111 protein-coding genes, 5 tRNA genes, 1 other RNA gene, 2 pseudogenes and 1 riboswitch (1 of these 120 only partly in view) are annotated in these 112,395 nt (G+C 70.0%); of the genes and pseudogenes, 46 read left to right on the top strand and 73 right to left on the bottom strand.

Going from position 1 to position 112,395, the window contains the following annotated elements; genetic code table 11:
• Window positions 1-536: 536 nt before the first annotated feature.
• The 7 genes from F0344_RS16315 to purS all read right to left on the bottom strand — a co-directional run bounded on the left by F0344_RS16315 (window position 537) and on the right by purS (window position 7,137).
• Complete coding sequence (locus F0344_RS16315; protein ID WP_185299488.1) at window positions 537-1,376, bottom strand: META domain-containing protein; 840 nt, start codon at window positions 1,374-1,376, stop codon at window positions 537-539.
• Window positions 1,377-1,415: 39 nt separating this feature from the next.
• Entirely contained in the window at window positions 1,416-2,216 is an 801-nt protein-coding gene (locus F0344_RS16320) for a maleylpyruvate isomerase family mycothiol-dependent enzyme (RefSeq protein WP_185299489.1), read from the bottom strand.
• A gap of 21 nt (window positions 2,217-2,237) precedes the next feature.
• On the bottom strand, window positions 2,238-3,227 hold the full coding sequence (locus F0344_RS16325) for a M23 family metallopeptidase (RefSeq protein WP_185299490.1): 990 nt from the start codon (window positions 3,225-3,227) through the stop codon (window positions 2,238-2,240).
• A 44-nt stretch (window positions 3,228-3,271) separates the two neighbouring features.
• On the bottom strand, window positions 3,272-3,859 hold the full coding sequence (locus F0344_RS16330; protein ID WP_185299491.1) for an ArsR/SmtB family transcription factor: 588 nt from the start codon (window positions 3,857-3,859) through the stop codon (window positions 3,272-3,274).
• Between the two features lie 103 nt (window positions 3,860-3,962).
• Window positions 3,963-6,212 carry a phosphoribosylformylglycinamidine synthase subunit PurL gene (gene purL / locus F0344_RS16335; protein WP_185299492.1) on the bottom strand — a complete coding sequence of 750 codons (2,250 nt, stop codon included), beginning with the start codon at window positions 6,210-6,212 and terminating at the stop codon, window positions 3,963-3,965.
• Window positions 6,209-6,889: a phosphoribosylformylglycinamidine synthase subunit PurQ gene (gene purQ / locus F0344_RS16340; protein WP_185299493.1), complete on the bottom strand. Its 681-nt coding sequence runs from the start codon at window positions 6,887-6,889 to the stop codon at window positions 6,209-6,211. Before purQ ends, purL begins: the two co-directional genes overlap by 4 nt.
• Complete coding sequence (purS, locus tag F0344_RS16345) at window positions 6,886-7,137, bottom strand: phosphoribosylformylglycinamidine synthase subunit PurS (protein ID WP_185299494.1); 252 nt, start codon at window positions 7,135-7,137, stop codon at window positions 6,886-6,888. Before purS ends, purQ begins: the two co-directional genes overlap by 4 nt.
• 374 nt (window positions 7,138-7,511) lie before the next feature.
• Between purS and F0344_RS16350 the strand changes: the two genes are divergently transcribed.
• The 5 genes and pseudogenes from F0344_RS16350 to F0344_RS16370 all read left to right on the top strand — a co-directional run bounded on the left by F0344_RS16350 (window position 7,512) and on the right by F0344_RS16370 (window position 9,067).
• Complete coding sequence (locus F0344_RS16350; protein WP_185299495.1) at window positions 7,512-7,847, top strand: histone-like nucleoid-structuring protein Lsr2; 336 nt, start codon at window positions 7,512-7,514, stop codon at window positions 7,845-7,847.
• A 153-nt stretch (window positions 7,848-8,000) separates the two neighbouring features.
• Window positions 8,001-8,072 (top strand) — tRNA-Gly (locus F0344_RS16355).
• A gap of 79 nt (window positions 8,073-8,151) precedes the next feature.
• A tRNA-Gly gene (locus F0344_RS16360) sits at window positions 8,152-8,224 on the top strand.
• Window positions 8,225-8,503: 279 nt separating this feature from the next.
• A pseudogene (locus F0344_RS16365) lies at window positions 8,504-8,968 on the top strand (LuxR C-terminal-related transcriptional regulator); the annotation flags it as partial.
• Window positions 8,969-8,991: 23 nt separating this feature from the next.
• Window positions 8,992-9,067 (top strand) — tRNA-Gly (locus tag F0344_RS16370).
• Window positions 9,068-9,121: 54 nt separating this feature from the next.
• On the opposite strand, the gene F0344_RS16375 is transcribed toward F0344_RS16370, so the two are convergent.
• From F0344_RS16375 to ffs, 6 genes are all read right to left on the bottom strand, one after another.
• Window positions 9,122-10,036, bottom strand: coding sequence for a phosphoribosylaminoimidazolesuccinocarboxamide synthase (locus tag F0344_RS16375; RefSeq protein ID WP_185299496.1), 915 nt, complete (start codon window positions 10,034-10,036; stop codon window positions 9,122-9,124).
• 104 nt (window positions 10,037-10,140) lie between these two features.
• Entirely contained in the window at window positions 10,141-11,604 is a 1,464-nt protein-coding gene (locus F0344_RS16380) for a N,N-dimethylformamidase beta subunit family domain-containing protein (RefSeq protein WP_185299497.1), read from the bottom strand.
• A 219-nt stretch (window positions 11,605-11,823) separates the two neighbouring features.
• Complete coding sequence (locus tag F0344_RS16385) at window positions 11,824-13,524, bottom strand: hypothetical protein (RefSeq protein ID WP_185299498.1); 1,701 nt, start codon at window positions 13,522-13,524, stop codon at window positions 11,824-11,826.
• Window positions 13,525-13,916: 392 nt separating this feature from the next.
• On the bottom strand, window positions 13,917-15,167 hold the full coding sequence (gene purD / locus F0344_RS16390; RefSeq protein WP_185299499.1) for a phosphoribosylamine--glycine ligase: 1,251 nt from the start codon (window positions 15,165-15,167) through the stop codon (window positions 13,917-13,919).
• 108 nt (window positions 15,168-15,275) lie between these two features.
• Window positions 15,276-17,540 carry a DNA polymerase III subunit gamma and tau gene (locus F0344_RS16395; RefSeq protein WP_185299500.1) on the bottom strand — a complete coding sequence of 755 codons (2,265 nt, stop codon included), beginning with the start codon at window positions 17,538-17,540 and terminating at the stop codon, window positions 15,276-15,278.
• A 108-nt stretch (window positions 17,541-17,648) separates the two neighbouring features.
• Window positions 17,649-17,743: signal recognition particle sRNA small type (gene ffs, locus F0344_RS16400), an RNA gene on the bottom strand.
• A 123-nt stretch (window positions 17,744-17,866) separates the two neighbouring features.
• Here ffs and F0344_RS16405 point away from each other — a divergent pair.
• Window positions 17,867-17,954, top strand: a tRNA-Ser gene (locus F0344_RS16405).
• A 108-nt stretch (window positions 17,955-18,062) separates the two neighbouring features.
• Here F0344_RS16405 and F0344_RS16410 read toward each other — a convergent pair.
• The 4 genes from F0344_RS16410 to F0344_RS35795 all read right to left on the bottom strand — a co-directional run bounded on the left by F0344_RS16410 (window position 18,063) and on the right by F0344_RS35795 (window position 21,785).
• Window positions 18,063-19,325: a hypothetical protein gene (locus tag F0344_RS16410; protein ID WP_258049964.1), complete on the bottom strand. Its 1,263-nt coding sequence runs from the start codon at window positions 19,323-19,325 to the stop codon at window positions 18,063-18,065.
• A 123-nt stretch (window positions 19,326-19,448) separates the two neighbouring features.
• Window positions 19,449-21,224, bottom strand: a complete 1,776-nt coding sequence (locus F0344_RS16415; RefSeq protein ID WP_185299501.1) for a tyrosine-type recombinase/integrase — start codon at window positions 21,222-21,224, stop codon at window positions 19,449-19,451.
• A 32-nt stretch (window positions 21,225-21,256) separates the two neighbouring features.
• Window positions 21,257-21,520, bottom strand: coding sequence for a helix-turn-helix domain-containing protein (locus tag F0344_RS16420; RefSeq protein WP_185299502.1), 264 nt, complete (start codon window positions 21,518-21,520; stop codon window positions 21,257-21,259).
• Window positions 21,521-21,653: 133 nt separating this feature from the next.
• On the bottom strand, window positions 21,654-21,785 hold the full coding sequence (locus F0344_RS35795) for a hypothetical protein (protein ID WP_258049965.1): 132 nt from the start codon (window positions 21,783-21,785) through the stop codon (window positions 21,654-21,656).
• A 98-nt stretch (window positions 21,786-21,883) separates the two neighbouring features.
• Here F0344_RS35795 and F0344_RS16425 point away from each other — a divergent pair, with 98 nt between their 5' ends.
• From F0344_RS16425 to F0344_RS16445, 5 genes are all read left to right on the top strand, one after another.
• Window positions 21,884-23,413, top strand: a complete 1,530-nt coding sequence (locus F0344_RS16425; RefSeq protein WP_374940154.1) for a DnaB-like helicase N-terminal domain-containing protein — start codon at window positions 21,884-21,886, stop codon at window positions 23,411-23,413.
• A gap of 247 nt (window positions 23,414-23,660) precedes the next feature.
• The gene (locus tag F0344_RS16430) at window positions 23,661-24,503 is read left to right on the top strand and encodes a DUF2637 domain-containing protein (RefSeq protein ID WP_374940095.1); all 843 of its coding nucleotides are present in this window, start codon (window positions 23,661-23,663) and stop codon (window positions 24,501-24,503) included.
• A gap of 322 nt (window positions 24,504-24,825) precedes the next feature.
• Window positions 24,826-25,377 (top strand): plasmid mobilization relaxosome protein MobC, encoded by a 552-nt coding sequence (gene mobC, locus F0344_RS16435; protein ID WP_185299505.1) that lies wholly within the window; start codon window positions 24,826-24,828, stop codon window positions 25,375-25,377.
• A gap of 3 nt (window positions 25,378-25,380) precedes the next feature.
• Window positions 25,381-27,108, top strand: coding sequence for a relaxase/mobilization nuclease domain-containing protein (locus F0344_RS16440; RefSeq protein ID WP_185299506.1), 1,728 nt, complete (start codon window positions 25,381-25,383; stop codon window positions 27,106-27,108).
• Between the two features lie 270 nt (window positions 27,109-27,378).
• Complete coding sequence (locus F0344_RS16445; RefSeq protein WP_185299507.1) at window positions 27,379-27,522, top strand: hypothetical protein; 144 nt, start codon at window positions 27,379-27,381, stop codon at window positions 27,520-27,522.
• A 203-nt stretch (window positions 27,523-27,725) separates the two neighbouring features.
• Here the strand turns inward: F0344_RS16445 and F0344_RS16450 are convergent, their stop codons facing one another.
• The 10 genes from F0344_RS16450 to F0344_RS16490 all read right to left on the bottom strand — a co-directional run bounded on the left by F0344_RS16450 (window position 27,726) and on the right by F0344_RS16490 (window position 36,362).
• Window positions 27,726-27,977, bottom strand: coding sequence for a hypothetical protein (locus F0344_RS16450; RefSeq protein ID WP_185299508.1), 252 nt, complete (start codon window positions 27,975-27,977; stop codon window positions 27,726-27,728).
• A 138-nt stretch (window positions 27,978-28,115) separates the two neighbouring features.
• A complete protein-coding gene (locus F0344_RS16455) occupies window positions 28,116-28,862 on the bottom strand; it encodes a restriction endonuclease (protein WP_445585674.1) in 747 nt (248 codons plus the stop codon).
• A 325-nt stretch (window positions 28,863-29,187) separates the two neighbouring features.
• On the bottom strand, window positions 29,188-30,204 hold the full coding sequence (locus tag F0344_RS16460) for a hypothetical protein (RefSeq protein WP_185299509.1): 1,017 nt from the start codon (window positions 30,202-30,204) through the stop codon (window positions 29,188-29,190).
• Window positions 30,198-30,815: a glycosyltransferase gene (locus tag F0344_RS35800; RefSeq protein ID WP_258049966.1), complete on the bottom strand. Its 618-nt coding sequence runs from the start codon at window positions 30,813-30,815 to the stop codon at window positions 30,198-30,200. Before F0344_RS35800 ends, F0344_RS16460 begins: the two co-directional genes overlap by 7 nt.
• A complete protein-coding gene (locus F0344_RS35805) occupies window positions 30,812-31,219 on the bottom strand; it encodes a glycosyltransferase (protein WP_258049967.1) in 408 nt (135 codons plus the stop codon). The genes F0344_RS35800 and F0344_RS35805 overlap by 4 nt, the downstream gene beginning before the upstream one ends.
• A gap of 1 nt (window position 31,220) precedes the next feature.
• The gene (gene serS, locus F0344_RS16470; protein WP_185299510.1) at window positions 31,221-32,513 is read right to left on the bottom strand and encodes a serine--tRNA ligase; all 1,293 of its coding nucleotides are present in this window, start codon (window positions 32,511-32,513) and stop codon (window positions 31,221-31,223) included.
• Window positions 32,506-33,219 (bottom strand): histidine phosphatase family protein, encoded by a 714-nt coding sequence (locus tag F0344_RS16475; RefSeq protein WP_185299511.1) that lies wholly within the window; start codon window positions 33,217-33,219, stop codon window positions 32,506-32,508. The genes serS and F0344_RS16475 overlap by 8 nt, the downstream gene beginning before the upstream one ends.
• On the bottom strand, window positions 33,216-34,142 hold the full coding sequence (locus tag F0344_RS16480; RefSeq protein WP_185299512.1) for an aminoglycoside phosphotransferase family protein: 927 nt from the start codon (window positions 34,140-34,142) through the stop codon (window positions 33,216-33,218). The genes F0344_RS16475 and F0344_RS16480 overlap by 4 nt, the downstream gene beginning before the upstream one ends.
• On the bottom strand, window positions 34,142-35,338 hold the full coding sequence (locus F0344_RS16485) for a methionine adenosyltransferase (protein WP_258049968.1): 1,197 nt from the start codon (window positions 35,336-35,338) through the stop codon (window positions 34,142-34,144). The genes F0344_RS16480 and F0344_RS16485 overlap by 1 nt, the downstream gene beginning before the upstream one ends.
• Window positions 35,339-35,468: 130 nt before the next feature.
• A complete protein-coding gene (locus F0344_RS16490) occupies window positions 35,469-36,362 on the bottom strand; it encodes an aminoglycoside phosphotransferase family protein (protein WP_185299514.1) in 894 nt (297 codons plus the stop codon).
• A 274-nt stretch (window positions 36,363-36,636) separates the two neighbouring features.
• Here F0344_RS16490 and F0344_RS16495 point away from each other — a divergent pair, with 274 nt between their 5' ends.
• Window positions 36,637-37,911 carry a transcriptional regulator gene (locus tag F0344_RS16495; RefSeq protein ID WP_185299515.1) on the top strand — a complete coding sequence of 425 codons (1,275 nt, stop codon included), beginning with the start codon at window positions 36,637-36,639 and terminating at the stop codon, window positions 37,909-37,911.
• Here the strand turns inward: F0344_RS16495 and F0344_RS16500 are convergent.
• Together F0344_RS16500 and F0344_RS35810 are read right to left on the bottom strand one after the other, a co-directional pair.
• Window positions 37,892-38,551: an HAD family hydrolase gene (locus F0344_RS16500; RefSeq protein WP_185299516.1), complete on the bottom strand. Its 660-nt coding sequence runs from the start codon at window positions 38,549-38,551 to the stop codon at window positions 37,892-37,894. The two genes, F0344_RS16495 and F0344_RS16500, sit on opposite strands and share 20 nt — an antisense overlap.
• Window positions 38,552-38,824: 273 nt before the next feature.
• Complete coding sequence (locus tag F0344_RS35810; protein ID WP_258049969.1) at window positions 38,825-39,517, bottom strand: hypothetical protein; 693 nt, start codon at window positions 39,515-39,517, stop codon at window positions 38,825-38,827.
• 800 nt (window positions 39,518-40,317) lie between these two features.
• Between F0344_RS35810 and F0344_RS16510 the strand changes: the two are divergent.
• Window positions 40,318-41,052: pseudogene (locus F0344_RS16510) on the top strand (mobilization protein); the annotation flags it as partial.
• A 27-nt stretch (window positions 41,053-41,079) separates the two neighbouring features.
• Here the strand turns inward: F0344_RS16510 and F0344_RS16515 are convergent.
• The 3 genes from F0344_RS16515 to F0344_RS16525 are packed head-to-tail and all read right to left on the bottom strand — an operon-like array spanning window position 41,080 to window position 43,599.
• Window positions 41,080-41,874, bottom strand: a complete 795-nt coding sequence (locus F0344_RS16515) for a WbqC family protein (protein ID WP_185299517.1) — start codon at window positions 41,872-41,874, stop codon at window positions 41,080-41,082.
• Window positions 41,816-42,484, bottom strand: coding sequence for a YdcF family protein (locus F0344_RS16520; protein WP_185299518.1), 669 nt, complete (start codon window positions 42,482-42,484; stop codon window positions 41,816-41,818). The genes F0344_RS16515 and F0344_RS16520 overlap by 59 nt, the downstream gene beginning before the upstream one ends.
• A 14-nt stretch (window positions 42,485-42,498) precedes the next feature.
• A complete protein-coding gene (locus F0344_RS16525; RefSeq protein ID WP_185299519.1) occupies window positions 42,499-43,599 on the bottom strand; it encodes a helix-turn-helix domain-containing protein in 1,101 nt (366 codons plus the stop codon).
• A gap of 152 nt (window positions 43,600-43,751) precedes the next feature.
• Between F0344_RS16525 and F0344_RS16530 the strand changes: the two genes are divergently transcribed.
• Genes F0344_RS16530 through F0344_RS16550 form a run of 5 tightly spaced genes read left to right on the top strand, consistent with a single transcriptional unit; the run spans window position 43,752 to window position 46,764 of the window.
• A complete protein-coding gene (locus F0344_RS16530) occupies window positions 43,752-44,180 on the top strand; it encodes a hypothetical protein (protein WP_258049970.1) in 429 nt (142 codons plus the stop codon).
• An 8-nt stretch (window positions 44,181-44,188) separates the two neighbouring features.
• On the top strand, window positions 44,189-44,590 hold the full coding sequence (locus F0344_RS16535) for an ATP-binding protein (RefSeq protein ID WP_185302720.1): 402 nt from the start codon (window positions 44,189-44,191) through the stop codon (window positions 44,588-44,590).
• Window positions 44,587-45,042 carry a hypothetical protein gene (locus F0344_RS16540; protein ID WP_258049971.1) on the top strand — a complete coding sequence of 152 codons (456 nt, stop codon included), beginning with the start codon at window positions 44,587-44,589 and terminating at the stop codon, window positions 45,040-45,042. Before F0344_RS16535 ends, F0344_RS16540 begins: the two co-directional genes overlap by 4 nt.
• Before the next feature lie 52 nt (window positions 45,043-45,094).
• Entirely contained in the window at window positions 45,095-46,216 is a 1,122-nt protein-coding gene (locus tag F0344_RS16545) for an adenosylhomocysteinase (protein ID WP_185299520.1), read from the top strand.
• Between the two features lie 5 nt (window positions 46,217-46,221).
• Window positions 46,222-46,764 (top strand): NUDIX hydrolase, encoded by a 543-nt coding sequence (locus F0344_RS16550; RefSeq protein ID WP_185299521.1) that lies wholly within the window; start codon window positions 46,222-46,224, stop codon window positions 46,762-46,764.
• Between the two features lie 205 nt (window positions 46,765-46,969).
• Here F0344_RS16550 and F0344_RS16555 read toward each other — a convergent pair whose 3' ends face one another.
• Window positions 46,970-47,110 (bottom strand): hypothetical protein, encoded by a 141-nt coding sequence (locus F0344_RS16555; RefSeq protein ID WP_185299522.1) that lies wholly within the window; start codon window positions 47,108-47,110, stop codon window positions 46,970-46,972.
• A gap of 255 nt (window positions 47,111-47,365) precedes the next feature.
• Between F0344_RS16555 and F0344_RS16560 the strand changes: the two genes are divergently transcribed.
• Window positions 47,366-50,086 (top strand): SpoIIE family protein phosphatase/ATP-binding protein, encoded by a 2,721-nt coding sequence (locus tag F0344_RS16560; RefSeq protein WP_185299523.1) that lies wholly within the window; start codon window positions 47,366-47,368, stop codon window positions 50,084-50,086.
• A 286-nt stretch (window positions 50,087-50,372) separates the two neighbouring features.
• Here F0344_RS16560 and F0344_RS36835 read toward each other — a convergent pair whose 3' ends face one another.
• The gene (locus F0344_RS36835; RefSeq protein WP_374940096.1) at window positions 50,373-50,588 is read right to left on the bottom strand and encodes an SHOCT domain-containing protein; all 216 of its coding nucleotides are present in this window, start codon (window positions 50,586-50,588) and stop codon (window positions 50,373-50,375) included.
• A 47-nt stretch (window positions 50,589-50,635) separates the two neighbouring features.
• On the bottom strand, window positions 50,636-51,079 hold the full coding sequence (locus F0344_RS16565) for a DUF6325 family protein (protein WP_185299524.1): 444 nt from the start codon (window positions 51,077-51,079) through the stop codon (window positions 50,636-50,638).
• A gap of 416 nt (window positions 51,080-51,495) precedes the next feature.
• Between F0344_RS16565 and F0344_RS16570 the strand changes: the two genes are divergently transcribed.
• Entirely contained in the window at window positions 51,496-52,569 is a 1,074-nt protein-coding gene (locus tag F0344_RS16570) for a hypothetical protein (RefSeq protein ID WP_258049972.1), read from the top strand.
• A gap of 251 nt (window positions 52,570-52,820) precedes the next feature.
• On the top strand, window positions 52,821-54,239 hold the full coding sequence (locus tag F0344_RS16575) for a DUF2252 domain-containing protein (RefSeq protein WP_185299525.1): 1,419 nt from the start codon (window positions 52,821-52,823) through the stop codon (window positions 54,237-54,239).
• A 528-nt stretch (window positions 54,240-54,767) separates the two neighbouring features.
• Here F0344_RS16575 and F0344_RS35825 read toward each other — a convergent pair.
• The 5 genes from F0344_RS35825 to F0344_RS16595 all read right to left on the bottom strand — a co-directional run bounded on the left by F0344_RS35825 (window position 54,768) and on the right by F0344_RS16595 (window position 60,157).
• Window positions 54,768-55,571 carry a hypothetical protein gene (locus tag F0344_RS35825; protein ID WP_258049973.1) on the bottom strand — a complete coding sequence of 268 codons (804 nt, stop codon included), beginning with the start codon at window positions 55,569-55,571 and terminating at the stop codon, window positions 54,768-54,770.
• Entirely contained in the window at window positions 55,556-56,134 is a 579-nt protein-coding gene (locus F0344_RS35830) for a sulfatase-like hydrolase/transferase (RefSeq protein ID WP_258049974.1), read from the bottom strand. The genes F0344_RS35825 and F0344_RS35830 overlap by 16 nt, the downstream gene beginning before the upstream one ends.
• 135 nt (window positions 56,135-56,269) lie before the next feature.
• The gene (locus tag F0344_RS35835; RefSeq protein WP_258050330.1) at window positions 56,270-56,614 is read right to left on the bottom strand and encodes a hypothetical protein; all 345 of its coding nucleotides are present in this window, start codon (window positions 56,612-56,614) and stop codon (window positions 56,270-56,272) included.
• Between the two features lie 1,137 nt (window positions 56,615-57,751).
• Window positions 57,752-58,831, bottom strand: a complete 1,080-nt coding sequence (locus F0344_RS16590; RefSeq protein ID WP_185299527.1) for a hypothetical protein — start codon at window positions 58,829-58,831, stop codon at window positions 57,752-57,754.
• Window positions 58,832-58,924: 93 nt separating this feature from the next.
• Window positions 58,925-60,157 (bottom strand): PP2C family protein-serine/threonine phosphatase, encoded by a 1,233-nt coding sequence (locus F0344_RS16595; protein ID WP_185299528.1) that lies wholly within the window; start codon window positions 60,155-60,157, stop codon window positions 58,925-58,927.
• Between the two features lie 363 nt (window positions 60,158-60,520).
• Here F0344_RS16595 and F0344_RS16600 point away from each other — a divergent pair, with 363 nt between their 5' ends.
• On the top strand, window positions 60,521-60,799 hold the full coding sequence (locus F0344_RS16600) for a CopG family transcriptional regulator (protein WP_185299529.1): 279 nt from the start codon (window positions 60,521-60,523) through the stop codon (window positions 60,797-60,799).
• Complete coding sequence (locus tag F0344_RS16605; RefSeq protein ID WP_185299530.1) at window positions 60,796-61,221, top strand: type II toxin-antitoxin system VapC family toxin; 426 nt, start codon at window positions 60,796-60,798, stop codon at window positions 61,219-61,221. The genes F0344_RS16600 and F0344_RS16605 overlap by 4 nt, the downstream gene beginning before the upstream one ends.
• Window positions 61,222-61,325: 104 nt before the next feature.
• On the opposite strand, the gene F0344_RS16610 is transcribed toward F0344_RS16605, so the two are convergent.
• Window positions 61,326-62,054, bottom strand: coding sequence for a hypothetical protein (locus tag F0344_RS16610; RefSeq protein WP_219732139.1), 729 nt, complete (start codon window positions 62,052-62,054; stop codon window positions 61,326-61,328).
• Window positions 62,055-62,818: 764 nt separating this feature from the next.
• Between F0344_RS16610 and F0344_RS35845 the strand changes: the two genes are divergently transcribed.
• Window positions 62,819-63,397, top strand: a complete 579-nt coding sequence (locus F0344_RS35845) for a plasmid pRiA4b ORF-3 family protein (RefSeq protein WP_258050270.1) — start codon at window positions 62,819-62,821, stop codon at window positions 63,395-63,397.
• A 131-nt stretch (window positions 63,398-63,528) separates the two neighbouring features.
• Here the strand turns inward: F0344_RS35845 and F0344_RS16620 are convergent, their stop codons facing one another.
• The 11 genes from F0344_RS16620 to uppS form a co-directional block, all read right to left on the bottom strand.
• Entirely contained in the window at window positions 63,529-63,942 is a 414-nt protein-coding gene (locus tag F0344_RS16620; RefSeq protein ID WP_185299531.1) for a DNA-binding protein, read from the bottom strand.
• A complete protein-coding gene (locus F0344_RS16625; protein ID WP_185299532.1) occupies window positions 63,924-64,208 on the bottom strand; it encodes a hypothetical protein in 285 nt (94 codons plus the stop codon). Before F0344_RS16625 ends, F0344_RS16620 begins: the two co-directional genes overlap by 19 nt.
• Window positions 64,209-64,821: 613 nt before the next feature.
• Window positions 64,822-65,190: an ArsR/SmtB family transcription factor gene (locus F0344_RS16630; protein WP_185299533.1), complete on the bottom strand. Its 369-nt coding sequence runs from the start codon at window positions 65,188-65,190 to the stop codon at window positions 64,822-64,824.
• A 240-nt stretch (window positions 65,191-65,430) separates the two neighbouring features.
• Window positions 65,431-65,787 (bottom strand): zinc ribbon domain-containing protein YjdM, encoded by a 357-nt coding sequence (locus tag F0344_RS16635; protein WP_308461009.1) that lies wholly within the window; start codon window positions 65,785-65,787, stop codon window positions 65,431-65,433.
• Window positions 65,788-65,855: 68 nt separating this feature from the next.
• Complete coding sequence (locus tag F0344_RS16640) at window positions 65,856-66,245, bottom strand: anti-sigma factor antagonist (protein WP_185299535.1); 390 nt, start codon at window positions 66,243-66,245, stop codon at window positions 65,856-65,858.
• The gene (locus F0344_RS16645) at window positions 66,242-66,706 is read right to left on the bottom strand and encodes an ATP-binding protein (protein ID WP_185299536.1); all 465 of its coding nucleotides are present in this window, start codon (window positions 66,704-66,706) and stop codon (window positions 66,242-66,244) included. Before F0344_RS16645 ends, F0344_RS16640 begins: the two co-directional genes overlap by 4 nt.
• Window positions 66,703-66,963 (bottom strand): hypothetical protein, encoded by a 261-nt coding sequence (locus tag F0344_RS16650; protein WP_185299537.1) that lies wholly within the window; start codon window positions 66,961-66,963, stop codon window positions 66,703-66,705. Before F0344_RS16650 ends, F0344_RS16645 begins: the two co-directional genes overlap by 4 nt.
• Window positions 66,960-68,741: a SulP family inorganic anion transporter gene (locus F0344_RS16655; protein ID WP_185299538.1), complete on the bottom strand. Its 1,782-nt coding sequence runs from the start codon at window positions 68,739-68,741 to the stop codon at window positions 66,960-66,962. Before F0344_RS16655 ends, F0344_RS16650 begins: the two co-directional genes overlap by 4 nt.
• Entirely contained in the window at window positions 68,738-69,079 is a 342-nt protein-coding gene (locus F0344_RS16660) for an ArsR/SmtB family transcription factor (RefSeq protein WP_185299539.1), read from the bottom strand. The genes F0344_RS16655 and F0344_RS16660 overlap by 4 nt, the downstream gene beginning before the upstream one ends.
• A 388-nt stretch (window positions 69,080-69,467) precedes the next feature.
• Window positions 69,468-70,886, bottom strand: coding sequence for an oxygenase MpaB family protein (locus tag F0344_RS16665; RefSeq protein ID WP_185302723.1), 1,419 nt, complete (start codon window positions 70,884-70,886; stop codon window positions 69,468-69,470).
• A 98-nt stretch (window positions 70,887-70,984) separates the two neighbouring features.
• A complete protein-coding gene (gene uppS, locus F0344_RS16670; RefSeq protein WP_258049975.1) occupies window positions 70,985-71,755 on the bottom strand; it encodes a polyprenyl diphosphate synthase in 771 nt (256 codons plus the stop codon).
• 392 nt (window positions 71,756-72,147) lie between these two features.
• Between uppS and F0344_RS16675 the strand changes: the two genes are divergently transcribed.
• Window positions 72,148-73,092: a phosphorothioated DNA-binding restriction endonuclease gene (locus F0344_RS16675; RefSeq protein WP_185299541.1), complete on the top strand. Its 945-nt coding sequence runs from the start codon at window positions 72,148-72,150 to the stop codon at window positions 73,090-73,092.
• Between the two features lie 538 nt (window positions 73,093-73,630).
• Here F0344_RS16675 and F0344_RS16680 read toward each other — a convergent pair.
• Window positions 73,631-74,287: a TetR/AcrR family transcriptional regulator gene (locus F0344_RS16680; RefSeq protein WP_185299542.1), complete on the bottom strand. Its 657-nt coding sequence runs from the start codon at window positions 74,285-74,287 to the stop codon at window positions 73,631-73,633.
• Between the two features lie 277 nt (window positions 74,288-74,564).
• Here F0344_RS16680 and F0344_RS16685 point away from each other — a divergent pair, with 277 nt between their 5' ends.
• Together F0344_RS16685 and F0344_RS16690 are read left to right on the top strand one after the other, a co-directional pair.
• Window positions 74,565-75,452, top strand: coding sequence for an alpha/beta fold hydrolase (locus F0344_RS16685; RefSeq protein WP_185299543.1), 888 nt, complete (start codon window positions 74,565-74,567; stop codon window positions 75,450-75,452).
• Window positions 75,453-75,742: 290 nt separating this feature from the next.
• Window positions 75,743-77,428: a lysyl oxidase family protein gene (locus F0344_RS16690; protein ID WP_185299544.1), complete on the top strand. Its 1,686-nt coding sequence runs from the start codon at window positions 75,743-75,745 to the stop codon at window positions 77,426-77,428.
• Between the two features lie 99 nt (window positions 77,429-77,527).
• Here the strand turns inward: F0344_RS16690 and cobN are convergent, their stop codons facing one another.
• Window positions 77,528-81,133 carry a cobaltochelatase subunit CobN gene (gene cobN, locus F0344_RS16695; RefSeq protein WP_185299545.1) on the bottom strand — a complete coding sequence of 1,202 codons (3,606 nt, stop codon included), beginning with the start codon at window positions 81,131-81,133 and terminating at the stop codon, window positions 77,528-77,530.
• 92 nt (window positions 81,134-81,225) lie between these two features.
• Window positions 81,226-81,303: riboswitch (cobalamin riboswitch) on the bottom strand.
• 260 nt (window positions 81,304-81,563) lie between these two features.
• Here cobN and cobG point away from each other — a divergent pair.
• From cobG to F0344_RS16710, 3 genes are read left to right on the top strand one after another with little or no spacing between them, the layout of a single operon-like run.
• Entirely contained in the window at window positions 81,564-82,892 is a 1,329-nt protein-coding gene (gene cobG, locus F0344_RS16700) for a precorrin-3B synthase (protein WP_185299546.1), read from the top strand.
• Between the two features lie 44 nt (window positions 82,893-82,936).
• Entirely contained in the window at window positions 82,937-83,563 is a 627-nt protein-coding gene (locus F0344_RS16705; protein WP_185299547.1) for a precorrin-8X methylmutase, read from the top strand.
• A gap of 2 nt (window positions 83,564-83,565) precedes the next feature.
• Window positions 83,566-85,098 (top strand): precorrin-2 C(20)-methyltransferase, encoded by a 1,533-nt coding sequence (locus tag F0344_RS16710; RefSeq protein ID WP_185299548.1) that lies wholly within the window; start codon window positions 83,566-83,568, stop codon window positions 85,096-85,098.
• A gap of 158 nt (window positions 85,099-85,256) precedes the next feature.
• Here F0344_RS16710 and F0344_RS16715 read toward each other — a convergent pair whose 3' ends face one another.
• On the bottom strand, window positions 85,257-86,021 hold the full coding sequence (locus tag F0344_RS16715; RefSeq protein ID WP_185299549.1) for a cobalt-precorrin-6A reductase: 765 nt from the start codon (window positions 86,019-86,021) through the stop codon (window positions 85,257-85,259).
• Between the two features lie 14 nt (window positions 86,022-86,035).
• On the opposite strand from F0344_RS16715, the gene F0344_RS16720 reads away from it, so the two are divergent.
• Window positions 86,036-87,154: a cobalt-precorrin-5B (C(1))-methyltransferase gene (locus tag F0344_RS16720; RefSeq protein WP_185299550.1), complete on the top strand. Its 1,119-nt coding sequence runs from the start codon at window positions 86,036-86,038 to the stop codon at window positions 87,152-87,154.
• A 226-nt stretch (window positions 87,155-87,380) separates the two neighbouring features.
• Here the strand turns inward: F0344_RS16720 and cobM are convergent, their stop codons facing one another.
• Complete coding sequence (gene cobM / locus F0344_RS16725; protein ID WP_185299551.1) at window positions 87,381-88,130, bottom strand: precorrin-4 C(11)-methyltransferase; 750 nt, start codon at window positions 88,128-88,130, stop codon at window positions 87,381-87,383.
• A complete protein-coding gene (gene cbiE, locus F0344_RS16730) occupies window positions 88,127-89,359 on the bottom strand; it encodes a precorrin-6y C5,15-methyltransferase (decarboxylating) subunit CbiE (RefSeq protein ID WP_374940097.1) in 1,233 nt (410 codons plus the stop codon). The genes cobM and cbiE overlap by 4 nt, the downstream gene beginning before the upstream one ends.
• A 285-nt stretch (window positions 89,360-89,644) precedes the next feature.
• Between cbiE and F0344_RS16735 the strand changes: the two genes are divergently transcribed.
• The 5 genes from F0344_RS16735 (at window position 89,645) to F0344_RS16755 (ending at window position 93,964) form a co-directional block, all read left to right on the top strand.
• Entirely contained in the window at window positions 89,645-90,061 is a 417-nt protein-coding gene (locus F0344_RS16735) for a YciI family protein (RefSeq protein WP_185299553.1), read from the top strand.
• Window positions 90,062-90,348: 287 nt separating this feature from the next.
• Window positions 90,349-90,984 carry an HhH-GPD-type base excision DNA repair protein gene (locus tag F0344_RS16740; RefSeq protein ID WP_185302724.1) on the top strand — a complete coding sequence of 212 codons (636 nt, stop codon included), beginning with the start codon at window positions 90,349-90,351 and terminating at the stop codon, window positions 90,982-90,984.
• Between the two features lie 128 nt (window positions 90,985-91,112).
• The gene (locus F0344_RS16745) at window positions 91,113-92,633 is read left to right on the top strand and encodes a M28 family metallopeptidase (RefSeq protein WP_185299554.1); all 1,521 of its coding nucleotides are present in this window, start codon (window positions 91,113-91,115) and stop codon (window positions 92,631-92,633) included.
• Window positions 92,634-92,913: 280 nt separating this feature from the next.
• Window positions 92,914-93,210, top strand: a complete 297-nt coding sequence (locus F0344_RS16750) for a type II toxin-antitoxin system VapB family antitoxin (protein WP_014155093.1) — start codon at window positions 92,914-92,916, stop codon at window positions 93,208-93,210.
• A 154-nt stretch (window positions 93,211-93,364) separates the two neighbouring features.
• A complete protein-coding gene (locus tag F0344_RS16755; RefSeq protein WP_185302725.1) occupies window positions 93,365-93,964 on the top strand; it encodes a LytR C-terminal domain-containing protein in 600 nt (199 codons plus the stop codon).
• A gap of 51 nt (window positions 93,965-94,015) precedes the next feature.
• Here the strand turns inward: F0344_RS16755 and upp are convergent, their stop codons facing one another.
• A complete protein-coding gene (upp, locus tag F0344_RS16760; RefSeq protein WP_185299555.1) occupies window positions 94,016-94,651 on the bottom strand; it encodes a uracil phosphoribosyltransferase in 636 nt (211 codons plus the stop codon).
• A 103-nt stretch (window positions 94,652-94,754) separates the two neighbouring features.
• Here upp and F0344_RS16765 point away from each other — a divergent pair, with 103 nt between their 5' ends.
• From F0344_RS16765 to F0344_RS16780, 4 genes are all read left to right on the top strand, one after another.
• On the top strand, window positions 94,755-95,000 hold the full coding sequence (locus F0344_RS16765) for a hypothetical protein (RefSeq protein ID WP_185299556.1): 246 nt from the start codon (window positions 94,755-94,757) through the stop codon (window positions 94,998-95,000).
• Between the two features lie 226 nt (window positions 95,001-95,226).
• The gene (locus tag F0344_RS16770) at window positions 95,227-95,799 is read left to right on the top strand and encodes a tRNA adenosine deaminase-associated protein (protein ID WP_185302726.1); all 573 of its coding nucleotides are present in this window, start codon (window positions 95,227-95,229) and stop codon (window positions 95,797-95,799) included.
• An 81-nt stretch (window positions 95,800-95,880) separates the two neighbouring features.
• Complete coding sequence (tadA, locus tag F0344_RS16775) at window positions 95,881-96,309, top strand: tRNA adenosine(34) deaminase TadA (protein WP_185302727.1); 429 nt, start codon at window positions 95,881-95,883, stop codon at window positions 96,307-96,309.
• Window positions 96,310-96,354: 45 nt separating this feature from the next.
• Window positions 96,355-96,439: transfer RNA gene (locus tag F0344_RS16780), tRNA-Ser, on the top strand.
• A gap of 66 nt (window positions 96,440-96,505) precedes the next feature.
• On the opposite strand, the gene F0344_RS16785 is transcribed toward F0344_RS16780, so the two are convergent.
• The 8 genes from F0344_RS16785 to F0344_RS16820 all read right to left on the bottom strand — a co-directional run bounded on the left by F0344_RS16785 (window position 96,506) and on the right by F0344_RS16820 (window position 103,921).
• Window positions 96,506-97,786 (bottom strand): tyrosine-type recombinase/integrase, encoded by a 1,281-nt coding sequence (locus tag F0344_RS16785; protein WP_185299557.1) that lies wholly within the window; start codon window positions 97,784-97,786, stop codon window positions 96,506-96,508.
• 11 nt (window positions 97,787-97,797) lie between these two features.
• A complete protein-coding gene (locus F0344_RS16790) occupies window positions 97,798-98,022 on the bottom strand; it encodes an excisionase family DNA-binding protein (protein ID WP_185299558.1) in 225 nt (74 codons plus the stop codon).
• A 184-nt stretch (window positions 98,023-98,206) separates the two neighbouring features.
• Window positions 98,207-99,370, bottom strand: a complete 1,164-nt coding sequence (locus F0344_RS16795; RefSeq protein ID WP_185299559.1) for a DUF3631 domain-containing protein — start codon at window positions 99,368-99,370, stop codon at window positions 98,207-98,209.
• Window positions 99,367-99,720 (bottom strand): hypothetical protein, encoded by a 354-nt coding sequence (locus F0344_RS16800; protein ID WP_258049976.1) that lies wholly within the window; start codon window positions 99,718-99,720, stop codon window positions 99,367-99,369. Before F0344_RS16800 ends, F0344_RS16795 begins: the two co-directional genes overlap by 4 nt.
• A complete protein-coding gene (locus F0344_RS16805; RefSeq protein WP_185299560.1) occupies window positions 99,717-100,619 on the bottom strand; it encodes a bifunctional DNA primase/polymerase in 903 nt (300 codons plus the stop codon). Before F0344_RS16805 ends, F0344_RS16800 begins: the two co-directional genes overlap by 4 nt.
• A gap of 296 nt (window positions 100,620-100,915) precedes the next feature.
• The gene (locus F0344_RS16810) at window positions 100,916-103,054 is read right to left on the bottom strand and encodes an FtsK/SpoIIIE domain-containing protein (RefSeq protein ID WP_185299561.1); all 2,139 of its coding nucleotides are present in this window, start codon (window positions 103,052-103,054) and stop codon (window positions 100,916-100,918) included.
• A gap of 87 nt (window positions 103,055-103,141) precedes the next feature.
• Entirely contained in the window at window positions 103,142-103,468 is a 327-nt protein-coding gene (locus F0344_RS16815) for a hypothetical protein (protein ID WP_185299562.1), read from the bottom strand.
• 78 nt (window positions 103,469-103,546) lie between these two features.
• On the bottom strand, window positions 103,547-103,921 hold the full coding sequence (locus F0344_RS16820; protein WP_185299563.1) for a DUF6251 family protein: 375 nt from the start codon (window positions 103,919-103,921) through the stop codon (window positions 103,547-103,549).
• Between the two features lie 35 nt (window positions 103,922-103,956).
• Between F0344_RS16820 and F0344_RS16825 the strand changes: the two genes are divergently transcribed.
• Window positions 103,957-104,118, top strand: a complete 162-nt coding sequence (locus F0344_RS16825) for a hypothetical protein (RefSeq protein WP_185299564.1) — start codon at window positions 103,957-103,959, stop codon at window positions 104,116-104,118.
• Here F0344_RS16825 and F0344_RS16830 read toward each other — a convergent pair.
• The 6 genes from F0344_RS16830 to F0344_RS16855 form a co-directional block, all read right to left on the bottom strand.
• Window positions 104,115-104,450, bottom strand: coding sequence for an RRQRL motif-containing zinc-binding protein (locus F0344_RS16830; RefSeq protein ID WP_185299565.1), 336 nt, complete (start codon window positions 104,448-104,450; stop codon window positions 104,115-104,117). The two genes, F0344_RS16825 and F0344_RS16830, sit on opposite strands and share 4 nt — an antisense overlap.
• Entirely contained in the window at window positions 104,450-105,298 is an 849-nt protein-coding gene (locus F0344_RS16835) for a DUF2637 domain-containing protein (protein WP_185299566.1), read from the bottom strand. Before F0344_RS16835 ends, F0344_RS16830 begins: the two co-directional genes overlap by 1 nt.
• Window positions 105,295-105,621, bottom strand: coding sequence for a DUF6303 family protein (locus F0344_RS16840; RefSeq protein WP_185299567.1), 327 nt, complete (start codon window positions 105,619-105,621; stop codon window positions 105,295-105,297). The genes F0344_RS16835 and F0344_RS16840 overlap by 4 nt, the downstream gene beginning before the upstream one ends.
• Window positions 105,618-105,818, bottom strand: coding sequence for a hypothetical protein (locus tag F0344_RS16845; protein ID WP_185299568.1), 201 nt, complete (start codon window positions 105,816-105,818; stop codon window positions 105,618-105,620). The genes F0344_RS16840 and F0344_RS16845 overlap by 4 nt, the downstream gene beginning before the upstream one ends.
• On the bottom strand, window positions 105,815-106,081 hold the full coding sequence (locus F0344_RS16850; RefSeq protein ID WP_185299569.1) for a DUF6284 family protein: 267 nt from the start codon (window positions 106,079-106,081) through the stop codon (window positions 105,815-105,817). The genes F0344_RS16845 and F0344_RS16850 overlap by 4 nt, the downstream gene beginning before the upstream one ends.
• A 614-nt stretch (window positions 106,082-106,695) precedes the next feature.
• Window positions 106,696-107,412, bottom strand: coding sequence for a GntR family transcriptional regulator (locus F0344_RS16855; protein ID WP_185299570.1), 717 nt, complete (start codon window positions 107,410-107,412; stop codon window positions 106,696-106,698).
• A gap of 56 nt (window positions 107,413-107,468) precedes the next feature.
• Between F0344_RS16855 and F0344_RS16860 the strand changes: the two genes are divergently transcribed.
• Window positions 107,469-108,290: a class I SAM-dependent methyltransferase gene (locus tag F0344_RS16860; protein ID WP_185299571.1), complete on the top strand. Its 822-nt coding sequence runs from the start codon at window positions 107,469-107,471 to the stop codon at window positions 108,288-108,290.
• 268 nt (window positions 108,291-108,558) lie between these two features.
• Here F0344_RS16860 and F0344_RS16865 read toward each other — a convergent pair whose 3' ends face one another.
• Window positions 108,559-109,512, bottom strand: coding sequence for a YihY/virulence factor BrkB family protein (locus F0344_RS16865; RefSeq protein ID WP_185299572.1), 954 nt, complete (start codon window positions 109,510-109,512; stop codon window positions 108,559-108,561).
• A gap of 886 nt (window positions 109,513-110,398) precedes the next feature.
• Between F0344_RS16865 and F0344_RS16870 the strand changes: the two genes are divergently transcribed.
• From F0344_RS16870 to F0344_RS16885, 4 genes are all read left to right on the top strand, one after another.
• Window positions 110,399-110,569: a hypothetical protein gene (locus tag F0344_RS16870; protein ID WP_185303036.1), complete on the top strand. Its 171-nt coding sequence runs from the start codon at window positions 110,399-110,401 to the stop codon at window positions 110,567-110,569.
• 9 nt (window positions 110,570-110,578) lie between these two features.
• Window positions 110,579-110,872, top strand: a complete 294-nt coding sequence (locus F0344_RS16875) for a Dabb family protein (RefSeq protein ID WP_185299573.1) — start codon at window positions 110,579-110,581, stop codon at window positions 110,870-110,872.
• A 188-nt stretch (window positions 110,873-111,060) separates the two neighbouring features.
• Window positions 111,061-111,918 carry an RNA polymerase sigma factor SigF gene (locus F0344_RS16880; protein ID WP_185299574.1) on the top strand — a complete coding sequence of 286 codons (858 nt, stop codon included), beginning with the start codon at window positions 111,061-111,063 and terminating at the stop codon, window positions 111,916-111,918.
• Between the two features lie 234 nt (window positions 111,919-112,152).
• A protein-coding gene (locus tag F0344_RS16885) for an RNA polymerase sigma factor SigF (protein ID WP_185299575.1) crosses the window boundary here: on the top strand, window positions 112,153-112,395 show its start. 624 nt of this gene lie beyond the right edge of the window; the window shows 243 of its 867 coding nt (coding positions 1-243); the start codon lies at window positions 112,153-112,155; its stop codon lies beyond the right edge, outside the window.

Raw genomic sequence — 112,395 nt, forward strand, 5'->3', positions numbered from 1 at the left:
TCCGAATTCGGTGCCTGCCGCACCCGGGCCGCCAGGGCATCGCGGACGTGCGTGACGGAGGTCCCGGACGAACCCTCCCCGCACCCTCCGATGATCACTGCGCGTGACACCGGGAGGGTGGCAGGACTGGCCGTCGGCGCGCTGTGGGCGGCAGGCGCCCGGATTAGCGGCCCGTTACCGATCAGTTCAAGCCAGCGGCCGACCGGGACCGCGAGCCCACGTCGTGGCGCACGGTGATCCCGGAGCACCCCCGCCGAGGAGCTGGCCGAACGCTCGTTTCGTGGTGAGCCTCACACTGCGGGACCCTCTTGCAGGAGTCGGTGGCCTCTCGGGTGGAGAGGCCACCGGGGGCGCGGGCGGCGAGGGCCTCCTGCCGCCGCGAGGAAGTCCGGGGTCCGAGACCGGCATTGACAGGCGCGGACCGCCGGCAGGCTCCTGGGCCGTGCGGCCCCTCGGTGATCACTCGGTCACGCTCGTGCCGTCATCCGCCGCGTGCGCCGCCCCGGCAGGAGTCCTCATGCCCGCAGATCAGTCCGCTACTTCCCGTCCTCGGGGGCGGAGGCGCCGAGTCCCTTGCCGTTCTCCGCGGTCAGGGACAGGGCCCGGCCGTCGATCTCGTACGTCGTCTTCCCGCTGAGTGCGGCGAGCACGGACCGTTCGACGTCCATCTCGGCGTCCCCGCACATCTTGCGGGTGGAGGCGAGCGGTCCGAAGGTGATCGACGAGCCGGCCACCGTCGCCTTGCCGCGGAAGTTGTTGCAGCCGAGGTTTCCCTCCACGGTGCCGTCCTTGCCGAAGACGATGCGGGGTGCCTTGTCCCGGGTGCCCGCGGGCAGGGAGGTCGCGGTCTCGCCGTCGTTCAGGGTGGTGACGGTCCAGGTGGTGCCGGTGAGCGGGGCCGCGGGCCGGGCAGGCTCGGACGTGAGGGTGACGGTGTCCCCCTTGCCCGTCGTCAGAGTGAGGGTCTTGTTCACCACGGCCGCTTTGAGGGTGCCGCTGAACGCGCGGGCAAGGGCGTTCTCGAAGTCCTGCACGTCCTTCTCGCAGGCCATTTCGGTGGTGGTGCCCGGTCCGAGGGTGACGGTGTCGCCCTCGACACGGACGTTGGCGGTGTAGTGGTTGCAGCCGAGATTCCCGGTGGCCTTGCCCTGGGAATCCATGGTCACGTGGGCCTCGGCCGGCGCGGTGGACTTCTTCCCGTCGACGGTCATGGACTGGACGTTCCAGCGGACGCCGGTGACGGGCAGGTCGGTACGCACCGTGCCGCTGCCGTCGCCGGTTCCCGCGCCGGAGCCGGCTCCGGAACCCGACTCCGTGCCGCAGGCGGCGAGGGTGAGGACGGCGAGGACGCTGACAGCCATACGTTGTGTGCGCATGGCCCTGGGACGGATCGGGGTGGCGATCCGGTTCCCCCGTCAGCCCATCAGTGGGAGCAGAGGAGCGAGATCGGCCCGCTCTCCGCTCGCCCTGACCTCCGCCGCGTCCAGCGCCCGGGCCCAGTCGGTACGGCCGGTGGCGAGCCGGGCCCAGACGAGCGGAGCGGTCTCCACGACATTGGGCGGCGTGCCCCGGGTGTGTTTGGGGCCGCCGATGCACTGGACGACGGCGAACGGCGGGATGCGTACCTCCACCGAACCGCCCGGGGCCCTGTCCGCGAGAGCGTCGGCCAGCAGCCGGGTACAGGCGGCGAGCGCCTGCCGGTCGTACGGGATGTCCAGGCCGGTCGCCGCGTTCAGATCGTCGGTGTGCGTGACCAGCTCGACCGTGCGGGTGACCAGGAAGTCGCCCAGCCGCATCGTCCCGGCCCTGGTCGTGACCAGCCGGTCCCCCGGGACCTCGGGCACCCGCTCATCGAAGCGGGAGGTCACCTCCGCGTACAGCGTGTCCAGTCCGGGGTAAGCGGCGGCCAGGGTCCGGGTCTCGTCGGCGATGGCCTCCGCCCGCCCGGCCGTGGAGAACGGCCACTCCAGGAGGGCGAGACCGGGCTTCGGGCCGGCCGGCTCCGGCTCCTCCAGACTCTCGGTGACGCGGGAGAGGGCCATCGTGAGATGCGCGGCGAGCTCACGGACGGTCCAGTCCCCCAGGCGCGTGGGCAGCGCCAGTTGCCCGGGCGTCAAGGCGCGGACGGCTTCCCGGACATGGGCGAACTGGGCCAGGACCGCGGCGCGGGTCTTCGTGGCGTCGTACGTGCGCGAGCGCTTCTTGGCCGGAGGCATACGGGCGAGACTAACCGGCGGCTACGACATTTCCCGGAGGTCCCGTGCGAGGTCGGGGGAGCGGGTGGCGGCACTGGCCGTGGCAGTGCCAGTGCCGGTGCCAGTGCCGGTACCGGTGGCGTCCGGGTCGGCGTCGGAGGGGCCGGTCTCGGGCGCCGCCGCCGTGAAGTGCTCACCGTTGGCCGGTATGCCGATACCCCGCCAGCTGAACGGGATACCGCGCGCCACGTCCAGGTCCGGATCGTCCATCAGCTGGAAGTGGACATGCGGTTCGGTGGAGTTGCCGGAGTTTCCGCACTCGGCGAGCTCCTGACCGGCCCTGACGGTGTCCCCCGCCCGCACGCGGAGCGAGCCGCGCCGGAGGTGGGCGTACATCGCGTACGTACCGTCGCCGATGTCGAGGACGAGGTGGTTCCCGACGATCCTGCGGGCGCTCGTCATATCGCGGACCGACGCCTCGATCAGCATCAGATAGGCGAGTGCGGGACCCGAATTACGGCTGAGGTGGTCACGCTGGCCGTGGCTCGCGTGCACCACGGTGCCGTCCGCCACCGCGAGAAGCGGGGCGCCGAAGGCCGGGAAGTCCCGGTTACGGCGGACGACCGGCCAGAGCCATCGGAACGGCGGGCGGACGGCGGCCTTTTCGCCCCCCTCTTCGCCCCCCTCTTCGCTCAAGGGCTTGGGCTCGAACTCGGGCTCGGCCACGATGTCGATCGCGTACGTCTGTCCGTACCCGTGCGTACCGTGGCTCGGCACCTTGTCCGCCGGGCTGTTCAGCGCGGACCACCGACCGGCCACCGGCGGCTCGACCTCCACCGGAGGAACCGTCCTCGCCCGTTCCGTACGGCTGCGGCGGCCCATCAGAAGGCCGATGGCGATCGCGGCACCCGCCGGCACGAACGTCAGCCCGTAGGGAATCAGCGGTTCGGAAAGGAAGCTCGCGAGCACCAGCGCCACGAAGACGATCCAGCAGCAGCGGTACAGGATCATGGCGGCCTTGCGTACGGACATGGTGTTCCCCTCGTTCTGTCGGCTCGTCGTGGATGCGGGACCGCTCAGCGTCTCCCCGCCGTCAGCACCACCAGCAGCGGCACGACCCGGACGCCCGGCACTTCGTACCGTCCCCGCCCCGTCGTGTGCAGCCAGCCGGCACCGGTCAGCTGGCGCAGATGGTGGTAGATCTGGCCCGTCGTGCCGACCCCGTCGAGGGTGGCGAGCTCGGCGGCCGTCCGGCGGCCCGCGAGGATCTCGCGCAGCAGCCGCAGCCGTACCGGATGGCCGAGGGCGGCCAGCGACTCCGCGACGTCCGACCAGCCGGGCGAATCCTCGTCCGTGCCCAGCACTTGCGCGGTGAGCGTGCCGTACTGCCACTCGTACTGCTCGCCGGTCGGCAGGCGTACCGCACCGGTGTAGAGCACTCCGCCGTCCGCCGTGCCTTCGTCGTCCCCGCCGTCGTCTCCGGCACTGCCCTCGATGTCGCTGAGCTGCCGTTTCAGGCCTTCCAGCGCCCAGAAGTCCGTCTCGATCGGATACCGCTCCGGCCGATAGCGCTCCGGCTCGTGGGCGGTGAGCTCCGGCCCTGTCGGCCGCTCGAGCGCGGCGAGCCGCCGTTCCAGCTCGGTGACCCGCTCCTCAAGCTCCATGACTGCATCTTACGTAATTACGTAATCCCGCACAAGAGGAAACGCCGAAGCCCCCACCCGGACGACCGGGCAGGGGCTTCGGCGGAACGTGGAGCGGTCGGACTCAGCCGAACAGCGCCGGAATGATGGCCTCGTGGGCCGTGCGCAGCTCGCTCAGCGGAATGCTGAACTCGCCCTGTACCTCGATCTCCTCGCCGTCCACGACACCGATCCGGCTGACGGGCAGACCGCGCGCCCCGCACATGTCGTTGAAACGGAGCTCCTCGCTGCGCGGGATCGAGACGATCGCGCGCCCGGCGGACTCGGAGAAGAGGAAGGTGAACGCGTCGATGCCGTCCGGCACGACGAGCCGTGCCCCCTTCCCGCCGCGCAGGCAGGACTCGGTGACCGCCTGGATCAGGCCGCCGTCCGAGAGGTCGTGCGCCGCGTCGATCATGCCGTCGCGGGACGCCGAGATCAGGATCTCGCCGAGCAGCTTCTCGCGGCCCAGGTCGACCTTGGGCGGCATGCCGCCGAGGTGCTGGTGGATGACCTCGGACCAGGCCGAACCGCCGAACTCCTCGTGCGTGTCCCCCAGCAGGTAGAGGAGCTGGCCCTCTTCAGCGAAGGCGACCGGCGTACGCCGCGTGACGTCGTCGATCACACCGAGCACGGCCACGACCGGCGTCGGGTGGATCGCCGTGTCACCGGTCTGGTTGTACAGCGACACGTTGCCGCCGGTGACCGGCGTACCGAGCTCCAGGCAGCCGTCCGCGAGACCGCGGGTGGCCTCGGCGAACTGCCACATGACGTCCGGGTCCTCGGGCGAACCGAAGTTCAGGCAGTCCGAGATCGCCAGCGGCTTGGCACCGGAGGCGGCGACGTTGCGGTACGACTCCGCCAGCGCGAGCTGCGCACCCGTGTACGGGTCGAGCTTCGCGTACCGGCCGTTGCCGTCGGTCGCCATGGCCACGCCCAGGTTCGACTTCTCGTCGATCCGGACCATGCCCGCGTCCTCGGGCATCGCCAGCACGGTGTTGCCCTGCACGAAACGGTCGTACTGGTCGGTGATCCAGGACTTGGACGCCTGGTTCGGGGAAGCGACCAGCTTGAGGACCTGCTCGCGCAGTTCGGCGCCGTCGGCCGGACGGGCCAGCAGGCCGGCGTCGTCGGCCTGGAGGGCGTCCTGCCAGGACGGGCGGGCGAACGGGCGGTGGTACGTCGGACCCTCGTGGGCGACGGACCGCGGCGGTACGTCCACGATCTGCTCGCCGTGCCAGAAGATCTCCAGCTGCGAGCCCTCGGTCACCTCACCGATGACGGTGGCGATGACGTCCCACTTCTCGCAGATCTCCATGAAGCGCTCGACGTGCTGCGGCTCCACGATCGCGCACATGCGCTCCTGCGACTCGCTCATGAGGATTTCCTCGGGCGAGAGGGAGGAGTCACGCAGCGGCACGGTGTCCAGCTCGACGCGCATACCACCGGAGCCGGCGGAGGCCAGCTCGCTCGTGGCGCAGGAGAGCCCGGCGCCGCCGAGGTCCTGGATGCCCGCAACGAGCTTCTCCTTGAAGATCTCCAGGGTGCACTCGATGAGGAGCTTCTCCTGGAACGGGTCGCCGACCTGGACCGCGGGCCGCTTGGCCGGACCGGTCGCCTCGAAGGTCTCCGAGGCCAGCACGGAGACGCCGCCGATGCCGTCGCCGCCGGTGCGTGCGCCGTACAGGATGACCTTGTTGCCGGGGCCGGACGCCTGGGCCAGGTGGATGTCCTCGTGCTTCATCACGCCGATGCAGCCGGCGTTGACGAGCGGGTTGCCCTGGTAGCAGGCGTCGAAGACGACCTCGCCGCCGATGTTCGGCAGACCGAGGCAGTTGCCGTAGCCGCCGATGCCCGCGACGACACCCGGGAGGACGCGCTTGGTGTCGGGGTGGTCGGCCGCACCGAAGCGCAGCGGGTCGACGACCGCGACCGGGCGGGCACCCATGGCGAGGATGTCGCGGACGATGCCGCCGACGCCTGTGGCCGCGCCCTGGTAGGGCTCGATGTACGAGGGGTGGTTGTGCGACTCGACCTTGAAGGTGACCGCGTACCCCTGGCCGACGTCGACCACACCGGCGTTCTCGCCGATGCCGACGAGCATCGCGTCGTTCTCGGGGACCTTCTCGCCGAACTGCTTGAGGTGGACCTTGCTGCTCTTGTACGAGCAGTGCTCGGACCACATCACGGAGTACATGGCGAGCTCGGCGCCGGTGGGACGGCGGCCCAGGATCTCGCGGATCCGCGCGTACTCGTCCTCCTTGAGGCCGAGTTCCTTCCAGGGCTGCTCGGTGTCCGGGGTCTCGGCCGCGTGCTTGACCGTATCCAGGCTCATGCGTTGACCAGCTTCTTGATGATCGAGGTGAAGAACCCGAGGCCGTCGGTGCGTCCGGTTCCGATCAGCGGCTCGACGGCGTGCTCCGGGTGCGGCATCAGACCGACGACGTTGCCCGCGGCGTTCGTGATGCCGGCGATGTCGCGCAGCGAGCCGTTGGGGTTCACGTCGAGGTAGCGGAACGCGACGCGGCCCTCGGCCTCCAGCTCGTCGAGCGTGCGCTCGTCGGCGGTGTACCGGCCGTCCACGTTCTTCAGGGGTACGGAGATCTCCTGGCCCTCGGTGTAGTCCGAGGTCCACGCGGTGCCCGCGTTCTCCACCTTCAGCCTCTGGTCACGGCAGATGAAGTGGAGGTGGTTGTTGCGCAGCATGGCGCCGGGCAGCAGGTGCGCCTCGGTGAGGATCTGGAAGCCGTTGCAGATGCCGAGGACCGGCATGCCCGCCTTCGCCTGCTCGATGACGGTCTCCATCACCGGCGAGAAGCGGGAGATGGCGCCGGCCCGCAGGTAGTCGCCGTAGGAGAAGCCGCCCGCCAGGACCACGGCGTCGACCTGGTGCAGGTCCTTGTCGCGGTGCCAGAGCGACACGGGTTCGGCGCCCGCGATCCGGACGGCCCGCAGGCTGTCCTGGTCGTCGAGGGTGCCGGGAAAAGTGACGACGCCGATACGAGCGGTCACTTCTCCTCCTCCACCCTCACGACGAAGTCCTCGATGACGGTGTTGGCGAGGAAGGTCTCGGCAAGCTCGTTGATACGGGCGAGGGCCGCGTCGTCGACCGGCCCCTCGACCTCGAGCTCGAAACGCTTTCCCTGACGGACGTCCGCGATTCCTTCGAAGCCGAGACGGGGCAGTGCGCGCTGCACAGCCTGTCCCTGCGGGTCGAGGATCTCCGGCTTGAGCATGACGTCGACTACGACGCGTGCCACTGGCACTCCCGGTGGTGTGGTGCGGCTGTGTCTCCGGGGGGTTCCCCAGACCCCCGCGGGTCCACTCAGCGTACCTGCCCAGAAATTCTACGCGGGTAGATATCAGGCGGCGCAGATCACGCCGAGATATCGGCCGCGACAACACGCAGGGAAAGTCCTGGAAAAAAAATCCTCACCGGATTGCACACGGACACGCTGAAGCAATTGGCTGGGCTTCACAATGCGGCACCCATAGCTGTACAAATGATTACCCGGGGAAAGTGACATCACCCCGGGAACAGTCGACACCAGTCGATCCGCATCCGCCTAACAGCCGGAAGGCCGACGTCACCGCATGTCAGACGCGGCGACGCCGTAGGAAAGGACCGATATCCGTGGTTCAGCGCGTAGTGGTTACGCTCTCCGACGACATCGACGGGGGAACAGCGGCGGAAACGGTCACCTTCGCCCTGGACGGGAAGTCGTACGAGATCGACCTCAATCCCGCCAATGCAAAGAAACTGCGCAAGACGCTGGCGCCGTACATGGCGGCCGGGCGGAAGCAGACAAATGCCGGCAAGCACGGCAAGACCCCCGTCTCGTACCACCACACGTCGATCGCCCCCGACCCGGCGGCCGTCCGCGCCTGGGCCCGGTCGCACCGGATGGAGGTGCCGGCCCGGGGCCGGATCCCCAAGAAGGTCTACGAGGCGTTCCACGCCGCCAGTTGAGCGGCAGCGACGCAGGAGCCCTTCCTCGGCGCCCGCTCCGGACCCTCCTCGCGACACCTGCAGGGGAGCCGACTTGCGCGACACCCCTGCAGGTCGGCTAGAGTCTGGAGCACGCCGAAGGGCAAGGCCGAAAGGCCCGGCCCCGAGCCGCGTGCGGGTGTAGTTCAGTAGTAGAACATCCCCCTTCCAGGGGGAAGGCGCAGTGTGCAATTCCTGTCACCCGCTCTACATCGCACTGTCTGACCACTTGGTGGATCAGGTAGAGTGGTGAGCGCACCACCGGTGAAAGCCGAGTGGCTGCAATGCGGACGTAGCTCAGTTGGTAGAGCGCAACCTTGCCAAGGTTGAGGTCGCCAGTTCGAACCTGGTCGTCCGCTCTTGATCAAAGGCCCTGGTCGATTATCGACCGGGGCCTTTGTCGTATCCCGTGGCCGCACCCTCTGCCGTCACCGGGACTCATGACGTTTGTCATGAGTCCCGGTGACACCGCGCACTGCTCCCGGCCGTGGTCCGGCGGAAGTCTTGCCTCATGACCAGCGACGACTTTCTTTCCGTCGGCACCGCAATCGAGGCGAACGCGGTCCGGCGCAGGTACGCGGGCGGCTTCGAAGCCGTGAGCGGTATCACTTTCTCCGTGGCACGCGGCGAGCTCTTCGCCCTGTGTCGCGGTCCTGGAGCTGGAGATGCCGGGCGCCGACGGTGTGAAGGTCGCCACATCGCTGCGGGCCGCACTGCCCGCCTGCCGGACGATGATCGTGACGAGTCACGGCAGGCCCGGGCATCTGAAGCGGGCGCTCGCGGCGGGCGTCCGGGCGTTCGTACCGAAGACGGTCAGCGCCCGGCGACTGGCCGGGATCATCCGCACGGTGCACGCCGGGAACCGGTACGTGGAGCCGGAGTTGGCCGCCGACGCGATCTCCGCGGGGGACTCGCCACTGACCGCCCGGGAGGCGGAGGTGCTGGAACCGGCCGCGGACGGAGCGCCCGTCGCGGATATCGCCGAGCGGGCTTCGCTGTCGCAGGGGACGGTGCGCAACTACCTGTCGTCGGCCGTCACCAAACTCGGTGCGGAGAACCGTCATGCGGCCGTGCGTCTCGCACGGCGGCGGGGGTGGGTATAGTTGGCACCGCACTTCGGCGCACTGCGAACGTAGCTCAGCTGGTAGAGCGCAACCTTGCCAAGGTTGAGGTCGCGAGTTCGAACCTCGTCGTTCGCTCCACGGAAGAAGGCCCCGGTCCTCGTGACCGGGGCCTTCTTCGTGTCTGTGGGGGTGCTACGACCAGGTGGTGCCGGTGAGCAGCTCGTAGGCGTCGATGTACTTGACGCGGGTCGCGTCCACGATCTGCTGCGGCAGTGCCGGCGGCGGCTGCTCGCTCGTGCGGTCCCAGCCGGAGGCAGGCGAGGTCAGCCAGTCGCGCACGAACTGCTTGTCGTACGAGGGCTGGGCCCTGCCCGGCTGCCAGGTCTCGGCGGGCCAGAAGCGCGAGGAGTCGGGGGTCAGCACCTCGTCCCCGATGACCAGCTGGTCCTCGCCCGCACCGTCGGCGGCGAAGCCGAACTCGAACTTCGTGTCGGCGAGGATGATCCCGCGCTCGCGTGCGATGTCGCGGGCCCGGCCGTACACGTCGAGCGTCGTACGGCGCAGCAGGGCGGCCGTCTCGGCGCCGACCTCCCGGACCACTTCCTCGTAACTCACGTTCTCGTCGTGGTCCCCGACGGCCGCCTTCGTGGCGGGGGTGAAGATCGGGGCCGGGAGTTCCGAGCCGTCGACGAGGCCCTCGGGGAGACCGAGGCCGCAGACGGTGCGGGATGCCTTGTACTCGACGAGTCCGGAGCCGGTCAGATAGCCGCGCGCGACGCACTCGACGGGCACCATGCGCAGCGACGTGCAGATCAGCGTCCGGCCGGCCCAGTCGGCGGGGGCTCCGGCGGGGACCTCAGCGGACAGGACGTGGTTCGGCACGAGATCGGTGAGCTGGTCGAACCACCACAGCGACAACTGGGTGAGGACGCGGCCCTTGTCCGGGATCTCGGTAGGCAGGACCCAGTCGTACGCGGACATACGGTCGCTGGCGACCATGACGAGGTCGCCCGCCTCGTTCCGGTACAGGTCGCGCACCTTGCCGGTGTGCAGGTGGGTGAGACCCGGGACCTGCACGGGCTCGGGCTTTTCTACGAAACCGGACACGCTGCCTCCGCGTAGGTTGATCCAGGAGTTGTCCGATTGTCCCGTATGGGGGCGGGGGCGCGAGGGGCGGGGCCTCCAGATGGGTGGCGAAGCCCTCGGGCCGGTCAGTCGCGCTTGCAGATGCGGTCGAGGAGGTTGGCCGTGGCGCGCTGGATCCGCGGGTCCACATGGCCGGGTCGGTCCAGGGCCGGGGACCAGGCGAAGGTGCCGGAGGCGAAGACGAGGGCGCCGGAGGGCGCCCGGTACAGGGAGGTCTCCTGGTGGCGGGTGGTTCCGTCGCCGTCCCGGTACGGGGAATGGGCGAGCAGGATGCGGTTCTCGTGTTCGGGGAGCGTGGTGCGCGGGAAGTAGCGGTCGGCCTCGCCGGCAACCAGCCCGTCGATCTCGTCGCCCTCGGTGGCGCCGGTCGCGTCCCAGAGCCAGTGCTCGGCGTTCCGCACGACCAGGGGGTGGGGTTCGGGGACCCGGCCCGCGTACTGGATGCCGAGGAGCTGCTGTTCGGCGCGGTCGACCTCGCGCCACAGGGCGGGCTTGCCGGGCCCCCGTCGCTTGCGGCAGGTGAGCAGGCCGTCCGGGACGCCGGAGGCGGACGGGGAGAGACCGACCTGCCAGTACATGGTGTTGGCGGAGAGGAAGACGAGCGAGGTGCCGGTGTCACGGGCCAGCTCGGCGGTACGGCGCATCGGCACGGACCAGTACTCGTCATGGCCGGGGAAGACCAGGCCCCGGTAGCGACTGGGGTCGACGCGGCCCGCGTGGAGATCGCGGGCGTCGGCGTAGGCCAGGTCGTAGCCGTACCGCTCGGCCCAGCGGATGAAGTCGTAGGCGTGGCCGACGTGCAGGGGCAGTCCCGCACCCGCGTACGGCCGGTCGAAGGAGATGGTGACGGCGGCGTCCTCCTCGCCGAGCAGCCGTCCCTGTTCGTCCCAGGCGTGGTAGAGGCTGGCGCCCGTACGGCCGTCCTCCGGGTAGAGGTTGTACGCCTGCCACGTGATGTCCGGGAGCAGGAGGAGCAGGTCGGCGGGGTGGTCGTCGCGGACCGTGAAGGGGATGTGGGAGCGGTAGCCGTCGGCGGTGGTGAGGACGGCGACGTACGCGCCGACGGACCAGTAGCCGGGGATCTGGAGCCGCCAGGAGAGCCACCAGTGGTGGCAGGAGACCGTGCGGTCCGCGGCCAGCGGGGCCGGCTGGACGATGCCGGAGAGCCGGGGACTGGTGGTGATCTTCGCGGCGCCGTCGCCGCCGTAATGTCCGATCCGGTAGACGTCGACGGAGAACTGCTGGGGCGGGTCGACCGTGATGTGGAAGTCGATCGCCTTCCCCGGGGCCGCGGCGCCCGGCGAGACGAAGCCCTTGATCTGCCGGTGCACGTCGTCGGCGGTACGCGTGCCGCCGCCGGTGCCGCCCCGGCCGAGCTCGGGGTCCGCGTACCAGGGGACGACCTGGCCCGTGTCGTCGAAGTAGTTCTCGCTGCCGCGCAGCCAGGGCAGGGGGCCCTGCCCGAAGGGATCGCTCACGGCATGCGCGAGGGCACCCGACTCCCACCGTCGAATCTGCTCCGCCCCCATACCGCTCCCCGCCCTCGAGTCCCCCGGACAACTCTGGTGCGCCGGATGTCAGCGCCGATCCCCAGCACATCACATAACGCATCCACTCCGTCACCGTTCGTCGCGGATTGACGTGAACGGAACCTGCGCTTCCGGGTATTGGCGATGCGGGGTCACGCACGACAGGCCTGTCGTGGACGGCTGGCAGGAGGCTGCCGGCCCCTGCCCCGACCGCCCCGGTCACACGAGGCGGACGGGCTTGTCCGTGCGGACTCCGACCCCGGCGAGCCACACGCGCAGCGGTTCCGCGTCGCCGTCCTCGACCAGGCTGAGGACGGGGCCGCCCAGGTCGGCCGGGCGCCGCCCCTCGACGAGCAGTGCGGGGCCGTCGAGCCAGTCGAGCCCGGGGGCGGCGCCCGCCGTGTCGACGGCGGCACAGCAGACCATCGCCACCACGTGGTCGGCGAGCAGCTCCGAACCCGTACGCGGTGGCTGGAGGGGAAAGAGCGGGAGCGGGTCGGAGCCCCAGAAGTCGAGGGGGTCGCCTCCCGTGCCGCCCTTCGTGGTGTCGCCGGCCGTCGGCACAGGGGCCTGGGCCGCCTCCTCACGTGCCACCGCGGCACCGATCCCGGCGGCGAGCTCCTCGCCTCCGGAGGGGGAGCCGGTGAGATGGCCGATGACGCGGGCGAGCGTGGGGACCGCCGGGCCGCCGGAGTCGATCGTGGACGTGGGCGGCACCCCCATGGCGTCGAGGGTCCGGTGGAGACGGGCGGCCTCGGCGCGCCACTTCCGGTCGACGACCTCCTCCGGATACTGCTGCCAGTCGACGGGGGACCAGCCGGGACCGTTCTCCGCGGGGCCGCCGTGGAAGAGTCTGGCGGCGAGCAGTGAGGCCGCTTCGTCGGCCGCACCCGGTTCTTCGAGCAGGTCGCAGGCGGGGCGCTCGCCGAGCCGGGACGTGAAGCCTTCCGCCAGCCGGTCCCGGCGGGACAGCTCGGTCAGGGCGGAGACGACGCCCGCATCGAGGCGCGAAGGCCAGCGGCCCATCCGCCAGGCGGGCAGCGCGACCCGGGTCAGCAGCCGGTCCCAGCCCGCGTACGCGAGGCCGACCTGCTCCTGGGCGGCGATGCGCAGCGCGTAGTCCACGCCCTGGGCGCGCATCGACGCGGCGGCGGCGACGCACCGCTCCATCTCGGCCGTGTGCTCGCGGCAGCCGCGCAGCAGAATCCGGGCGACCCGGCCGACGAACGCGAGCGGCAGTCCGCGTATCGCGCCCTGTCCGGGCGCGACGCCGTCGGCGACCGCCGCGTCGAGCCCGCGGACGAAACGGCGGGCAGCGGCTATGTCGGGGTGCGTGGACGGGCCCGTACCGGCGACGACCGGGGCGAGGACGGCCCGCAGCTCCGCGACCCGCATCCACCACAGGAACGGGGAGCCGATCACGAGCACGGGAGCGGCCTGTACGCGCCGACGCGGGCGGCGGGCCAGAAGCCCTTTCGCGACGGCTGATGCGCGCGGCTGGGCGGACGGGTGCGTACGGTCCTCCAGCCAGCTGTCGCAGTCGGGGGTCAGCGCTATGGCGGACGGGGCCGGAACGTCGAGCCGGTCGGCCAGCTCCCGGACCAGCCGGTAGAGGTCCGGCGCGGACTCCTCCGTGACGGCGACGGTCGGACTGACCGCCGGTCTCGCCCTGGAGACCGCGAAGGCGACCGCGGCGGCGACCAGCAGCACGACGAGCGCGACGGCGGTCACCGTCCAGCGCACGGCATCCCAGACGCCGCCGCTGATGCGGCCCTGCAGCGATGCGGCCAGCAGTACGACGGCCACGGCCGCCGGCAGGATCGCCACGGCAACCGCTCTGCTGCGGATGCGCAGCAGAGCGAGAGCTCGGGCGCGCGCATCCAGCGCGCCCAGCTCCTCACCCAACCCGGTACCGGACATGGCCGGATGTCACCCCCTCTGCCCCCGCGACGGTGTTGCTCACTCCCCCACTGTGGCACCCGTCACTGACATCGCAATGCCGGTGGGCCAAGTGCCGGAACGCTTGTGCCGCACCCTAGTTGGGAGGCCGACGGGCGTCATCCGGATGGCCGAGCCGTCACCCGATGGAATGGCTTTGGCTAAAGCTGCTGACGCGCCGGCTCATATGGGTTCGCTGATTCGTGCGGCGTACGGCGCAGCGCACGGGGGCCGTGCACCCCGGCGCACGAGAGGTGTACGCGAGCCGTACGGGGCTGTGAGGGAGTCGTGCGGCCGGGGCTGGACACGCCTGTGCCCGGCACCTCCGGAAAGGTGCCGGGCACAGGCGATGCCAGGGGGAGGCTGGGCCGGTGTCAGGCTCCGGCGGCCTTCAGCGCGATGTCCGTACGGTGCTGCGAGCCGTCGAGCCGGATACGGCCGAGCGCCGTGTAGGCCCGCTCCCTGGCCTGGGAGAGGTCCTTGCCCGTCGCGGTCACCGAGAGCACCCGGCCCCCGGCACTGACGACCGCGTCGCCGTCCTGACGGGTCCCGGCGTGCAGGACGAACGCGTGCGGGGCGTCCTCGGCCGCGACGTCCGCCAGCCCCTCGATCGGGTCGCCCGTACGCGGCGTACCGGGGTAGTTGTGCGAGGCGATGACCACGGTGACGGCGGCGTCGTCGCGCCACTTGAGCGGCGGTACGAGGTCCAGGGTGCCGTTGGCGGACGCGAGGAGGACACCGGCCAGCGGGGTCCTCAGGCGGGCCAGGACCACCTGGGTCTCGGGGTCGCCGAAGCGGGCGTTGAACTCGATGACCCGTACGCCGCGCGAGGTGATCGCGAGACCCGCGTACAGCAGCCCGGAGAAGGGGGTGCCACGGCGCCGGAGCTCGTCCACGGTCGGCTGGAGAACGCTCTCCATGACCTCGTCGACCAGCTTCGGGTCGGCCCAGGGGAGGGGCGAGTACGCGCCCATGCCGCCGGTGTTCGGGCCTTCGTCGTCGTCGAGGGCCCGCTTGAAGTCCTGGGCGGGCTGGAGCGGCACCACGGTGGTGCCGTCGGTGATCGCGAAGAGGCTGACCTCGGGACCGTCGAGGAACTCCTCGATGACCACGCGGTCGCAGGCCAGCGCGTGGGCGCGGGCCTCGTCGACGTCATCGGTGACGACAACCCCCTTGCCTGCCGCCAGACCGTCGTCCTTGACGACGTAGGGGGCGCCGAAGGCGTCGAGGGCCGCGTCGATCTCGGCGGGGGTGGTGCAGACGTAGCTGCGGGCGGTCGGGACGTCGGCACCAGCCATGACGTCCTTGGCGAACGCCTTGGACCCCTCGAGCTCCGCCGCCTCACGCGAGGGGCCGAAGCAGGGGATGCCGACGGCGCGCACGGAGTCGGCGACCCCGGCGACAAGCGGTGCCTCCGGGCCGACGACCACCAACTCGGCGCCCAGTTCGGTGGCGAGGCGCGCGACGGCGTCGCCGTCGAGCGCGTCGACCGGGTGCAGTTCGGCCACCTCTGCGATGCCGGCGTTGCCGGGGGCGCAGTAAAGAGCGGTGACGTCGGGGTCGAGGGAGAGAGAGCGGCACAGGGCGTGTTCGCGGGCGCCGCCGCCGATGACGAGGACCTTCACGGGGTGCAGCCTAGCCGCCGGGGGCCGGGACGCTCGACGGGCTCCGGCCCGCGGACAGGACGGGACGCGGCCCGCGCCGTCACCCGGAGGGCACGCCCCTGCTCGGACTCACTGCTCGTTGACGAACTCCTCCACGACCGTGGCACCCAGTTCGCGGACGATCAGGTCGTGGCCCGAGAGCGCCGAGTCGACGAGGTCCGGATCGTCGGCCTCCGGGGTGTCGTCCTCCGGCGCCACGGAACGCGACGGCTCGGGGGCGTAGTGGTTCTGCGACGCGGAGTTGGCACCGGACCCGCCGGAGCCGCCGGAGCCGCCGGAGCCCTGCGACTGCGACGCGTATCCCGAGGACGGGGACTGCTGGGACTGCTGGGACTGCTGGGACTGCTGTCCCTGTTGCCCCTGGTGCTGCCCCTGCTGCCCCTGGTGCTGGGCCGGGGGCTCGTACGCCTGCGGAGCGGGCGCGGGCGGCTGGTAGGGGGCAGCCGGCGGGCGACCGCCACCGGACGGCGGCGGCTGGCCCGAGCCGCCCGAGAGGTCGATGACCGCCTCCACCTTCCACTGGGCGTTGAACCGCTCGGCCAGCGCCTCCTTCAGCACGCCCTCGCTTCCGCTGGCCGCGAAGTTGTCGCGGGCTCCGGCGCTGTGGAAGCCGATCTGCAGGGTGGTCCCGTCGAACCCGGTGACGTGGGCGTTCTGGCTGAGCAGGATCCAGGTGAACCGGCGGCGGTTCTTGACCGCCTCCAGGATGTCGGGCCACATGTGCTGCACCTGGGCCATGCCGACACCCTGCGCCACGCCCTGGCTCGGCGCGGGCGCGGGGGGCGGGGAGGCGACGGGCGCGGCCGGCGCCGGGGCCTCGGGTGCGGCCGGCCCGGGCGGGGTCCGGCCGGGGACGGACGCGGTCGGCCAGCCGCCGGGACGGCGACCGGCATCGGCTCCGGCCGCCGCGGGCCAAGCGCCGGGCCGCTGACCGGCGGGCGGCTCGGCCGGGGGCTGATGGGCGGGGGCCACCGGTGCGGCGGGTGCGGTCTGGGCCAGGGGCGCGACCGGCGGTGCCTGGGACGCGGCGGGGGCCTCGCCCCGTACCGCCGCACGGGCAACCGAGGGACCGGCTTCGGGCTGCACGGCGGCGGGCGGTGCGACCGGCGCCATGGTGTGGGCCTCCGGCCCCGGCACGTACCCCATGGCAGGGCCTGCGCCGGTGGCGGCGAAGGAGGCACCGCGCTCCAGCCGGTCCAGCCGGGCCTGGAGCGAACGTTCGTCGTCGAAAGCGGCCGGCAGCAGCACCCGGGCGCAGATCAGCTCGACCTGGAGCCGGGGGGACGTCGCCCCCCGCATCTCGGTGAGCCCTTCGTTGACCAGATCGGCGGCACGGCTCAGCTCGGCGGCACCGAAGACCTCCGCCTGGGCCTGCATCCGCTCGACCACATCGGGGGGCGCGTCGATGAGGCCCTTGTCCCCCGCGTCCGGAACAGCGGCGAGGATCACCAGGTCACGCAGACGCTCCAGGAGGTCCGCGACGAAGCGCCGAGGGTCGTTCCCGCCCTCGATCACCCGGTCCACGACCTCGAAGGCCGCGGCCCCGTCTCCGGCCGCGAAAGCTTCCACGACCGAGTCCAACAGCGACCCGTCCGTGTATCCGAGGAGGGAGGTCGCCATGGCGTATGTCACACCGTCGTCGCCCGCTCCCGCGAGCAACTGGTCCATGACCGACATCGAGTCACGCACGGAACCGGCACCGGCGCGCACGACCAGGGGCAGCACGCCGTCCTCGACGTAGCTGTTCTCCTTGCCGCACACCTCGGCGAGATAGCCGCGCAGGGTGCCCGGGGGAACCAGCCGGAACGGATAGTGGTGCGTACGCGACCGGATCGTGCCGATGACCTTCTCGGGCTCGGTGGTCGCGAAGATGAACTTCAGATGCTCCGGCGGCTCCTCGACCACCTTCAGCAGGGCGTTGAACCCTGCCGGGGTGACCATGTGCGCCTCATCGATGATGTAGATCTTGTAGCGGCTCGACGCGGGCCCGAAGAACGCCTTTTCCCGCAGGTCACGGGCGTCGTCCACGCCTCCGTGCGAAGCGGCGTCGATCTCGATCACATCGATGGAACCCGGCCCGTTGCGCGCCAGGTCCTGGCAGGACTGGCACTCCCCGCACGGCGTCGGCGTCGGCCCCTGTTCGCAGTTCAGACAGCGGGCCAGGATGCGCGCGCTGGTCGTCTTTCCACAACCGCGCGGCCCACTGAACAGGTACGCGTGATTGACCCGGTTGTTCCGCAGGGCCTGCTGGAGGGGGTCAGTGACATGCTCCTGACCGATGACCTCGGCGAACGACTCGGGGCGATAGCGGCGGTACAGCGCAAGGGACGACACACGTACGAGGTTATCGGGGCGGACCGACAACCGGCCCCGCACCGAGCACACCACCGGCGTGACAAGCCACACCGGGCGCAACCACCGGCACGGCGAGCCCCAGAAAACACAAGGGCCCCCCACGCACCCGCCAGAGCCAACCTACCCTTGCTGCCTTCCGGCCCTGGGGGAGTTCAGTCAGATAGCGCCACGTGAGGGGCTGACGCCCACCTTAGCCGATCCCCACCCCCCGAAGTCCACCCGATCCGCCCTCGGGGGAGACGTTCGGACCCTCTCGGGGGGAACGGGTTCGCGAGCACTCCTCAACGTCTTGTATTGTTTGCCGCGGAGGATTCGCCTAGTGGCCTAGGGCGCACGCTTGGAAAGCGTGTTGGGGGCAACCCCTCACGAGTTCGAATCTCGTATCCTCCGCCATTGCTCTCACCGGGCAATACGTCGAAGGCCCCCGCAGCTTGCTGCGGGGGCCTTCGGCGTTGGTGGTTGCAGTTTTGGTTGCAGTTGTCACCAACGGGCTGCTGGCGCCTACCGACTGTTCAGAGCCTCACGGCACACGCCGCAGAACATGGCCGTGTCGCGCCCGTACCGGCGCATCAGCTGGCCGCATTCAGCGCACGGCCCCAGCTCCCACGGCGGGCAGCCCAGAGCCGCAGAGGCGGCAGCCCGCTCGACGGGCAAGATCAGCGTGGGGTTGCCTGACCGTTGCGCCGGCATGCGCGGCAGGGTGAATCCGCCGGTCGGCTGGCCCAGGTCTCGGATAGGCCGTGCGTCGCTGACGAACCAGCCCTCCTCACCCGCCCGGCAGTTTCTGTCGATCTCCTGCTCGGCGAAGGTGATCTCATCGTCCTCCTCCTGCCCCGGTGCCACGGGGAGAGGAGTCTTCTCACCGACCATCTCCCGCCAGCGCTCGCAGTCGGCCGCGGTGACCCACATGTGCCGTCCCGCCCGGCCGCTCCCTCGATTGGGCACGTACACCGGCACGCTCTCCCCCGTCGCGCTCGACAGCACGAGGTCTTCGAGATGCACCGCCTTTTTCTCCGGCAGGCACAGGGCGGGCAAAAACCAGTCCGAGTGAACCTCGCCACAGTGACCGGCGCCATCGGTCACCAGGCAGTGGCGGTCACTGCTGGCCACACATTTCCAGACCTGGAGGTGACGGTAGCCACCGCGGATAACCATCTCCTTCCCGCCAGCGATATCCCTCCAGGGCATGTCGTCCACGCGGGCCCAGGGCGCCCGGTCGATCAAGGAAGCTGTGCGGTCCTTCGCGACCCACAACGGTGTGATGTCCTGCTGCACGGCGTTGACCGAGCGACGGTGGACGCTGCTCGGACTGAGATGGTGATACTGGACCTCCCACCCGATGCGTATACCTCCAGGGCCGGTGACGAGGGCGTCTGAGATGCTCCGGCGGTTTGCCGTAGGCACCTCGGCATCGGCGTCCAGGCCGTAGCGCGAAGCGGTCACGACGATCCGCTCCTTCGTGGCCTTGTGCTGCTCACTCTCCGCCGGTGTGGCTTTGTGCGTGACCGGAAGGTGCGATGCGACGAGCGGCCGTCGGCCCCCGACGCGGCCTCGGCGGATGAACATCCACGGGGACTTGCCCCCGGACTCCGACAGACAGTCCCGCCCGTCATGGTGCGCAAGGCATTCGAGCAACTGCGGATCGCGTTCGGCAACCCTCGCGGTGATCTGCCGCAACAGATCAGGACGCCCCGGGTGACCGAGGTCAGGCAGTGACAGATTGATCTCTATGCCATATCCGGTGTGCCACACCCCATTTGCCATTTCTCCACCATAGAAACGACCACTGACATTCAACAGGGCGCCTCCCAGGGGGAGATGAGCGCACACAGCACGAAGCCGGACGACGGATCCCCGTCGCCCGGCTTCGTGAGGTGGACTCACCGGCTACCACTCGTCGGTGTCTCCGTACTTTCCCGGATTCTGCGCACGATCCACAGCCTGTGCACACGCCTCGACGAAGGCGGCCTCGACGGCCTCCTTGCCGGTGCCACGTACGTGGGTCTCGACCTCCTGTACCGATCCTGGGCGGCGGACCGTTCGCCAAGCCGCCGGTCGGTCGGTGTAGGAGTCCGTCTCGAATTCCCAGGCCGGCACTGACCACTCTTCTGGATGGGCAGCCGCCTGCCGTTGCCCACCAGGAAGGAATACGGCCCGGAGATGGAAGACCACGGCACGCTCGGGCATCTTCTCGCGGATGGCGCGCATGCCACTACGACTGTCGTGCTCCCAGCGCCCCCGATCCCACTCCTCGACCTCTGCGCTGTGGTCCGGCCAGTCCTCGCCCCATTGCGCGACGACCTCGTCGGCGTGTTCGCGGTGGAGGAAGGGGACCCTTCGCTCGCCGAGGCAGGCGACGTAGACCATCAGTTCGGCCGGGACGGGGCTCCGGCTGGCACCGGATGCAACCGCACCTGCGAAGGTCTGGGCCGTGCCCGTCCCCCAAAGAAGGCCGCCGATCTTGTCGGCGGTGTCCTTGAGAACTCGGCTGGTCAGGTGCTGGTAGCGGCGACGCATCCGAGCCGATTTCCCGGGTTCCCAGCCCATGATTCCGTCCACCACCGCGTCAGAGACACCGAGGATCAACAGGACGGTCGCTGCGGTGTGACGGGCGTCGTGGAGGCGACCGTCACGAACTCCCGCCGCCTTCAGCAAGTCCTTCCATTTGTGGAAGTCCGTGTTCGGGTTCAGAGGCTCACCGGTCGGCGAGGTGAAGACGTACCCCTTCTCCGTCCACAGATCGCGTGCACGCTTCCGCTCGCGGTCCTGCTCCTCCTTGTGCTGGCGGAGTAGCTCCATCAGCTCACTCGGGACGCCGATGGGCCGCTGCCCGGCGCGTGACTTCACGCTCTTGGCCTCACGCCGGGTGTTGATCTTCTGGGGGCAGAAGCCCGGCTTGCGCCCGCAGCGGTCACCACATCCGTGCTGGTAGCGGGGACGCAGCCGGCCTCGGCGTACGCGGATCACGTCGAGTTCGAAGTCGACGTCGCTCCACTGCATGCCGAGGACCTCGCCCTGCCGCAGGCCGAGCGCCAGGGCGATGACCCAGCGTGCGGTGTTGCGATGCTTGTGCGCTTCGGCGAGCAGGCGCTGGACCTCCTCGACCGAGTACGGCTCAACCTCCTCCTCTTCGACACGAGGGCCCTTGGCGACCGTGGCTGGGTTGACCGTGAGGTGAGCCCGGCGCACCGCTTCGTTGAGGGCGGTGCGGACGGTCCGGTGACTCTGGTGGGCAGTGCCGGCGGCGCTTCCGTTTTCCTGCATCTTCTTGTAGAAGCGCTCCAGGTGTTCGGGCTCCAGCTTCTCCAGGCGGTGGGCGCCGAGGCCGGGTATGAGGTGGTGGTAGACCGCGACGCGGTAGCCGTCGATGGTGTTCTCGGAGACGTTCGGCGCGGCAATGTTCTCGACCCAGTGGGTGAGCCAGGTCTCCAGGGTCCAGCTTTGACCAGCCTTGCGGACTGCACCCTTGTCGCGTTGCCGCTCCAGCTCCCGTACGACTTTGGTGACTTCGGCACGCGTCTTGCGGCTGACGTGGCGGCGGTCGGGCTTTCCGTCGTCCTTGACGCCGACGGTGACGCGTCCGTGCCAGCGCCCGTCCTTGCCGAGATAGATGCTGGAAGCGCCGTTGGGCTGACGGCTTTTCGCCGTCGCGCCCCGCGTCATGCTGCGGTCCCAAAGTCGCCGGCCGTGAGCCGTCAGGCCAGAAACTCGTTCACCGCCTCCGCTGGGATGCGGCGCAGGCTGCCGATCTTGACCGAGGCGATCTCGCCGGAGGTGACGTACTCGTAAAGCTTCGTGCGGCCGATACCGATCCGTCGCGCGGCCTCGGCAACGGTGAGGGCTACGAGCGTCGTGTCCCCTCCGGCTGGACGACGTTCGGATATCAGGCTCCGCAGGGCGTCTGCAGGAACGTCCAGCAGGTCGGCTATCTGGGCAAGCGGCAGTTCGGTTCGGGGCAAGGGAGGGTCCTCTCCTGGCGGGCCATGGGACGGCGAATCCCGATAGGGCCCGGCAAGTCGTTCAGGGATGGGCGTGAAGAGAAGGAGCCGGAGACGGCAAGACCCGCGCTGTTCGTAGCAGCGAGGGGCCGAGTCAGCTCTGTTCGGTCGGCGCGTCCATGCGCTCACCGAGGAAGCTGCGGAGCTGTGTCGGGGCGCCGCGGTGGTGATGGAACTCGCCGTTGGAGGCGACGGTCAGCTCGTGGGTCAGCAGAGCCTTGACCATGTCTTCCTTCGTAACCGCCCATCCCTGAACGATTGACCCGCGTGGCCTGGGATTCGCCGTCCCGTACGGCCCGCAAGTTGAGGAGCTCAATGTCCAGTATGGACGAACCCCGGCCGAACGCGCCACACCTCGCAGAAGCTGGCCGCCAGCCCACGGCGGGTGACCTCACCGCGGTTCCGCCGCACGACGCCGATGCCGAGGCTGCCGTGCTGGGGGCTTGCATGCACGATTCGGCGGTGATCGACGAAGTGCGCCAACTGCTTGACGCGGCCGACTTCTACCGCCCTGCGCACGAGACGGTCTGGCGGGCCATCCTCGCTCTGTACGGCGAGGACAAGCCGACCGACCCCATCGCCTTGTCGCACCAGCTACGCGCGCAGGATGACCTGGAGCGGGTCGGGGGAGTGGTGCACGTCCACCAGCTCGCCGACGTCGTGCCCTCGGTCAGCAGCGCCGTCTACTATGCGGGCATCGTGCGCCGGATGGCCGATCTGCGCCGGTTGCGTACCTCCGGCATGCGGACCGCCCAGCGCACGATGGAACCGGGTGCCGACCCGGACGCCATCCGCAGCGAGGTCGAAGCGGATGTCCGGATCGAGCGCGAGCGTGCACTCGCCTCCGGCCAGGGCCGGCTCTCCCGCTTCATCACCGACGGATGGCGCTTCGTCACCGAGACAGGCGCCGACGCCGAGCCGCTATGGGGCACGCCGGAGCAGACGGCCTGGTCCTCGGGCGAGAGCCTGATGATCGTCGGAGCGCCTGGCGTCGGGAAGACCACCCTGGCCCATCAGGTGATCCTTGCCCGCTTGGGCCTGGCGGACAGCGTCTTGGACATGCCGGTCACACCCAGTCGGCGGGTGCTGTATCTGGCACTGGACCGGTACAAGCAGATCGCCCGGGCTATGGCCCGCAGCGTCGGTTCCGAGCACGAACACCGCTTGCGCGACGGTCTCGCTGTCTGGCAGGGCCCTCTGCCCGCCACGCTGGACAAGGAGCCCGATCTCTTGGCGGACCTCGCCGCCGCTCACCAGGCCGACACGATCGTGATCGACAGCCTCAAGGACGCGGTGAGCACGCTGGTCGACGACGCCCTCGGCGTCGCCTACAACAACGCCCGCCAGCGAGCTATCCGCAACGGCGTCGAAATCATGGAACTCCACCACCAGCGCAAGGCCACCGAGGGCGCTCCACGCGCCCAGAAGCCCACCCTGGACCGCGTCTACGGCTCCACGTGGATCACCTCCGGCGCGGGCAGCGTTCTCTTCGTCTCCGGGGAGGCCGGCGACCTCGCCGTCACCCTGCACCACCTAAAAACCCCCACCGGCGAGATCGGCCCCCTCCAGGTCATCCACGACCACGAACGCGGCATCTCGACGCTCGACCCCGCCCTCGACCCGGTCGCCATCCTGCGACAGCGCCCCGACGGCCTGACCGTGCGCGAACTCGCCATGATCCAAAGCGGCCAGAACAACCCTGAGCGCTCGGCCACCGAGAAGGCCAGGCGCACCCTGGACCGACTCGTCAGGGCCGGACTCGCAGGCAAGGCCGAAGGCACCGCAGGCGGCACCGGAGGCGGCCAGCAAGCCCGCTACCGCGCCTCAGTCCGCCATATCGGCGCTGTCTCCTGACCTGATCGCCGAACGCCGGGACCGTACACGAGGGCGTACACGCACCCCTCCCCCGCGCACCGGCCCACGCCTCGCCGCAGGCGTACACGCCAAGAACAAAACCCCAGGTCAGACGATCACGCGATCGTTCACGCCGTACACGCACACCAGCGTTCACGCGTGAGCCCCCCTTTAGAAGGGGGCTCGCGTGTACGCCCCCTGCGTGAACGCCGTGATCGCCTCCGCAGAACCATCCCGGAGAACCCGCATGACCACACCCGCCACGCCTCTTGACACCACCCAGCAGGGCAACGCGATGCCCCACGCCGAGCACGTCCAGGACGTGAAGCCACAAGCAACGGCTCAGCATGCCGCCGAGCGGTACGCCCTCGCCGCAGCCGGAACCGTCATCATCGCCCTCACCGCCGGCGGCTTCTGGCTCTCCTACGCACACCTCGCCCAAGTCGCCGGACAGCATGGCCTGGGAAGCTCCCCGGTCCGGCGATGGGCCTGGCCCGCGACCCTGGACGCATTCATCGTCGCGGGCGAACTGCTCATGCTCCGCGCCGGCCTCCGCCGGGTGACCGACTGGTGGGCGGTCACCCTGACCGCTACCGGGTCAGTCGGATCCATTGCGCTCAACGTGGCCGGTGTCAGCGGCACGGGCAACGCGAGCGTCGTGCCCTTGCTCGACTACGTGGTCGCGGCGGTTCCCCCGACCGCAGCCCTGCTGGCCTTCGGCGTGCTGATGCGGCAGATCCACCAACTGGTCGACCGGCCCCTCGACCGCCCGGCACTCACTTCCGCCGAGGCACCGGAACCGCGGGCCACACCATCCGAACGCATCGCCAATCCGCAGGCAACCGACTCCAGCCGAACGCCGCCGCCCCGGATTTCGGAGGGCCAGCCGCGCGGCGGGCGTCCGGTCAGCGCGACGGTCGAGGAACTGGTCGAGATCGGGCGGATCGCTGCGGCCGAGCAGCGCAAGCTCACACGGGGCATCGTGCAACAGGCCATACGTGCCAAGGGACATACGGTCGGCGGCCAGAGGCTGACCGAAGTCATGGAAGTCCTCCGGTCGGAACCCGGCATCGGTCGGAACGTCGGCTGATCGCCCGCCATCCCGGTGGCCGGAACTCCTACGGCCACCGGTCAAGCGGTCCCCGCCTCTCTGCCGCCGTCACTCATCCACACTCCCGCAGTCGTAGCCGTGGCCTCCGCACGCCACCACCCGGCCCACACCTTCCGGAGAGCTATCCGTGACCCACGACCCGAACCACACTGACGGCTCCATCGATGAGCCGCCGACACTGACGAAGTCGCCTACGCTGACAGAACGTCTGCGGCGGGCGTTCGGACGGACCGCTCCTGGCGGAGCCAGTAGTACCCCGAGTCCGACTCATGGCCGGTCTTCGGGGGTCTCCGCCCCGGGGGTGGCGGAGACGGCCCTGCGCCAGGGGGCGCCGGACCGGGAGGCCGGGGCCGAGGGCGGCCCCGACCAGGACGAGCTCCGTACCGTCCAGCAGCAGATCCTCCACCCCACGCCCACCGCCGAGCCGACGGCCGACGAGCGCGATGTGCAGAGCGTCCAGCCGGCGATCCGCCGCTTCACCGGCACCAAGCGAACCGTCCGCGTCGGCCCGCTGCGCTTCACCGCCGACGAGCACGCCGCCCTCCAGGAGGCGGCCGCCGAGCACGGCTACAAGGGCGAATCCAGCTTCGCCGCCGACATCGTCCTCGCGTTCATCACCGGCCGGTTCACCGCCAACCTGCCACTGTCCGAGGACCGCCGCCGCACCCACATGTTCCGCGCCCAGGTGCTGCGCGCCCTCAACCGCACCGGCGTCAACGTCAACCAGATCGCCCGCGCGCTCAATAGCGACTACACCCCGCCCGACATCCGCCAGCGCCTCGACGAACTCCACCACCTGCTCACCCTGATCGCCGAAGCCCTGCGCCGGCCCACTGACCCGACGGAGGTCTGACCCATGATCGCCGCCATCAAACCGACCGGATCCAACACCCGCGGCCTGCTCGCCTACCTCTACGGCCCCGGCCGACACGACGAACACCTCGACCCGCACCTGGTCACCGGATTCGCCATGCTCGCCATGCCCGACCCCGGACGCGACGAGAACGCCACCCTCACCGAACTCGGCCGCCACCTCGACGAGCCCGTACGCCTACGGAACAGCGAGTTCGGCAAGCCCGTCACCGCCCATGTCTGGCACTGCCCCGTCCGCGCCGCACCCGAAGACCGTCATCTCTCCGACACCGAGTGGGGCGAGATCGCCCAACGCATCGTCCACGCAGCGGGCATTGCCCCTGACGGCGACGACCTGGCCTGCCGCTGGATCGCCGTACGCCACGCCGACGACCACATCCACATCCTCGCCACCACCGTCCGCGAAGACGGCCGCCGCCCCAAACTCCACGACAGCGGCATACGCGTCGGCGACGCCTGCCGCCAGATCGAGAAGGACTACGGGCTGCGCCGCCTACGGAAGGGCGACCGCACCGCCGAGCGCCGGCCCACCCAGGCCGAGATGCACAAGGCCGAGCGCCTCGGCTGGGAGCAGACCAGCCGCCAGTGGCTCCAGGACCGCATCCGCGCGGCCATCCCGCACGCCACCAGCGCAGAGGAGCTCCTCGCCTACCTCGAAGCCGACGACATCCTGGTCAAGCCCCGCCGAGGCCCCTCCGGAGACCTCCTCGGCTACGCCGCCGGCCGCCCCGGCGACCTCAACAAGGACGGCGAGCAGATCTACCACCCCGGCGGGAAGATCGCCCCCGACCTCACCCTGCCCAAACTCAAGGCCCGCCTGGAAACCAGCGCACCTGAGGAACACCCCACCGCCCGTCGCGACCGACCCACCACCCCCTGGCATCAGGCCACCGAAGCCCTCGACGCCCTCCACACCGAGACCACCAACGCGAGCGCCGACGAGGACGCACGAACACAGGCGAACATCAGCGCTCTGGGCGAACTGATCGAAGCCACCGCGCAAGCAGCACCCGCCGACCACCGTGCTCAACTGCGCGCAGCCAGTGCGGTATTCGCCCGTGCACAGCGGTCACAGGTCCGGGCCGAGGACCATGCCGCCCACGCCCTGCGGACCGCGGCCCGCGACATCGCACACACCGCCACCGGCCCCGACGGCAGCGCCCTCGCAGCCCTGACCGCCGCACTCCTCTGGGCCGCCATCCTCGCCGCACGCTGGCACGAGGCCAAGGGCCACGCCCACCAGGCCGACGCTGCCCGCCAAGCCGTCCAGCACCTCCAGTCAGCAGCCGACCACGCACTCGCTCCGACACTCACCGCACTCGAAGCCCGGCGCCCTGGTGAAGGGACCCGCCGCACTCTCGCCAACGACGTACGCGCAGCCGTCCCCGAACACGCCGAGCGGATCCTCACCGACCCCGGCTGGCCCGCCCTCGCCACCGTCCTCGCCGACGCCGAAGCCAGCGGCCACAAACCCCACCACCTCCTCCAGGAAGCCGCAGCCCGCCGAGAGCTCAGCACAGCCCGCCAACCGGCCCGCGTCCTGATCACCCGCATCCAGCACACCAGCCGCAACCCCGCACCCAACCGCCGCGCCGAAGCAGCCCGACTCCGCTCGACCCTGGGCCTCGCGCCCAGCGGACAGCAGGTCCGAAACCCCCAGCCCACCACGGCACCCGCGACCGCCGCCGAGCAACGCCACCGAAGGCGCTGACAGCCACAAAGCCCACGGCAGCCACCCCGCCCCACTAAGGAGATCCCTTATGTCTGCATCCGCCCCTCGCCCCCACGTCATGGCCCTGCTGTTCGACACGGACTTCAACCGACCGTCGGGTACTCGCGCCTTCCGCCACCTCGACGGACGCCCCTTCACCGAGGAGGAGCAGGCCCTCGCCGATGACGCCACCTCGAAGAACTCCAGGCCGCCGGCGTCCACGTCCACAACCCCGAGGCCGGAGCTGAGGCCAAGGCCGCCGCGCACCACATGGCCGAGCTTCTGTTCAAGTACGTCCTCCCGCACGGTGAAGCCCTCCTCCCCTTCATGACCCACGAGGACATGCTCGAGTACGGCCGGTTGGACAGCATCATCGCTGCGGGTGCCGGGCCTCTCCGCCCGCACAAGGACTGAGCACACAGGCACGGCACCAGCTGCAAGCACCGGCGGCCGGTGGTCGGGAGAGCCTCCCGACCACCGGCCGCACCCCGTCGTCTGGTCTGCCGGCCACAGCGCGACCTCGATCCTCGACCGCCCTCGGTCAGCTCCACACTCATCCGGCTCACGCACAAGCAGGAGAACCGGATCCTTCGAACCGAGCAGTCGACTTGAGACGTTCACGGACTTCCGGACTGCGTGACGCTCCGAGCGAGTTGACCCACGACGTTCAAAACGCCCTGCCCGAAGCTGGTCGGAGCGATCAGCACGCCGAACACCAGCACCACGATCACGGTCAGCTTCTCGTCTGACCGGCTTCGGGCCTGGGTGCGTCGACGTAGTCGCAGGACGATGATGACAGCCAGTAGGACCGCCACGTTGATGGTCAGAATCACCTTGCCAGCCCTCCTGTCAGGCAACACATCGGGCATCCCAGCCTTCCTGCATGGTCGGAGCTGGTCGAGGAAATGGTTCGGTTACGAGTAGTTGGCAACAAAACGCCCACCCTGGGCTTGATTTGCCCGGCACCTGTCAGGCCATCGGGCAGGTGCATCCCCGCATCCCACGAGTCAGAACAGGGCAGTCGGCCGGCGTGGCGGTGGGATGCGGTCGAGCAGGTCCCACAAGGGGCGGGATCCTGCGGCCCAGTCGCCGAGCACCCGTCGGTCGACGAGGTGAATTCGGTGCTGCTTACCCCAGGGGATCGCTTTGGAGGAGAAGCGGCCGTTGGTGAGGACGACCGCGATGTCCGCTCCGTGGATCTGCCGTGCGGTGCCGTTGACCTGTTGCAGCACCCCAACGCCGACAGCAGAACCGCGGTCCCCATCCCGGCGGTGCTTGCACTGGATCGCCCAGACGCGACCGGCGGGGTCGATGGCGCGTACATCGCAAGCGTTGTCACCAGCACCGCCGAGCTGCTCGGCCTTGCAGCCATCGCGGCGCATCAGGTCCCGTACGGCGAACTCGAACGCGCGGTGATCCAGTGCGTCGAGCTCGGCAATCCGCAGCCGCAAGGCTTGGGCGCGTACGCGTGCCCACGCTGCCCGCTGCTGCACCTTCTGGTACCAGAGGCCACCCGCAGCCGAAGCGGCCACGGCGACGATGACGAGGACCCACCAGTGCATGAGCAGCCACTGCACGACGGCGGCGACCAGGCCGACCGCCACGACCACACCCACGACCAGGGCGACCTGCTCGTCCTGCTTCTTGGATCGGCGGACCGGTCGGCGTCGGGCAGAGCGCCGTATCGGGCGGCGGCTCATCGAGTCCCGCCCTGCTGCGCCGAGGTGGAGGAAGCGGACAGGTGCGCCGTGCACGCGGCACCGTCTGCCGCAGCTGATCCCGCATACCACCGTGGCTGCGCCCACGCCGGAACGTCACCCCGAACGTCGTCCGCAAGCTGAACCGCCATGAAGGACTTCCCCCTCTGTCCAAGACCGTTGGTGCATCCCCGCGCCGGTCGTATGACAGCACGCACCACCGACAGCATGTAAGAATGCGATCACCAAGAGTGATGGATTTCGGTCAGAAGAACCTCGCGCCCCATCCCTCACTCATCGTTCGACCTGCGCGTTTACGGCCCGACCTACCAGCTTCAGCCGTTTCGAGGCTTGGGTCGAGAACGAGCGATGCACACAACTGCTATGCCGCCAGCGCCGAGCGAGCCGCCTCTCCCTCTCCCTCGATGACGCGAGCGATCTCCGGCCACGGAGCGCGCAAGGCACCGAAGAGCGCCCAGTAGTCGTAGACGGCTCGAACCATGGCGCTGACGCCGAGGCGGGCTGCTTCGGGATCGATGGCGCCTATGACGCGCCGTGTGATTCCGCCGGCCCCCCGGGCTGCGGGGGCGATCCCATGGCCGAGCAGGAGCGTGGCGGTACGGATGGCGTCCAGCGTCGGTGGTGTCGCCATCTGTGCGAAGCGCCCAAAGATCAGGGAGTGCCAGCTCACCCTGGTGCGCGCCCAGGCCAGGCGTTCCAGTCCGGTGCCGAGGTCGACGGCCATGCGGTCCGGGTGATCCGTGTTCCACAGGAGGACGATGTCGCCGAGGGTCAGATCCAGATGACGGAACCGCAGTGTGATGCCTTCGACCTGCCGTCGGCGCCACGGGGTGAGCGTGCCGTGGATGCTCAGGTGCCTTGCGTGGAAGCCGAGTCGGGAAAGTACGGTCAGCCAGCCGTCGAGGATGACGCCGTACTCGTCCAGGCTGCCTATGGGTTGGACTCGGGAGACATTGACGAAGGAGGTCAAGAAGCCGTCCATCAACTGGGCGCCTGCGTCCCGTTGGCCGGTGAAGCGGACGACCGGCTGCGGGATGAATCCGCTCCGATACGTATGGGGTTGGCCGTCCTTGAGGACCGGGTCCAGGGCCTGGACAGCAGAGATCGTCAGCTCGGTCTCTCTGCCCCACCGGAGCGGAAGGCAGGCGTCACGTGGGGCGCCGTCCCGCGCGAAGCCGGCTTCCAAGGAGTCGAGGAGCTCCCTCCACGTGGGTGATCTGCGTGGCGGCTGGTAGGGGCTTCCCCGGTGCGGGTGAAGTATCTCGATGTGGGGGCCGTCGGCCGTGAACTCCCAGTGGGGACCTAACGCGGCGCTCAGTACGCCGGGTATCCGCTGGGCCAGGTCGTCTCCGAGGGTGCCGGCGGCACGGGTCAGCACGATCGGGCCGCCATCGCCTCGAAGTGGCGCGCCGGGTCGAAGCGCTGCATTCCGATCGCCTGGACGTGCCGGTGGTCGAGGCATTCCGCCTTTTCGATCGCGTCGGCGAGACTGCGTGCCGCGGTCTCGTCCTCCTCTCTGGCGTCGACGACCGCGACCGCGCCCGTCTCGTCGCACAGGGCGGCGTGGGCGCAGGTTCCTTCGCGCCAGGTCAGGGCGGCCATGGGAGTGCCGGCGCGGAGGGATTCACCGAAGACCGCAGCACCGGCTTCCACGTACGGCCGGGCGTACGTGTAGACAAAGACCGAGGCGTCGGCGATGGCTGCGGTCTTGGCGGGGCCGCCGAGTTCGCCGATCCACTTCACGTGGTCGGCGCTGAAGAGCCGTTCGTGGCGTCGCACGTACGCCTCGTCGAAGACGGGGCCGACGATCCGAATGCGGCGCCCAAGGATCTGGGCCGCCCGCACGGCGATGTGCGGTGCCTTCTCCTCGTCGATCCGGCCGAGCCAGACGAGATCGGTGCCCGCGGTGGCTGGCGACTCCTCCTCCTCGAGGCCGAGATGGACGGCGAGCTCAGGGATCGGCCGGTGATCCACGTACCGTTCGATCATCTCGGCGAGTAGCAGTAGAGCCGCGAGCGCCGGCCGTCGAAGGCGGTGGCGGTGTGCTGGAAGACGGGCGAGTGCTGGAAGGTGGCGACGTCGCAGTCCAGCTCGTTCCAGGTCCGTGTCCACGCGGGAAGCGACGGGTACTCGTGGCCGACGACCAGGAGGTCGTATCCCGTGTCGCGCAGCTCGCGCTCGGCGAGCGATCCGGTGGAGATGTCCTCCAGGCGGACCGGCTTGCGGACCCAATCGTGCTCCAGGTCCGTGAGCCAGCCCGGCCCGAGGAGGTGTACGTCGGCGCCTGCGGCCCGAGCGCCCACGGCGACCGCCCACAGCCATCGTTCGATCCCGCCGTACCCGGCGGGCGGAAAGGCGTAGCTACCAGGGAAGTCGCAGACGCCGACGAGCACGTTATGCCTCCGGTGTTCCGTCCGCCGAGATACGGCGGAAGCCGAGGTACGGGAAGAGCGGTTCGGGCAGGACAAGGGAGCCGTCCTCCTGCTGGGCCTGTTCGAGAAGCGCGGCGACGGTTCGGCCGACGGGGAGGCCGGAGCCGTTGAGTGTGGCGACGAGCTTGGGCTTGCCGTCCTCACCGCGGGTGCGGATGTTCGCGCGGCGGGCCTGGAACGTGCCGAAGTTGGAGATCGAGGAGATCTCGCGGTATGTGTTCTGGCTCGGGATCCAGACTTCGATGTCGTACGTGAGTTGGGCGGAGAAGCCCGTGTCGCCCGCAGCGAGGGTGACGACCCGATAGGCGAGGCCGAGTTCCTTCAGGCATGCCTCGGCATGGCTGACCATTTTTTCGAGCTCGGCGTCAGCGTCCTTCGGGTCGACGATCCGGACCATCTCCACCTTGGAGAACTGGTGCTGGCGGATCAGGCCCCTGGTGTCGCGTCCGTACGATCCGGCCTCCGAACGGAAGCACGGCGTGTGGGCGGTGAGAGCCAACGGCAGCTCGGCGGGAGGGATGATCTCGTCGGCGTAGAGATTGGTCAGCGGCACTTCGGCGGTCGGGATCAGGAACAGCTCTCGGTCGGCGACACCGGTCTTGAACAGGTCTTCCTCGAACTTAGGCAGCTGCCCGGTGCCGGTCATGGTCTTGCGGGTGACCAGGTAGGGGACGGCGTGCTCGATGTACCCGTGCCGACGGGTGTGTAGATCCAGGAAGAGCGTGGCCAGCGCTCGCTCCAGCGCTGCTCCGGCGCCGCGGGAGACTGCGAAGCGCGGGCCGGACAGCTTCGTCGCCCGTGCGAAGTCGAGGATGCCGGTGGCCTCGCCGAGGTCTACGTGGTCCTTCGGCTCGAACGAGAACGCGGGGGGTGTGCCGACGCGCCTGACCTCGACCGCGAACTCGTCGGAATCGCCGTCGGGGGCGGCATCGTCCGGCAGGTTCGGAATGCTCAGAAGAAGGTCGCGGAGCTGTTCCTGGACCTGCTCCTGACCAGCCTCGATTTCCCGGGTCTCGTCCTTGAGCTCGCGAGCGCGCTCCTTCAGCTTGGTGATGTCACCGCCCTGCTTGGCCGTCTGCTGGACCTCGCTTGCCACCCGCTTGGACTCCGCCCGCAGCTCGTCGGCCGAGCGGATGTTCTGGTTGCGCCGGGACTGGAGGTCCTCCAGCGCGGACAGGTCCAGTGTGTAACCGCGACGAGCGAGCCGACGAACTGCTTCGGCACCCATTTCAATCAGGGCGCGGGCATCATGCATGAGGAAGATCCTTCTGATCCGGCGAGTGGGATGCGGATTCGACGGTAGCAACCACCGAGCCTCCACCGATCCGCCATACGGAGCCGGCACCGTCGTCCTCGGCCTCTTGGCGGCAGTTACCCCGATCAAGATCGCGCAGCAGTGACGTGATCCAGACGGGCAGCTCATCGTCTGGGATGGCGATCGGGTCGAGATAGGGCGCCTCCGGAAAGAAGAGCGGCATGGCCTCATCCGAACAGCGGCTCTGGTGCCAGAGGAGCACCGAGATCAGCAGGCCATGCCCTACGAGGACACGGGGCCCTGGGCGCTCCAGGGCGGCGAGCAATCCCTTGAGCATTCTCCGGATGCCCTCTCGCTGGGATTCGGTTCCGCCCGCTGGGCGCTTCGTTGAGCCGTGGCCGTCGAGCCAGACCGCGTACTCCAGAAACGGGGTGCCTTCGAAGATTCCGTAGTCGAGTTCATTCAGGCGAGGGTCGATGACCAGCTCCGCTGCTGGAACCCCCATCAGCAGAGATGCCGTTTGCTGAGCTCGGGGGAATTCGCTGGTCAGCCACGTCCGTACCGTGTGGAGAGGCAGAGTCGACCAGCCTCGGCTCAGCGACTGCCGGCCCTCCTCGGTCAGCCGGATGGGCTTGGACGGGTCACCGTTGACCAGATATCGCCTGCTGTAGTTCGTCTGCCCGTGACGGAGAACGTAGGTGGTCACGAATCCCTCCTCGGGATCGACGCCGAGAGGCTGGAGAGCACTTCCGACATGCGTTGCGCTCTCGGGTCTGCGGTCTCCACGTAGAAGAGGAGTCCGTCAACGGCCAGCGCTCTGCACCAGGGGGCAAGTACGGGGACGGGAATCCGGGAGATCCGGGCGGCGGCGGCAAGCCTCCTGTCGGTTCCGTGTCCGAGGTCGTAGTAGACAGTCCAGAAGGCCCAGTCGAATACCGCGTCGCCCACCATGGGCAGCGGATCCAACAGGCGCGGGTGCCCCAGCCGGTCGAAGGGCACGTTCTCGCGGTACAGGTCTGCATGAAGGACGGTCGTGCGACCGGCGTCTTCCTGTAAGCCGGAGAGTGCCGGGTACGTAGCGTCGACGAGCTGGCGCCACGCGCCGAGGCAGAGTGTCTGTGTACGTCGCTGGATCCGCGGCAGCATTTCGGTGCGGATGTGGTCTGCGAGATGAGGTAGGGCACCTTGCAGGTGTTTGCGGCGGCCGATGGTGTGCAGCCCTTGGAGGGCTGCAGCGACCATCTGCATCTCGCGCGGAGGCCGCTGGGCACCGCCGGGGCGGCCACCCACCAGTTCGAGGGCGGCCACCCCCAGATCGTCTGCAGTCTCGACGACATCCACCGTTGGGCCGCCGGCCCAAAGCTGCAGTGCGCTGATCTCGTGCCGGTACCGGGCAGGGTCAGTCCATGCCTTGAGCAGCAACGGGCGGCCGTCGAGGGAGGTGGCCAATGCGATCACTGAGGCGTGTCCGGCGTCGTGGTAGCCGCCGAAAGACAGCTTCCAGCGCTCCGCAGCCTGTTCCAGCAGGCCAGGTACCGCGACCAGCCACATCTGGGCACCCGGCCCGTAGTGGTCGAGCAATCGCTGTCGGGATCCCGCGGGAATCTCACCGACCGTCCGCACATTCATCAGCTCAGCACAATCCCATCGGAAACGAGCTCATCCGTCAGCGCCGGGAACTCACCGAGGGCTTCCATGACCAACGCCTGCACCTTGTCGACCTCGGCGTCGGGCGAGGACAGCCGAACGAGGATGCGCCACGGTTGATCCAGCCGCTGCCCCGTGGTGCTCACCAAGTGCACCTCGGCATGCCCCCCAGTCGCTTCGTAGAGCCGGTTGGCGAGCCGCTGCGCAGCCACGTTGTAGAGCTTGCCAACGTGATAGACCGGGTTCTTGCCGTTGGCCCCCTCCAAGTTCATCGGCCTCAACGGCGTGATGAGGCCGTTCACGCGGTTGCCTCGCCCCGCCACCCCTTCGTCACCGGATTCGATCGAGCTGCCGGTGTAGGTCAGGTAGAGCTCGTCCCTTTCCGGCACGTCGCGTGCGTTCAGCCGGAAGCGGGCCTTGGAACCGGGCAGCCGTAGTCCTGCAAGCCGATAGCACTCAGCGAGGACGCTCTCGGTGTTCCGCACGTACTCCGCGCGGCTGCCCACGTGACGTGACTTCTGCGGCACGCACAGCACGACGTCTGCTTGGTCCCCGTCCCAGTACCCCATGAGCTTGACGTCCGAGCCGCACCAGGCGCGGGAAAGAGTGAATTCGCTCTCGCCGGAGAAGTGGTCCACCAGCTCGCGTACGAACGACTCGAAGGGGTTCTCCGGCGCCCAACCGGTGCCGAGGGAGGTGTCGTTCGAGAGCCGCACGCGCCGCTCCCGGAGATCGTCTATGGAGCGCGGGTTGAACCACCGGGTTCGGTCCGGCACCGCATCCCCGGTGAGTACGGCACCAGGGCTGGAGTTGCTGGTGATATTGAAGGTGATGTCGAGGTGACCCGAGACCTCGGCGAGCCGCTCGGCGAAGAAGGACCGCACCTCCGCCTCCACGATCTCCGTGACCGGGATGGGTTCACCACCACACATTGGCGCCGCCCTGCCGTTGACCAGAACCCGCACCGGCGATGTCATCCCGCCAGCCCCGTAGCGCACCTCGCTGGCTCCTCCGAGGAGCGCGAGTTTGTCGAAGTTGTGGTGCAGCACGGCGCCGAAGTGCTCCACCGTGTAGCGGCTGTAGGCACGGGACAGTCGCTCGGCAAGATGGTCGGCCAGGGTGTCAGGGTGGCCGAGTCCCTTGCGTTCCACGATGGTCGTCGCGTTCGGCTGCACCATGCCGGTGTCGATGACGAGATGGCTGTTGTCGATGGTCGTGCTCGTACGAGGCATCACGAACTCCCGTTCAAGGGCCAGAGGCGGATGAGCGCAGGCGTCAGCACGCCTGGACGAGCGATGGGGCGCAGATTCAGCGAGGAACGCCGGCAGCGCGGAGGCGGACGATGGTGTGGGCCAGCGACTGGTACGCGGAGATGTCCTGCTCGTCGGCCGTGAGTCGGCAGACGTCGTGGACGGTGACGAGCCGAATGTCTTGGGGCCGACGGCGATCGAGCCAGAGGAGAAGCCGCCAGGCCAGAACCGGGCCGCTGAAGGGCAGTCGGGTCACAAGATCGACCGGAATACGTCCGAGTGGAGCGTCCTCGTACAACAGGTCGCGCACGAGGTGGAAGACCACGTCGGTGTAGTCCAGGACGGCCGGTCCGCGGGCACTCGCCTCCCAATCGACCACGTGCAGGCGATCGCCGTCGACGAGGAGGTGAGCGGCCTTGAGATCGCCGTGCAGGTGAACGACCGGGTGCGTATCGATGGTTTGAAGGGCCGTGCCCAGCACTGGCCACCAGGGCAGTCGGTGACAACGGCTGGAGAGCTGGTCCAGGAGGAACTGGTGAGAGAGACGTAGATCAACACGCCTTGCTACCCAACCTGAGCCTGGTGTGACGCCGGCAGTGGGCTGATGCATTCGCCCACTCACAGCCACGACGTGACCGATGTATCGCTCAACCGCCTCACGCGTGCCTATCGAGCACGGTGTACCGGTCATCGTCCGGAAAACGGTCCAAGAGCCGGCTTCGCCTCCCCCGGAGGCAAGGACGGGCGGAACCGAGATTCCCCGTAAGGCGGCGCGCTCGATCGTTGCGACTTCGCGCCGACATCTGCCGTCGGGGTCGATGCCCACGTAGACCTTCAGGAAGGCACTGCCGTCCGTGGCGTACTGCGTTCTCGAATACGGCTTGTGGACTGCCGGTCCGAACGGGCCGAGACCGTGCCCGGTCCACGGCTCGGCCACCCCTGTGCCGCCCATTCCTCACACCTCCATCCCGCCGAATCCGCTTCGCCTGAAGCGGTTGCCAGTCCTGCCGACGTGCGTACGCCGAGTTGCCCGGAGCCAAGCCGTCTCGTGCTCCTCGGCCCGTCGAGATGCCATCTTCTACGCACGAGAGGCCCTATTCGAGGACTCTGAGAGGCCATCAACAGGACTTCTAGAGGGCTTTCTTGCTCAACCGGGGGTGATTTTGCGCCGTTGGGGGGACATCGCATGCCACCCTCTGACGAGAGTTCGTTTCCCGAGGAGATCCATGTCCCGTATCGCAGGCAACACCCGCCTCAAGGCCGCCCGCATGGCTGCCGGATACAACTCCCAACAGGCCCTGGCTGACGCGATCACAGAGGCCGCGCCCAAGCTCGGCATCCGAGGTCTCGCTGTCGGCGTCCGCCAGATCAGGCGCTGGGAGTCCGCCACACCGCCCTGGCCGCAGCCGGACGTACACCGAGTCCTGATCCACTTGCTGGGTCAAAGCATGGAGGACCTCGGCTTCACCCCGCCCTGGGGAACTGAGGGGCGCCAGCCCGAAGTGACAGGCAGCGACATCTCGCGCCGACGCCGACCCGGAGCGCTGCTGACCTCAGTTCCCGCACAATCCACCACCGCGACGCAGCCGGCCACCGTCGGGAAGGACTTCGAAGCAGTCACACGTTCCCACCGGCATCTGTACTGGTCCGTGGCACCAGCCACCCTGCATCCCGCAGTCATGGAGCACGCTCGGCTTGGCTGTGCCCTGTTGCCCGAGACAGCGAACCCCACCCGCAGGATCCTCGCCGCCGCCCTGGCCGAGTCCTACCTGCTCGCCGGGCGCATCGAGTTCTTCGACCTACGTCAACCCGACCAGGCATCCGAAACGCTCCTGCGCGCGCTCCAAGCCGCAGGCGAGGCCGACGACCCAATCCTCGGATCGGCAGTCCTCGCCCATATGGCCTTCGTACCTGGGTGGGCAGGAGACCGCGACGCAGCGGTCGAGCGCATGGTCGCCGCCCGAACTTACGCACGCCGCGGAAGTGGCTCCGCGGAGCTCTGGGCCTGGCTCGATGCGGTCGAGGCCGAATGCGAGACCCGCTGCGGCAACCCGCGCACCGCACTGCAACTGATCAGCCACGCGGAGGACACCCTCGTTGCAGACTCCGAGCACCCGACACCGCTCTGGATGGACTGGTTCAGCTCCGTGCGTCTGGCTGCCTTCAAGGGCAACACACAGCTCAAGGCCGGCCACCTCCCCCAGGCGCGGGAAACCCTTGGCCAGGTCTTGGAAGACCTGCCGCCTACGGCCGACAAACAGCGCACCGTCATCCTCGGTGACCTCGCAGCCGTCGAAGCTGCGGACAGCCGACCGGAAGAGGCATGCCGCTACGCAACCCAAGCCCTCGACCAGCTCGCCATCACCTGGTACGCCACCGGCATGGACCGGGTCCGCGAGGTCCGACGCACGCTCGCCCCCTGGCAGAACGAGCAATGCGTCCGTGACCTCGACGACCGCCTCTACGACTGGGGTACGACAGTCAGCGCTCTCCAGCGTTGAACTTAGCGATCTTCTCCGGCAGCTCCGCCAACGAGTCAATGCGCATCGTGGTGATCGCATCGGCCTCTGGGTCACGCTGCTGGATCGTGCCCCAAGGTCCTCGGCGGATCAGAGCTGTCAGCAGGCCAGCCTGCACAGCCGGGCGGATGTCGTTGTCGAGTCGGTCACCGACGTACAAGATCTCGGCCGGCTCGGCAGGCGTTGCCTCGATCACGTGCTGGAAGAAAGCCACGTCCGGCTTCGACGCCCCCCAGTCGTCGCTGGTAGCGATCAGGTCGGACGGCAGATCCAGCCCCCGCAGCAGTCCACCCGCTCGCACCGTCTGATTGCCAGCTATACCCACCCACAGCCCGGCCTCACGCAGCGCAGTCAGCGAGGGCCGCACATCTGCGTACAGGTCGTCCTCGCCGAACCACTCCGGCTTCCCGGCTGCCGCGCGCCTCTCGCGCTCCTCGGACAGGTCGAATCCTGGCTGGAACTCCTGGAAGGTCTCCCGGTAGTCCCGGCCCTGGGCGATGACTGCTCCGAACATGGCAGCGAAGGTATGCCGCGGCACCCCCAGCCAGTCCGCCCAGGTCCCGTACTCCCGCGTCTCATTAACGAGGCACTCACCGACGTCGAACACCACCGCACGAATCATGCTCCGCAGGTTAGACGGTGCAGCGCCGGAGTAGGCAGCCCCGTCAGACTGCGGCTGAATACTCACCTCGTCCGTGACCTCAAGCACAGCGAGCACCGTCGGTTCGTTCGTGAATGTCGCGCAACCCCGAACACGGGCATTCGTTCAGCATCGATCCGTGCGTCGCTGACATCGTGGATTTCGCTCAGGCGAGTGGCAGCGAGAACGGCGTCGGCGGGCGATGCCCCGCCCGAGCCCAAGCCGAAACCGATGCGCGCCGGGAAGCGGAGTGGATCACTGGGGCGCCGCGAGCGTGGCGGCGGGGCGGCACGGCCGACCGAAACGGGCACACTTCTGCTCAAACCCCGGGGGGAGCCATCCGCCGCTCAGCAGGCGAGGATGCGCGGGAAACGCGGTGATGGCGGCGACAGCGAAGGCGAGGGACGCCCATGGCGTGTGCACCATCGTCTTCACCCGCTGACCGTGAGTATTGACGAAGCTCGTCTGGAACGTAGCCACGCTCACGAGGTCGATCGTGCTCAGGGCCTTCCAATCAAGGTCAAGTCCGCCCGCACTGCTCGCAAAGTGCAGCTTCTGACAGGTGATCGTCACCTCTCCCGGGCCGTCGACCATCCACCGCGCTTGGGCGTCACGCGCCGCTTGGCGCCGCCTGGAGGAATTGCCGATCGCGGAACCCAGCAAACTGCCGATGACGAATGTGGGATTGCCGACGGCGACCACACTGTTGTGCTGGTACCGCCCGTTGCCTGGAGCTCGCCAGGTCGAACGCTTACCGGGGCCGACAGCCAGGGCACGGTCGCCACGCTCCAGTCTCGCTGTCGTGGCGATCAACGGCCGGCGAGCCAGACCGCCTGCGAGGAGATCCGCGACGATCTCGCACGAGTGCCACAGATGGTCGTCCAGGGATGACCACGCCGGGGTGCTCGCTTGCTGTGGTGGCGGCGCGAAGGGGTTGGCCTTTGTCACTCTGGCGGGTCCGTTTCCCGAGGCACTTGATCACTTCAGTGCGATCGAGAATATCCAGGGGACTCCTCGGCCAGCAGGAGATTCGAGGATCTTGCCACCGTGGCTGAACCTCGTGCTCGCCCATACGAGAGCGCCCTCAAGCGCTCGCACCTCTTGGCCGGTACTGGCAACGACTGCGCTGTCAGGCTGCCCGTCCTGGTCTCATTCCTGGTCTCATTCACCCTCGTTCGACCCTGTCCGGACGAGGCCGGCCTGAGCACTCCGCCGCAGGTCAGGACGCCCCTGACCGCTGCCGGACCCCCAGACGACATTTGGAAAGCGTGTTGGGGGCAACCCCTCACGAGTTCGAATCTCGTATCCTCCGCCATTGCTCTCACCGGGCAATACGTCGAAGGCCCCCGCAGCTTGCTGCGGGGGCCTTCGACGTTGGTGGTTGCAGTTTTGGTCTCAGTTGGCCTGCACGGGCCCCTGCCACCAGGACAGCAGGGTGGCGAGATCAGTTCGCCGCCACTCGGTTAGGAGCCAGCCCCGTGCCCTTCGCCGGTGGACCTGGACAGCAATGCTCACCCATCGGTTCCGCGGCTACACCGTCGAGCCGGGCCAGTACGCCTGCCGCCATCCCGCCGGCCCCTCGGACTCAACCTCGCGAGGGGCGCAGCAGAGCCCTCAACCAACAACCGAATTGACCTCCGCCCAGGCACAGCAGCGTCATAGCACCAGTAAGGCTCACGCCCCGTGCGTAATGGATCCACGCCCACTCCGGAGGTTCGGCTTTCATGGTCCCCAGCGACGCATGCAAAGCCTTGGGCGAGCTGATCGAAGTCACCGCCCAGAAAGCCCACGTCGGCCTCCGTGCCGAACTGCGAGCGGCCAGCCAGGCATTCGCCCGTGCCCAGCGCTCGCAGATCCGGGCAGAAGACCGCGCTGCCCACGCACTGCGGTCCGCGGCTCGCGACTTCGCCCACGCCGCCACCGGCCCGGACGGCAGCGCCCTCGCCGCCCTGACCGCCGCACTCGTCTGGGCCGCCATCCTCGCCGGACGCTGGCACGAGGCCAAGGGCCACGCCCACCAGGCCGACGCCGCACGCCAAGCCATCCAGCATCTCCAGTCGGCAGCCGACATCGCGCTCACTCCGACGCTCACCGAACTCGAAGCTCGCCGACCCAAGGAGGAAGCCGGTCGCACCCTGGCCAACGACGTACGCGCTGCCGTCCCGGAACACGCCGCGCGGATACTCGCCGACCCTAGCTGGCCTGCCCTCGCCACCGTCCTCGCGGATGCCGAAGCCGGTGGCCACACACCCCACCAGCTCCTCAAGTAAGCCGTGGCCCGACGAGAGCTCGGCACCGCCCACAGGCCGGCCCGCGTCCTGATCACTCGCATCCAACACACGAGCCGCGAGCCCGCGCCCAATCTTCGCGCCGAGGCAGCCCGCCTACGAAGCACTACCGCGTCAGCCTTCGGCGACCTCACCGACCAGCCGTCGATAGCGGCCGCTACTCCCCCGAGCCGGCCGAGCCGCCCACACCGCTGATCCGGATGAAGCGCGAGCAGGCAGCGATCAAGCGGCGGCCTCCACCAGACCGTGGCCGAACGCGAGCCACTGCATGCGGGCGGCCACCTCTTGCGGGCCGAGTGCCGCCAACGCCCACAGCGAGCTGAGACTCCGTCCGGACAACCAGATGTCGGTCATCGGCGGCTGGAACGGCAGGACGCTGATGCCCTCGGCGGCGAACGGTGCCGAGGCGAGGTACGTCATGCCGCCGGTTCCGCATAAGTACGCGCGGGCACCGGTGATGGCGCAAAGATCGGTGAGCCGCTGGGAACGACCCGGTCGGGAGGGCAGATCGCTGCTGACGAGGATCTTGCCCTGCCAGCCGAGCAGGCTGAGCAGAGCACGGGTAGAGATTTCGGCAACAGTGGCGGTCCTGCCGCTGCCGAAGGCATCCAGTACCGGGTCCAGGGCCTGCGCGAGGGCTGGCCAGTGTGGGCTCGCCCCGTAGTGCTGCCGTAGCATCCCCGCCGTCTTTCGGCGGGCCAGGCCGGGGTCGCTGATCAACGTGTCCCGGATGAGAGTTTGCCGTCCGTGCGGAAGGTGGGTGGGAATGGTGAGCCACTGCCGACGGTCCGGTTCGTCAAGGGCGCCGAGGCGGGCTCGGTGCTGGTAGTCGCGGCGGCTGAACTGCACGTCGTCCAGGACGATCCAGTACTCCGCCGCGAACAGCTTGGCCAGTGTGGTCAGTCTGGGGAACAGGTTCGGCTGATGAATGGCGCACAGCCCGCCCGGTTCTGGCAGGTCAGGAAGCGATGAGGCGGCTGGTGAAGCCGTCGTGGATGAGGGATTCGTACGCTCCATGCACGTCCTCCGCGACCTTCTGCTCGATGGCGAATCCGAGCTTCGGATACTCGATGACCCGCTGGAGGTCGCCGACGAGCATGTCCAGGACGAGCTTCTCGTCGCCGATGGACTTCACGTAGTCGTCGAGCTCCAGCGGCTCCGAAGTGCAGAGGATCTCGACGTCGGGCCACAGCTTGCGAGCGGTCGCGAACGACCGCCGTTCCATGTAGGGCTTGGAGACCAGCAGCACGGTCGTCGGAGTGATGCCGGCGGCGGCGAGGACCTCGCGGGAGAGGGTGATGTTCTGCCCCGTGTTGCCTGCGTCCGGTTCCAGCAGAATCGCCTCGGCGGGGACGCCGAGGGCGGTGGCGTGCTCGCGAAAGTGGACGGCCTCGCCGCGCGGAAAGACCTTGGCGGTGGTGGGGCTGTTGCCGCCGGTGAAGACCAGGGTCGGGAACAGCCCGGCGCGGTACAGCTCGGCGGAGTGGGTGGCGACGCCGAGGTCGTGGCTGCCCAGCCCGATCGCCACGTCGACGGGCCGCAGCTGGTGGTGCATCTGGTGGTAGTCCCAGATGAGCGCGGCCCGGCGCCACTGGTCCTCGGTGATGGCCTGCTGGTTGTCGCTCACGCGTCTCTCCCTGGTCACCGTCGTCGGGGGCCGGTCGGCCCCTCGCTCATGGCCTTGATGCCCTCGATACTGCGCAGTTGGTGCACGAGTCCGTACTGCGAGGCCGTACGGGTCGCGTGATCGAGGACGAGGAGTCCATCATCTCGGGTCGCTGCGTCGGAGAGCAGGATGTGGCCATGGGCGGTGTCCAGCCGTACGCGTTGCATCGGTGAGTCGGTGGCGCCGCTGCTGCGGGCGATGTCGATGAAGTGCAGGGCTTGGGTGAGGTCGCCGGCGCCACGGTGGGCGAGGGCGAGTTTCTGGTGGGCCACCGACCAGTCGTCGGGTTCGGTGAGGTCCTCGAAGTCGCGGGTCGCGGCCTGCATGACGCGGGTCGCGTAGTCGTGCCGACCGTTCTTGCTCAGCGCGGTACCCACCCACAGGCGGGCCCTGGCACGGTCACGGCGGGAGAGCCGGTCGTCGACGGCGAGGGTTTCGTATTGGTGGGCGGCGATCTCCAGCTTGCCGGACATTTCGGAGACCACCGCGAGAGAGAGGTCGAGCTGGGCGACTCGACGCGGGATGTCGAGCTGGGTGAAGACCGTGCGAGCTCGGATGTAGGAGTGGTGGGCGGAGAGTGGGCCGAGCACTGAGCCCTGGTCGCGTTTGAGGTCACCGAGCATCCCGGTCGAGCGGGCGAAGAGGTACAGGCCCTTTTCGTCCAGTTCCCGGGCGTCGAACCGCACCAACCAGCGGTTGAGCAGGCTGTCGGCGAAGGCGAAGTTCTGGCGGGCGAGCGCGACCACGACGCGGTCCAGGTCATCGGCCCACGATTCGTACTCCCAGGCTCGGGGGCCGGAAGTGGTGACCCGACGGCCGGCGCCTTGCACGATGCTGGCCATCTCGGACAGGAGTGTCTCGAAGCGCAGGTGGGCGTGGGCGTCGGCGCGTCCGAGGGCGGTGTCGAGGATCGCCTGGGTGTCGGGTCTGGGCTCGGTTTCGGCGCGCTTGCTCTCCCACTTCGAGACCGTCGCGACGGCCACGCCGAGGTGCTCGGCAAAGGCCCGCACGCTCAAACGCAGGGCGAGACGCAGAGCCCTGGCCTCCAGGCCGGTCCACTGGTGCACGGTTGCCACGCCTCACTCCCTTCCACCGTCATCGAAGCAGATGGCTGGGGGTGGCGGGACGGAAGTGGAACGGAAGTAGAACGGCGGGTGATTGGCCGGGAGTTCGGGGTCCTCCATGCTCAGGATCGTCACCCCGTGTCGACTCTTTGGACGGTCCCCGCATGGAACCCCTCACGGAACATCGCCTGGTCAGCGGGCCTGTCGTCTACGGCTTCCTGCGGCTGGTGCGGGTCTCCGAAGCCCGGCAGGAGGCGTTGGTCGCCTCGCTCGCCGAGTACTGCCGTAACCACGAACTGGAGCTTTCCGGCGTCTTCACCGAACGCGAGGCGAGTGCCGGCCCCGGCTCGGCGGCCTTCACCGGCCTGCTGGACGTGTTGGCCCTGCCGGACGCCTACGGCGTACTCGCCCCGGCCGCATCACACCTTGGCCCAAGAGCGATAGCGGCTGAACGCGGTCGGTGGATCAAGGCGGCTGGCTCCCGGCTGCTGCTGGTCCGCCGACCCCACCCTGCATGCAAGCCGACCGCCCCCCAGCCCTATGGCCTGCCGCCACAGTCCGGGAACCGCAAGCCTCTGGAGACCGAGACATGAGGACAGCCATGATCGAGACGGTGCAGCGCTTCTTCACAGCCCGCCCCGAATCCGTCGGACAGGCAAGGAAATACGCTTACGAGACCCTGACCGAATGGGGCCTGTCGGAACGGATCGACGACATTCGCCTCTGCGTCTCCGAACTGGCGACCAACGCGCTGGTCCACGGCACTGTCTCGGACCACGGATTCCTGGTCCGCCTCGACATCGAGGACGACGTCGTGCGCCTGGAGGTGCACGACAGCCGCCGCCGACGCCCCGAACCCCGCCAGGCCGCCAGTACCGACCTGTCCGGACGTGGTCTGGCCCTCGTGGCTGAGCTCTCCGACGAGTGGGGAGTGTGCGAGCGCGCACCGCTCGGAAAGATCGTTTGGTCCTGCTTCAAGGCCGCAGGAGAGACGACCACGTGAGCACCATCCATACATCGGCCGGCCCTGACCTTCGACTACTGGTTTCGCTGTCCGCCTGGAGCCGGCCGGGCACCAAACCGGACGGCCGCGAGATCGCCCACAGTCCTGTTTCCGCTCTTCCCGGCTCTACTGAAGCGTCAGAAGCCCGCATGCGGCGTCTCGCAGACAGCTTCGGCGGACTGGGCCGGGCGAAGGACGTGGTCCGTGACGTCGGCCGCTGCCTGCACATCGTCGGCCATCACGTGTTTCTGCATATCCCAGGCGCCTCCCGCAGGATGCGGCTGCCGAGCCGCCCCGACTGGACGGCGCTGGTCGCTCGCACCGGCACAGCCTTTCTCCTACTCGGTCTGAAACCGCTGTCGCAGTCCGCCGACGCCTCTCAACTCGACACCTACCTGGATCTCGCAAGCGCGACCGACCGACTGCTGTTCGGGCTTGCCCGCAGCCGCTGACCCCCTGGAACTTCCTGCACGGCCCCGGCTATACGGATAAGAGGCAACTGCCGTGGAAACCTTCGAACGCGCCAAGCTGGACGCATACTTCGCCCGGATCGCCGCCCAGTTCACCCCCGACGAGCAGACCTCCGCGTTCCTGATCACCCACCTGCTGGCCGAGCGTCCCGCATTCGTCCGCGCCGTTGCCGCGATGACCCAGCTCACGGCGGTGCTGCCCAAGCCGAAGTCCGTACACCCGGCTGCCCAGCGCGAGACCGAGCGGACCGTCGTCGTCGACACCCTGACCCGGGAACTGTTCACCGACCCGGACACCGCGCTGGACTACCTCGAATCCCGGGCCGCCGGAGAACCCGTCTCCCTCCTCGACGTCGGCGGCTACTTCGCGCCCACCCTCACCGACATCCACAGCCGCTTCACCGGCCGCCTGGTCGGTGTCGTCGAGGACACCGAGAACGGCCACCGCCGCTACGCAGCCCTCGACAAACTGCCCTGCCCCGTCGTCTCGGTGGCCCGCTCCCCGCTCAAGGACCCCGAGGACTACCTCGTCGGCCAGTCCGTCGTGTTCTCCACCGAGGCCGTCATGCGCGGCCGCGGCGACATCCTCCATGGCCGCCCCGCCCTCGTGATCGGCTTCGGTAAGCTCGGCTCCTCCATCGCCCGACTTCTGCACGCCAAGGGCGTCCAGGTCACCGTCTTCGACATCAACCCCGTACGCCGCACCCAGGCCCTGTCCCAGGGCTTCACCGTCGCCCGCGACCGCGAGACCGCGCTCACCGGTGCCGGCCTGGTGCTCTGCGCGACCGGCGCGGTCTCCCTGCGCGGCGAGGACTTCTCCCACCTGCGCAATGGCGCCTACGTCGCCACCGTCACCTCCAGCGAGGACGAGCTCGACCTCGCCGGCCTGCCGGACGTCTACACCCGCACAGTCGTCGGCGACCACGTCACCCGCTACCAGACCACCGGCCATTACTTCTATCTGGCGAACGGCGGCAATGCCGTCAACTTCATCCACGGCGCAAGCGTTGGACCGTTCATCTTCCTGATCCAGGCCGAGATCCTCGCCGCGATCAGGATGCTTACCCGCGGGGACCTCACCCCTGGCATCCACGAGGTCCCCACACCCGACCGCGAGGCCATCGCGGCGACCTGGCTCTCCTACTTCAACAGGTGATCGCCATGCCCATCACGCCGAACCACATCCGCGCCACCATCACCGCGTACCTCGACCAGCGCCCCGAGGACAAGCGCGAGATCGCCGTCGTCCAGGGCCTCCTCAACGACGGTGACGACCTCACCAGTCGCAAGTCCCTGCCGGGACACGTCACCGCAGGCGCGATCCTCCTCGGCCGCGACGGCCGCGTCCTGCACATCCTCCACAACGCCACCGGCAAATGGCTATTGCCCGGCGGCCACATCGAGCCCTCCGACGACACGCTCCTGCAGGCCGCCGGCCGTGAACTCGCCGAGGAGACCGGCATCCCGCCCTACGTCGTCACCCCACACAGCGAGATCCCGCTGCACATCGATGTCCACCCCATCGACGCCAACCCCGCCAAGGACGAGCCCGCCCACCAGCACTTCGACTTCCGCTTCCTTTTCCGCACCACCGCTGACATCGGCGAACTGCAGACCGAAGAGGTCACTGACGCCGCATGGCACACAGTGGAAAGCCTCGCCGAAGAGCAGCTGAAGCAACGGGTCGCCCAGGCGCTTCTCTGACCATCGAGGAACTGGCGCTCCCGAGCACGACCGCGATGCCGTCGTACTCGGGGCACCCTCGCCTGCGGTCAGTTGCGGCCCAGCCTCTGTCGCCTCGGGTCTTACCCGGCATCGCCGGGCAGGGCGCGCCGGATCCAGACGGTTCTTCGGAGCTCGTACTGGCACTCTCACCCTTCATCCCCGCTTCCAGAGAGGCGTGGCACCGTCATTGGAGCTGAACCCGTTCGTCGTCCGGGATGTTCATCGACTCGGCCGGCACGGCGGCGAGCGCGGCCACATCGGTGTTGTCGATGTCGGAGTCGAAAACCCACCGAATGTTGTCCTCGGGCGTAGCCCGCCAGGGCAAACGTAGGTCCCGGCCGCTCAGCGGCCGGGACCTACGTCGTTCGTGCTCTCCGTTGTGGTCTCGGCAGCCCTGACCTCACGCTTCTCCGGCCGAACGGCTGCCCCTGTCCACGTCGACGGATCGTAAACAGGGAACACCGACTACTCGATCGCCGGCTCCTACCAGTACCGGGGCCGGAATCACGTATGTGGCTCACCCGGGGGACAGGGGTGTAGAAAAGACTATGTGATCAGGTGCTTCGACCGACTGCGGGGCGTGTCGGTTCGGTCACTGCTCCCCAAGAGCCCCAGAAGTGTCGCCGGGCAGGTCTTCATCCTCCAGGCGGCAGTCGTCGTCCTGCTCGTCATCAGCGCGATTCTGGTGCTCGCGCTGCAGACCCGGCGCGATCTCGACAACGAGGCCAAGAACCGCTCGGTCGCGGTCGCGGAGACGTTCGCCCATTCACCGGGGCTCATCGCGGCCATGAATTCACCCGATCCCTCCCGGGTGCTCCAGCCGATCACCGAGAAGACCCGCAGCGCGGCGGGCGTGGACTTCATCGTGGTGATGGACACCAAGGGCATCCGCTACACGCATCCGCTGCCGGAGCGGATCGGGAAGCGTTTCGTGGGCACCATCGAACCGTCCCTGGCGGGCAAGGTCCTCGTCGAGAACGTGCAGGGGCCCCTGGGCCACGAGGTGCAGGCGGTGGTGCCGGTGACCGCACCGGGCGGCAAGGTGGTGGGCCTGGTCTCGGCCGGTCTCACGGTCCGCAATGTGAGCAGCGAGATCAACCACCAGCTGATCGCCATCCTGGGCACGGGCGCGGTGGGCCTCGCGTTGGCCACCGGCGGCACCGCGCTGGCCACCAGACGCCTCAGGCGCCAGACCCACGGGCTCGGCCCGGCGGAGATGACCCGCATGTACGAGCACCACGACGCGGTCCTGCATGCCGTGCGGGAAGGCGTCGTCATCGTCGCGGGCGACGGGACGGTGCTGCTCGCCAACGACGAGGCCCGGCGGCTGCTGGGACTGGCCCCCGACTCCGAGGGCCGCCCGGTCGCGGAGCTGGAAGGACTCGATCCCGGCACAGCCGAGCTGCTGGCGTCCGGCCGGGAGGCCACCGACGAGGTCCATGCGACGGGGGACCGGCTGCTGGTGGTGAACCAGCGGCCCACCGACGGCCCCGGGGGCCCGATGGGGACTGTCGCGACCATCCGCGACTCCACGGAGCTGCGGGCGCTCACGGGCCGGGCCGAGGTGGCACGCGAACGGCTGCGGCTGCTGTACGACGCGGGGGTCGGCATCGGTACCACGCTCGACGTCAGACGCACGGCCGAGGAACTGGCCGAGGTCGCGGTGCCCGCCTTCGCCGACTTCGTGACCGTCGACCTGCCCGACCCGGTGCTCAACGGGGAGGAGCCCAACCCCACGAGCTCGGAGATGCGCCGGACCGCCGTCAGCGGCATCCGCGACGACCACCCGCTGTACGAGCGCGGCCGGCTGATCGATTTCCTTCCGTCGACCCCGCAGGCCCGCGGGTTCGGCAGCGGGCACGCCGAGCTGGTGCCGGACCTGTCGCGGGCGCCGGGCTGGCAGGCGCAGGACCCGGAGCGTACGGAAGAGATCATCGGCTACGGCATCCACTCGCTCATCACCGTCCCCCTCCAGGCCCGCGGGGCCGTGCTGGGGGTGGCCAACTTCTGGCGCTCGGAGACGCCCGGGCCCTTCGACGACGACGACCTCTCCCTGGCCGAGGAACTGGTCGCCCGCGCCGCGCTGTCCGTGGACAACGCCCGCCGCTACACCCGTGAGCACGCCCTGGCCGTGACGCTCCAGCGCAGCCTGCTGCCGCGGGCACTACCCCGGCACAGCGCCGTCGAGGTGGCACACCGCTACCTGCCCGCGCAGTCCGGGGTGGGCGGCGACTGGTTCGACGTGATCCCGCTGCCGGGCAGCCGCGTGGCCCTGGTCGTCGGCGACGTCGTCGGCCACGGCCTGCACGCGGCGGCGACGATGGGGCGCCTGCGCACCGCGGTGCACAACTTCTCCACGCTGGACCAGCCGCCCGACGAACTCCTCAGCCACCTCGACGACCTGGTGGGGCGTATCGACCAGGACGAGGCGGGTGCCACAGGCGGGCTGGAGGGCTCGGCGATGACCGGGGCCACCTGCTTGTACGCGGTCTACGACCCGGTCACCCGCCGCTGCTGCTTCGCCCGCGCCGGGCATCCGCCGCCCGCCGTGGTCCGCCCCGACGGGAGCGTCGAGTTCCCCGACCTCCCGGCCGGACCGCCGCTCGGGCTCGGCATCATGCCGTTCGAGACCATGGAACTGGACATCGAGGAGGGCAGCCGGCTCGTCTTCTACACCGACGGGCTGATCGAGGACCGCACCCGGGACATCGACGTCGGCATGGAACTGCTGCGCCAGGCGCTCTCCCGTACCGACCGCACACCGGAGCAGACCTGCCAGGACGTGCTCGGCGCGCTGCTGCCCGGCCGCGCGAAGGACGACGTGGCGCTGCTGGTCGCCCGTACCCGGGCCCTGCGGCCCGACCGGGTCGCGGAATGGGACGTGCCGCCCGCCCCCAGCGCCGTCGCCGGGATGCGGGCCGCGGCTGCCGCGAAGCTCAGGGAATGGGGGCTGGCGGATCTGGAGTTCGGTACGGAACTGATCCTGAGCGAGCTGCTCACCAACGCGATCCGCTACGGCTCCCCGCCGATCAGGGTACGGCTGCTGTACGACCAGGGCCTGACCTGCGAAGTGACCGACGGCAGCAGCACATCGCCCCATCTGCGGTACGCGGCCACGACGGACGAAGGAGGCCGCGGGCTGTTCCTGGTCGCCCGGACCTCCGAGCGCTGGGGCACCCGCTACACCGCCGAAGGAAAGATCATCTGGGCGGAGCAGCTCCTCCCCGGCGAAGGGGCCCCGCCACCGGACCTGGACGGCGAAGCACTGCTCGACCTCTTCCCTGACGACGAACTCCTCTGACGTCCCCGCCTGACGCCACCGCCGGGGCCTTGCGCCCGATGCCGCCGGGGCGCCCCGCCCGGGGCCGGGCGTCAACCGGGGAGTTCGCGTTCGACCACCTGGAACCCCGAGGCCAGGCCCGCGCCGGTCATCGGGCCGTCCGTGTCGAACGCCGCGACATCCCCGGCCCATCGCCTTCTGGGAATTCGGCGAGGCGGTACGGAATCCGCAGAGCGTCCGGGCGTGAAATCCTGAGCCTGTCCCGCTGGGCATGCGGCGTGAAGCGGGTGACGTAGCCCATGGCCGATCAGCTCGGGTCGGCGCGGAGCGCGGCAGCCATCTCTTCGAGGGAGACCGACCCCTCAGTGCCTTCGGACTCGGACTCCGGCCGGGGCGGGGGTGCCTGGGGTGCCTGCTGGGCGGCCCATCGTCCCTGCTGGCGGCGTGAGACACGGTTCGATACGGCGGTCGCCGTTCCAGCGACAACGGCAGTACGCGCGACCCCCCGGATGAGACCTGGCATGACTGTTTCCCTTCAACTCAGCTGGATCGGCGGACGCCGCCGGTTGCTCAGTGCGCAGCCTCAGCCGCGTCGAGCGCGCCGATGACGGCAGCCACCGGGATCCGATCGGAGGCGACCAACCTGGCACCGGCACGGCGCAGGGCGGTGGCGAAGGGAGCGGCCCACAGGTTCTCGTAGATCAGGATGCCGGCGGAGCTCCCGGGCTTCAGCGCGGTGGCCGCCTCCTCGAGGTCGTCCTGCCCCAGGAGGCCGGAGGACGCGCCCTCGAAAACGGCCAGGTCGCGATTGCCGTCACCAGTCAGGTCGGCGATCTCCATGCCGGTCACGGAACCGTCATCCTCCTTCCTGACGAACATCAGGTCGAGGATCCGGATCAGGCCGCGGTCCACGAGATCGACCAGGAGAGGGAACCCCTCACCAGTCATTCGGTTCCCGGGGAACTCAACGACCAGATAGTCGATCGGGCCCACTTCTTCGAGTTCGTCGCTCACGGCGTCACCTCTGGTGCTGGTTGTTTCCCCCTACAACCCCCATCACGAACGCCAATTGCATCATCGGACCACAGCCGTCGCATCTCGGCAGGCCGTTCACCCGCCTGGTTCGCTCAGGTCGCGTGCTGCGGGCCGCACGGATCTGCTGGTGGCCATGAGCGACAGCGGTGACGAGCAGCTCTCGGCCCGGGAGCACAGCGAGCTGGACGGACTGCGGCAGCGGGTGAACGCCCTGGAGGGTGCCGGACCGCCCAGGGCGGCGCGGCGTCACCCGTTTCGATCGCTGGGCTCGGTCCTGCTGATCCTTTTCGCCGCGCTGCTGTCGCTGCTGTCCGTCGTGGCGGTGTGGGCGAACAGCATCGTGCAGGACACGGCCCTACGTCGCCACCGTCGGCCCCCTGGCAAGCGATCCCGATGTGCAGCAGGCGGTCACCAACCGGGTCACCGATGCCGTGCTGGCGCAGGTCGATGTGGACGCACTGGTCAAGCAGCTGACGGACGCGGCCGCGGAGAAGGGCGTCCCGCCACGGGTGGCCACGCTGCTGGGCGATCTGGACGAACCGATCGCCAGCGGTCTCAAGCGACTGGTCAGCAGCACGGTGGAACAGGTGGTCACCAGCAGTGCCTTCGAGACCGTCTGGGTGAACGCCAACCGCAGGGCGCACACGGCGCTGGACAAGGCCCTGACAGGCCAGTCCGACAGCACGGTCAGGCTGGAGAACAACCAGGTCGTCATCGACCTCGGTCCGATCGTCGCCCAGGTGAAGGACCAGCTGGTCGATGCCGGCTTCTCGCCCGCCGCGAAGATCCCGGCCGTCCACACGAACTTCGTCGTGTTCGCGTCGGAGGATGTCGGCAAGGTCAAGACCTACGTGCGCGTGCTGGAGATCCTCGGCGGCTGGCTGCCCGTCATCGCGTTGCTGATCGCGGCCGCCGGAGTGTACGTGGCGTTCAACCGCCGGCACGCGCTCATCGGGGCCGCGCTGGCCGTGTTCGTCGCCATGCTGGTTCTCGGAATCGGCCTCACCGTCGCCCGTGACGTCTATCTCGACCATCTGCCGCCCGGGGCGTCCCAGGCCGCGGCAGGAACCGTGTACGACGCCCTGGTGAAGTTCCTGCGTGCCGGCGTCAGGGCGCTCGCCGCGGTCGCCCTCTTCACCGCCATCGGCGCCTTCCTCGCCGGACCTTCCCGGATCGCCGTCCTCACACGCACCGGCTGCCGGAGAAGCATCGGCGCCCTGCGCGACGTCGCGACATCGGCAGGGCTTCGTCTCGGTGCGGTCGGGCGGTTCGTCCATCGGTTCAAGCGCTGGATCGGGGTGGCCATCCTGGTCGTCGCCGCGGTCGTTCTGTTCACCTGGAACTACCCGACGACGGCGGTCGTGGTGTGGACCGCGGTGATCATCCTGGCGGGCTTCGCGATCCGCGAATTCCTGGACGATGACTCCGCACCGCCCGCCGCCTCCCGGGCCGGTTCCGCCGCTCACTGACCCGGCTCGCCGCTAGCCCCCTCCGGGGATACGTTGCCGAGGAAGCCTATGGGCTCCCCACCCGTCGGCACGAGCCGTCTGGCGGACCTCCGATACAGCGGGGCGAAGCTCGCCCCGAGACAGTTCCCGTCAGGGCGCGGTCGCGATGACGGCTGCGACACGGCTTGCGGCCTGCCGCGCATCGGAGCGGTCAATCCACTATTGACGGCCCTTCGCCCTGGTGGGGCCGACCATCCCCAGGAGCTGCTGCCATGACCGAGAACCACCGGAACGGGCGCGGGTTGCGGCGCCACACTCCGCAGGAGCGGGCCGCGCTGGGCAAGGCGGCGCGGGCCTCCGTGCCCCGCTCCAGCCACGCCGAGTTCTCTCCGGGGCCCCAGCGGACGGACCCGTTGGAGATCATCGAGAAGCAATCGGCGACACGGCTGTCCGAGCTCGTGCCGATCCGCTACGGAAGGATGTCCGAGTCGCCGTTCCGGTTCTACCGCGGGGCCGCCGCCATCATGGCGTCGGACCTCGCGGACACACCGCGGACGGGCCTGCGGGCCCAACTGTGCGGCGACGCTCACATGTTGAACTTCCGGCTGCTGGCCTCACCCGAGCGCCGGCTCATGTTCGACATCAACGACTTCGACGAGACGCTGCCGGGCCCATGGGAGTGGGACGTCAAGCGCCTGGCCGCCAGCCTCGTCATCGCCAGCCGTTCGAACGGCTTCAGCACCAAGGAGCGCGCCGAGATCGTACGGGCCACCGTGCGGTCCTATCGCGAGAGCGTGCGCGCCTTCGCCGGCATCGGCAACCTGGCTGTCTGGTACGCCCAGTTCGACGTGGCATGGGTACGGGGCCGGTTCGGGGCGGACCTGTCCGCGCGGGGCCGTGAACGCTGGGCGCAGGCCGTGGCGAAGGCGCGCTCGCACGACACCGTTCAGGTCTTCGACAAGCTCACCCACGTCGTCGCCGGCGAGCGCCGGATCATCCCCGATCCGCCGCTCATCACGCCCCTTGAGGACCTGCTGCCGGACGAACGGCGCGGTCGGCTGGAGCAGCAGATCAGCCGGCTGATCGAGCGCTACGGCAGGACCCTCCAGTCGGACCGGCGGTTCCTGCTGGAGCAGTACCGGGTGGCCGACATGGCGCGCAAGGTCGTGGGGGTCGGCAGTGTGGGCACCCGCTGCTGGATCGTGCTCCTGCTGGGACGGGACGACGAGGACCCGCTGTTCCTCCAGGCCAAGGAGGCAGACGAGTCGGTACTGGCGCCCCATGTCGGGGGCGGCACGTATTCGACACAGGGCGAGAGGGTCGTCTCCGGGCAGCGGCTGATGCAGGCCACCAGCGACATCTTCCTGGGCTGGGAACAGGTCGAGGGGATCGACGGCCAACGGCGGGACTTCTACGTGCGGCAGTTGCGGGACTGGAAGGGCGTCGCCGTGGCCGAGGACATGGTGCCGCGGGGCATGCGGACGTTCGGTGCTCTGTGCGGTGCGACGCTGGCCCGCGCCCACGCCAGGTCCGGCGACCGCATCGCCATCGCCGCCTATATGGGCGGCGGCGACTCCTTCGACCGGGCGCTGGTGACGTTCGCCGAGCGCTACGCCGATCAGAACGAGCGGGACCACCAGGCACTCGTCGACGCCATCAGCGCCGGAAGACTGTCGGCCGCGAACGCCTGAGGAAGCATCACGACGCCGCGCCGACTGCTGCGAGCAGTCGGCGCGGCTCCATTTCCCCGGGTCAGTGGAGAAGCCGGGTCAGTGAAGGATCTTCTCCTTGGCACGCTGGAATTCAGCGTCGGCAATGTCGCCCATGGCACGGATCTCGGAGGGCTTGGCGAGTTGATCCGCCTCGTTCCCGGGCCCCGCCCCACTGCCGGCTGTCTCGCGGACGTAACACGGGGGGCAATGGCCACGAGCGTGCCCCGGATCCCTTCCAGGGGTACGCCGATGTCGGCGGCGGCGCCGACGTTGAGCAGGTACGAAGCGGGGGAGGCGCCCATGGCCGCCGGCGCCGCGATCCGGGTCAGCAGGTACGTCTCGGGGTCCGGACCGGATCGTTCGAACGCGTCGGGCGTCATCTGGACCGGAGTGTCGGGCACGGGCGCGCTCGACTCGCCGGGGGGTTGACGCCCTCCGCCCCTTCCGATGTCCCGGCCATCGTCCACTCCGTTCCTCCAGGGCTCCTTGTCCGTGGGCGTCCCACGTTCAGTCGATCATGAACCAGCCGCGCACCTGCGCCTCGTGATCGACGTAGCGTTCGCCGGAGACGTCGACGACGACCTTGTTGATCGTGCCTCCGGTGAAGGGGAACGGCCCCTGGTAATCGGGGGTGACGGGCGAGGCGTCGTCACGGCCCACGCAGATCCCGTCCCCTACGACGCAGAAGGAGCCCGGCTGGGTGACGATGTCGTCGCGGCCCACCTCCTGGTCGTCCATGTAGAGGGTGAGGGTGCCCGCGGCGCCGGGCATCGCGGGGTCGCTGCTCCGTCCGCTCGCTGCGAACTCTGCCGTGAGCACGTGCTTGCCCGGCGGAATCTCCCGATCCGCGTCCACCACCTGGAGGTTGCTGCCGACCCAGTTGTACGCGTAGTGCAGGCGATGGTCCTTGACGTAGAGGCTGTGGCCGCCGGCCACACCGCCGTGGGCGTAGAGAACACCCTCGGCTTCGGTCGACCCGATGTCCACCCCGGCGGCGATGGTGTACGACCGCCCGCTGGTCACCACGCCGGACTGTTCGGGCACCGCCGCGGAGTCGGGGTAGTAGACGTAGCGGTCGCGCTCGGGGCTTCCGTGCGGGCGCTCGGCCAGCACCTGTTCCAGGGCGCTGCGGTCGTCCAGCGGCAGCCCGTTGCAGATGCCCGCGTAGTAGTACCAGAGGCTCTTGAGGGTTTCGAGCCGGGCCGGTTCCCGTGCGGCCAGGTCCGTCGACTGTGCGCGGTCGGTGGTGAGGTCGTAGAGCTCCCATACGTCGCTTGCGAAGTTGCCCCAGCCACTCAGCGGCGGGTGCACGGTGCAGGCCAGCCATCCTTCGTGGTAGATCGACCGTTGGCCCAGCATCGCGTAGAACTGGGTCTGCCGTCCCGGGGCCACAGGATCGGTGAGCGAAGCCCCGAACCCTTGTACGCGGCCATGTTGATTTCCTCGCCGGCGGTGAGATGCCACTTGCCGACGCAGTACGTGTTGTAGCCGCGCTCGCCCAGCACCTCCGATATGAATCCGTTCTCGAACGGGATGCGGGTCGAGATGCCGGGGAAGCCGGAGCTGAACTCGGCGATCGTCGCCATCCCGTTCGACGTCGCGTTCCTGCCGGTCAGCAGCGAGGCCCTGGTCGGGGAGCACAGCGCCGTGGTGTGGAAATTCGAGTAGCGCACCCCCATGTCCGCGATCCGCGACATCGTCGGCGTTCGCACCGGACCGCCGAAGCAGTCCATCGTCCCGTAGCCGACGTCGTCCCACGCGATCAGGAGCACGTTCGGGGCGTTCTCGGGTGCCTTCGGCGCGAGGTACGGCGCCCAGTCCGGCTGCGCGTCACGGATGTCGAGGGCGATCTTCCCTTTGAAGGGCTTGGCCATGACGGTTCTCCTCGCTGCCCCGAGTCCTGACCGGTTGCCCCTCCACCATCGCCAGGGACGGCCCGTCTCGCCTCACCCATGACGGGTGACAGAGCCCTGGAGCGGCACACCGCCCCGCGGAGCAGGCGTACGGCGTCATCGAGCGGTGATACGCCGCTGGGCGGCCTCGGGGACGGGCGTCCCCTCACGCAGCGCCCGGCCCGTGGCCGTGGTCCTCTCGATCCAGCGGCCGTACCGGGCGGCGAGGGCGACGGCCGAGACGCCGTGGAGAAGGACGCTCAGGCCGACGGTGACCGCGACCACCCTGCCCAGCAGCCCCACACCGCGGACGTGCTCCTCCAGGACGAGCAGCCCCAGCACGACGGACGCCAGACCGCGTGGCCCGAACCACCCGATGTACGCCACCGTGGGCAGCCGGAGCCCGCTGCCGACGAGCGCGACGGCCACCGGCAGCATCCGGACGACGGTCAGGCTGAGCACCGCGTACCCGACGATCCGCCAGCTCAGGTCCTCCAGCGTCGGACCGAGGAGTACCGCGCCGAAGACGAGCAGGCTGACCGATGCCAGAAGCCCGCCGAGGTGCTCGGTGAAGTCGGCGGAGTGTTCGGCCGCCTCCAGCGGCCCGGTCGCCGGAGGCGGCCCGGAAGCGGCGCAGGGCGAGACCGAGGGAGAAGCCGGCGACCCAGGCGGCGATGAAGCCGCTGCCGTCCACTACGACGGCCAGCGTGTACCCCCGGCTCATGTGCGCGGCGGCCGCGGCCAGCGCCACCTGGGCGTCCACCCACGGTGAGGGCATCGCGATGGCCGGCATCTCCTGTATGTCGTCGAGGACATGGAGGGCCTTGACGGGGTCACCCCCGGCAAGCAGCAGCCGCGAGCGCGTGACGGTCAGCCCGGACATGATGACCGGGTCGAGGAAGCGGATAGATGGCAGGGCCGCCCGGCGGAGGTGCGTCCGGGCGGAGGCGAGATCGTCGCGCTCGATCTCGACGGCAGCCAGCACCAGTTGCCCGAGAGAGGTGCGCGCCGAGGGCGGCAGGCCGAACCGCTCCGCCTCGGCAATCGCCTGCCGCGCCCGCGCCTCGGCCCGGCCCGGCCATCCCCCCAGAAAGTCGATCAGGGCGAGCCTGCACAGGGAATCGTGCCGGAAAAGGGCCGTCGAGGGCCCGTCGGACGCCTCTACCGCAGCGGCCAGTGCCGCTCGGGCCGAGTCGAAGCGGCCCGCCCACAGCTGAGCCGATCCCAGAACAGCGAGCCTCAGCACACGAATCTCCGGATGCGCCTCCAGACGCTCCGAGAGGACCTCCCGTCCGCCGAGTTCCTCCGCACGCCGGGCAGCGGCCTCGGCCATGTCCGCCGAGCCGAGCAGCCGGCCGGCCAACACCCTCAGCAACGCGCAGCTCAGATGGGCGGCCGACGCGTCCTGTGCCTCGACCGGGGGCAGGTGCGCCTCGGCACGGTCCAGGTCCGCGAGACCCCGGTCGACGTCGTACCGAGCCAGTTCACAGGCAGCGCGAACCGGCGGCGGGGCCCGGCGTGTCCGGCGCCATCCCGGTGAACAACTCGCCGAGGCGGTCCGCGTCCAGCCCTGTGAAGAGCTGCCCGATCGCCAGGCCGTCAACGAGCCGGTCCGCCGCGAACGCCCAGTCCCCCGCGGCGGCGGCGTGCGGCAGGGCCTCCGTGAGCAGCCCGGCATCGCTCAGCCATAGGGAGGCCGTGCCGTGCAGTTCGCGCTCCAGCCCGGGGTACCTGGTGTTCAGGTGGGCACGCAGAATCTCGGCGAAACAGGGGATGCAGCCGGTACCACGAATGACCGAGGGGCTCGACGAGCGCGTTCGCGCGCCGCAGTTCCGAGAGAACGAGAGCGGCATCGTCCCGCCCGGTGAGGGAGTTCGCCAGGCCGGGATGGATCCGCTCGCAGATGCTGGTCCGCAACAGCAGGTCCTGGCTCACGGCGGACTGGGCTTGAAGCACCTCGGCCAGAAGGAAGTCCGCGACCGCGCTCTGCCCCGTCTCGAACTCCTTCAGGAAACTCTCCGGGTCATCCGCCCCCTGCGCAGCGAGGATGCACAGGCGTAGCCCTGCAGCCCACCCACCGGTCCGCTCGGTAAGCGCGCGAGCACCCTCGTCCGACAGGGCCATGCCGTGTCGGCTCGCCAGCTCGGCCGTCTCCTCGGGCAGGAACGCCAGGTCGGCATCGCGGATCTCGGCCACTTCGCCGGCGGTGCGGTACCGGTGCAGTGGCAACAGCGGCTCGGTACGGCTGATGATGACCAGGCGCAGCCCGAGCTGGGACAGGAGCGAGTCGTCGACCTCGCCGGGGCGAGCGGGACCAGCGATGCCGTCGGGGAGGGTGAGCCCGTGGTGGCGCAGGGCCTCCAGTACGTAGGCCCAGAAGATTCCGGGGGCGTTGTCACCGGACTCCGCCGTCAGCCACACCACCCGGCCCGGCAGAGGCGGCGTGCCGGCCCAGTCGGCGACCAGCAGCGTCTTGCCCGCCCCCGCCGGCCCGTTCACCAACACCAAACGGCCCGGACCGGCCAGGGCGCGGGTGAGGCGATCTGCCAGGCGGGTCTTGCGGATGAACGTCTCGGGCACACTGGGGACAGCGAACCGAGCAGTGAGAACGGGGTCGCCGTTCGGCGTCAGGGCCCCGGCGGTGCCTTCGCGGGCAGAGCCGCGGGATGTGTGGCGCATGGCACTCACCACGTTGACAGAACTGCCCGAAGAGCCAAATCGGACATGCCTCCGATTCTTCTTCCGTCGTGGCGTGGCCGTGGAGGAGACGGATCAGAGGCGGATGATGACCAGCGCCGTGTCGTCGGTGTCACCGGTGGCTGGGAGCAGGTCGGCCAGGAGCGCGTCGGCCAGGGCCTCGGGGTGGGCTTTCCCATGGCGGATGAGGGAGTCCGCGAGGCGGGCCAGGCCGACGTCGATGTCCTCGTCGCGGCGCTCGATCAGACCATCGGTGTACATGACCAGGGTGGCTCCCCCGGCGAAGGCCATACTGGCCTGCGGCCGCGGGACGTGTTCGGGACGCGCACCGAGAGGCGGATCGGTCGCCTGGTCGAGGAAGATCACGGTGCCGTCCGGGTGGAGCAGAGCGGGCGGAGGATGGCCCGCGCTGCTGTACGTCAGAGTGTGAGTGTCCCAGTCGATGAAGGCCTTCACCACAGTGGTCGACTCGGCACCGTCGACGTGGCAGGCATACAGGCCGAGGGCTTCCAGGGCCTGGGCCGGGCCGACGGTGACACGGGCAGCCGCGCTCAACGCGCTGCGCAGCTGCCCCATCACGCAGGCAGCTCCCAGGCCATGGCCGACCACGTCGCCTACGGCGACCGCGATGCGGTCCCCAGGCAGGTCGACCAGGTCGTACCAGTCGCCGCACACGTTCAGGGCGCTGACGGCGGGCCGGTAGCGGACTGCTGCCCTGTGGTGCCCGACCGGCATCGGGGCGGGCAGCATCGCCTCCTGCAGAGCCAGGGCGACCTCGCGCTCGCGCGCATGAGCCCCCCGAAGACGTTCGTTGACCTCCTGGAGTTCACGGGCGCGGGTGTAGAGCTCCGCCTCCAGCACGCGGGCCCGGCTGCTGTCGCTGCCCGTACCGCCGCGGGCGCGGATGAGTTCGGTGATCTCCTCCACCCGGTGCACGATCAGCACCACCCGCCCGTCCGGGCCCACCACGGGCGCGTTGACGGGGCTCCAGAAGTGTTCCACCCAGTGGCCGGGCCGCCCGGGATCCTCGATGTCGTAGCGCAACAGCGCCATGGTGTCGCGCTCGCCGGTGGCCACCACGCGCAGCATCGACGCCCGGGTCTCCCGCATGCCGGTCGCAGCCGGGTCATTGGGGTTCTCGGGAAAGACGTCGAAGATGTAGCGGCCCAGAAGTTGCTCGCGGGTGCGCCCGGCCAGCCGGGTGAAGTCCTCGTTGGCGTCGACGTACACCAGGCCAGGAGTGAGCAGGGCCACCATTCCGGGCAGGGCGTGGAAGACCGCCGCGTAGTCGATCTGGGGTTTCCTCATGTGCTGCCCACCTCGGCGCCGACGGACACTGTGCTGCTGCTCCACGATAGGCGTGAACGCGCAACGGGGCCGAGCGGCTAACTCTCCGCAGGCCCCGGTTGCCACCTGAGCGGCCCCGCCTCGAGTGAGACGTCCGGGGAGCCGGTCACTGGGCGCGCCACGGCCATACGGACGAATTCCCCGGGCTCGATGAGGCCGACGTCGTTCGCGCCGGCGTCAACCTGGGGTGCCGCCCTTGCTCAGGCCACGGTCTCCACGGCAGCCCACGTCCCGCCGCGACCGCCTGACCGCCCACCAGGCGGTCGTGGGCCAGGCGGTCGATGCACCGGTAAGGGGTGCGATACCAAGAGTATGGTCGCTTGTATGGCGACGAAGAAGGTAACGGTGACGATTCCCGAGGACCTCCTGGACGAGATCCGTGCGGAGGCGGCAGAACGGGGGATGTCGGCGTACGTCGCCGAGGCGCTGCGCTTCAAGCGCGACCGGGACCGGCTGCGGGAGCTGTCGGACTGGCTGCAGGAGGAACACGGTCCCCTCACCGACGAAGAGCGCGCCACAGCGTTCGACGAGTTGGAGGACCTCGACGCCGAGCATGAACGCCGGCGCGCCACCGGAACGCACGGCGCCGGAGAAGCCGCGTGAAGAAGCGGTCCGTTGAGCCCGGGCAGCGGCCACTGCGCGTCTTCGTACTCGACTGCGAAGCCCTGTCCCTGGCCGTGCGCGGCAACCGGAAGATGATCGCGTGGCTCGACCTCGCAGCACGGGGTGAAGCCGAGGTCGTCACGTCTCCGGTGACGCTGGCAGAGGCGTACGACGGCCGAACCACCGAGCAGCGCTGGGACTGGGTGCTTTCCCGGCTCGAAGTCGCTGACATCGGGAAGGACCAAGCCCGCCAGGCCCGCCGCCTGCTGGCGGACGCCAAGCTGCACGGCCACAAGTACGCGATCGACGCGATACTCGCCGTCGTCGCGCGTCAGCAGAAGGGGCAGGTCACCGTCTTCACCTCGGACGTGGACGACCTGGAGAGGCTGGTCCCGGAGTCGATCGTCGTCAAGAAGGTATGACCTGGCGCTCCGGTCTCCGTTCTTCAAGGCCCGCGAAGGCGCGGGTGCGCGCTGGGCACGAGGGGGGCAGGCGACGCCCGCTTCGTGCCGCTCACATCCCGTTCCTACAGATGGGCAAGGTAGTCGTAGTTGTCCGGACCGCAGGTGCGCTCGAGGGTCTGGACCACCTTGCGCGGGTTGTCGTAGGGGCCGGAGAGGTAGAACGGCTTGCCGTCCCGGCCGAAGCCGATGACGGGCCGGTCGCCGGGCGGGGCACCCAGGTGCACCGCGGCGTCGGCGAAGCCGGCCGCGGGCTCGAAGCCAAGACCGCGGGCGTAGGCGACCGCACCGTGCACGATCGTCTGCGCCTGCTCTACGCCGATCGGCAGCGGCCGATGATCGAAGGCCGAGTAGTACATCGGTACGTAAGTTGTCAGGGATCCGGCCCCCATCACCTCGGGATCGGTGACGTTCTTGACTCCTAGGCAGTACACGTCCACCAGGAACCCGGTGACGGTCACCCTGCTGGCACGTTCCTGGCGGGCCAGGAGGATCTGGGCGAAGCCGCCCGTGCCCGGGTCGGGCTCCTGGCCGAGGGCGTCGGCCGCCGCCCACTCCGGGGCCTTGGCCAGGTCCAGTCCCGTGCTCCAGCCCGCGTTGACCCAACAGCCCACCACCGGCCGCTGATCCGGCTCGATGTTCGCCAGTGCCTCCTCGGCGACCCGTCTGACCAGCGCGGTGGCCTGGGACGGGCGCAGCCCCAGCACCTTCGCGATCTGCTTCGGCGCGCTGCCGCGCTCCCTCATCTCCCGGACCCGGGCCAGTAGTTCCTCGTCGCACGTTGCCACCGTCACAGTCTGCCCCTTCCGCGTCGCCCCGTGCAAAGCACCGGGTGCGCCGGCGGTGCTGCCATCCTTGGGTCGGGCGATACGCGACACGAACCGGAACGGGCAGGTCAGCATGGGTGAGAGCGTGGGCAGGACCATCGAGCAGGTGCGAGCGCTGGTCGGTTGGGTCGGCACGGGCCGCAAGCTGACCCAGACCGGCCGTGTGACGCTTGCCGACGCGCGAGCACTGGTGGAGGTTCTGGACACCGGCGACCGGATGGACCCGGTGATCGGGGACCGTACGTTCAGGACGAAGTCCAGCGAGGAGCTGTACCACCTCACCCTGCTGGTCGAGTGGGCGAAGGCGGCACGACTGCTGCGGACGGCGGGCGGGCGCCTGTTGCCGGTGAAGAAGAACGCCAAACTGCTGGACAACTCCGACGAACTGCGTGGCGCCCTGCTCTCCGCGCTGCCGCACATCGGCCGGGCCGTGACGGTCTCCGGCTGGCTGGAATCTCTGCTCTCGCACGAGTACGACCGGGGCCTGCGGGCTTTGCTGCACCGGCTGTACGCGGCCACGGCCCCGGTGCCGCTCAGTGACCTGTACGAAGTGGTGTGGCACGCGGTCAGCCCGCTGTACGTGCTCGACGACCTGTCCCCCGACCGTCTGAAGCATCTGCGCACCGCGGGCGACCACGACGTCCAACGGGTTCTGGAGGCCCTCACCTCCCGTCCATCTCACGCAGGAAACCGCCGAGTTGACGGCGAACGGTCGCATCGGGACGGCCTGGATGCGCGGCGAGCCCAAGCCCGGCGACGCGGTGTTGCGGATCCTCGTCGAGCTCGCCGACGTGGACGACCCCCGGGTTTGGCGGCAGCTGCTGGTGCCCGCCTCGATCCGCCTGGACCGGCTTCACTCCGTGATCCAGGAGGCAATGGGCTGGCAGAACTGCCACATGCACGCGTTCACCATCGACGGCGTCCGGTACGGCCGTCCCGACGGCGAACTCGGATTCCGTGACGAGCGCACCGCCACACTGGGCGCCCTGCTCAAGCCGGGTGCCCACTTCGTGTACACGTACGACTTCGGGGACTCCTGGGAGCACCTCGTCACCGTGGAGCAGTTCCAGACAGCCGCAGCCGGGCTTCACTATCCGCACTGCGTGGACGGTGCCGGGGCGTGCCCGCCCGAGGACTGCGGCGGCGCCCCCGGCTACAGCGATCTCAAAGTGGTCCTCGCCGACCCTGCGCATGAGGAACACCACGCCATGCTGGTGTGGCTCGGCCTTCGGTCCGCCAGGGAATTCACCCCTGACCGTTTCGCGCCGGACGAGGCCAACACGCGGCTGCTGCACCTCGCGGCACCATGACAGACGAGGCGTCCGGCCACGCAGCCGTTCACGGCCCTGGGCGCTGCCGACTGGCCCACTGGCCCCGCCGCGCTCGGGCAAGAACGTACAGGCCGACCTTCCGTCCCCGGCGTTCGGGTCTTGGGCGTCGACTACACGGCGACGAGGCGCACTCTGTCGCCGCAGAGCTTCGTCATGTCGTCGATGTCCGAAGTGAGCATGACGACCGGGCGGCGCTGACGCAGCGCTGTCTCGGCCACGGCAGCGTCGATGGCGTACTTGTGACCATGCAGCCCAGCGTTGATCAGCATGGCTGAGGCGGCCTTGGCCTCCTCGTCGCCGATGTGCACGATCCGCACGCCGGACAGGACCCAGGCGAGCCGCGCCTTGTCGGTCCGGCGATGCACCGCTTCGATGATGGTGAGTGCGCTGATGACCACCTCCATGCCCCGCTTGCGGGCTTCGGCGATGAGGGCGACGACGGGCTCCTGATCACTGACGAACTTCGACAGGCCCTCACAGTCGAGAACGAGGGTGCCTTCGTGGCTCAGCTTGCGGCGGGCCACTGCCCCTCCTCGGCGAACACCTCGTCGAAGACCCTGCGTGCCCGCTCCTGCTCGTGCTCGGAGATCGGTCCCTGCCGACGTTCGTAGTCGGCCAGGTACTCGTCCAAGATCTGACCGCGCAGCTCGCGCTCCACCGCTTCGGTGATGAACGCGGAGAACTCACGCCTGCCGACCCGTCGGCGGATCGCCTCCGCCGTCCCCTCGGGGAGGGAGAGGCTGACCCTGGTGGCCGGCCCTTCGCCGACGCTGTAAGGAATCTCGCCCATGGGCCCGACATTATCAAACAAGTAGGAATTTGACCTGGGGGCTGCAGCACTCGCCGAACGACGCGAGCCGCTCACCCGTCACCTCGTGGTCTCAGTTCTGGTCTCATTCACCTACGTTCAGCTGTGTCCGGACGCCGCTGACAGTCCGCTCCACGGCTGGTCAGGACACCCACGACCACGTCTGAACCACGAACCCCCAGACGAACATTTGGAAAGCGCGTTGGGGGCAACCCCTCACGAGTTCGAATCTCGTATCCTGCGCCATTGCTCTCACCGGGCGATACGTCGAAGGCCCCACCGCTACGGGACCCTTCGGCGTCGGTGGTTGCAGTTGCCGCCGACGCACCGCTGCCACCTGCCTACCGCTCAGGAGCGCACGGCACACGCCGCAGAACATGCCGCCTCGCGCCCGTACCGGCGCATCAGCCGGCCGCACTCGACGCACGGCCCCAGCTCCCAGGGCGGGCAGCCCAGCGCCGCAGGCAGCCTGTGGGCAGGTTCCCGACGGGTTCGTGGAGCACGGCTGGTCCGAGGCGGACTGGCAGCCGGAAGAGCGAGCCGCTGGGCTCTGAAGGGCCCCTTCAGTGAGCGCGGAAGAGGATCCGGACCGCCGTCACCGAGGCGCTGACCCGCGCCGCTCGGGCACGGTGTCAGGTTCGGCGGCCTGAAGATCGGCCAGCAGTTCGGCCTGGCCCGTCAGCACGCCGGACAGGATGGTTCGCGCCACCCGCAACAGCTCCGCCACCTGTGGGTTGGTCAGCGAGTAGAAGACGGCGGAGCCCTCGCGGCGGGGGACGACCAGGTTGGCCCGGCGCAGGACGGCCAGTTGCTGGGAGAGGTGGGCCGCTTCGATGCCGATCTCGGACAGCATCTCGGAGACCGCGTGCTCGCGCCGGCTGAGGAGTTCCAGCACGCGAATACGCACCGGGTGTCCGAGGGTCTTGAAGAACTCCGCTTTCAGCTGGTACAGCGGCGCGCTCACCGGCCGGACCCCGCCCCACGCCGGCCCACCGGCCGGCCGGGGGGGCCGGACGGTCACTGTCGTGCGAGTGCCATGCATCGCATCCACCTCAGAACTCTTCGCCATGGGGACATCCTCGCGCCCTCACGCCAAGGTCGTGACCTCGGGAATTGCCAAGATTAGCAAGGCCGAAAGGCGCGCATGGGAGGTCGCACGCGGCGGCGCATCGCTCGTCCCGCCGCCGCGTGCCGAGACTCCCGGTCAGGCTTTCCTGACCACGCTGGACTTGAGTTGCATGGCCCCGAAGCCATCGATCCTGCAGTCGATGTCGTGGCCGTCCACACCGTCCACCAGCCGGATGTTGCGTACCTTGGTGCCGGCCTTGATTCCGCTCGGGCTGCCCTTGACCTTCAAGGTCTTGGTCACCGTCACCGTGTCGCCGTCGGCGAGTACGTTACCGACCGCGTCCCTGATCAGTCCGTCGTCCTCGGCGCCGCCTGCGGGTCCGGCGTACGCGGGCGACCACTCATGGCCGCATTCGGGACAGACCAGGAGCGCGCCCATCTCGTAGGTGTACACGCCGGAGCACTCGGGGCACGGCGGCAGCATCTCGGTCACATCGCTCATGGTGATTCCTTGCTTGATCGTTCCTGTGCATCTCTTACGCCAGGCCCCGGGGGGCCGGCCTACGCGCTGGGCCACTCGTCGCTGCTCCACTGCCGCTGCTTCTTCCCGGCCACCGACTGGTGCGTGGCGAGGGCGGCAGGCAGATCTGCGTGTACGGGGATCGGTGGCCGCCCGGGATCGGGGACGAGGGAGCCGTCCGCGGGGATCGCGGCGAGTTCCAGACTCCGGCCGATGTCGGCGAGCCGTCCGGCAGCCTCGGCGACCGCCAGCTGTCCGCCCGTCGACCAGCCGCGCAGTTCGGTCAGGTCCAGGATGACAGGACCGGTGCCACGGGCCAGTACCCAGCCGACCGCGCCGGTGAACCGGGCGACGGCCTCGGGGCCGAGGTATCCGGCCAGGGAGAGAACGCCCAGGTCGGGGTGGGTGGTGTAGCGCCACTCAATGGTCATCGGCTGCTGCCTCGGCCTTTCGCGCGGGGATCTTTCATAAGTGGGAGGGTGATCCAGATGCTCTTGCCCTTGCCGTCCCCGTCGCTCCTGATGACGGCGGTGCCGCCGAGACCGAGGGTGAGTTCCATGACGGTGCCCAGCCCGCTGCCGCTCGTGTGCGTGATCGCCGAGAAGAGCTGGGGCTGGTAGGGGTGTCGGTCGTGCACGGCGAACGCGAACGTGTCCGGACCGGCTGCGTAGATCACGGTGACGGTCGGGGACACCGGGGCGGCGTGCCGGACACTGTTGGTGACCAGCTCGGACAGGATCAGCAGCGCCGGATCGACCGTGGGGTGAAGTCTGCTGACGCCCCACTCGGTCAGGACCTGCTCGGTGGTCTCTCGCGCGATCCGCACTGCGGAGCCCGTCGTGGGCAGGGTCAGTACGTGCCGCAACGGAAGAGTTTCGAGCCGGCCTCTCACCGGGCTGCCTCGGCGTGGGCCGGGCGGGACCCCGCGACGGTCTGCGGGCGGATGCGCACCAGGCTGTCGTGCGGCCCGTGCGGCCCGTGCGGCCCGTGCGGCCCGTGCGGCCCGTGCGCCCAGCCGTGCAGGGTGCGGCGGTAGTGGCCCGCCTCGTCCGGATCGGTGATCATCCCGGCCGGGCCGGTCACGGTCACCGTCCAGCCGGCACCGCCCGCCAGCAACTCGATCATGCGGCAGGAGACGGGCGTGGTCATCGGGGAGCCTCTTCGGTGACGGGTGAGGTGACGGGTGCGGATGCGGGTGCAGGTGCGGGTGCAGGTGCGGATACGGGTGCGGATACGGGTGCGGCGGGCAGGAGCCCGGCCTGGTGCAGGTGGGCGCGGGCCCCGGCGATCGCCTCCGGTGTCGTGGCGTACTCACGGCCCTCCTGGCGCAGCAGGTCCAGCGCGCCGACTGATTCGAGGGCGCGTCGCTGACCGGGACGTATGCCGGAGGTCAGTACGGCGATGCCGCGCCGGTTCAGCTTCTCCACGGCGTCCTTGAGGACCAGGGCCCCGGTGGCGTCCATCGTCGTGATCCGTGACATCCGCAGGATCACCACGCGGACGTCGGCGACGTCGGAGAGCTCCAGGAGGAAGCGGTGGGCACCGGCGAAGAACACCGGGCCGTCGATGCGGTAGGCGACGATGTGCTCGGCCAGCAGCGCGTGTTCTTCCTCGCTGTGCTCGCCCGGCAGATCAGCCCTGAAGTCGACCTGGTCCATCCGGGCCTGGTTGGCAACCGCCCTCAGCGCCAGGGCGCCCGCGACGACCAGGCCGATGATGACCGCGTAGACCAGGTCGAGGGCGAGCGTGGCCACGGCGGTCAGGACCAGCACGACCGCGTCCGAGCGGGTCGCCCGGACCATCGCCCGCAGTGCGCCGACCTCGACCATGCGGATCGCGGTGGCCAGCAGCACCCCGGCGAGCGCGGCCAGCGGAATCCTGGAGACGAGCGGGGCGGCGGCGAACACGATCACCGCGAGGACGGCGGCGTGGGTCAGGGCGGCGAGGCGGGAACCCGCCCCGCTGCGGACGTTGACGGCGGTACGGGCGATCGCCGCGGTGGCAGGCACTCCGCCGAACAGCGGGGCGGCCAGGTTCGCGATGCCCTGCCCGAAGAGTTCCTTGTCCGGGTCGTGCTTCTGGCCCACCGTCATGCCGTCCGCGACCGTGGCCGACAGCAGCGACTCCAGCGCTGCGAGCGCGGCGACCGCTACGGCCGGGGCGAGGAGCGAGCCCAGTGCGGACAGATCGAGGAAGGCGAGCGACGGCGCGGGCAGCCCGGACGGCAGGTCACCGATCGGCGCCGCCGCCTCCAGGTGGAAGAGCTGGGCAGCCGACGTCGCGGCGACGACCCCGACGATCGAGAACGGGATGGTGGGCCGCCACCTGGCACCGAACAGCATCACGGCCGCCACAGCGAGGGCAAGGGAGACCGCGGTCCAGTTCGGGGCGCGTACGAACTCCTCGACGGCCCTCCAGGTCACCACCAGGACCGTGTCGCCCTCGGGGGCGGCTACCCCGAGGGCGTTCGGGACCTGCTGCAGGCCGATCACGCACGCGATGCCGAGGGTGAAGCCCTCCACCACCGGCGCCGGGATGTACCGCATGTACCGGCCGGCCTTCAGCAGGGCCAGGGCGATCAGCAGCACGCCGGCCATCAGCCCGACCGTCAGCACCCCGCCCGGCCCGTGCTGGGCAACGATCGGCACCAGCACCACCGTCATCGCGCCGGTCGGCCCGGATACCTGGAGGTTGGAGCCGCCGAACAGCGCCGCGAGCGCACCCGCGACGACGGCGGTGGCCAGTCCTGCCTCGGCGCCCAGGCCGGAGGAGACCCCGAAGCCGAGCGCGAGCGGCAGCGCCACGATCGCCACGGTCAGGCCGGCCAGCAGGTCACGGCGCGGATTGCGGGCCATGACGGCGAAGTCCGCGCGTGCGGGCAGCAGAGACCGCACCGTGTCCCAGGACCGGGCAGGCGACACGCTCACCGCGCCGAACCCTCGGCTTCCCGCAGCTCCACGAGCAGTTCGTTCTGCCCCGCCAGCATCTCGGTCAGGATCCGCCGCGCCGCCCGCATCAGCTCCGCCACGTCCCCGCCCGCCAGCTCGTACACGACCGTCGAACCCTCACGCGCGGAGGAGACGATGCCCGAGCGGCGCAGCACCGCCAGCTGCTGCGACAGCGCCGACGGCTCCACCTCGATCGCCGCCAGCAGGTCACGGACCGGCATCGGGCCGTCCTGCAACAGCTCCAGAACCCGTATGCGAACGGGGTGCCCGAGCATCCGGAAGAACTCGGCCTTGGCCTGATACAGCGGAACCGGCACGGTCGTGGACCCCTTTCGTCACCCCGACGGACCGGGGCTTCGCTCGTCGCCGTGCCCGCGGAACCTGCCGACACAGCCATCACAGCATGTAATGAATTGCTGAATTTCGCAATTCACAGATTCACTGTGAGAGCTTGGCCACACGAGGAAGGGTCGCTGGTGTCTCAGCGCCACGCGGTGTCCCGTACCTGAAGGAACTGGGCTGCCGAAGCTCCAGCCCCGGGGGGCCCTGCCCACCGGGCTCGCCTGCCTGGACGCGCTCTCGATCCGGGCCGGGCGGTGTCGCCGGACCTGTGCACGTGTGGCCCTCGGCGGGGTTCAGCGTTCAGCGGCACAAGGCGGAAGCCCCCACCGCTCGGGCGGACTCGAGGGGCTTCCGCGTTCGGAACTACGCGTCGGAGAGCAGCGGATCGTACGAGGTCGAACGCTGACGTCCTGACATGAAGGACAGGAAGTCGCGCACGAACGCGCTTCGGGAGTAACGCCCTTCCGCGTCCACGACGGATCGCCCGAAGCCTCTCCTGAACAGGGCCCGGTACTCCTCGGCGTCGATGAACTGATCGCCGTCCGCGTCGGTGACACCGAAGAGGACCTCGGCGACCCTGATCAGCGCCGGTCCTGCCAGGGACGGGGCCGCCGCCGCGTACTCCTCCTCGCTCACCCGGCCGTCCCCGTCGCTGTCCATCGCCGCCTGGAGTTCCTTCCACCAGGCGGCGAACGCGTCGTACAGACGGGTCTCCTCCGGCTCGTCCAGGTCGAGACGGGAGCAGAGCTCCCGGGCCATGGCGGCCAGATCGGGCCAGCCCAGATAGCCGTCCCCTGTCTGGTCCAGTACCTCGGTGAAGAACTCGCGGGGACCGCGCCGGTTCTCGGCCCTGGCCGAATCGTCCGGGGCACCCTGTTGTGCCGGCACGGGTGTGATCAGCCGGAACAGGGCGCCGGCCCGTCTCGTCCGGGCGCGCAGGGTGGTGAGTGTCTCGGCCAGGGGGCCGTCGCCGTGCGGCGACAACTGGAGCAGATTGACGATGTTCCCGCTCTGGACCCAGTTGTCGGGCAGGGAGCGGGCCAGACGGGCGGCCACGTAGGCACTCTGCATCAGCGTCTGCGCACCGGGGACCTCCGGCAGTCCCGCCCGGCGGCGGAACACCTCGGGGAGGGAGGCCACGGTGATGGTGCCGATGACCGGCCCAGCCAGCGCACGACCGGTCGCCCAGAGGGTGGGCAGCCCTGCGAGCAGCGGCGGTGCCGGCAGATGTTCGAAGAGCTTGTAGAGGATGATCCGCAGCGCCTCCGTGTTCTGCAGTTCCTCCGCGACCATGCGGTCGTAGTACTGCCAGAACTCGGGCAATGTGGGCGGGAGATGCCCCGCCTGGTCCCCCAGGGCGGCCAGGAAGGCCTGGAATTCGGCGTAGAGCCGTTCCATGGTGACCTGCTCCAAGGGCTGTCCGCTCAGTCGGCACATGGTGACGGAGCTTTCGAAGAGCGTCGCGACCACCCACGCCCGCACCTCGGGGTCCATCGCGTCGTAGGGCTGGTTCCTGGCGTCCGTGCCGCTCAGCCGGGTGTGCAGGCGGTTGAGCCGCGCCGCCTCCCGCTGTCTGGTGTGTTCGTCGGCTCCGAACATGCGCTGCAGGCTCACGAGGGTGTTGCTCAGCCGTCGCCACGGGTGCACCACGAAGGAGGAGTTGTCGGCCAGTGCCGCGCCGATCTGCGGGTGGGCGGCTTCCAGCACCGTGGCTCTGACGACGGCCAGTGCCCAGCGGGGGTCGTTGAAGAAGCGGTGGAACTGCGACTCGGGGCCGAACAGGGATTCGGCCGGCGGTTCGGTGGCCTCCTCGCGGGTGTCTTCATACGGCCCCCCGGCATCCGGCCCGGTCGGCGTGGAGCGGCTGCTGTCCGTGTCCTTCACCTTCGAGGTCCTCCATTCGCTTGCGGCGCCACCCCGCCGAATCGGCGGTCGCGGCGCCGGTATTCGTGCAGGCACTCCAGAAGGTGCGGTGCACGGAAGTCGGGCCAGAGCACCGGCGGGAAGATCCACTCGGCGTAGGCCACCTGCCAGAGCATGAAGTTGGAGATGCGCTGTTCGCCGGAGGTACGGATGACGAGGTCCACGTCAGGCGTGTCGGGGACAGGCAGATGCGCGGCGAAGCACGCTTGGTCGACGGCATCGGCTCGCACCCCGGCGCGGATGAGGGACCGCGCGGCGGCGACGATGTCCTGGCGCCCGCCGTGGTCGAACGCCACGGTCAGCGTCATGCCGCGATTCGCCTCGGTGAGCGTCATCAGGTCGGCGAAGTCCTGGGCCAGAGGGGCCGGAATCCTGGGGTCCTCGGCTCCCAGGAACCGGCATCGGATGCCGCGTGCGTGCAGCAGCAGCGCGTGCTTGCGCACCACGCGGCGCACCAGGCGCATGAGGAAGTCGATCTCCTCGCCCGGGCGCCGCCAGTTCTCGGTGGAGAAGGCGTACAGGCTGAGCCATTCGACCCCCGCCGACCGCGCCGCCTCGATGACGTCGATCACCGTCGCCTCCGCCGCCCTGTGCCCGGACGTACGCGGCAGGGAGCGTTGCCGCGCCCACCGGCCGTTCCCGTCCATCACGCACGCGACGTGGCGGGGCACCGGGCGCTCCCGCTCCCCACCGGGCGGGCGGCCCGGCTGGGCCGGAACCGTCGGCACGGCGGCACCCTCCGGCCGCACGCCGACCGCATCGGCCGGCTCGCCCGTCGCATGCGCCTGACCGGCTGGCCCCGCTGCACCGAACATCACTGAAGTGCCCCCTTCGACTCGCGTCCGCCGGGCTTCGCCGGGGCCGTGACGCCGGTTGCCGAGGGCGGCGGCAGCGGGCCGATGGCCCGCGCGTCCCCCGGCTGCTCCTCGCTCTCAGGAGCGTGCCGGTACCCGGCCCCCGGCGTATCGCAATGCCCGCATGTTCACCCGTAGCACGTCAGTCGGAGCGCACCGGCGGACGAGGGTGCCGGGTCCTCGCTCCCGCTCGGCGTTGACGGATCCTCGCTCCCTCCGGCATCCGGCCCGGGCACTGCTGCCGGCCGCCGTTACGATCGCCGACCATGGACTGGGTCGCGCGCACCGCGCAGTTGAGGCAGTGGACGAGGAGCGGGACGCGGGCTCCGCACAAGCCGTTGCTGTTCCTGTACGCGCTCAGCCGGTTCCAGCAGGACGCCGATGACGAGCTGCGGTACAGCACGGTGGAGGAGGACCTGCGGGGGCTGCTCTCCGAATACGGTCCCGGTAACCGGACGACGCCCGCCTACCCCTTCCACCACCTGGTGAGTGACGGCGTGTGGGAGGTACGCACCGACCGCGGGCCGGGCAGCCCCGGGACCGGGGTCAGGGAACTCCGCGCAACCGGCGCCGCCGGGCGGCTGGCACCGGAGCTGCGGGTCGCGCTGCGGCGGGAGCCGTCCCTTCTCGGCCGGATGGCGCGGGTGCTGCTCGACCTGAACTTCCCGCCCTCCCTCCACGGCGAGCTGTGCGAAGCCGTCGGCCTGGAGCTGGAGGAGGCCGAGACCGGACGGCTTCCGGCCGCGCGCAGGCAGCGGGACCGGCGCATGCGGGAGACGGTCCTCACGGCGTACGAGTACCGGTGCGCCTTCTGTGGGTACGACGGCAGGATCGGTGCGGTGCCGGTCGGGCTGGAGGCCGCCCATGTGCGCTGGTGGGCGTTCGACGGACCGGACGACGTCGAGAACGGGCTGTGCCTGTGCTCCCTGCACCACAAGCTGTTCGACAAAGGCGTACTCGGTCTCGGCGAGGGCACCGGCAACGGCCCACCCTCCGAGGGCACCGGCGAGGACCCCGCCGAGGGCCACCGCATCCTCGTCTCGCAGAGCTTCGTCGGCCACAGCACCGCCGCCCGGCAGGGCGTCATCACGCTCGCGGGCCGCCCGCTCATCGGCCCCCAGCCGGGAGTCCGCCCCGTCGCCGCCGCCCACCGGGCCTGGCACACCAGCCAGGTCTTCCACGGCAGCCCACGTCCCGCGGCGACCACCTGACCGCCGGCCCGGAAGGGCTGTCCCAGCGCGCCGAGCACGCCGGATTCCCGGAACCCGAACCGCGCGTGAGTAGGCTCGACCCGGCTCATTGCACACCGGTGGAGTTCGCACATGGAACGGCTACGCCTCGACGACCCTCCTGGACCAACCCCTTCATCCATCTGGTCCGGCTCGACGCGGACGGCGAACAGGCCGTCCCCGCACGCCGGTTCATCGCCCGCAGCGCCGAACGGCGACCGCACGGTGTGCACGTTCCTTCCGCGCCCCGACACCGACCCGACGCGCTGAGCGGCCGAGGCGAGTGGCGCCCAGCGGCTCCCGGTGCCGGGGTTCCTGCCGGTCGCGGAGGCCGGCGGCATGGTGGATCTCCCGTGGTACACGTTCTGGTCGGTCGCCGTATAGCAGGACCGAGGCAGGGATCAACGTCATCGATCTCTCCGACGGCGGCGGGACGCCCTGGGTGTTCCGCGTCCCCAAGAACCCCGACCGCTACTGGATCGAGGGCGACGCGCACCGCGTCTTCCTCCTGGACGGCACCTCACTCAGCGCCCTGCCGGTGTTCTGAGTCCCTCTCATCCGCGGTCCGGCGTACGTCTCCGTCGGGGGCGAGGACGCCCAGGCCGAACAGGTCGATGACCTGGTTGATCAGGGCGTCGGCCCGTGACGCGTCGAGGTAGGCGTCCACGAACATCTGGGAGAGCCCGTAGACCAGCGCCTGGGCGGCGATTCTGATCACTTCCGGGTCGGCCCGGCGAAGCTCGCCGCGTTGCTGCCCGGCGACGATCATCTCGACGATGCCGTGGGTGAAGGCGCGATGCCCTTCGTCCAGGGCGGGCGTACGGTCCGCGCCGAAAACGGCACCGCGCAGGAGCGCGAACCGGTGCGGGTGAGCGAGGGCGTACCGCACGAACGCGGTGCCCAGGGCCCGGAACGGTACGGAGCCGGCCGAGTTGACCGCCGCCATCTGGATCTGACCGAAATCCACCGCGACGGCCTCGGCGACCGCGGTCAGCAGGGCGGCCCGGTCGGGGAAGTGCCTGAAGGGAGCCGACGGGGAGACGCCTGCCCGCCTGGCCACCTCGCGGACGGTCACCGCGTCGGCGCCCGCCTCGTCCAGCAGCTGGACCGCGTGCGCGACCAGCGTCTCCGGCAGGGAGCCGTGGTGGTAGGGCCGGCCGGCCTCCCGGGTGTTCATGCAGCCAGTCGTACCACACCTTGACAGGCGGACCGGGAGCCAATGTAATCAGCGCTCACATGAATGTGTTCAATGATCACATTGGAGTGCTCATGGATCTGCGTCGTGGCGGCCGGGCCCGGGAAGCCGACGCCGGGCTCCGGCCGAGTCAGGGGTCCGTCCCCGACGTACCGGCGGGGACGTGCGGAACACCGGCCCGACGCACTGAGCCACCCGCTCCTGAGGGGCGAGGTCCCGACAGCCTCGGCCACACCTTCCACGGCCGGGGGGTGCACGCATGACGCCCGGGCGCGGCACCGACGAACGGCTCACAGCCTTCGAGCGCGACGGTCTGGTCTTCGACGTCGCCGACCGGGGCCCCATCGACGGGGAACTCGTCGTGCTCCTGCACGGGTTCCCCCAGACGGCGCGCTCCTGGGACCTGCTCGCACCGCTGCTGCACGCCGCCGGCTACCGCACGCTGGCGCCCGACCAGCGCGGGTACTCACCGCGGGCCCGGCCGCGCGGCAGGTTCTCCTACCGGATGTCCCAGCTCGTCGAAGATGTCGTCGCCCTCGTCGAGGCGGCCGCACCGGACGGCCGCAAGGTGCACGTCGTCGGGCACGACTGGGGTGCCGCGGTCGCCTGGACGCTCGCCGCCGCCCGGCCGGACGTGGTGGCCACACTGACCGCCCTGTCCGTTCCCCACCCCGCCGCCTTCATGCGTGCGCTCTTCACCAGCCGCCAGTTCCTGATGTCCTGGTACATGTTCTTCTTCCAACTGCCGTGGATACCCGAACTGTCGATGCGCCGCCTGGACCCGGCCTCGGCACCCCGCGTCACCGAGCGGATGGCGGGCGGACAGAGCGCGTCCGGCATCGCCCGGGACCTGGAGTTCCTGCTGACCTCGGGAGCGCTCACCCCGGCTCTCCACTGGTATCGGGCGATGCCCTTCAGTACGCGGAGTCAGCTGACCCGGGTCACCGTTCCCACGCTGTTCGTCAACAGCGACCGCGACCCCGCACTGGGCCGGAGGGGCGGCGAACTCACGCGCGGTTGGGTGACCGGTCCGTACGCCTTCCACACCCTGACCGGCATCGGTCACTGGATTCCGGAACAGGCGGCCCCCGAAGTGGCCGGACTCCTGCTCCCCCACCTCGCGAGCCCGCCCGGGCGTCCGGAGTAGGGCAGCGGCATCCCGCAAAGGCCGCCGACCGGGCCCGCCGGACGGCTGCCGCTCACCGCCGGCACCGTGCCGGTCCGGGGGGCTTTTACTACATACACGCTCCCCGCGCCCCGGCAATCGCCCTTCTACGGCTCGATTCAGCACATCGACAGCACTTTTCAGCCAACGATGAGTGACTCCTGGGCTCACAGACAACCTCTGGTGCCGTTCACCGGCTCTTCACGGCTGGGGAAAGAGTTCCGCTCCCAGCAGGCATGCGGAACCCGTGTATGAAACGGAGTACGGGGAAAATGACCACATCCCGCCACACTCGTCTATGGCGCTCGACGATGGCCGCCGCCGCGGCGATCACCGTGACCGCAGGAGTCGTGGCCGCCGCGCCCGACAGCAAGGCGTCGTCGGCCACACCGAAGCTCAGCCTGATCGCCGCTTCCACGTCGGTGACCCTCGACTCGTGGAAGGAAGACCCCGGCGTCTACCTCGACCTCGGCACGTACGTCACCGCCGAGAACGGGCCCTTCGAACTCAAGGTGACCCGTAAGTCCTACAAGGACCCCGTCGTCGCCACCCAGATCATCCGCGAAGGGAAGAAGACCCGGACCAAGGCTCTTCCGCGCGGTGTCGTGAAGGACTTCGCGGGGCTGCCCGACTTCGCCCGGATCGTCATCACCGACGCCGCCGGCAAGACCGTGGCGAACCGGCAGGAAGCCTTCTGCCCGAACAACGCCTCCGGACGGGTACGTCCTGACGCGCCCTCCACGTCGAAGTACCCGGAGAGCTGCCCGACCAACCCGTTCACCCTCGGCTCGGTGTGGGGCGTCGAGAACGGCTGGGCGTCCAACACCTACGCGGGCTACTACGGCACCCCGGTAGACCTCAAGCCCGGCAAGTACACCGCCAAGGTGTCCGTCACCAAGAAGTACCGGGACCTGTTCGGCATCGCCGACAAGCCCCGGACCGTCAAGGTGACCGTCCGCGAGCGCAGCTGGGAGGACGATCCCGGCACGGCACAGGCGCGGGGCAAGGCTGCCGCCCACGCCGGTCACGGCGCCCCCCTGCGCGCCCCCGCCCCCGCGTCCGCGACGAGCGGCGCCGGTCCCTCGTACAACGTGGGTCACGGCCCTCTCACCCCCGCGCCGCCCGCCCTCCCCTGGGCGCTCAAGAAGAGCGCGCTCCGGGCATCGAACATGGGTGACGCCCCCGGCCAGACCGACGGCTCCCGCAAGGCTCCCGCCGTCGCTCCCAACGCCGCACGGCCCACGGGCAAGGCGGCGGTGCCGGACGTTCCCAAGCCCGACCTCCGCTCGCTGCCCGCCTACGGCATCACGGTCAGCGACGGCTACGAGGAGGTCAAGGGCAAGGACTACCTGGCCTTCAGCGCCAACGTCTGGAACGCGGGCCCGGCCCAGCTCGTCGTGGACGGCTTCCGCACCCCCGGCAAGAAGCTGATGGACGCCTATCAGTACTTCTACGACGCCAAGGGCAAGCAGGTCGGTTACACGCCGACCGGCACCATGGAGTGGGACCCCCGCCCGGGTCACGAGCACTGGCACTTCACCGACTTCGCCAGCTACCGGCTGCTGAAGGCCGACAAGAAGGAGACGGTGCGCAGCGGCAAGGAGGCGTTCTGCCTGGCCAACACCGACGCCGTCGACTACACGGTGAAGAACGCCAACTGGAGCCCGGACAACACCGACCTGTCCACCGCGTGCGGCCAGGAGAACTCGATCTCCGTGCGCGAGGTGCTCGACGTCGGCTCCGGCGACACGTACACGCAGGACCTCCCGGGCCAGTCCTTCGACATCACCGACCTGGCGAACGGCACCTACTACATCCAGGTGCTCGCCAACCCGGAGAAGCGGCTCAAGGAGACCAACCTCAAGAACAACAGCGCCCTGCGCAAGGTCGTCCTCGGCGGTACGCCGGGAGCGCGCACGGTGAAGGTGCCCGCGCATGACCTGGTGAACGCCAACTGACGTTCCCCGTTTCGCGTACGCCCCACGGCCCCTGGAACCCACGGTTCCAGGGGCCGTTCCCCCGACCGGGTCACTTCGGAGCACCGCCCGGGGTTCGGCTCAGCCCTCGCCCTCCAGCTCGCCTTCCGTCTCCAGGAAGACCTTGCGCAGGGCGTCGAGCACCGCCGGATCGGGCTTCGCCCACATCCCGCGCGACTCGGCTTCCAGGAGGCGTTCCGCGATGCCGTGCAGCGCCCAGGGGTTGGCCTGCTGGAGGAACTCCCGGTTCGTCGGGTCCAGGACGTACGTCTCGGTGAGCTTGTCGTACATCCAGTCAGCGACCACACCCGTCGTCGCGTCGTACCCGAAGAGGTAGTCGACCGTCGCGGCCAGCTCGAAGGCCCCCTTGTACCCGTGGCGGCGCATCGCCTCGATCCACTTGGGGTTGACCACCCGGGCCCGGAAGACGCGTGACGTCTCCTCGACCAGCGTCCGCGTGCGGACGGTCTCGGGGCGGGTCGAGTCCCCGATGTACGCCTCCGGGGCGGTGCCCTTCAGCGCGCGGACCGTGGCGACCATGCCGCCGTGGTACTGGAAGTAGTCGTCCGAGTCCGCGATGTCGTGCTCACGGGTGTCGGTGTTCTTCGCGGCGACCTCGATGCGCTTGTACGCGGTCTCCATCTCGTCCCGCGCCGGGCGGCCGTCCAGCTCGCGGCCGTACGCGTACCCGCCCCACACCGTGTAGACCTCGGCGAGGTCGGCGTCCGTGCGCCAGTCGCGCGAGTCGATGAGCTGGAGCAGACCGGCGCCGTAGGTACCGGGACGGGAGCCGAAGATACGGGTGGTGGCCCGGCGCTCGTCGCCGTGCTCGGCCAGGTCGGCCTGGGTGTGCGCGCGTACGTGGTTCCACTCGGCCGGCTCGTCGAGCGAGGCGGCCAGCCGCACCGCGTCGTCCAGCAGCCCGATGGTGTGCGGGAACGCGTCGCGGAAGAAGCCGGAGATGCGCAGCGTGACGTCGATGCGCGGGCGGCCCAGTTCCTCGTACGGGATGGCCTCCAGCCCCGTGACGCGGCGGGAGGCGTCGTCCCACAGGGGGCGGACCCCGAGCAGGGCGAACGCCTCGGCGATGTCGTCGCCCGCCGTACGCATCGCGCTCGTCCCCCACAGCGACAGGCCGACCGAGGTGGGCCAGTCGCCGTTGTCGGCGCGGTAGCGCTCCAGCAGCGAGTCGGCGAGTGCCTGTCCGGTCTCCCAGGCGAGCTTGGAGGGGACGGCCTTCGGGTCGACCGAGTAGAAGTTGCGGCCGGTCGGCAGGACGTTGACCAGACCGCGCAGCGGCGAACCGGAGGGGCCGGCGGGCACGAAGCCGCCGTTCAGCGCGTGGACGGTGTGCGTGAGTTCGTCGGTCGTCGCGGCGAGGCGCGGCACGACCTCACGGGCGGCGAAGTCCAGGATGTCGGCTACCGCCTGCGGGCGGCCGGCGGCCACCGCGGCGACCGCCGACGGGTCCCAGTCCGCGTCCTCCATCGCCTGGACGAGGGCGCGGGCCTGCTCCTCGATCTCGTCGGCGGCGGTGCGGGTGGCCGCCGACTCGTCGAGGCCGAGGGCCTCGCGGAGTCCGGGCAGCGACGACGTACCGCCCCAGATCTGGCGGGCGCGCAGGATCGCCAGGACCAGGTTGACGCGCTCCTTGCCGGTCGGGGCGCCGCCCAGGACGTGCAGTCCGTCGCGGATCTGGACGTCCTTGATCTCACAGAGCCAGCCGTCGAGATGCATGATGAACTCGTCGAAGCCCTCGTCCTCGGGCCGGCCTTCGAGCCCCAGGTCGTGGTCGAGCTTCGCCGCCTGGATGAGCGTCCAGATCTGGGCGCGGATCGCCGGGAGCTTCGCCGGGTCCATCGCGGCGATCTGGGCGTGCTCGTCGAGGAGTTGTTCCAGCCGGGCGATGTCGCCGTAGCTGTCGGCGCGGGCCATCGGCGGCACGAGGTGGTCGACCAGGGTGGCGTGGACCCGGCGCTTGGCCTGGGTGCCCTCGCCCGGGTCGTTCACCAGGAACGGGTAGACGAGCGGCAGATCGCCCAGGGCCGCGTCCGGGCCGCAGGCGGCGGAGAGTCCGGCGTTCTTGCCGGGCAGCCACTCCAGGTTGCCGTGCTTGCCGAGGTGGATCATCGCGTCGGCGCCGAAGCCGTTGTCATCGGTGGACGCGGCGATCCAGCGGTACGCGGCCAGATAGTGGTGCGAGGGCGGCAGATCGGGGTCGTGGTAGATCGCGATCGGGTTCTCGCCGAAGCCGCGGGGCGGCTGGATCAGGATGAGCAGGTTGCCGCGGCGCAGAGCCGCGAGGACGATGTCGCCCTCGGGATTGGCGGACCGGTCCACGAACATCTCGCCGGGCGCCGGACCCCAGTGCCGCTCGACGGCCTCGCGCAGTGCGGCCGGGAGCGTGGCGAACCAGCGGCGGTAGTCGGCCGCCGGAATCCGGACCGGGTTGCGGGCCAGCTGCTCGTCGGTCAGCCACTCCTGGTCATGGCCGCCGGCCTCGATCAGGGCGTAGATCAGCTCGTCGCCGTCGCCGGAGACGAGGCCGGGGATCTCCTCCTCGGGGCCGAAGTCGTACCCCTCCACCCGGAGCCTGCGCAGCAGCGCGACGGCGCTGGCGGGGGTGTCGAGGCCGACCGCGTTACCGATGCGGGAGTGCTTGGTCGGGTACGCGGAGAGGACGAGCGCGATCCGCTTCTCGGCGGCCGGGATGTGGCGGAGCCGGGCGTGCCGTACGGCGATTCCGGCGACCCTGGCCGCGCGTTCGGCGTCGGCGACGTACGCGGGCAGGCCGTCCTCGTCGATCTCCTTGAAGGAGAACGGCACGGTGATCAGCCGGCCGTCGAACTCGGGCACGGCGATCTGGCTCGCGGCGTCCAGCGGGGACACGCCCTCGTCGTTGTCCTCCCAGTCGCCGCGCGAACCGGTCAGACACAGCGCCTGGAGGATCGGTACGTCGAGCCCGGTCAGCGCGCCCGCGTCCCAGGACTCGTCGTCGCCACCGGCGGACGCCTCGGCGGGCCGGGTGCCGCCGGCCGCGAGGACCGTGGTCACGATGGCGTCGGCGGCGCGGAGTTCGTCGATGAGTTCGGGCTCGGGCGTACGGAGCGAGGCGACGTACAACGGCAGGGCGCGGGCCCCGGCGTCCTCGACGGCCGAGCAGAGGTCGTCGATGAACGCGGTGTTCCCGCTCATGTGGTGGGCGCGGTAGTAGAGCACCGCGATGGTGGGCGCGGTCCCGTCGAGCGGGCGGGCCGTCCGCTCCAGCGGGCCCCAGGCCGGGGCCGGCGCGGGCGGGTCGAAGCCGTGGCCGGTGAGGAGCACGGTGTCGGACAGGAACCTGCCGAGCTGCGCCAGGTTGGCGGGGCCGCCGTGCGCGAGGTAGGCGTGCGCCTCGGCGGCGATCCCGATGGGGACGGTGGAGGCGGCCATCAACTGGGCGTCGGGCGCCTGCTCGCCGGTCAGCACGACGACGGGGCGGCCGGTGGCAAGCAGCTGATCGAGGCCGTCCTGCCAGGCACGTACGCCGCCGAGCAGCCGGACGACGACGAGGTCCGCGCCGTCGAGGAGGCCGGGGAGGCTGTCGAGCGGGAGCCGGGAAGGGTTGGCGTAGCGGTAGCTGACCGGGCCTTCCGACGCGCGGGCGCTCAGCAGGTCGGTGTCGGACGTCGACAGAAGCAGAATCATGCTGCGTCAAGCCTTCCTCGGGGTGTCCACGCCCCGGGCGGTGTCGGAATCGGGTTCCCCCGCCCGGGCGGATCCGGGCGTGCGGGGATAGGGAGTTCCTGACTCGCCCGGCCGGTTCTCGTCCGGGCTCACAGTGGCGGGACCGCGCCGGAATCTCACCGGGCTTCCTCCCCTGTCGCCTGCTGGCGACGGCGGTCCGAGTGGACCACCGTGTGCATCCTAAGCGGCGGGGGTGCGCGGATGGGGGGCCGCCCGCAAACTCGTCCCCGGGGGCGGGACGGGCTGAGGAAGGTGCCGTTGGCGCCGCCCGGGCGGGAATCGGGGACTTTGCGCGTCAGGTCCGACCGACCCCGGCCCCGGACATCGCGGGCTGTTCAGCATCCGATCCGGGCGGCGTACGGGCCCGGCGGACGCCGGTGTGATGGTCGGTATGCTCGCCGCCATGTCCGCATCCGCCCTTTCGCCCCGGTCCCAGGGCGCCGCCTGTGCCCGGAGCAGTGGTGACGCCTGCCCCGGCACACTGCGGCTGCACCGCGCGGACGACGGCGCCCTCGCCCGGGTCCGGATACCGGGCGGTGTCCTGACCACCGCTCAGGCGCAGGCCCTGGACGAAGCCGCCCGGCAGCTCGGAGACGGTGACGTACACCTCACTTCACGCGGCAACGCCCAGCTCCGCGGCCTCTCGCCGGACTGCGGCCCCGAGCTGGCCGGGCTGCTCGCCGCCGCCGGACTTCTGCCGTCCGAACGCCACGAACGGGTGCGGAACATCGTCGCCTCCCCCCTCTCCGGACTCGACGACCGCGCGCTGCCGGACATCCGCCCCTGGCTGACCGGGCTGGACCGGCTGCTGTGCCGGAGCGAGAGCGCGACCGCCCTCTCCGGCCGCTTCCTCTTCGCCCTCGACGACGGCCGCGGCGACGTGGACGCCCTCGGCGCCGACGTGACCCTGATCGCGGAAGGAGCGACCGCGGCGACCGCCCTGCTGCGCACCGGCGACTGCGACACCGTCCTGCGGATTCCGGACGCCGACGCACCGCGCGCCGCCCTCCTGGCCGCCGAAGTCTTCCTGGACGCCGCCCGGCCCTCCGGCGCCTGGCGCGTGAAGGACCTCCCCGACGACATCCGCGCCGCGCTCCCGGCCCGCGTCGCGCGGCAGCTCACGAGCACCACCCCCACCGCGGCGCCCCGCCCGAAACGGGCGACGCCGCCGCCCCCCGGTCCCGTACCCGCCGGTCACCGCCCCACCGTCGCGCTCGCCGCCGACGTACCCCTGGGCCGACTCGCCCCCGTCCAGTGGCGGCTGCTCACCGAGACCGCCCGCCGGTGCGGCGGCGAGCTCCGCCTCACTCCCTGGCGCGGCGTCGTCGTGCCCGGCGCACCCCCGGACCGTGCCGACGACCTGCTGGCCGCCCTGGACGCGGCCGGGCTCATCACCGGTCCCGCGTCCCCGTGGGCGGGCGTGGGCGCCTGCATCGGACGGCCTGGCTGCGCCAGGTCGCTGGCCGACGTACGGGCCGAGGCGGCTGCCACCGTAGGTCCGCCGGGACGGCCCGGACAGCTGCCCGTCCACTGGTCCGGCTGCGAACGCCGGTGCGGCCACCCGCACGGTGAGTGGGTCGACGTGGTCGCCACTCCCGACGGCGGCCACCGGATCACCGTCGTACGCGACGGCGCCGGCCCGCAGGACCCGGTGACGGTCCCGCCCGGCACGGGCGCGCTCGCCACCGCGGTGGCGACGGCACGCGACACCACCCCATGACACCCCGTCACCACCCTCACCCAGACAGAGAAAGCGAAGGCACCGTGCACCAGTACGAGAAGGACGGACCGGCGATCTACCGCCAGTCCTTCGCCACCATCCGCGCGGAGGCGGATCTGGCCGGGCTGCCCGCCGATGTCAGCCAGGTCGCCGTCCGTATGATCCACGCCTGCGGCATGGTCGACCTCGTGCGCGACATCGCCTTCTCCCCGGACGCCGTCGCGCACGCCCGCGCCGCGCTGCGGTCCGGCGCACCGATCCTCTGCGACGTGGCCATGCTCGCGAGCGGCGTCACCCGCAGGCGTCTGCCCGCGGACAACGAAGTGATCTGCACCCTGTCCGACCCCTCCGTGCCGGACCTCGCCGCGAAGATGGGCACCACCCGCAGCGCCGCCGCCCTCGAACTGTGGCGGGACCGCATGGAAGGCGCCGTCGTCGCCGTCGGCAACGCGCCCACCGCGCTCTTCCGGCTGCTGGAGATGATCGAGGAGGGCGCCCCGCGCCCCGCCGCCGTCATAGGCATGCCGGTCGGCTTCATCGGAGCCGCCGAGTCCAAGGACGCCCTGGCCGCCCACCCGTCCGGCCTGGAACACGTGATCGTGCGCGGCCGTCGCGGCGGCAGCGCCATCGCCGCGGCAGCCCTCAACGCGATCGCCAGCGAGGAGGAGTGACCGTGCGTACCCAGCAGGAGACCACCGAAGGCTCACGGACGGCCACCGGCCGGCTGTACGGCGTGGGCCTGGGCCCCGGCGACCCGTCCCTGATGACGCTCCGGGCCGTCCAGGTCATCGCCGAAGCCGGCGTCGTGGCCTACCACAGCGCCCGGCACGGCCGCTCCATCGCCCGTTCCATCGCGGCCGAGCACCTCCGTGCCGACCACATCGAAGAGGCGCTGGTCTACCCCGTCACCACGGAGACCACCGACCACCCGGGCGGCTACCGGGGCGCGTTGGAGGAGTTCTACACGGAGGCTGCGGCCCGCCTCGCGGTGCACCTCGACGCCGGGCGCACCGTAGCCGTGCTCGCCGAGGGCGACCCGCTGTTCTACGGCTCGTACATGCACATGCACAAGCGGCTCGCGGACCGTTACGCCACCGAGGTCATCCCCGGTGTCACCTCGGTCAGCGCCGCCGCGGCCCGCCTCGGCACCCCGCTCGTGGAAGGGGAGGAGGTGTTGACGATCCTGCCGGGCACGCTGCCCGAGGAGGAGCTGACGGCACGTCTGGCGGGCACGGACTGCGCGGTGGTGATGAAGCTGGGCCGTACGTTCCCGGCTGTGCGGCGCGCCTTCGAGGCGTCCGGGCGGCTGCCCGAGGCGCGGTATGTCGAGCGGGCGACGATGGCCGGGGAGCGCACCGGCGACCTCGCGGACACGGACCCCGGCTCGGTGCCGTACTTCGCGGTGGCCGTGCTGCCCAGCCGTATCGACGCACCCCGCCCGCAACGCGCTCCGGGCTCCGGCGAGGTCGTCGTGGTCGGCACCGGCCCTGCCGGACCGCTCTGGCTGACGCCCGAGACACGCGGCGCGCTGGCCGCCGCCGACGACGTGGTCGGCTACACGACCTATCTGGACCGGGTGCCGGTCAGGCCCGGGCAGTCGCGCCACGGCTCCGACAACAAGGTCGAGTCTGAGCGCGCCGAGTTCGCCCTCGACCTGGCCGGGCGCGGCCGGCGCGTGGCCGTGGTGTCGGGCGGCGACCCGGGCGTCTTCGCGATGGCGACGGCGGTGCTGGAGGTGGCGTCGCAGGACGTGTACAAGGACATCGCGGTACGGGTGCTGCCGGGCGTGACCGCGGCCAACGCCGCCGCCGCCCGCGCGGGCGCACCGCTCGGCCACGACTACGCGACGATCTCGCTGTCCGACCGCCTCAAGCCGTGGGAGGTCATCGCCGAGCGGCTGCGCGCGGCGGCGTCGGCCGACCTGGTCATGGCGCTCTACAACCCCGGTTCCCGCACCCGTACCTGGCAGGTCGGCAAGGCCCGCGATCTGCTGCTGGAACACCGCTCCCCCGACACCCCCGTGGTGCTGGGCCGCGATGTCGGCGGGCCGACGGAGAGCGTGCGCACGGTACGGCTGGCCGATCTCGACCCGGAAGAGGTCGACATGCGGACGATCCTCATCGTCGGGTCCTCGCAGACCCGGTGGGTACGGCGGGGCGACGGCCAGGAAATCGTCTGGACCCCGAGGCGCTACCCGGAGGCCTAGGTCCTGTCTGGAGTTCCAGCGCGGGAGAAGGAGCGGCGTCCGGTGCCGTCGAATCCAAGGCGGAGGAGGGAGCGATGGCGGAGCCCTCGCGACTGACGACAACGCCGGAGGCGGCGGTGCCGGACGCCGCGACGCCGCGGGGGAACTCCAGACAGGACCTAGGGACCTTCGTACGGCACCGTCTCCCGCAGCCAGGCCACGGCCTGCTCGGGCGTACCGGCCACCGGGACCCCTTCGGGGACCGGTGGCCGGCCGACCACGACCACCGGAATCCCGGCCTCCCGGGCGGCGGTGAGTTTGGGGGCGGTCGCGGCGCCCCCGCTGTCCTTGGTGACGAGGACGTCGACGCGGTGGCGGCGAAGCAGGTCCCGCTCCCCTTCGAGGCTGAACGGGCCCCGGTCGAGCAGGACCTCCATCCGCGCGGGACACGGCCCGTCCGGGGCGTCGACCGAACGCATCAGGAACCACATCCCGTCCAGCCCCGCGAAGGCCGCCAGCCCCATCCGGCCCGTCGTGAGGAAGACGCGTGTGCCCAGCGCGGGCAGCAGGGCGGCGGCAGCGGACAGGGAGCCCGCAGGGTGCCATCGGTCGCCCTCGACGGGCACCCAGCCTGGGCGGCGGAGCGCCAACAGGGGAACATGGGCAGTGGCGGCGGCCTCGGCCGCGTTGAAACTGATCGTCCCGGCGAAAGGATGGGTGGCGTCGATGAGGGCATCCACCCGGTGCGCCCGCAGCCACTCGGCCAGCCCCCCGGCCCCGCCGAAGCCCCCGATCCGCACCTCGCCGGGCGGGAGCGCGGGACGGGCCACGCGGCCCGCGAGCGAACTGGTCACCCGCGCCCCGGCCGGCAGGGTGTCCACCAGTGCCCCGGCGAGCCGCCGGGCTTCCGTCGTGCCGCCGAGCACGAGTACATGCAGACGCATCGGATGGTCCCTCCATGAGCAGTGAGGCGAAGGGCGGGCGCAGCGCCCAACTCAAACACACCGGTCTGCGGCCCGGGTGGACGACCGGCGCCTGCGCGACCGCCGCGGCCACGGCCGCGTACACGGCGCTGCTGAGCGGCGACTTCCCCGATCCGGTGACGATCACACTGCCCCGTGGCCAGACGCCGTCCTTCGCCCTGGCGGTGGAGGAGCTGTCAGAGGGCCAGGCGATGGCCGGGGTGGTCAAGGACGCGGGCGACGACCCGGACGTGACGCACAGGGCGCTGGTACGGGCGACCGTGCGCCGCTCCGCACCGGGCTCGGGGGTGGTGTTCCGGGCGGGCCCCGGCGTGGGCACGATCACCCTGCCCGGGCTGCCGCTCGACGTCGGGGAGCCGGCCGTCAACCCCGTACCCCGGCAGATGATGCGGGAGCACATGGCGCGGGTGGCCGCGGAGCACGGCGGCTCGGGCGACGTGGAGATCACCCTCTCCGTCGACCACGGCGAGGAGATCGCCCGCTCCACCTGGAATCCGCGCCTCGGCATCCTGGGGGGCCTGTCGATCCTCGGTACGACAGGGGTCGTCGTGCCGTACTCCTGCTCGGCCTGGATCGACTCGATCCGCCGCGGGGTGGACGTGGCCCGGGCCGCCGGGCAACGGCATGTGGCGGGGTGCACGGGCTCGACGTCGGAGAAGACGGTGGTGGCCGAGTACGGGCTGCCGGAGATCGCCCTGCTGGACATGGGCGACTTCGCGGGCGCCGTACTGAAGTACGTACGCCGGCACCCGGTGGACCGGCTGACGGTGTGCGGCGGCTTCGCGAAGCTGTCGAAGCTGGCGGCGGGACACCTGGACCTGCACTCGGCGCGCTCCCAGGTCGACAAGCCGTTGCTGGCGGAACTGGCGCGCACGGGGGGCGCGGACGAGGCACTCGCGGCCCGGATCGCGACGGCCAACACGGGTCTGGAAGCGCTCCAGTTGTGCGCGGCGGCGGGCGTCCCGCTCGGCGACCTGGTGGCGGTGGCGGCACGCGACCAGGCACTGTCGGTGTTGCGCGGGGCGCCGGTGGCGGTGGACGTGATCTGCATCGACCGTGCGGGGCTGGTGGTGGGACGGAGCGCCGTGCGGTGACTGTGGCCGTCCGGAGGCCGGTCGTTCCCCGCCCCGCCCCTTCCCGAACCGGGACTCCGCCCCGGCCCCCGAAGCCTGCCCTCAATCGCCGGGCGGCTGGGACTGCCTGCCCTCAATCGCCGGGCGGGCTCAGTCGGTGCCTGAGGCCCGCTGCTCAGCCCGGGGCCGCCGCACCCGAGCCAGCCGCACCCCCAGACCGGGGGAGCCGGGGGCGGAGCCCCTGGGGTCAGCAGGAGTGCCGGTCGCGTTGCGGTGAGTACAGGTGGCTGTCCCGGAACTGCTCCGCCCCCAACGTACGGCCCACCATGATCACCGCGGTCCGGATCACCCCGGCCGCCTTCACCTGCTCCGCGATCGAGTCCAGCGACCCCCGCAGAATCAGCTCGTCGGGCCGCGACGCCATCGCCACCACCGCCGCCGGGCAGTCCGCCCCGTAGTGCGGCAGCAGTTCCTCGACCACCCGGTCCACGTACCGCGCCGCCAGGTGCAGCACGATCAGCGCTCCGCTGCGCCCGAGCGTCGCCAGGTCCTCACCCTCCGGCATCGCGGTCGCCCGCTGCGCGATCCGGGTGAGGATCACCGTCTGGCCGACCGTCGGCACGGTCAGCTCCCGCTTCAGCGCGGCGGCAGCCGCCGCGAAGGCCGGCACCCCCGGCACCACCTCGTACGGCACGTCCGCCTCGTCCAGCCGCCGCATCTGCTCGTTGACCGCGCTGAACACCGACGGGTCGCCCGAGTGCAGCCGGGCCACGTCGTGCCCCGCCGCGTGGGCGCCGACCAGCTCCGCCGTGATCTGCTCGATGTCGAGCTGAGCGGTGTCCACGAGCCGGGCGTCCGCCGGGCAGTCGTCGAGCAGTTCGCGCGGCACGAGGCTGCCCGCGTACAGACAGACGGGGCTCGCGGCGAGGATACGGGCGCCGCGCACCGTGATCAGGTCGGCCGCACCGGGGCCCGCGCCGATGAAGTACACGGTCATCTTCTGTCTCCTGAGTCTTTGCGCACGGATGCGTTCTTGCGTACGGACCACTGCGTCACGGGCATGGCCTGGCGCCAGCCGGTGAAGCCGCCGACCGGAACCGCGTGGGCCACCGCAAGTCGCACCAGCTCCCCGCCGTGCATCCGGTACCACTCGGCGAGCAGCGCCTCGGACTCCAGGGTGACCGTGTTGGCGACCAGCCGGCCGCCGTCGGGCAGCGCGTTCCAGCAGGCTTCGAGCAGGCCGGGGACGGTGAGCCCGCCGCCGATGAACACCGCGTCGGGCACGGGCAGTCCGGCGAGCGCGTCCGGTGCCCGGCCGGTGACGACCCGCAGGCCGGGTACCCCGAGCCGGTCCGCGTTGCGCGCGATGCGCAGGGCCCGCTGCGGGTCACGCTCCACGCTGACCGCCCGGCAGGACGGCGCGGTCCGCATCCACTCCACGGCGATCGAGCCCGAGCCGCCTCCGATGTCCCAGAGGAGCTCACCGGGCGCGGGTGCGAGCGCGCCGAGCGTCGCGGCCCGTACGTGCCGCTTGGTGAGCTGGCCGTCGTGTTCGTACGCCTCGTCGGGCAGCCCCGGTACGGCACCGAGCCGCAGCGCGTCCGGGGCGCGGCGGCATTCCACGGCGACGACGTTCAGCGGGTCGCCCGCCGGGTGCGCCCAGGTCTCGGCGATTCCCTCCGCGCGGGATTCCCGCTCCCCGCCGAGCTGTTCGAGCACCCGCAGCCGGCTCGGCCCGAAGCCCTGTTCGCACAGCAGCGCGGCCACGGCGGCGGGCGTGGCGGCACCGGCGCTCAGGACGAGCAGCCTGCGCCCGTCGTGAAGGGCGGCGGCCAGCCGGGCTGCGGGGCGGCCGACCAGCGTGACGACCTCGGTGTCCTCCAGCGGCCAGCCGAGCCGGGCGCAGGCGTACGCGACCGAGGACGGATGCGGCAGGACGTGCAGCGCCCCGGCCCCGAGTTCCTCGGTGAGCGTGCGCCCGATGCCGTAGAACATGGGGTCACCGCTGGCCAGGACGGCGACTGCGCGTCCCTCGTGGGCGGCGAGCAGCCCGGGGACGGCCGGTCTGAGCGGCGAGGGCCAGGGCACCCGCCGCCCTTCGCAGGACGCCGGGAGCAGCGCGAGCTGGCGCTCGCCGCCGATCACGACGTCGGCCGTCAGCAGCACCGTGCGCGAGGCGTCCGGCAGACCCGCCCATCCGTCGGCACCGATCCCCACGACGCTCACGGCACCCGAGGTCGCAGGGGCTGGGGGTTCGGACGGTATGGAGGGTGCGGAAGACAAGGCCGGTACCTCGGTGATCGGAGGAAAGACGCAGCCGAACTCTACTGTCGGCCCCGCCGGGCCCACCGGCCGGTATCGGGCCCGCCGCGCCCGGCCGCACGCGTGGCCGCTCGGCCGCCGAGTGATTCCGGAAATTCTTCCGCGCGGTGTCGGGATCCCGCGCCCGGTTCCGGCGTCCCCTGGGAGAGCCGCCCATGGGGGGCGGCACCCGGACCGAGGAGAAGAATCATGAAGTACCTGGTGATGGTGCAGGGCTCGCAGGCCGACTACGAGGCGATGAGCGGCAAGGGGTCCGCGCAGAGCCCGGCCTGGAGCAAGAAGGACGTGCAGGAGATGTTCGCCTTCATGCAGGGAATCAACGACGACCTCGCCGAGACCGGCGAGATGGTGGACGGCCAGGGCCTGACCGAACCCGCGAAGACCCGCTTCGTCGGTGTCGGGAGCGCTGGGCAGACCGTGATCACGGACGGACCGTACGGCGGAACGAAGGAACTGCTCGCCGGGTACTGGGTCCTCGACTGCGAGAACCTGGAGAGGGTCACCGAGATCGCCGCACGCATCGCGCGCTGCCCCCAGCCCGAGGGAGCGCCCGAGTACCCGGTGGTGATCCGCCCGATCGAGGAGGGCCCGGGAGAGCCGTCCTGAAGGACGTCCCGACGTCCCGAAAGGTGCGTGTGAGCCGTACGACCGAGGTCGAGGACCTGTTGCGCCGGCACGCGCCGCAGGTCCTCGGTGCGCTCGTACGGCGGTACGGGCACTTCGACGCGGCCGGGGACGCCGACCAGCTGCGCAGCGAGGCGGCGCGGCGCGGACGCGAGGAGACGGCGGCGGCGCTTCCGGCGACACCGGCCGCACCGGCCGGCACCTCGCCCTGTGAGCCATCGGCAGCAGTCCGACTCGCAGACGGACCCCGCTCTCGCGATCATCGGGGAATGACCAAGAGCAACGGCAAGGACGTCACCCTGCGGATCGCCCAGCAGCCCGAGGCGGACGAGCTCCTCGGCCGCAGCGCGCTGGCCGCTCTCGTCGGCATGCTGCTGGATCAGCAGGTGCCGATGGAGTGGGCGTTCACCGGCCCGTACACCCTGGCGCAGCGGATGGGGGGCGACGATCTCGACGCCCACGAGATCGCCGCCCACGACCCGGACGCCTTCACCCGTCTCTTCACCGACAAGCCCGCCCTGCACCGGTATCCCGGTTCCATGGCCAAGCGGGTGCAGCAGCTGTGCCAGTACCTCGTGGCGGAGTACGACGGCGAGGCGAGCGCCGTATGGGCGGACGCCTCGACCGGGGCCGAGTTGCTGGAACGGCTGAAGGCACTACCCGGATTCGGCGCCCAGAAGGCCCAGATCTTCCTCGCGCTGCTGGGCAAGCGGTTCGGCGTACGGCCCACGGGCTGGCGGGAGGCGGCAGGCCCGTACGGCGACGCGGGCTCGCACCGTTCGGTCGCCGACATCACCGGTCCCGAATCGCTCGCCGAGGTGCGCGCGTACAAGCAGGAGGCGAAGGCCGCGGCGAAGAAGGCCACCGAAACGGGTACATCCGGGAAGCCCCAGGCCAAGAAGTGATCACGAACACGCCACACAACTGGTCACAAGGAGCCGCAGCAGTTCCCAGATGTCACTGCACTCGCTAGCTTTCGTGCACATCTGTTCACACCGGAAGGACTCCTGTGCACGCAACTCGTCGCAGAGCCATGGCTGTTGTGGCCGCCACCGCCCTGGCCACACCGCTCCTCCTGGGCGCCTCCCCGTTTCAGGGGAAGTCGCACGATCCCGCGAAGGACGCGGCCAAGCTCGCGCGCAAACTGGTGCAGCGCTCCACCGCGGACGACGCGTACCGGCACCTCCAGCAGTTCCAGGCGATAGCGGACTCCGCGGACGGTCACCGCGCGGCCGGTTCGCTGGGCCATGACGCCTCCGCCGCGTACGTCTACCGGCTGCTCCAGAAGGCCGGGTACGACGTCTCGTACGAATCCTTCGACTTCATGTTCACCGAGACCCTGGCCGAGAAGCTCTCCGTCGTCTCGCCCACCCCGCGCGACATCACCATCAAGGCGATGACGTACACGAAGTCCACGGCGGTCGGCGGAGTGGAGGCGGCCCTCGTCGCCGTCCCCCTCGACGCCACCACCGGCTGCGAGGACGCGGACTACGCCTCGGCGAACTTCACCGGCAAGATCGCGCTGATCAAGCGCGGCGGCTGCTCCTTCGCGCAGAAGCAGGCGACCGCGGCCACCGCCGGAGCGACCGGTGCCGTCATCTACAACAACGTCGATGGCGAGCTCTCCGGCACCCTCGGCGACGTCGAGTCGGGGAAGATCCCCACCGGCGGACTCACCCTCGCCGAGGGCGAGAAGCTCGCCGCGGACCTGGCCGAGGGCGACGTGACCGTCTCCTTCGAGATCCGTGAGCTCCAGGAGAAGCGCAACACCCGCAACGTCATCGCGGAGACCCGTGGCGGCAACGCCGCCAAGACCGTGGTCCTCGGCGCCCACCTGGACTCGGTCACCGAGGGCCCCGGCATCAACGACAACGGTTCCGGCTCGGCCGGCCTCCTCGAAGTCGCGCTGGAACTCGCCAAGACCCACCGCGCCCCCGCCAACAAGACGCGGTTCGCCTGGTGGTCGGCGGAGGAGAACGGCCTCCTGGGCTCGGAGGCGTACGTCGCCGCGCTCACCGAGAAGCAGCGCGAGCAGATCGCGCTCTACCTCAACTTCGACATGATCGCCTCGCCGAACGGCGCCCAGTTCGTGTACGACGGCAACAACTCCGACGGCGTCGGCGAGGGCGAGGGCCCCGAGGGTTCCGCGCAGTTGGAGCGCGACATCAACGACTTCCTCGACGGGAAGGGCCAGGCGCACGAGGGCACGGACTTCACCGGGCGCTCCGACTACGGCCCGTTCATCGACGTCGGCATCCCGTCCGGCGGCACGTTCACCGGCGCCGAGGGCATCAAGACACCGGCCCAGGTGGAGAAGTTCGGCGGCGAGGCGGGAGTCGCGTACGACGCCTGCTACCACGCGGCCTGCGACGACATCGAGAACATCGACATGGGTCTGTTCGACACGAACATCGACGTGATCGCCAACGCCGTGGGCACCTACGCCTACGACCTGCGTTCGCTGACCCGTCCGGTCCCGGCCGAGCCCACCACGGGTGAGCCCGGCAGCGGCGGCGGCCTCCACGAGGGCCACGCGCACCACGTCACCGAATAACCGCGCACTCCGGAACAACCGCGTACTCCGGCGCCGTACGTCCCGGGCAGCACGGTGCCCGGAACACCGACGGCCCCGGCGCACCGCGGGCGGGACATCACGCGCCCGCGGTGCGCCGCTCCCGGACCCTTTCGGGGGAACCCGCCGCACCGCCGGGGTAACCGGCCCCGCGTCCACCGCGGCAGAGCGCTCCACCTTCGGTGGTTTTGCCGGTTTCGGTCACCGGCACGGTCACCGTCCCGTGCTGCGGCCGGAGCCCCTTGCCCGGTAGGCTTTCCGTGTGATCTTCAAGCGCATCGGAAATGGGCGGCCATATCCCGACCACGGCCGGGAAAGCACCCGACAGTGGGCGGACGTCGCCCCACGTCCGGTCCGCCTCGACCAGCTCGTGACCACCAAGGGTCAGCTGGACCTCGAAACCCTCCTCGCCGAGGACTCCACGTTCTACGGCGACCTCTTCGCCCACGTCGTGAAGTGGCAGGGAGACCTCTACCTGGAGGACGGGCTGCACCGCGCGGTCCGCGCGGCTCTCCAGCAGCGCCAGGTGCTGCACGCGCGCGTCCTCGAAATGGGCTGACGCCCCCTCCGCCACCGCCCACGGCCACCCGTGGCCCTCTTCGGGCCTTTCGGGTGCTTTCCGGCTCATGTGGGTGCAATCCATTGATCATTTAGTAGGCATCATCACCGGGTCGCACTACGCTTCCCCCATGAGCATGCTCACTCCCCCCGGCATGGGCGGAAAGTACCGCATCACGGGCAACGCCTACCCCCGGATGCGCCGCCCCCGTCACCGTCGCCGGCTGGTCCTGGCGGCCGTGGCCGCAGTGGTGGCCCTCGGCCTGGCAGGCTGGGGCACGCTGCAGCTCATCGACGTCTTCACCGGCGGCGACGAGAAGGCCGTCGCGGCCGATCACAAGAAGAAGTGCGCCTCGGCCGTGCAGACGGCGCCCGCGAAGGCGCTGCCCCGGCCGGCCGGCATCAAGGTGAACGTCTACAACGCGACCCCGCGCAGCGGCCTCGCCAAGGCGGCGGCCGACGAGCTGAAGAAGCGCGGCTTCGCCATCGGCAAGGTGGGCAACGCCCCGGCCGCGTACGACAAGAAGGTCCCCGGGCCCGGGCTGCTGCTGGGCGCCCCGACGGCCGCCGACGGCTCGTTCACGGTCCTCGGCACGCAACTGCCGGGCAGTACGCGGAAGACGGACACCCGCGAGACGGCGGACGTCGACCTGATTCTCGGTACGAAGTTCAAAACGTTCAGCACACCGGCGGCGGCCGCGACCGCCCTGACCGCCCTCACGACGAAGCCGGCGCCGGCCCCGTCGTCCTGCTGACGCGTCCGCGACGGTGGCCGGGTGGCCCCGGCGACCGTCGCGGATACCGTCCTAGTCGGCCGTGCCGTACATCCGGTCGCCCGCGTCGCCCAGCCCCGGCACGATGTAGCCGTTCTCGTTGAGCCGCTCGTCGACCGAGGCGGTGACCACGGTGACCGGTGTACCGGCCAGCTCGCGCTCCATCACCTCGACGCCCTCGGGCGCCGCGAGCAGCACGACCGCGGTGACGTCGTCCGCACCGCGCTTGATCAGCTCCCTGATGGCCGCGACCAGCGTGCCGCCGGTGGCCAGCATCGGGTCCAGGACGTACACCTGGCGGCCCGAGAGGTCCTCGGGCATCCGCGTCGCGTACGTCTCCGCCTCGAGCGTCTCCTCGTTGCGGATCATGCCCAGGAAGCCGACCTCGGCGGTCGGCAGGAGCCGCACCATGCCGTCGAGCATCCCCAGACCGGCACGCAGGATCGGTACGACGAGGGGGCGGGGGTGCGAGAGCTTGACGCCGGTCGTGGGCGTCACCGGGGTCACGATGTCGACCTGCTCGGTGCGCACGTCCCTGGTGGCCTCGTAGGCGAGCAGGGTGACCAGCTCGTCGGCGAGGCGCCGGAAAGTAGGGGAGTCGGTGCGCTTGTCGCGCAGCGTGGTGAGTTTGTGCGCCACCAGCGGGTGGTCGACGACATGAATGCGCATGGCGTCAACAGTAGCCGGGCCTCCTGGCACTCTGCGCTGGCATCAACCACCTGTTCGGAGGGAAGGTGGTGGCATACGGACCCAACTTGGGGGTGGTGTGTCGATGGCGGACGGCGAACAGCCGAAACGGGCACGGGCCGCACGTGTCCCCCCGGCCGCGCCGGATGACACGCCGGACACGCCGGACGCTCTGGACACCCGGGAGAGTGAGACGGCGCGCCGCAGGCGCCGCGCCCAGTTCCTCCGCGAGCTCCACGAGGCCAAGCAACTGCGCGACCGGGTCCAGCCGCGCAGGGTCCGTGCGGCCCGGATGCGCCAAGCCATGCGGATGCGTACGTTCCGCTGGTGACGGCTGCTTCGCGCCGCCTTACGGGCAGGTGAACCGGCCCCGGCGTTCCGCCATCGTTCCTCCGCCGAGCGGACGCTCCGGGAACTCGATGGCCGACGCAACGGTCGAAGAGGTCTCGCTCCGCCGCTGTTTCTGCCACGATGCCGATTGGGCGGGCACAGGACAGCCGGAACAACGGCTGCCCTCCCGTCGGACCGATTCACCTATGACAAGTGGGAGAGTCACGGTGTACTTCGCCGCACTGCTCGCGCGCACCGAAGACGGGTGGGAAGCGAGCGACACGGAGCTGGACGATGTGGAGACCCTGTCCGATCTGACCGATCTGGCCCGGGACGCCTCAGTGGACGAGGACACGGTCCTGGTCTACATCGAGCAGGAGGACGCCTGGTTCGGCGTCATCCGGGTGGACGGTGAGGAGGACCCCCGTATCTACGTCTCGGACGCGTCCGCCGCCGCCCGCTCCTCGTACGGGGAAATCCTCCTCACCGACGAACTGCTCGGCCGCGAACCGGGGGCCGAGGACGAGATCGCCGCACTGGAAGAGCTCGTCGACCTCGACGGCACGGAGGACGGCGAGCCCGAAGTGTCCGAACACGACGCCGTGGACGGCCGGGCGGACCCGGCGGTCGACGACGACGTCACCCCTCTCGACGCCGTACCCGCGGGGCCGCTCGGCGACCTCGGGCTCCTGGCCGATTTCGGTCTTTCGGAGAAGGAGCTGCTGACCCTGCGCACCGATGCGCTGGTAGAGATCACGGACGCCCTGGGAGCGGCCGAGGTCATGGAGTCCGTCCGTTAGGGTCCGCGGGTGAACGCACCACCACCCCCACCCCTCTCACCGCCTTTCCACGACCCGGTACGGGACCCGTGGCAGGCACCCATGCGCCATGCCCTGGCCGAGGCCGCGCAGGCGGCGCTGACCGGCGACGTGCCGGTCGGCGCCGTGCTCCTCGGCCCCGACGGCTCGCTGCTCGCCACGGGCCACAACGAACGCGAGGCGACGGGCGACCCGACCGCCCACGCCGAGGTGCTCGCCATCCGCCGGGCCGCCGCCGCACTCGGCGAGTGGCGGCTGTCCGGCTGCACCCTGGTCGTCACCCTGGAACCGTGCACGATGTGCGCGGGCGCCCTCGTCCAGTCCCGGATCGGCCGGGTGGTCTACGGAGCACGCGACGAGAAGGCCGGCGCCGCTGGTTCGCTCTGGGACGTCGTACGGGACCGTCGGCTGAACCACCGGCCCGAGGTCGTCGCCGGGGTGCTGGAGGAGGCGTGCTCCGCCCAGCTGACAGCCTTCTTCCGTGCGCTCTGAGATCTGATTTCCGACCACGGCCCGAGATGGTCTAAGCTCTCTCTCGGTAGCGTGTCCGAGCGGCCGAAGGAGCTCGCCTCGAAAGCGAGTGTGGGGAAACTCACCGAGGGTTCAAATCCCTCCGCTACCGCAGTTAGATGAAGGGGCAGACCCATTTGGGTCTGCCCCTTCACTGCGTTCCGTCTCAGTTCCCGTCTCAGTTGGCCGGTACGAGAGCCCCGGCGGCGCCGTCGTCATCGTCGGGCCGGACGGTATCGCTCTTCCAGATCAGCCCGTCGACCTGTTCCGCGACGTTGGTCCGAACGGTGTCGACCATGTGCTGATAGCGGGCGGCCATTGCGGTGGTGGACCAACCCATGAGCCCCATGACGGCTCGCTCCGAGACGCCAAGGATCAACAGCACCGTCGCGGCCGTGTGGCGGGCATCGTGCAGTCGGCCATCCCGCACCTTCGCGTCTTGCAGCAGATCCTTCCAGTCGTCGTAGTCCGTACGGGGAGACGTGCCCCGCCCTGTCTCAGTGGCGAAGAGCCAGCCCTCTTCCGTCCAGCGGTCCCCCGCCGCGGCCTTCTCTACGTCCTGCCGTACCCGGTGCGTCCGGAGCAAGTCGACAAGCTGCTGCGGGAGACCGACCGCTCGGCGGCCGGCGCGCGACTTGGTGTCGGCCGTCTCCGGGTTGGTGCGCTGCCGCTGCGGGCAGTACCCGGCCTTGCGCCCACACGGGTTGTCGTTGACGCAGCCGTGGGCGTACTGCGGTCGCCGTCGGCTGCGCCGGACCATCAGGACGCCTCGCCCGAGGTCCACGTCAGTCCACTTGAGTCCCAGCGCCTCGCCCTGCCGCAGCCCGAGCGCCAGCGCGACGGCCCAGCGGGCTGAGTTCCGCCGGTCGTCGGCAGTCCGCAGCAGCCGCTGCACCTCCTCGACGGTGAACGGTTCGATCTCCTCTTCCCGCACCCGGGGCGCCTTGGCCAGGCGTACAGGGTTCTGTCCGAGGTGCCCCCTCCGCACCGCCTCATTGAGGGCGGTACGGAAGGTGCGGTGAACCTGGTGAGCGGTACCCGGCTTACTACCAGCAGCCATCATTCGGCCGTAGAGCTGTTCGATGTGCTCGGGCCTGAGCTTGTCCAGCTTGTGCGCGCCGAGCCCAGGGATCAGGTGCTTCCTGACTGCGACGCCGTAGCCGACCATGGTGTTCTCGTTGACGCCGAGCGGGGCGATGTCCTCCACCCAATGGGTCAGCCACGTGGTCACAGTCCAGGCACGGCCAGGCTTGCGCAGCGTTTTGGCGTCCCGCCCACGCTCCAGCTCCTTGACGGCATTGGTCACCTCGGCGCGCGTCTTGCGTTCGACGTGGCGGCGATCGGGCTTGCCATCGTCTCGAACGCCGACCGTGACGCGGCCGTGCCACTTCCCATCCTTGCCCAGGTAGATGGACGACCGGCCGTTGGGCTGGCGGGTGCGCTTCTTGTTCTCTTCCATGCGTTGGCCTCTCAGGCGGTGCTGACGACAGGCCGGTTGGCCTCGCGGAGTCGGGTGACGTAGTCGTGCACGGCGTCGGCCGGAACCCTCCGCAGACGTCCGACGGGAACGGATTCGAGCTGTCCGGTGCGGATCAGGCGGAAGCAGTACGTTCGGCCGATCCCCAGGCGTCGGGCCGCCTCTTCGACGGTGAGTAGCGCCAGCGTCGGATCGATCAGGTGTGTGGCGGTGTCCATGCGAGTGCCTCCCGGGCACACTTGGCGGGCCCATGCGCTGGGCCCTTCGCTGCCAGGTCCGCTACATCCGCTACGCCGCTACATTGCAGGTCAGCGGCATGATTTTTGTAGCGGATGGGTGTGATGTAGCGGCTACGCCCGTTCGCGGGTGCGTGGGGTGTAGCCGCTACATCTGGTTTTGCCGCTACAGATTCAGGGGCTCTGACCTGGGATGTAGCGCTGTAGCGGATGTAGCGGGCGTGGAGGGAGGGCAGTAGCGGGTCCAGGCGTCTTCGAGGTCCTTGGCGAAGAAGCCTTTGAGGACTCCGCCGGCGGTTCGGATGTTGCGGGAGCCGACGGGGTCGTTGTCGGCGGTCATGTACTCGCCGAGCATTTTGGAGAGGCGCCGGTTGTCGAGCGGTTTGCCGTTGAGGTCGGCCCACGGGGCGTCGTCGAGGGCGTTGAGCCGGTCGAGGATGGCGATGGTGGGCAGGCGGTCGACGCCGATCAGCACGTGGTCGCGCAGGTCGGTGAGGAGTCGAATGCCGAGACTGCCTTTGTCGTTGGTCCGTGAGGCTTCGACGAGGGTCACGCAGGCTTCGCGGGCCCGGCGGGGCCATTCACCCCCGGCGGCGTCCGCGATGGACAGCAGCCCTTCCCACACGTCGGCGGGGCGGTCGCTGACCCCTTCGGGCATCTCCGGCCAGGCGCCCGCCACCTTGTCGCTCGCCTGCTCGGCCCATGCTGCGAGGCGGTCGCGCAGGGCGTGCCCTTCCTGCTCGTGGATGCGGGCGCGGAAGGGTTCGATCGTCTCGTTCCTGGCCCGTCGTCGCATGCGGATGATGACGGCGCGGGTCAGGATCGTGTCCGGCAGTGAGCCGAGTCCGGCGACGGCCACGGCGGTGTACGAGGGGAACGGTGTGACGGTCTGGGTGTCACCGACGCACCGGTAGGTGACCCCTGTGCGGCGGTGTCCGGCGTTGAGGAAGCCGCGGAGTTCCTCGTTGTCTCCGGCCTTGGGGCCGAACACGGTGTCGATCTCGTCGAAGAGGATCGTGGGCCGACCGTCCGGACCGGACACAGCCCGGAAGAGCGCCGCGGCGGACGCGTTGACCGCGACCATCGGGCGCGGCACGAGCGTTTCCACGATCTCCAGTGCGCGACTCTTCCCGCTGCCCGGTTCCGGGGAGAGGAAGGCGAGGCGGGGGGTGGAGTCGAAGCAGTCGAGCATGTGGGCGTGCGCGTCCCACAGAGCGACCGCGACGTAGGCCGACTCGGTCGGGAAGATGTTGAACCGGCGGTGGAAGGCTTCCACCTCGTCGAGCAGGGCCGCGCCGTCGATGGGGCCCGTGGTCTTCTCTGCGGTCATGCGGCGGTCCTCCGGTGCTGCTCGGCGGCGTGGGGGCAGTGCCCGACGCGGACGCGGGTGTTGAGTTCGGTGACGGCCTTGCGGCCACGGGCCCGCTCGAAGTGGCCGCAGGTGCACAGCCAGTCGGCGACGGGAATCTCGTTCCGGTCGAGTCCCCGGATGTGGAGTCCGGGCTGGATGCCGGTGACATTGGCCGTGTGCGAGTCAGGGCGAAGGGCTGAAAGGACGGCCTGCCGGCCGACGACCTTCAGCGCACCATTGCCGGATGCGGCCGGGGCCGGTTCGGCGAGGCGGGGGCCGGTGGGCGGCGTGGGATGGCCTTCCAAGGGGGGACGGGGCGGGGTGCTCATGCCGCCACCCGGGGCCGGGCTGTGCGGATGGAGCTGTCCAGGGCGCTGCGGATCGTGGCGCGGCACTCGGCAACGGTGAGTCCCCGGTCCTCTCCTGCCGCTTGGAAGGCTTCTTCCACCTCGTTCCGGGCGAGGTCGCCCCACGCCACGAAGCGCCCCACCTTGAAGGCGCACCGGTTGAGCGTGTTGTTGCCCTGCTTCTCCGGCGCCTTACGGACCCGGTCACACTCCCGCTCCAGCGCCGCCCGCCCAGCACGACTGCCACTGACGACAGGCGCGACCAGCGGCCGGGCCGGTGCGGTGCGTGTCGGCTGGAGCAGCCCGAGCAGCCAGCCCGGCAGGCCTACGATCGGGGCAGGATCAACAACCTCGTACGGACCGGATGCTGTGGTGCTGCCCGCGGCGACGACGTAGCCGCCCCAGGCTCGCGTATCGACCAGAGGGGCGAGGGTGCCCGCTGTGTTCCCGAGCCGGATACCGAGAGGGGCGGTGAAGTACAGGTGGTGTCCGCCGCTCGCGGTCCGGGTCCGGTAGGTGGTGGGGACGGCCTGTCCGGCGCGCTCGCAGAGCGCCCCAAAGGTCGTCACGCCGCAAGGCGTGTCCGCACTGCTGTTGTGTTTGGGCATGTCGAGGTCGACGACGACCAGCCCGGACGGGCCGGTGGCGATGCCGATGTTGAACGGGCGATCAGCCCAGGCCCGGCGGATGCGGTCCGGGTCGGTGGTGGCCCGGTCCTCCCACTTGCGGTGACTACCCGAGCAGTCCCCGATCCCGGGGCACGCGGTCTCGCCGTGGAGGGCGGGGCGCTTGTCGGCGGGCCGGAGCGGGAAGACGTGCCAGCCGCGCTCAGCGGCCTGTAACGCTGCGGAGAGCAGCGCGGATCGTGCTTGATGGGTCATGCTGGGTGTCTCCAGTTCTCTGGATTGCTGGACGAGAGCGGCCCCGGTTCTTGGTCGGATGGGGGCCGCTCTCGGTGTTGAAACGGGGCTGTGGAGGGGTGTGGGCTGGTGGCCCGCACCCCCCTCTACCTGCCTTACCTTGCAGGTCAGAGCCCCTTACCTCCCCCGCTACCGGGGTAAAGGGACCCCTCTACTTCCGAGCCGGTGCCGGATGGTGCCGACGGGGCCCGGAGAGGGGTGGTTCGGGGGTGTGGGAAGTGGGGTCCCCCTCTACCCGCGGGCGGTGGGGTCCCCCTCTACCCGTGGGCGAGGAGGATCTCGGCGGGGACGGCCGCTTCGATGTCGCGGCGCTGGTATCCGGCGGCGTTGGTGCCGGAGATCTTGACTTGCTTGCTGGTGCGCTTGACGCCGGCCGCTTCCAGTTCAGCGGCGAGGCGTTCGGCGTTGAAGTCGCCGTAGACGTCCTCGTCGAGGTTCACAAGACCGGCGAGGAGGTCGGTGGTGAACATGCGCGGGGAGTGGCGCATGACTTCGAGTGCGTCGGAGAGGATCGGCGGGAGCTTGACGCCGGACGCGTCGGCGGCGGCGGTGACGTCCCCGGCGGCGTCGCCGGTGAGCTGTCCTGCGGCCTGCCGTAGTGTCCGGCCTTTCTGGCACAGGGCCGCGAAGCCGGTGCCGTCGAGGTAGTCGGCGCGGACGGTGACGTAGGAGGCGGGCCCTGTGACGAGAACACCGGTGCCGACGTGGTCTTCGGACAGGACGGATGCGTCGGCGCCCTGGGCGGCCTTGCCCTTGCCGAGGACCATGTCGCTGCTGGCCCGGTCGACGACCTGGGTGGAGTACCGCAGGGTGATGATCTCGCGCAGCTTGGTGGGCACGCTGTCCGCGTCGGGGCGCTGGGATGCGAAGTTGGACACGAACCCTGCGGCCGGGCCGCGCCTTGCGATGCGGCACAGGTCGTTGATGACTTGCTCGCGGTCCTCGCGCTCCATCGCGGTGAAGTACTCCTGCAGTTCGTCGATGGTGACGAAGATGACGGGCAGGTTGTACCGCTGGACGATGTCCGGTGTCAGTTTGCCCTCGGGGCAGATGGAGGTGGGGAGTTCCCGCAGGATCGCGAACCGGCGTTCCATCTCCCCCAGCAGTTCGGCCAGCATGGCCTTGAGCGCTTCGATCGCGTCGTCCTCGGCGCCCATGACCAGGCGGTGGGCGACGGCCCGCATGGGCATCCAGTCCGCACCGCCCTTGCCGTCCGCGACGTAGTGCCGCACATAGGCGTCCAGCAGACCAGCCGCGGTCATGAGGCGCTGCGTGAACGTCTTGCCCCGGCGGGGCAGGCCACCGAAGAACATCGACTGCCACATGACGGGGACTTCGATGCGGTTGCCGCGGGCGTCCTGGCCGAACGGGATCGGGTCCCAGATGGAGAACCTTTCCGCCGTGGCGAACGGGGAGGGGTTCGGCTTGCCCAGGTAGGGGTCATCATCCGCGACCCACATGGACACGCGGCCGGCGTTGCCGCCCTTGGCCGCGCGGACGCGGGACATGATGACCTGGATTTCATCGACCCCGAGTTCCTGGGCGATGACTTCCCGCTTGGCCAGCACGTCGGACGCGGTCTTGCCGCCGCCCCGGGGGAGGTCGAAGATCACGGCCCAGCCGCGGCCGTCACGGACCGGACCCATCGAGCAAGACACCCGGGGAGCGTCCTTCTCGTCCTCGGAAGCCCGGCCGCTTTTCAGGAGGCCGGCCGCCCGCAGCGCGTCGTTGAGCTGGGTCGCGGACATGTCCACCCGCAGCGGCGGGGCGCCCTGGTCGAGGAGGCGGGTTTCCTTGCCACGGCCGAGGTAGGCGAGCGGGGTGACGACGGACCCGGCGATACCGGCTTGCAGTATCGGATCGGCCAGCATGACGCCGACCGTGGCGGCGGCGACACCGACCGCCGCGGCACCGAACCTCCAACGGCGGGTGCGGGTGCGGTTGTAGTGAGCGGCCTGGAGACGCGCGGCCAGGTCGATGTCCTCGGGCTTGACCTTGATCTGTGCCCGCAGTGCCTTGACGGTCGCACTGTGGTCCTGCGCGGACAGGGTCGGCCACAGTCCCACGGCCGCCCGGAAGAACCCCCGCGCTGCCAACAGGACGGTTTTGACAAGGTACTTCGGAACGCGGAGACCGTGGTACTGCGTGTGCCACCACGTCATCCGTGCCAGCGCAGCACTGTTGGCCTTGATGGACGCCGCGGACCGGGCCCACGCGGGCAGGACCGGTGCGTCGGGCACGCTCAGCCAGTCGGCCAGCGGATTGTCCGCCCGGTCGACCGCCTCGACCACCGGTGCTTCCGTGCTGTCGGTGGCGGTCGGGTCGGGGGTGGTGGGTTCCTTGACGAGGGTGAGGGAGGGGCGGGTGCCGACCGTGTCGGCGAGGATCTCGGTCATGCTGGGTGCTCCTGCTGCTCGGTTGGGTGGTCAGGGGCACGGGGCGGCCGGTCTGCCTGGCCGGGTGACGGCCGCCCCGTGGCGAAGTCAGCTGTTCTCGGCGCGGTGGTAGGCGCGCTCGGCACGGCGCAGGTGCTTCTCCGCGTCGCGCAACGCGTCCTTGGCGGCGGACCGGTCCGGCCCCCACTTGCTGGCCCTCACCGCGGCCTTGGCGGCGGCCACGGTGTCGCGGGCGGTCTCCTGCTGCCGCAGCAACGCGGCCAGTTCCCGGGCGCCCCGTTCCTTGGCGACCGCGTCGATCTCGTGCATGCGGGCGGTGACCCTGGGGTCGAGGTTGTCGCCCATGGACTGGTGGAAGCCCTTGCGGAACAGGCGGCCACGTTCGCGGGACTCGGCGCGGGTGTAGCTGTGCATGTCGGGTTCCTCCCTCGTGCGGGCCGGTCTGTCCGGTCCTCCACCCGCCCGGTACGAGACCGGACGGACAGGGGCCCGTCAGCGACGGCGCCTCGCACGGCTCACAGACTTCGCGGCGGCCTTGCCCTCCGAGCCGCCGATCGACTTCACGACCGTGACCACGCCCCAGGCCATGACAGCGGCGAGGAACGCGAGCAGGGCGAGGTTCGCGGCGATCGCGGTGAGGACACCGACCAGCAGCGGACCGAAGTACACGCCGGCCGCGACCGCCCCGGCACCGACGCCGGAACCGAGGGCGATGCGTTGGACCGTGCGGTCGGGCGGGGCCTGGTGGATGTGCTGGTGAACGATCTGCGGGGCGGCCTGCTGGATGGGCGAAGATGCCTGGTCGGCGTAGGTGTAGGTGCCGTCCGGAAGACGGACGACAGCGGCGGGGACGGGCAACGAATCCATGGTCTTCCCTTACGCAGGGCCGCTAAGGTCGCGGCATGGGGGGACTGGACGTCAAGCTGCGGCTGAAGCCGTGCAAGTGGTGCAAGCGGCCGATCAAGCAGCGTCGCTGGTGGCGACCGAAGCGGTACTGCAACCAGTGGCACCAGGCGAAGTACCGGGCCGTGCACCTGGTCGCTAACGTGCTGGACAGCTTCTAAGCGCCCGGCTCGGCACCGTCGGAGCAGGGCACGCACATGCCGAGCGAGCGCGGGATGCAGTACCCGGCGTCATAGCGGCAGTTAGGGCAGGTCCGGCGAGCCGCCATGGCCTTGGCCAGGGCGCTGGCACGGCCCGGGGTCATAGGCCGGACCGGTTTGGCCCGGTCGATGCGGTAGAGGTAGGCGACCAGCGGTCCCCGGCGACGGCGGGGCCGCTGAAGCTCAGCTACGACGTCCTGCCCGCCGGGCCGCAGCCCGAGGGCTCGAAGTTGCCGCCGGGTCGCGTAGCCGTCCGGGGCGAGGCGCCACCGGTAGGTAGGCAGCGCACCCATCAGGCAACCGCCTCGTCCGGCACGGTGGTCCGCTCGGCGCGCAGGGTCTCGCGCAGCACGCGGGCCTTGGCAGCGGAGGTGTGGACCGCCTTGCGGATCGCTTCGCCGGTCAGTTCCTCGACCGGCCAGTCGGCGGTAGCCGACCGGGCTTCGGTCAGAAGCTGGTCGGCGGTGCGGACCGGTCGGCTCGACCGGGCGACGTCCGGTACCCGACCGGTCGCCCGACGAGGCCGGGTCGACTCCGCTGCGAGCGCACCGACCGGTACCAGCCCGGCCGAGGGAAGTTCCTCGACCGGTTCCGGCGCCGGAAGCGCGGGCGGAACGTCGACCGGTGCCACAGGGGCGGGGGTCGACTCTCGCAGGTCAGAGGTAGACCGATTTACGGTCGTCTCTGTCGTTTCCTCCGCAATTGCGGGTTCGGTCGGTTGGTGGTGCAGGACCTTCGCGACGAGGTCGGAGCCGAAGTAGATCGACCCGACCGGCAGCGACGTGGCGAGCAGGACCAGGGCCCAGTTAGCGGGGTCCCAGTCGGCCAGTCGACCCCAGTCGACCGACTTGCTGTGCAGCTCGGGAACGAGACCGTGAACGTAGTTGAGGACGAGCGAGGCCAGCGTGTAAGCAGCCAGCACCCGCAGCGCGAACCGGCGTGCGTCCCCAGTCAGTACGAGCGTGGCTACCAGAGCGAGGGCCATGAGGCCATCGACGACGAACGGGTAGAGCAGCGCGGCCGTGCTGTCCGCGCCGGTCGCGGTGGCGACGTCCCGCAGAGCGTTCCACGACACCCGGAACGCCATGGCCACGACCGCGACCAACGCGAGAACGAGCAGCGTCTTACCGGTGCGGTTCATGCCACACCGCCGTCCAGCGGCAGGACCTCGGCCCCCGCCGAGAGCGACACCCGCACCGGATGCGGGTGGTACTCCGGACCGGTGTCCTCCGCCCACTCCCACTCGGCCCCGTCGACAAGGACGAACCCGAGGGACGCGAGAACAGCCTCGCGCTCCTCGATGCTCGGGACCTCCGTGGACTTGGGCCAGGTGTGGACCGGCCAGTCACTGACCCGGCCAGCCATGGCCACGTACAGCTGCCAGCACGGGCCGGTGGTGCGCTGCGGTGCGGTCGTGCCGCAGCAGCGCAACCCCAGCCGCGCCCTCAACATGCGCCCGCTCATGCCGCACCGCCCCGCCGCGCCCGGCTGTAGAGCACCCAGCCGGTGACCTGGACGAGCCCGCCGCCGGCAGACAGAAAGCGCCACGCCGGATCGCCCGTCACGAACGCCACAACCGACCCGGCGACCGTCACGAAGATGCCGACGAACAGGAGCACAAGCGAAGTGCGCAGGGAAGCGAAAGCGAGGTTCGCGCTCATGCCGCACCGCCCGTCAGGGGCATCGCGGCACGGTTGGTGACGTCGCGGCGGGCGGCCAGCACCCGGTTGCGGGCCCGGCGGATACGCCGCTCGTCCAGTTCGGTGGGCGTGCGGTCGATGGTCATGATCTGCGCGTCCAGCATGTCGACGTCCGCCAGAATGACGGGCATCTCCAGCTCGATCGCGTCCAGCTCAGCGGCCGACGGCTCCATATCGAGCGAAGCGGCCGTAACAAGGGCCTGAAGTGCAGCGATGGTCTTCATGGGTCGTTTACTCCTCGCGGTGGGACGGCCCGAAATGAGGCCCCGGTGTTTGCCCACCGGGGCCTCTTGCCGTCTGGGGTCGTTCGTGGACTACGAGCGACCGCGGCGACCCGGCACCGCAGCCCGCCGAAGAGGCGGGCCCGAATGCCGGGCACCGTGAGCGCTGGTGCTTCGGTTCTCCGATTCGCACGGCGCTGCTCGTTCCGGGGAGATCCGAAATCCCGGAAGTCTGAGGTCGCAGCTTCGAAGGTGTGCCGTGCGGTTCTTTGGAGCCGATGGCGTGTCCCCCATCTGGGGTGTGGGGCCCGGTTGTGACTCCGGGCCCGGTCTCGATCGGCTGGTCTCCACTCGCCTCGGCCGGAACGGTCACGGCCCCCGTACTGCGGTGGATCACGCTGTGGAGTTGTGCGCGACGCAATCGGCCCTCTCCGAAAGTTCCGGATGGGCGATGGCCACACCTGAAGACTGGACCGGTGGACCGGTCCAGTCAAGCGATGAATTCGGAGTTGAAAGGCTTCCGTTCAGGAAACAGCAGGTCAGGGTGCCTAACAGGTCATCAAAAAAGCTGGACCGGCGGACCGGTCCAGCTTTTTTGATGGCCTCCGAGGGCCTACCTACATCGCGTAGGTGTCCACCTGCTCGAAGAGCGAGGAGGGGGTGACACCTTCCTCGCAGACCAATGGGCGACCCCGCTGGTCATGCGCCGTATGCAGGAGCACGGCGACCGGGGTGGCTACGGGCACCCCCAAAAGTTCCGCCTCCGCGTCCGTAGCAAGGCGCACCGTGGTGACGTCCACCCCCTCGACCGGGAACCGGCCGGTCTGCCGACGGACATGGCGTGTCGTGCCTTCGGCGATGGGAGCAGTATCGGCAAGGCGTGGTGCCGCCTCCGCGATCTCCGGAGGGAACCATGCCTCCACGCAGCTATTCGGGGTTCCGTCCGGGAGCTGGAGGACGCGAATACGCCGGAGTGCCCACACACCAGGGGAGAGCCCGAGCGCAACGGCAACACGGGCGGGAGGCTCTGCCCAGTCAGGCGTACCAACGCGCAGGAACGGCAGCCCACCCAAAATGCGCGCCGACCCTGCCCGGCGGGCGCCGGCGGGACGTGCCACGGGCGTGTCCGTGACGACGAATCCCGTGCCCTGCTTGGCGACGACCACACCGTCGTTGCGCAACACATCCACGGCCTTGATGGCAGTGGCCCGGGACACATCCCACTGCTCGGCCAGATCGCGGCCGGATGGGATCGTGGCCCCAGGGCCGAACTCACCAGCGGCAATGCGGGCGCGCAGAGACTCCGCGATCTCCTCGTACTTCAGTACAGCCATGGTTTCCCCTACTCTGCGCACTGGACTGGTCCACCGGTACACACGATACTGCGAGCATGTCGAATCTCGAATTGGCTCCTTCCGTGATGCGGTTCTACGGCGAGACAGCGAACGAGGACAGCCGTTTGCGCACCTCGGCAGACGGCCGCATGGAGTTGATCAGGACACAAGAGCTCCTCCGACGCTTCTTGCCTCCCGCGCCGGCCCGCGTGCTCGACGTGGGCGGGGCGACCGGGATTCATGCTGAATGGCTCGTGAAGGACGGCTACGAGGTCACTCTCGTGGACCCTGTACCCCGCCACGTCGAGAGCGCGTCAGCCGTGTGCTCGGCGTACGTAGGGGACGCCCGAGAGCTGCCCGAACCTGACGACAGCTTTGACGTTGTGCAGCTTTTGGGACCGCTCTACCACCTGCCCGACCCGGAAGATCGAAGCAGGGCGCTGGCAGAAGCCCGCCGCGTGGTGAAGCCGGGCGGGCTGGTCGCCGCAGCAGCGATCAATCGATACGCGTCGATCTTTGAGCACGTCACGTACGCCCACCTGCACACTGAACGGATTCACGACTCCGTCTCAAAAATCCTTGCGACGGCCGTCTATGACGGCGTACGCGGTTTCGCCCTCTCCTATTTCCACCGAGCCGAAGAACTGGTGGAAGAGTTCACTGCCTCTGGGCTCGCGGACGTGCAGGTCTTTGGCATCGAGGGACCTGCTTGGTCTCTGGTGAAGGCTGTCGAGCAACAGCCAGGCGCGGGCCCCACTGACGAGTTGCTTGCCTCAGCCATGGCTGCAGCCCGCCTGGCAGAGCCGTACCCGGAGCTTCTCGCCGCCAGCTCTCACCTACTGGCCGTGGGAAGGGCCCCTGTCGACAACAACGGCTGACAGTTCCCGACGGCGATCGCCGTCTCAGTTTCCGTCTCGTTCACCGTCGTACGCCACCGTTCACGGCCGCACTCCGCACCCCTCAGCAGGGCGCGGAAAGCCCGCCGCGAACGACCGTGAACGGTCGCGTACAGACGCCTGACCAGCAGGAACAGACCTCGAAAGCGAGTGTGGGGAAACTCACCGAGGGTTCAAATCCCTCCGCTACCGCTCTTACACCCTCCTGAACTGCGGAAACGCGATCAGGAGGGTGTTTTGCATGCTTCATTCACGCATCGTCCCCGTGTACGGGCTCGGTGCTGCCCGCGCGCGCCGCCTCGAGCTGGGCCGCGAACGCGAGACCGAGGAACAGGGCGATCCCGGTGAGATTCGCCCACAGCAGCAGCGCCATGAACGCGGTAAGAGGCCCGTAGACGGCACCGAACGAGCCGCTGCGTTCGACGTAGACCGCCAACAGCCAGGTCGCGGATATCCAGAGGGCCAGGTGAACGGCCGAACCGAAGGCGAGCCAGGTGTACCCCGGCTGGATCCGCCGCGGTGCCCACCGGAAGATGACGGCCGATGCCACCCAGGCCATGGTGATTCCGAGGGGGATCTGCAGCCAGTGCCACCAGGCGGGGAGACCGCTTCCGCCGAACGCGTCCACCACGGCTCCCGCGACCGTGTCACCGGCCACCAGCACCAGGAAGCCGAGGGCCATGGGCGCCCCCGCCGCGGCCGAGAGAAGCAGGCTCCTGCCGTACTTGACGGCGAAAGGGCGGTCCCGCTCGATGCCGTAGATGCGGTTGGCGCCACGCTCGATCTGCGCCATGGCCGACACCAGACTGACAACGGCGAACGCCAGGCCCAGCCACATCGCGACGGCGCCGGCGACGTTCTCGCCCGCGCTGCGGCGCCCGTCCGCCAGCGCGTCCTCGATCAGCTGGGAGCTGGCGCCCGGGGCGATCCGTGTGAGCGTGAGTTCGACGGCCCTGCCCGCGCTCTCGGTGCTGAGCGTCGCCGCCACACCGACCAGCGCGATCGTGAAGGGCACCAGGGCCAGGGCTACCTGGAACGCCAGCGCACGGGAGTGGCTGAAGCCGTCCGCGTACCGGAAGCGCAGGAACGCGTCGACCAGGAGCTTCCGCCCGCCGTACTTCTTGAGCGCGGTCCATGCCTCGTCACCGGAGAGTTCCTCCCCGGCCATGTCCTGTGTCTGCGGGACACGCTTCGCGCTGCCCATTCGTCTCCGCTCCCGTTCGTTCCGGCAGCCGCCGACGCGGGCCGGAAGCTGCTGAGCCACTCTGCCCTGAGCAGTCGGCTAACAGTGACTCACGTGTCCGGCGAAAACCCGGCACCGGGTGCGCACCCGTCGTGGAGCGCGAGATGAAAGGACATGCCCCGGGCGCCACGGGGTACGCGGGATGTGCGGGGCGACCGGCCCCGAGCACGCGAACCGAAGGGAGATGCCGAAGATGCCTTCCAGACTGAACGCCGTCGTCCGAGCGCTGTCGCAGCGCGGGGGCACGGCCCGGCGCCGCCCGGCCCCGCCCGGCCGTCGTCCGAGCGCTGTCGCAGCGCGGGGGCACGGCCCGGCGCCGCCCGGCCCCGCCCTCCCGCATCGGACGAGGCCCGCACGGCATCTCGACGGCGGCGGTCGTCCGCCGGCTCGTCGACGTCGTCCGCACGCGCGCCGGTTCGAGCCGCCACTGACGCCGTCCACGGTTCCGCGAGACGTACAAGGGGCCCGACGCATCGCGTCGGGCCCTTCGTAGGTTCCGGGGAAGAAGATCAGGTCGGGGGAAGCGGCACCGGGGGACAGGCCGCTTCCCCCGACGAGAACAGGGCCTGCCGGTCCTCGCCGCTGCCCGGGGGGACGGTCACGGCGGGGACCCCACAGAGGGGGCCCTGCTCCTCGCCCTGCGGATTCCTGCCGGATGCGCGGGGCTCACGATCCATCCTGCCTCCGCACGAAAGCCGCACGGCCGGACGAAGGGCCTCCATCGCAGGGTCCTTGGTCCTCAAAGACCACCTCAGTGATCTCGTCCCTGATCAGAAACATCCTCGGGATACGGCCATTCGTGCGGCTAGAATCGCCCGACCGTACAGGGGAGCGAACGGGAGAGGCAGTGGCTGTGGTGGAAGTCAAGAAGATCGTGTTCTACGCGGTTTCGGTCTTCGTGCTGTACACGATCATCACGGCACCGGAAAGGGCCGCCGCTCTCGTCCAGGTAGGGTTCGAAGGCATCGCGAATGCCGCCATGGGCGTCGGCGACTTCATGTCCGAGCTCATCAAGTAGGAGAACCCGATGATCCGTCACCTGGTCCTGTTCAAGCTGAACGACGGCGTCGAACGGGACGAGCCGCGGGTCGTCGCCGGCGTGGAGGCCTTCCGGGCAGTGGAGGGACAGGTCCCGGAGCTGGAGTTCTGGGAGTGCGCCTGGAACATCACCGACCGGCCGATCGCCTACGACTTCGCGATCAATTCGGCGGTAGCCGACGAGGACGCCCTGAAGCGCTACATCGAGCATCCGGCCCATCAGGCCGCCGCCGGACGGTGGCGGGAATTCGCTACCTGGGTGATCGCCGACTACCCGTTCTGAATCGCCACGGACCCTTGGTCCGCCTGGCCCCTCACCTCTCAGGTGAGGGGTTTTTCTATGCGTTTAAACCATCTCGTTCCCAACACGGCTACATGCGGTGCTTGCACACAGTGGACATGTCTTGTGATGCTATGACCGCTTTTGACGGATGAGTTGACCGCAGTTGACCGCAAAGGGGTGGCGTCACCGTGCCGGCCAGTACAGCGCCTCAAGTGCCTCCCCAGAACGTCCAGACCGACGACATCCAGACCGAGACGCCCGATCCCACCACGCCCGCCAGGACCCGGGGCGCGGACACCAGGGCGCTGACGCACGTGCTGTTCGGCCGGCTCAAGGGGCTGGAGCCGGGCACTCCCGAACACGGCAGGGTCCGGGCGGCCCTGATCGAGGCGAACCTGCCGCTCGTCCGGTACGCGGCGGCCCGCTTCCGCAGCCGCAACGAGCCGATGGAGGACGTCGTCCAGGTCGGCACCATCGGCCTGATCAACGCGATCGACCGCTTCGACCCCGAACGCGGCGTCCAGTTCCCGACCTTCGCGATGCCGACCGTGGTCGGCGAGATCAAGCGGTACTTCCGGGACAACGTACGGACCGTCCACGTACCGAGGCGGCTCCACGAGCTCTGGGTCCAGGTCACCGGCGCCACCGAGGACCTGACGACCGCCCACGGCCGCTCCCCCACCACGAGAGAGATCGCCGAGCGGCTCAAGATCCCCGAGGAGGATGTACTCGCCTGCATCGAGGCGGGCCGCTCGTACCACGCGACCTCACTGGAGGCCGCACAGGAAGGTGACGGGCCGCCAGGACTCCTGGACCGGCTCGGCTACGAGGACCCGGCCCTCGCGGGGGTCGAACACCGGGATCTCGTACGGCATCTGCTCGTCCAGCTGCCCGAACGCGAGCAGCGCATCCTGCTGCTGCGCTACTACAGAAATCTGACGCAGTCACAGATCAGCGCGGAACTGGGCGTGTCCCAGATGCATGTGTCAAGGCTCCTGGCCAGAAGTTTCGCCCGCCTTCGATCCGCAAACAGGATCGAGGCGTAACCGGATCGGGTAGACCGTGCCCCATCCGGTTCGGGTGGCGCAAAAGCCTCACACCCCCTGTTTCCTGCACAGAAATAGCGCTGACTTGTCGACATGTCACTACAGCGTGTTGCCGACATGTGACATTCTGCTGGAAGCGCGTTTGCCGCAGTCTCCCCTCCGGTATTCAGGTGGAGGCTGCGTTCCTCCGATGGTCGCGGCCACCGCGACCGTCCGCGACCTCAAGGGGGTGGCATGTCCGCAGAACAGGGCAGCTCGAAGGTGCTCACGCTCACGAAGAGCGTGCCGGCACCGACCGTGCTCACCAGCTCGCCGGAAGCCATCGACACCCGCACGCTGTCCCGCTCCCTGTTCCTGCGGCTCGCCGCACTGGGTCCCGCACCGGGCCCCGACGGAACGGACAGCCCGGAGCGGGCCTATGTGCGGGACACGCTCATCGAGCTCAATCTCCCGCTCGTCCGTTACGCGGCGGCGCGG

Origin of the sequence: Streptomyces finlayi, from assembly GCF_014216315.1 — a bacterium.
GTDB classification, from domain to species: domain Bacteria; phylum Actinomycetota; class Actinomycetes; order Streptomycetales; family Streptomycetaceae; genus Streptomyces; species Streptomyces finlayi_A.

Bases quoted from the DNA above. Each gene is read 5' to 3' on its own strand.
- F0344_RS16315 (WP_185299488.1), bottom strand. From the start codon at position 1,376: ATGCGCACACAACGTATGGCTGTCAGCGTCCTCGCCGTCCTCACCCTC.
- F0344_RS16320 (WP_185299489.1), bottom strand. From the start codon at position 2,216: ATGCCTCCGGCCAAGAAGCGCTCGCGCACGTACGACGCCACGAAGACC.
- F0344_RS16325 (WP_185299490.1), bottom strand. From the start codon at position 3,227: ATGTCCGTACGCAAGGCCGCCATGATCCTGTACCGCTGCTGCTGGATC.
- F0344_RS16330 (WP_185299491.1), bottom strand. From the start codon at position 3,859: ATGGAGCTTGAGGAGCGGGTCACCGAGCTGGAACGGCGGCTCGCCGCG.
- purL (WP_185299492.1), bottom strand. From the start codon at position 6,212: ATGAGCCTGGATACGGTCAAGCACGCGGCCGAGACCCCGGACACCGAG.
- F0344_RS16380 (WP_185299497.1), bottom strand. From the start codon at position 11,604: ATGGGGGCGGAGCAGATTCGACGGTGGGAGTCGGGTGCCCTCGCGCAT.
- F0344_RS16385 (WP_185299498.1), bottom strand. From the start codon at position 13,524: ATGTCCGGTACCGGGTTGGGTGAGGAGCTGGGCGCGCTGGATGCGCGC.
- F0344_RS16410 (WP_258049964.1), bottom strand. From the start codon at position 19,325: ATGGCAAATGGGGTGTGGCACACCGGATATGGCATAGAGATCAATCTG.
- F0344_RS16415 (WP_185299501.1), bottom strand. From the start codon at position 21,224: ATGACGCGGGGCGCGACGGCGAAAAGCCGTCAGCCCAACGGCGCTTCC.
- F0344_RS35795 (WP_258049965.1), bottom strand. From the start codon at position 21,785: ATGGTCAAGGCTCTGCTGACCCACGAGCTGACCGTCGCCTCCAACGGC.
- F0344_RS16425 (WP_374940154.1), top strand. From the start codon at position 21,884: ATGGACGAACCCCGGCCGAACGCGCCACACCTCGCAGAAGCTGGCCGC.
- F0344_RS16430 (WP_374940095.1), top strand. From the start codon at position 23,661: ATGACCACACCCGCCACGCCTCTTGACACCACCCAGCAGGGCAACGCG.
- F0344_RS16440 (WP_185299506.1), top strand. From the start codon at position 25,381: ATGATCGCCGCCATCAAACCGACCGGATCCAACACCCGCGGCCTGCTC.
- F0344_RS16445 (WP_185299507.1), top strand. From the start codon at position 27,379: ATGGCCGAGCTTCTGTTCAAGTACGTCCTCCCGCACGGTGAAGCCCTC.
- F0344_RS16450 (WP_185299508.1), bottom strand. From the start codon at position 27,977: ATGCCCGATGTGTTGCCTGACAGGAGGGCTGGCAAGGTGATTCTGACC.
- F0344_RS35800 (WP_258049966.1), bottom strand. From the start codon at position 30,815: ATGATCGAACGGTACGTGGATCACCGGCCGATCCCTGAGCTCGCCGTC.
- serS (WP_185299510.1), bottom strand. From the start codon at position 32,513: ATGCATGATGCCCGCGCCCTGATTGAAATGGGTGCCGAAGCAGTTCGT.
- F0344_RS16480 (WP_185299512.1), bottom strand. From the start codon at position 34,142: ATGAATGTGCGGACGGTCGGTGAGATTCCCGCGGGATCCCGACAGCGA.
- F0344_RS16485 (WP_258049968.1), bottom strand. From the start codon at position 35,338: ATGGTGCAGCCGAACGCGACGACCATCGTGGAACGCAAGGGACTCGGC.
- F0344_RS16490 (WP_185299514.1), bottom strand. From the start codon at position 36,362: ATGGGCGGCACAGGGGTGGCCGAGCCGTGGACCGGGCACGGTCTCGGC.
- F0344_RS16495 (WP_185299515.1), top strand. From the start codon at position 36,637: ATGTCCCGTATCGCAGGCAACACCCGCCTCAAGGCCGCCCGCATGGCT.
- F0344_RS16500 (WP_185299516.1), bottom strand. From the start codon at position 38,551: ATGATTCGTGCGGTGGTGTTCGACGTCGGTGAGTGCCTCGTTAATGAG.
- F0344_RS16515 (WP_185299517.1), bottom strand. From the start codon at position 41,874: ATGGAGCGTACGAATCCCTCATCCACGACGGCTTCACCAGCCGCCTCA.
- F0344_RS16530 (WP_258049970.1), top strand. From the start codon at position 43,752: ATGGAACCCCTCACGGAACATCGCCTGGTCAGCGGGCCTGTCGTCTAC.
- F0344_RS16535 (WP_185302720.1), top strand. From the start codon at position 44,189: ATGATCGAGACGGTGCAGCGCTTCTTCACAGCCCGCCCCGAATCCGTC.
- F0344_RS16550 (WP_185299521.1), top strand. From the start codon at position 46,222: ATGCCCATCACGCCGAACCACATCCGCGCCACCATCACCGCGTACCTC.
- F0344_RS36835 (WP_374940096.1), bottom strand. From the start codon at position 50,588: ATGCCAGGTCTCATCCGGGGGGTCGCGCGTACTGCCGTTGTCGCTGGA.
- F0344_RS16575 (WP_185299525.1), top strand. From the start codon at position 52,821: ATGACCGAGAACCACCGGAACGGGCGCGGGTTGCGGCGCCACACTCCG.
- F0344_RS35830 (WP_258049974.1), bottom strand. From the start codon at position 56,134: ATGGCCAAGCCCTTCAAAGGGAAGATCGCCCTCGACATCCGTGACGCG.
- F0344_RS16590 (WP_185299527.1), bottom strand. From the start codon at position 58,831: ATGCGCCACACATCCCGCGGCTCTGCCCGCGAAGGCACCGCCGGGGCC.
- F0344_RS16595 (WP_185299528.1), bottom strand. From the start codon at position 60,157: ATGAGGAAACCCCAGATCGACTACGCGGCGGTCTTCCACGCCCTGCCC.
- F0344_RS16600 (WP_185299529.1), top strand. From the start codon at position 60,521: ATGGCGACGAAGAAGGTAACGGTGACGATTCCCGAGGACCTCCTGGAC.
- F0344_RS35845 (WP_258050270.1), top strand. From the start codon at position 62,819: ATGCGCGGCGAGCCCAAGCCCGGCGACGCGGTGTTGCGGATCCTCGTC.
- F0344_RS16625 (WP_185299532.1), bottom strand. From the start codon at position 64,208: ATGGGCGAGATTCCTTACAGCGTCGGCGAAGGGCCGGCCACCAGGGTC.
- F0344_RS16640 (WP_185299535.1), bottom strand. From the start codon at position 66,245: ATGACCATTGAGTGGCGCTACACCACCCACCCCGACCTGGGCGTTCTC.
- F0344_RS16650 (WP_185299537.1), bottom strand. From the start codon at position 66,963: ATGACCACGCCCGTCTCCTGCCGCATGATCGAGTTGCTGGCGGGCGGT.
- F0344_RS16675 (WP_185299541.1), top strand. From the start codon at position 72,148: ATGGACTGGGTCGCGCGCACCGCGCAGTTGAGGCAGTGGACGAGGAGC.
- F0344_RS16680 (WP_185299542.1), bottom strand. From the start codon at position 74,287: ATGAACACCCGGGAGGCCGGCCGGCCCTACCACCACGGCTCCCTGCCG.
- F0344_RS16685 (WP_185299543.1), top strand. From the start codon at position 74,565: ATGACGCCCGGGCGCGGCACCGACGAACGGCTCACAGCCTTCGAGCGC.
- F0344_RS16690 (WP_185299544.1), top strand. From the start codon at position 75,743: ATGACCACATCCCGCCACACTCGTCTATGGCGCTCGACGATGGCCGCC.
- cobN (WP_185299545.1), bottom strand. From the start codon at position 81,133: ATGATTCTGCTTCTGTCGACGTCCGACACCGACCTGCTGAGCGCCCGC.
- cobG (WP_185299546.1), top strand. From the start codon at position 81,564: ATGCTCGCCGCCATGTCCGCATCCGCCCTTTCGCCCCGGTCCCAGGGC.
- F0344_RS16715 (WP_185299549.1), bottom strand. From the start codon at position 86,021: ATGCGTCTGCATGTACTCGTGCTCGGCGGCACGACGGAAGCCCGGCGG.
- F0344_RS16720 (WP_185299550.1), top strand. From the start codon at position 86,036: ATGAGCAGTGAGGCGAAGGGCGGGCGCAGCGCCCAACTCAAACACACC.
- cobM (WP_185299551.1), bottom strand. From the start codon at position 88,130: ATGACCGTGTACTTCATCGGCGCGGGCCCCGGTGCGGCCGACCTGATC.
- F0344_RS16735 (WP_185299553.1), top strand. From the start codon at position 89,645: ATGAAGTACCTGGTGATGGTGCAGGGCTCGCAGGCCGACTACGAGGCG.
- F0344_RS16740 (WP_185302724.1), top strand. From the start codon at position 90,349: ATGACCAAGAGCAACGGCAAGGACGTCACCCTGCGGATCGCCCAGCAG.
- F0344_RS16745 (WP_185299554.1), top strand. From the start codon at position 91,113: ATGGCTGTTGTGGCCGCCACCGCCCTGGCCACACCGCTCCTCCTGGGC.
- F0344_RS16755 (WP_185302725.1), top strand. From the start codon at position 93,365: ATGGGCGGAAAGTACCGCATCACGGGCAACGCCTACCCCCGGATGCGC.
- upp (WP_185299555.1), bottom strand. From the start codon at position 94,651: ATGCGCATTCATGTCGTCGACCACCCGCTGGTGGCGCACAAACTCACC.
- F0344_RS16765 (WP_185299556.1), top strand. From the start codon at position 94,755: ATGGCGGACGGCGAACAGCCGAAACGGGCACGGGCCGCACGTGTCCCC.
- tadA (WP_185302727.1), top strand. From the start codon at position 95,881: ATGCGCCATGCCCTGGCCGAGGCCGCGCAGGCGGCGCTGACCGGCGAC.
- F0344_RS16785 (WP_185299557.1), bottom strand. From the start codon at position 97,786: ATGGAAGAGAACAAGAAGCGCACCCGCCAGCCCAACGGCCGGTCGTCC.
- F0344_RS16790 (WP_185299558.1), bottom strand. From the start codon at position 98,022: ATGGACACCGCCACACACCTGATCGATCCGACGCTGGCGCTACTCACC.
- F0344_RS16795 (WP_185299559.1), bottom strand. From the start codon at position 99,370: ATGACCGCAGAGAAGACCACGGGCCCCATCGACGGCGCGGCCCTGCTC.
- F0344_RS16800 (WP_258049976.1), bottom strand. From the start codon at position 99,720: ATGAGCACCCCGCCCCGTCCCCCCTTGGAAGGCCATCCCACGCCGCCC.
- F0344_RS16805 (WP_185299560.1), bottom strand. From the start codon at position 100,619: ATGACCCATCAAGCACGATCCGCGCTGCTCTCCGCAGCGTTACAGGCC.
- F0344_RS16810 (WP_185299561.1), bottom strand. From the start codon at position 103,054: ATGACCGAGATCCTCGCCGACACGGTCGGCACCCGCCCCTCCCTCACC.
- F0344_RS16815 (WP_185299562.1), bottom strand. From the start codon at position 103,468: ATGCACAGCTACACCCGCGCCGAGTCCCGCGAACGTGGCCGCCTGTTC.
- F0344_RS16820 (WP_185299563.1), bottom strand. From the start codon at position 103,921: ATGGATTCGTTGCCCGTCCCCGCCGCTGTCGTCCGTCTTCCGGACGGC.
- F0344_RS16825 (WP_185299564.1), top strand. From the start codon at position 103,957: ATGGGGGGACTGGACGTCAAGCTGCGGCTGAAGCCGTGCAAGTGGTGC.
- F0344_RS16830 (WP_185299565.1), bottom strand. From the start codon at position 104,450: ATGGGTGCGCTGCCTACCTACCGGTGGCGCCTCGCCCCGGACGGCTAC.
- F0344_RS16835 (WP_185299566.1), bottom strand. From the start codon at position 105,298: ATGAACCGCACCGGTAAGACGCTGCTCGTTCTCGCGTTGGTCGCGGTC.
- F0344_RS16840 (WP_185299567.1), bottom strand. From the start codon at position 105,621: ATGAGCGGGCGCATGTTGAGGGCGCGGCTGGGGTTGCGCTGCTGCGGC.
- F0344_RS16845 (WP_185299568.1), bottom strand. From the start codon at position 105,818: ATGAGCGCGAACCTCGCTTTCGCTTCCCTGCGCACTTCGCTTGTGCTC.
- F0344_RS16850 (WP_185299569.1), bottom strand. From the start codon at position 106,081: ATGAAGACCATCGCTGCACTTCAGGCCCTTGTTACGGCCGCTTCGCTC.
- F0344_RS16855 (WP_185299570.1), bottom strand. From the start codon at position 107,412: ATGGCTGTACTGAAGTACGAGGAGATCGCGGAGTCTCTGCGCGCCCGC.
- F0344_RS16860 (WP_185299571.1), top strand. From the start codon at position 107,469: ATGTCGAATCTCGAATTGGCTCCTTCCGTGATGCGGTTCTACGGCGAG.
- F0344_RS16865 (WP_185299572.1), bottom strand. From the start codon at position 109,512: ATGGGCAGCGCGAAGCGTGTCCCGCAGACACAGGACATGGCCGGGGAG.
- F0344_RS16875 (WP_185299573.1), top strand. From the start codon at position 110,579: ATGATCCGTCACCTGGTCCTGTTCAAGCTGAACGACGGCGTCGAACGG.